101 protein-coding genes and 1 tRNA gene (2 of these 102 running past the window's edge) are annotated in these 113,704 nt (G+C 68.6%); 32 read left to right on the top strand and 70 right to left on the bottom strand.

All coding sequences use genetic code 11. From position 1 onward, the window contains the following. The 3 genes from ASG71_RS07010 to typA form a co-directional block, all read right to left on the bottom strand. Nucleotides 1-366 carry the 5' end (the start) of a type IV toxin-antitoxin system AbiEi family antitoxin domain-containing protein gene (locus ASG71_RS07010; protein WP_157366257.1) on the bottom strand. Its footprint begins 444 nt before the window's first position, so 366 of the gene's 810 nt are visible here — the first part of the coding sequence; it begins with the start codon at nucleotides 364-366; the stop codon falls past the left edge of the window. A gap of 437 nt (nucleotides 367-803) precedes the next feature. After that, nucleotides 804-1,175 carry a hypothetical protein gene (locus tag ASG71_RS07005; protein WP_056737935.1) on the bottom strand — a complete coding sequence of 124 codons (372 nt, stop codon included), beginning with the start codon at nucleotides 1,173-1,175 and terminating at the stop codon, nucleotides 804-806. Between the two features lie 27 nt (nucleotides 1,176-1,202). After that, nucleotides 1,203-3,131 (bottom strand): translational GTPase TypA, encoded by a 1,929-nt coding sequence (typA, locus tag ASG71_RS07000; protein ID WP_056737934.1) that lies wholly within the window; start codon nucleotides 3,129-3,131, stop codon nucleotides 1,203-1,205. Between the two features lie 269 nt (nucleotides 3,132-3,400). Here typA and ASG71_RS06995 point away from each other — a divergent pair, with 269 nt between their 5' ends. After that, on the top strand, nucleotides 3,401-4,243 hold the full coding sequence (locus tag ASG71_RS06995) for an SGNH/GDSL hydrolase family protein (RefSeq protein WP_056737933.1): 843 nt from the start codon (nucleotides 3,401-3,403) through the stop codon (nucleotides 4,241-4,243). A gap of 77 nt (nucleotides 4,244-4,320) precedes the next feature. Here ASG71_RS06995 and ASG71_RS06990 read toward each other — a convergent pair whose 3' ends face one another. From ASG71_RS06990 to ASG71_RS06970, 5 genes are all read right to left on the bottom strand, one after another. Then, nucleotides 4,321-6,042, bottom strand: coding sequence for an ABC transporter ATP-binding protein (locus tag ASG71_RS06990; protein ID WP_200947947.1), 1,722 nt, complete (start codon nucleotides 6,040-6,042; stop codon nucleotides 4,321-4,323). A gap of 11 nt (nucleotides 6,043-6,053) precedes the next feature. Beyond that, nucleotides 6,054-7,046 carry an ABC transporter permease gene (locus tag ASG71_RS06985; protein WP_056737931.1) on the bottom strand — a complete coding sequence of 331 codons (993 nt, stop codon included), beginning with the start codon at nucleotides 7,044-7,046 and terminating at the stop codon, nucleotides 6,054-6,056. Next, a complete protein-coding gene (locus ASG71_RS06980) occupies nucleotides 7,036-7,965 on the bottom strand; it encodes an ABC transporter permease (RefSeq protein WP_056737930.1) in 930 nt (309 codons plus the stop codon). Before ASG71_RS06980 ends, ASG71_RS06985 begins: the two co-directional genes overlap by 11 nt. A gap of 214 nt (nucleotides 7,966-8,179) precedes the next feature. After that, nucleotides 8,180-9,817 (bottom strand): peptide ABC transporter substrate-binding protein, encoded by a 1,638-nt coding sequence (locus tag ASG71_RS06975; RefSeq protein WP_056737929.1) that lies wholly within the window; start codon nucleotides 9,815-9,817, stop codon nucleotides 8,180-8,182. Between the two features lie 280 nt (nucleotides 9,818-10,097). After that, a complete protein-coding gene (locus ASG71_RS06970) occupies nucleotides 10,098-11,939 on the bottom strand; it encodes an ABC transporter ATP-binding protein (protein ID WP_056737928.1) in 1,842 nt (613 codons plus the stop codon). Nucleotides 11,940-12,018: 79 nt separating this feature from the next. On the opposite strand from ASG71_RS06970, the gene ASG71_RS06965 reads away from it, so the two are divergent. After that, on the top strand, nucleotides 12,019-12,642 hold the full coding sequence (locus ASG71_RS06965) for a PH domain-containing protein (RefSeq protein WP_056737927.1): 624 nt from the start codon (nucleotides 12,019-12,021) through the stop codon (nucleotides 12,640-12,642). A 30-nt stretch (nucleotides 12,643-12,672) separates the two neighbouring features. Here the strand turns inward: ASG71_RS06965 and ASG71_RS06960 are convergent, their stop codons facing one another. The 4 genes from ASG71_RS06960 to ASG71_RS06945 all read right to left on the bottom strand — a co-directional run bounded on the left by ASG71_RS06960 (nucleotide 12,673) and on the right by ASG71_RS06945 (nucleotide 18,134). Further along, nucleotides 12,673-13,776 (bottom strand): ABC transporter permease, encoded by a 1,104-nt coding sequence (locus tag ASG71_RS06960; protein ID WP_414826649.1) that lies wholly within the window; start codon nucleotides 13,774-13,776, stop codon nucleotides 12,673-12,675. Beyond that, on the bottom strand, nucleotides 13,773-15,314 hold the full coding sequence (locus ASG71_RS06955) for an ABC transporter permease (RefSeq protein WP_056737925.1): 1,542 nt from the start codon (nucleotides 15,312-15,314) through the stop codon (nucleotides 13,773-13,775). Before ASG71_RS06955 ends, ASG71_RS06960 begins: the two co-directional genes overlap by 4 nt. 183 nt (nucleotides 15,315-15,497) lie before the next feature. Beyond that, nucleotides 15,498-17,279, bottom strand: a complete 1,782-nt coding sequence (locus ASG71_RS06950) for an ABC transporter family substrate-binding protein (RefSeq protein ID WP_056737924.1) — start codon at nucleotides 17,277-17,279, stop codon at nucleotides 15,498-15,500. A 333-nt stretch (nucleotides 17,280-17,612) separates the two neighbouring features. Beyond that, on the bottom strand, nucleotides 17,613-18,134 hold the full coding sequence (locus tag ASG71_RS06945) for an SRPBCC family protein (protein ID WP_157366255.1): 522 nt from the start codon (nucleotides 18,132-18,134) through the stop codon (nucleotides 17,613-17,615). Between the two features lie 88 nt (nucleotides 18,135-18,222). On the opposite strand from ASG71_RS06945, the gene ASG71_RS06940 reads away from it, so the two are divergent. The 5 genes from ASG71_RS06940 (at nucleotide 18,223) to ASG71_RS06920 (ending at nucleotide 22,604) form a co-directional block, all read left to right on the top strand. Continuing rightward, complete coding sequence (locus tag ASG71_RS06940) at nucleotides 18,223-19,365, top strand: ABC transporter permease (protein WP_056737922.1); 1,143 nt, start codon at nucleotides 18,223-18,225, stop codon at nucleotides 19,363-19,365. After that, the gene (locus ASG71_RS06935; protein ID WP_082574928.1) at nucleotides 19,362-20,093 is read left to right on the top strand and encodes an ABC transporter ATP-binding protein; all 732 of its coding nucleotides are present in this window, start codon (nucleotides 19,362-19,364) and stop codon (nucleotides 20,091-20,093) included. Before ASG71_RS06940 ends, ASG71_RS06935 begins: the two co-directional genes overlap by 4 nt. 101 nt (nucleotides 20,094-20,194) lie before the next feature. Then, a complete protein-coding gene (locus tag ASG71_RS06930) occupies nucleotides 20,195-20,791 on the top strand; it encodes a TetR/AcrR family transcriptional regulator (protein ID WP_056737921.1) in 597 nt (198 codons plus the stop codon). Between the two features lie 187 nt (nucleotides 20,792-20,978). Next, nucleotides 20,979-21,935: an alcohol dehydrogenase catalytic domain-containing protein gene (locus ASG71_RS06925; protein WP_056737920.1), complete on the top strand. Its 957-nt coding sequence runs from the start codon at nucleotides 20,979-20,981 to the stop codon at nucleotides 21,933-21,935. Between the two features lie 114 nt (nucleotides 21,936-22,049). Further along, the gene (locus ASG71_RS06920; protein ID WP_056737919.1) at nucleotides 22,050-22,604 is read left to right on the top strand and encodes a DUF3090 domain-containing protein; all 555 of its coding nucleotides are present in this window, start codon (nucleotides 22,050-22,052) and stop codon (nucleotides 22,602-22,604) included. A gap of 75 nt (nucleotides 22,605-22,679) precedes the next feature. Here the strand turns inward: ASG71_RS06920 and ASG71_RS06915 are convergent, their stop codons facing one another. Next, complete coding sequence (locus ASG71_RS06915; protein WP_056737918.1) at nucleotides 22,680-23,285, bottom strand: hypothetical protein; 606 nt, start codon at nucleotides 23,283-23,285, stop codon at nucleotides 22,680-22,682. An 84-nt stretch (nucleotides 23,286-23,369) separates the two neighbouring features. Then, nucleotides 23,370-24,065, bottom strand: coding sequence for a helix-turn-helix transcriptional regulator (locus tag ASG71_RS16305; RefSeq protein WP_082574926.1), 696 nt, complete (start codon nucleotides 24,063-24,065; stop codon nucleotides 23,370-23,372). 73 nt (nucleotides 24,066-24,138) lie between these two features. Between ASG71_RS16305 and ASG71_RS06910 the strand changes: the two genes are divergently transcribed. Then, nucleotides 24,139-24,864, top strand: coding sequence for an alpha/beta fold hydrolase (locus ASG71_RS06910; protein WP_056737917.1), 726 nt, complete (start codon nucleotides 24,139-24,141; stop codon nucleotides 24,862-24,864). Nucleotides 24,865-24,906: 42 nt separating this feature from the next. On the opposite strand, the gene ASG71_RS06905 is transcribed toward ASG71_RS06910, so the two are convergent. After that, the gene (locus tag ASG71_RS06905) at nucleotides 24,907-25,476 is read right to left on the bottom strand and encodes a TetR/AcrR family transcriptional regulator (RefSeq protein ID WP_056737916.1); all 570 of its coding nucleotides are present in this window, start codon (nucleotides 25,474-25,476) and stop codon (nucleotides 24,907-24,909) included. A 54-nt stretch (nucleotides 25,477-25,530) separates the two neighbouring features. On the opposite strand from ASG71_RS06905, the gene ASG71_RS06900 reads away from it, so the two are divergent. Further along, the gene (locus ASG71_RS06900; RefSeq protein ID WP_056737915.1) at nucleotides 25,531-26,034 is read left to right on the top strand and encodes a DUF4188 domain-containing protein; all 504 of its coding nucleotides are present in this window, start codon (nucleotides 25,531-25,533) and stop codon (nucleotides 26,032-26,034) included. A 228-nt stretch (nucleotides 26,035-26,262) separates the two neighbouring features. On the opposite strand, the gene ASG71_RS06895 is transcribed toward ASG71_RS06900, so the two are convergent. From ASG71_RS06895 to ASG71_RS06885, 3 genes are all read right to left on the bottom strand, one after another. Further along, complete coding sequence (locus ASG71_RS06895) at nucleotides 26,263-27,171, bottom strand: hypothetical protein (protein ID WP_157366253.1); 909 nt, start codon at nucleotides 27,169-27,171, stop codon at nucleotides 26,263-26,265. Between the two features lie 67 nt (nucleotides 27,172-27,238). Beyond that, on the bottom strand, nucleotides 27,239-27,829 hold the full coding sequence (locus ASG71_RS06890; RefSeq protein WP_056737913.1) for a hypothetical protein: 591 nt from the start codon (nucleotides 27,827-27,829) through the stop codon (nucleotides 27,239-27,241). Between the two features lie 288 nt (nucleotides 27,830-28,117). After that, entirely contained in the window at nucleotides 28,118-28,687 is a 570-nt protein-coding gene (locus tag ASG71_RS06885; protein ID WP_056737912.1) for a TetR/AcrR family transcriptional regulator, read from the bottom strand. Between the two features lie 54 nt (nucleotides 28,688-28,741). Here ASG71_RS06885 and ASG71_RS06880 point away from each other — a divergent pair, with 54 nt between their 5' ends. Next, on the top strand, nucleotides 28,742-29,242 hold the full coding sequence (locus ASG71_RS06880) for a DUF4188 domain-containing protein (RefSeq protein WP_056737911.1): 501 nt from the start codon (nucleotides 28,742-28,744) through the stop codon (nucleotides 29,240-29,242). 285 nt (nucleotides 29,243-29,527) lie between these two features. Here the strand turns inward: ASG71_RS06880 and ASG71_RS16585 are convergent, their stop codons facing one another. Then, the gene (locus ASG71_RS16585) at nucleotides 29,528-30,211 is read right to left on the bottom strand and encodes a hypothetical protein (RefSeq protein WP_157366251.1); all 684 of its coding nucleotides are present in this window, start codon (nucleotides 30,209-30,211) and stop codon (nucleotides 29,528-29,530) included. A 1,256-nt stretch (nucleotides 30,212-31,467) separates the two neighbouring features. Then, the gene (gene ychF, locus ASG71_RS06875; protein WP_056737910.1) at nucleotides 31,468-32,553 is read right to left on the bottom strand and encodes a redox-regulated ATPase YchF; all 1,086 of its coding nucleotides are present in this window, start codon (nucleotides 32,551-32,553) and stop codon (nucleotides 31,468-31,470) included. Nucleotides 32,554-32,689: 136 nt separating this feature from the next. Here ychF and ASG71_RS06870 point away from each other — a divergent pair, with 136 nt between their 5' ends. After that, nucleotides 32,690-33,934, top strand: coding sequence for a DNA recombination protein RmuC (locus tag ASG71_RS06870; protein WP_056737909.1), 1,245 nt, complete (start codon nucleotides 32,690-32,692; stop codon nucleotides 33,932-33,934). A 91-nt stretch (nucleotides 33,935-34,025) separates the two neighbouring features. Here ASG71_RS06870 and ASG71_RS06865 read toward each other — a convergent pair whose 3' ends face one another. Together ASG71_RS06865 and ASG71_RS06860 are read right to left on the bottom strand one after the other, a co-directional pair. Continuing rightward, nucleotides 34,026-35,117: a 4-hydroxy-3-methylbut-2-enyl diphosphate reductase gene (locus tag ASG71_RS06865; protein WP_056737908.1), complete on the bottom strand. Its 1,092-nt coding sequence runs from the start codon at nucleotides 35,115-35,117 to the stop codon at nucleotides 34,026-34,028. A 23-nt stretch (nucleotides 35,118-35,140) separates the two neighbouring features. After that, on the bottom strand, nucleotides 35,141-36,004 hold the full coding sequence (locus tag ASG71_RS06860) for a hypothetical protein (RefSeq protein WP_056737907.1): 864 nt from the start codon (nucleotides 36,002-36,004) through the stop codon (nucleotides 35,141-35,143). 185 nt (nucleotides 36,005-36,189) lie between these two features. Here ASG71_RS06860 and xseA point away from each other — a divergent pair, with 185 nt between their 5' ends. Together xseA and ASG71_RS06850 are read left to right on the top strand one after the other, a co-directional pair. Further along, on the top strand, nucleotides 36,190-37,473 hold the full coding sequence (gene xseA / locus ASG71_RS06855) for an exodeoxyribonuclease VII large subunit (protein ID WP_056738606.1): 1,284 nt from the start codon (nucleotides 36,190-36,192) through the stop codon (nucleotides 37,471-37,473). A 140-nt stretch (nucleotides 37,474-37,613) separates the two neighbouring features. Then, a complete protein-coding gene (locus ASG71_RS06850; RefSeq protein ID WP_056737906.1) occupies nucleotides 37,614-37,856 on the top strand; it encodes an exodeoxyribonuclease VII small subunit in 243 nt (80 codons plus the stop codon). Between the two features lie 15 nt (nucleotides 37,857-37,871). Here ASG71_RS06850 and ASG71_RS06845 read toward each other — a convergent pair whose 3' ends face one another. From ASG71_RS06845 to ASG71_RS06810, 8 genes are all read right to left on the bottom strand, one after another. Beyond that, complete coding sequence (locus tag ASG71_RS06845; protein WP_056737905.1) at nucleotides 37,872-38,726, bottom strand: polyphosphate kinase 2 family protein; 855 nt, start codon at nucleotides 38,724-38,726, stop codon at nucleotides 37,872-37,874. A 65-nt stretch (nucleotides 38,727-38,791) separates the two neighbouring features. Further along, the gene (locus ASG71_RS06840) at nucleotides 38,792-40,012 is read right to left on the bottom strand and encodes a pyridoxal phosphate-dependent aminotransferase (RefSeq protein ID WP_056737904.1); all 1,221 of its coding nucleotides are present in this window, start codon (nucleotides 40,010-40,012) and stop codon (nucleotides 38,792-38,794) included. 176 nt (nucleotides 40,013-40,188) lie between these two features. Further along, nucleotides 40,189-41,151 carry an ABC transporter substrate-binding protein gene (locus ASG71_RS06835; protein ID WP_056737903.1) on the bottom strand — a complete coding sequence of 321 codons (963 nt, stop codon included), beginning with the start codon at nucleotides 41,149-41,151 and terminating at the stop codon, nucleotides 40,189-40,191. Continuing rightward, on the bottom strand, nucleotides 41,148-41,894 hold the full coding sequence (locus ASG71_RS06830) for an ABC transporter permease (RefSeq protein WP_056737902.1): 747 nt from the start codon (nucleotides 41,892-41,894) through the stop codon (nucleotides 41,148-41,150). Before ASG71_RS06830 ends, ASG71_RS06835 begins: the two co-directional genes overlap by 4 nt. Then, nucleotides 41,891-42,592, bottom strand: a complete 702-nt coding sequence (locus tag ASG71_RS06825) for an ABC transporter permease (protein WP_056737901.1) — start codon at nucleotides 42,590-42,592, stop codon at nucleotides 41,891-41,893. The genes ASG71_RS06830 and ASG71_RS06825 overlap by 4 nt, the downstream gene beginning before the upstream one ends. Beyond that, nucleotides 42,592-43,689 (bottom strand): ABC transporter ATP-binding protein, encoded by a 1,098-nt coding sequence (locus tag ASG71_RS06820; RefSeq protein WP_056737900.1) that lies wholly within the window; start codon nucleotides 43,687-43,689, stop codon nucleotides 42,592-42,594. The genes ASG71_RS06825 and ASG71_RS06820 overlap by 1 nt, the downstream gene beginning before the upstream one ends. A gap of 216 nt (nucleotides 43,690-43,905) precedes the next feature. Next, nucleotides 43,906-45,072, bottom strand: a complete 1,167-nt coding sequence (gene rsgA / locus ASG71_RS06815; RefSeq protein ID WP_235563948.1) for a ribosome small subunit-dependent GTPase A — start codon at nucleotides 45,070-45,072, stop codon at nucleotides 43,906-43,908. A gap of 244 nt (nucleotides 45,073-45,316) precedes the next feature. Next, nucleotides 45,317-45,769: an NUDIX hydrolase gene (locus tag ASG71_RS06810; protein ID WP_056737899.1), complete on the bottom strand. Its 453-nt coding sequence runs from the start codon at nucleotides 45,767-45,769 to the stop codon at nucleotides 45,317-45,319. Nucleotides 45,770-45,834: 65 nt separating this feature from the next. On the opposite strand from ASG71_RS06810, the gene ASG71_RS06805 reads away from it, so the two are divergent. Further along, the gene (locus ASG71_RS06805; protein WP_056737898.1) at nucleotides 45,835-46,890 is read left to right on the top strand and encodes a pirin family protein; all 1,056 of its coding nucleotides are present in this window, start codon (nucleotides 45,835-45,837) and stop codon (nucleotides 46,888-46,890) included. Between the two features lie 6 nt (nucleotides 46,891-46,896). On the opposite strand, the gene ASG71_RS06800 is transcribed toward ASG71_RS06805, so the two are convergent. Further along, on the bottom strand, nucleotides 46,897-47,829 hold the full coding sequence (locus ASG71_RS06800) for an N-acetylglucosamine kinase (RefSeq protein WP_056737897.1): 933 nt from the start codon (nucleotides 47,827-47,829) through the stop codon (nucleotides 46,897-46,899). Nucleotides 47,830-47,865: 36 nt separating this feature from the next. On the opposite strand from ASG71_RS06800, the gene ASG71_RS06795 reads away from it, so the two are divergent. Next, nucleotides 47,866-48,912, top strand: a complete 1,047-nt coding sequence (locus ASG71_RS06795) for a nitronate monooxygenase (protein ID WP_056737896.1) — start codon at nucleotides 47,866-47,868, stop codon at nucleotides 48,910-48,912. A 36-nt stretch (nucleotides 48,913-48,948) separates the two neighbouring features. Here ASG71_RS06795 and ASG71_RS06790 read toward each other — a convergent pair whose 3' ends face one another. Beyond that, nucleotides 48,949-49,932 (bottom strand): LysR family transcriptional regulator, encoded by a 984-nt coding sequence (locus ASG71_RS06790; RefSeq protein WP_056737895.1) that lies wholly within the window; start codon nucleotides 49,930-49,932, stop codon nucleotides 48,949-48,951. A gap of 92 nt (nucleotides 49,933-50,024) precedes the next feature. On the opposite strand from ASG71_RS06790, the gene ASG71_RS06785 reads away from it, so the two are divergent. After that, on the top strand, nucleotides 50,025-51,323 hold the full coding sequence (locus ASG71_RS06785; protein WP_056738601.1) for an MFS transporter: 1,299 nt from the start codon (nucleotides 50,025-50,027) through the stop codon (nucleotides 51,321-51,323). On the opposite strand, the gene ASG71_RS06780 is transcribed toward ASG71_RS06785, so the two are convergent. Further along, nucleotides 51,320-52,483, bottom strand: coding sequence for a trans-sulfuration enzyme family protein (locus ASG71_RS06780; protein ID WP_235563947.1), 1,164 nt, complete (start codon nucleotides 52,481-52,483; stop codon nucleotides 51,320-51,322). The two genes, ASG71_RS06785 and ASG71_RS06780, sit on opposite strands and share 4 nt — an antisense overlap. A gap of 132 nt (nucleotides 52,484-52,615) precedes the next feature. Between ASG71_RS06780 and ASG71_RS06775 the strand changes: the two genes are divergently transcribed. Then, on the top strand, nucleotides 52,616-53,122 hold the full coding sequence (locus tag ASG71_RS06775) for an Lrp/AsnC family transcriptional regulator (protein ID WP_056737893.1): 507 nt from the start codon (nucleotides 52,616-52,618) through the stop codon (nucleotides 53,120-53,122). Nucleotides 53,123-53,144: 22 nt separating this feature from the next. Here the strand turns inward: ASG71_RS06775 and ASG71_RS06770 are convergent, their stop codons facing one another. After that, nucleotides 53,145-54,395: an MFS transporter gene (locus ASG71_RS06770; RefSeq protein ID WP_056737892.1), complete on the bottom strand. Its 1,251-nt coding sequence runs from the start codon at nucleotides 54,393-54,395 to the stop codon at nucleotides 53,145-53,147. Between the two features lie 157 nt (nucleotides 54,396-54,552). Here ASG71_RS06770 and ASG71_RS06765 point away from each other — a divergent pair, with 157 nt between their 5' ends. The 3 genes from ASG71_RS06765 to ASG71_RS06755 are packed head-to-tail and all read left to right on the top strand — an operon-like array spanning nucleotide 54,553 to nucleotide 57,789. Next, complete coding sequence (locus ASG71_RS06765; protein WP_056737891.1) at nucleotides 54,553-55,068, top strand: Lrp/AsnC family transcriptional regulator; 516 nt, start codon at nucleotides 54,553-54,555, stop codon at nucleotides 55,066-55,068. Nucleotides 55,069-55,075: 7 nt separating this feature from the next. Beyond that, a complete protein-coding gene (corA, locus tag ASG71_RS06760) occupies nucleotides 55,076-56,071 on the top strand; it encodes a magnesium/cobalt transporter CorA (protein ID WP_056737890.1) in 996 nt (331 codons plus the stop codon). Between the two features lie 56 nt (nucleotides 56,072-56,127). Further along, complete coding sequence (locus tag ASG71_RS06755) at nucleotides 56,128-57,789, top strand: ABC1 kinase family protein (protein ID WP_056737889.1); 1,662 nt, start codon at nucleotides 56,128-56,130, stop codon at nucleotides 57,787-57,789. A 10-nt stretch (nucleotides 57,790-57,799) separates the two neighbouring features. On the opposite strand, the gene ASG71_RS06750 is transcribed toward ASG71_RS06755, so the two are convergent. The 9 genes from ASG71_RS06750 to galU form a co-directional block, all read right to left on the bottom strand. Beyond that, the gene (locus ASG71_RS06750; protein ID WP_056737888.1) at nucleotides 57,800-58,129 is read right to left on the bottom strand and encodes a hypothetical protein; all 330 of its coding nucleotides are present in this window, start codon (nucleotides 58,127-58,129) and stop codon (nucleotides 57,800-57,802) included. A gap of 34 nt (nucleotides 58,130-58,163) precedes the next feature. Next, on the bottom strand, nucleotides 58,164-59,756 hold the full coding sequence (locus ASG71_RS06745; RefSeq protein ID WP_056737887.1) for an ABC-F family ATP-binding cassette domain-containing protein: 1,593 nt from the start codon (nucleotides 59,754-59,756) through the stop codon (nucleotides 58,164-58,166). Between the two features lie 280 nt (nucleotides 59,757-60,036). Continuing rightward, a complete protein-coding gene (locus tag ASG71_RS06740; RefSeq protein WP_056737886.1) occupies nucleotides 60,037-60,633 on the bottom strand; it encodes a hypothetical protein in 597 nt (198 codons plus the stop codon). Nucleotides 60,634-60,829: 196 nt separating this feature from the next. Beyond that, nucleotides 60,830-61,171, bottom strand: coding sequence for a YnfA family protein (locus ASG71_RS06735; protein WP_056737885.1), 342 nt, complete (start codon nucleotides 61,169-61,171; stop codon nucleotides 60,830-60,832). A 151-nt stretch (nucleotides 61,172-61,322) separates the two neighbouring features. Next, nucleotides 61,323-61,395: transfer RNA gene (locus ASG71_RS06730), tRNA-Ala, on the bottom strand. Between the two features lie 48 nt (nucleotides 61,396-61,443). Beyond that, complete coding sequence (locus tag ASG71_RS06725; protein WP_056737884.1) at nucleotides 61,444-62,244, bottom strand: SDR family oxidoreductase; 801 nt, start codon at nucleotides 62,242-62,244, stop codon at nucleotides 61,444-61,446. Between the two features lie 79 nt (nucleotides 62,245-62,323). Further along, entirely contained in the window at nucleotides 62,324-63,268 is a 945-nt protein-coding gene (locus ASG71_RS06720) for a hypothetical protein (RefSeq protein WP_235563946.1), read from the bottom strand. Between the two features lie 99 nt (nucleotides 63,269-63,367). Continuing rightward, a complete protein-coding gene (locus tag ASG71_RS06715; protein WP_056737882.1) occupies nucleotides 63,368-64,009 on the bottom strand; it encodes a GNAT family N-acetyltransferase in 642 nt (213 codons plus the stop codon). A 4-nt stretch (nucleotides 64,010-64,013) separates the two neighbouring features. Further along, nucleotides 64,014-64,919, bottom strand: coding sequence for a UTP--glucose-1-phosphate uridylyltransferase GalU (gene galU / locus ASG71_RS06710; RefSeq protein ID WP_056737881.1), 906 nt, complete (start codon nucleotides 64,917-64,919; stop codon nucleotides 64,014-64,016). A 106-nt stretch (nucleotides 64,920-65,025) separates the two neighbouring features. Here galU and ASG71_RS06705 point away from each other — a divergent pair, with 106 nt between their 5' ends. From ASG71_RS06705 to ASG71_RS06695, 3 genes are all read left to right on the top strand, one after another. Next, nucleotides 65,026-65,643, top strand: coding sequence for a 5-formyltetrahydrofolate cyclo-ligase (locus ASG71_RS06705; protein WP_056737880.1), 618 nt, complete (start codon nucleotides 65,026-65,028; stop codon nucleotides 65,641-65,643). Nucleotides 65,644-65,766: 123 nt separating this feature from the next. Continuing rightward, complete coding sequence (locus ASG71_RS06700) at nucleotides 65,767-66,036, top strand: FmdB family zinc ribbon protein (protein ID WP_056737879.1); 270 nt, start codon at nucleotides 65,767-65,769, stop codon at nucleotides 66,034-66,036. An 89-nt stretch (nucleotides 66,037-66,125) separates the two neighbouring features. Beyond that, nucleotides 66,126-66,989 (top strand): RcpC/CpaB family pilus assembly protein, encoded by an 864-nt coding sequence (locus ASG71_RS06695; protein ID WP_082574922.1) that lies wholly within the window; start codon nucleotides 66,126-66,128, stop codon nucleotides 66,987-66,989. A gap of 78 nt (nucleotides 66,990-67,067) precedes the next feature. Here ASG71_RS06695 and ASG71_RS17180 read toward each other — a convergent pair whose 3' ends face one another. From ASG71_RS17180 to ASG71_RS06660, 8 genes are all read right to left on the bottom strand, one after another. Beyond that, nucleotides 67,068-67,307, bottom strand: a complete 240-nt coding sequence (locus ASG71_RS17180) for a hypothetical protein (protein WP_414826666.1) — start codon at nucleotides 67,305-67,307, stop codon at nucleotides 67,068-67,070. 56 nt (nucleotides 67,308-67,363) lie between these two features. Then, nucleotides 67,364-71,269 carry an AAA family ATPase gene (locus ASG71_RS06690; RefSeq protein ID WP_414826648.1) on the bottom strand — a complete coding sequence of 1,302 codons (3,906 nt, stop codon included), beginning with the start codon at nucleotides 71,267-71,269 and terminating at the stop codon, nucleotides 67,364-67,366. 198 nt (nucleotides 71,270-71,467) lie between these two features. Beyond that, nucleotides 71,468-73,057: a glutamine-hydrolyzing GMP synthase gene (gene guaA, locus ASG71_RS06685; protein ID WP_056737878.1), complete on the bottom strand. Its 1,590-nt coding sequence runs from the start codon at nucleotides 73,055-73,057 to the stop codon at nucleotides 71,468-71,470. Between the two features lie 93 nt (nucleotides 73,058-73,150). Further along, nucleotides 73,151-73,663: a DUF3817 domain-containing protein gene (locus tag ASG71_RS06680; RefSeq protein WP_056737877.1), complete on the bottom strand. Its 513-nt coding sequence runs from the start codon at nucleotides 73,661-73,663 to the stop codon at nucleotides 73,151-73,153. Next, a complete protein-coding gene (locus ASG71_RS06675) occupies nucleotides 73,660-74,517 on the bottom strand; it encodes an SURF1 family protein (protein ID WP_056737876.1) in 858 nt (285 codons plus the stop codon). Before ASG71_RS06675 ends, ASG71_RS06680 begins: the two co-directional genes overlap by 4 nt. A gap of 116 nt (nucleotides 74,518-74,633) precedes the next feature. Beyond that, nucleotides 74,634-75,122 carry a PTS sugar transporter subunit IIA gene (locus tag ASG71_RS06670; RefSeq protein WP_056737875.1) on the bottom strand — a complete coding sequence of 163 codons (489 nt, stop codon included), beginning with the start codon at nucleotides 75,120-75,122 and terminating at the stop codon, nucleotides 74,634-74,636. Between the two features lie 62 nt (nucleotides 75,123-75,184). Beyond that, nucleotides 75,185-76,936, bottom strand: a complete 1,752-nt coding sequence (locus tag ASG71_RS06665; protein WP_056737874.1) for a glycerol-3-phosphate dehydrogenase/oxidase — start codon at nucleotides 76,934-76,936, stop codon at nucleotides 75,185-75,187. 93 nt (nucleotides 76,937-77,029) lie between these two features. Beyond that, nucleotides 77,030-78,166, bottom strand: a complete 1,137-nt coding sequence (locus ASG71_RS06660; RefSeq protein ID WP_056737873.1) for a GuaB3 family IMP dehydrogenase-related protein — start codon at nucleotides 78,164-78,166, stop codon at nucleotides 77,030-77,032. Between the two features lie 201 nt (nucleotides 78,167-78,367). Here ASG71_RS06660 and ASG71_RS06655 point away from each other — a divergent pair, with 201 nt between their 5' ends. Then, nucleotides 78,368-80,269, top strand: coding sequence for a S8 family peptidase (locus ASG71_RS06655; RefSeq protein ID WP_056737872.1), 1,902 nt, complete (start codon nucleotides 78,368-78,370; stop codon nucleotides 80,267-80,269). A 169-nt stretch (nucleotides 80,270-80,438) separates the two neighbouring features. Further along, the gene (locus ASG71_RS06650; protein ID WP_056737871.1) at nucleotides 80,439-81,047 is read left to right on the top strand and encodes a hypothetical protein; all 609 of its coding nucleotides are present in this window, start codon (nucleotides 80,439-80,441) and stop codon (nucleotides 81,045-81,047) included. 48 nt (nucleotides 81,048-81,095) lie between these two features. Here the strand turns inward: ASG71_RS06650 and ASG71_RS06645 are convergent, their stop codons facing one another. From ASG71_RS06645 to ASG71_RS06635, 3 genes are all read right to left on the bottom strand, one after another. Next, nucleotides 81,096-82,937: an ABC transporter ATP-binding protein gene (locus tag ASG71_RS06645; protein ID WP_056737870.1), complete on the bottom strand. Its 1,842-nt coding sequence runs from the start codon at nucleotides 82,935-82,937 to the stop codon at nucleotides 81,096-81,098. Nucleotides 82,938-83,052: 115 nt separating this feature from the next. Beyond that, nucleotides 83,053-84,564, bottom strand: a complete 1,512-nt coding sequence (gene guaB, locus ASG71_RS06640) for an IMP dehydrogenase (protein WP_056737869.1) — start codon at nucleotides 84,562-84,564, stop codon at nucleotides 83,053-83,055. 184 nt (nucleotides 84,565-84,748) lie between these two features. Then, nucleotides 84,749-86,875, bottom strand: a complete 2,127-nt coding sequence (locus tag ASG71_RS06635) for an acyltransferase family protein (RefSeq protein WP_056737868.1) — start codon at nucleotides 86,873-86,875, stop codon at nucleotides 84,749-84,751. A 153-nt stretch (nucleotides 86,876-87,028) separates the two neighbouring features. Between ASG71_RS06635 and ASG71_RS06630 the strand changes: the two genes are divergently transcribed. Beyond that, nucleotides 87,029-87,997 carry a DUF389 domain-containing protein gene (locus ASG71_RS06630; RefSeq protein WP_082574920.1) on the top strand — a complete coding sequence of 323 codons (969 nt, stop codon included), beginning with the start codon at nucleotides 87,029-87,031 and terminating at the stop codon, nucleotides 87,995-87,997. A 76-nt stretch (nucleotides 87,998-88,073) separates the two neighbouring features. Here the strand turns inward: ASG71_RS06630 and groL are convergent, their stop codons facing one another. From groL to ASG71_RS06615, 3 genes are all read right to left on the bottom strand, one after another. Further along, nucleotides 88,074-89,684, bottom strand: a complete 1,611-nt coding sequence (gene groL, locus ASG71_RS06625; protein WP_056737867.1) for a chaperonin GroEL — start codon at nucleotides 89,682-89,684, stop codon at nucleotides 88,074-88,076. A gap of 80 nt (nucleotides 89,685-89,764) precedes the next feature. Continuing rightward, nucleotides 89,765-90,061, bottom strand: a complete 297-nt coding sequence (groES, locus tag ASG71_RS06620) for a co-chaperone GroES (RefSeq protein WP_056737866.1) — start codon at nucleotides 90,059-90,061, stop codon at nucleotides 89,765-89,767. 314 nt (nucleotides 90,062-90,375) lie between these two features. Next, a complete protein-coding gene (locus tag ASG71_RS06615) occupies nucleotides 90,376-90,786 on the bottom strand; it encodes a hypothetical protein (RefSeq protein WP_235563945.1) in 411 nt (136 codons plus the stop codon). Nucleotides 90,787-90,842: 56 nt separating this feature from the next. Between ASG71_RS06615 and ASG71_RS06610 the strand changes: the two genes are divergently transcribed. Next, nucleotides 90,843-92,078 carry a class I SAM-dependent methyltransferase gene (locus ASG71_RS06610; RefSeq protein ID WP_056737865.1) on the top strand — a complete coding sequence of 412 codons (1,236 nt, stop codon included), beginning with the start codon at nucleotides 90,843-90,845 and terminating at the stop codon, nucleotides 92,076-92,078. Between the two features lie 33 nt (nucleotides 92,079-92,111). Here ASG71_RS06610 and ASG71_RS06605 read toward each other — a convergent pair whose 3' ends face one another. Further along, nucleotides 92,112-92,939, bottom strand: a complete 828-nt coding sequence (locus ASG71_RS06605) for a shikimate 5-dehydrogenase (RefSeq protein WP_268760363.1) — start codon at nucleotides 92,937-92,939, stop codon at nucleotides 92,112-92,114. Between the two features lie 53 nt (nucleotides 92,940-92,992). After that, nucleotides 92,993-94,426, bottom strand: coding sequence for a glycoside hydrolase family 3 protein (locus ASG71_RS06600; protein WP_056737864.1), 1,434 nt, complete (start codon nucleotides 94,424-94,426; stop codon nucleotides 92,993-92,995). A gap of 392 nt (nucleotides 94,427-94,818) precedes the next feature. On the opposite strand from ASG71_RS06600, the gene ASG71_RS06595 reads away from it, so the two are divergent. Further along, nucleotides 94,819-95,970, top strand: coding sequence for a glutamate--cysteine ligase (locus ASG71_RS06595; RefSeq protein ID WP_056737863.1), 1,152 nt, complete (start codon nucleotides 94,819-94,821; stop codon nucleotides 95,968-95,970). A 92-nt stretch (nucleotides 95,971-96,062) separates the two neighbouring features. On the opposite strand, the gene tsaD is transcribed toward ASG71_RS06595, so the two are convergent. From tsaD to ASG71_RS06565, 6 genes are all read right to left on the bottom strand, one after another. Next, complete coding sequence (gene tsaD, locus ASG71_RS06590; RefSeq protein ID WP_056737862.1) at nucleotides 96,063-97,187, bottom strand: tRNA (adenosine(37)-N6)-threonylcarbamoyltransferase complex transferase subunit TsaD; 1,125 nt, start codon at nucleotides 97,185-97,187, stop codon at nucleotides 96,063-96,065. After that, entirely contained in the window at nucleotides 97,184-97,642 is a 459-nt protein-coding gene (gene rimI, locus ASG71_RS06585; protein WP_056738592.1) for a ribosomal protein S18-alanine N-acetyltransferase, read from the bottom strand. Before rimI ends, tsaD begins: the two co-directional genes overlap by 4 nt. A 62-nt stretch (nucleotides 97,643-97,704) precedes the next feature. After that, nucleotides 97,705-98,376 (bottom strand): tRNA (adenosine(37)-N6)-threonylcarbamoyltransferase complex dimerization subunit type 1 TsaB, encoded by a 672-nt coding sequence (gene tsaB, locus ASG71_RS06580; RefSeq protein WP_056737861.1) that lies wholly within the window; start codon nucleotides 98,374-98,376, stop codon nucleotides 97,705-97,707. A gap of 2 nt (nucleotides 98,377-98,378) precedes the next feature. Then, complete coding sequence (gene tsaE / locus ASG71_RS06575) at nucleotides 98,379-99,014, bottom strand: tRNA (adenosine(37)-N6)-threonylcarbamoyltransferase complex ATPase subunit type 1 TsaE (RefSeq protein WP_056737860.1); 636 nt, start codon at nucleotides 99,012-99,014, stop codon at nucleotides 98,379-98,381. Further along, complete coding sequence (alr, locus tag ASG71_RS06570; RefSeq protein WP_056737859.1) at nucleotides 99,011-100,234, bottom strand: alanine racemase; 1,224 nt, start codon at nucleotides 100,232-100,234, stop codon at nucleotides 99,011-99,013. Before alr ends, tsaE begins: the two co-directional genes overlap by 4 nt. A 314-nt stretch (nucleotides 100,235-100,548) precedes the next feature. After that, a complete protein-coding gene (locus ASG71_RS06565) occupies nucleotides 100,549-101,640 on the bottom strand; it encodes a carbohydrate kinase family protein (RefSeq protein WP_056737858.1) in 1,092 nt (363 codons plus the stop codon). 81 nt (nucleotides 101,641-101,721) lie between these two features. Here ASG71_RS06565 and ASG71_RS06560 point away from each other — a divergent pair, with 81 nt between their 5' ends. Beyond that, nucleotides 101,722-103,197 (top strand): 6-phospho-beta-glucosidase, encoded by a 1,476-nt coding sequence (locus ASG71_RS06560; RefSeq protein WP_056737857.1) that lies wholly within the window; start codon nucleotides 101,722-101,724, stop codon nucleotides 103,195-103,197. A gap of 9 nt (nucleotides 103,198-103,206) precedes the next feature. Here ASG71_RS06560 and ASG71_RS06555 read toward each other — a convergent pair whose 3' ends face one another. Further along, the gene (locus ASG71_RS06555) at nucleotides 103,207-104,988 is read right to left on the bottom strand and encodes a glycoside hydrolase family 5 protein (RefSeq protein WP_082574918.1); all 1,782 of its coding nucleotides are present in this window, start codon (nucleotides 104,986-104,988) and stop codon (nucleotides 103,207-103,209) included. Nucleotides 104,989-105,141: 153 nt separating this feature from the next. Between ASG71_RS06555 and mshA the strand changes: the two genes are divergently transcribed. The 3 genes from mshA (at nucleotide 105,142) to ASG71_RS06540 (ending at nucleotide 109,252) form a co-directional block, all read left to right on the top strand. Further along, on the top strand, nucleotides 105,142-106,407 hold the full coding sequence (mshA, locus tag ASG71_RS06550; RefSeq protein WP_056738589.1) for a D-inositol-3-phosphate glycosyltransferase: 1,266 nt from the start codon (nucleotides 105,142-105,144) through the stop codon (nucleotides 106,405-106,407). A gap of 72 nt (nucleotides 106,408-106,479) precedes the next feature. Further along, the gene (locus ASG71_RS06545) at nucleotides 106,480-108,213 is read left to right on the top strand and encodes a formate--tetrahydrofolate ligase (protein WP_056737855.1); all 1,734 of its coding nucleotides are present in this window, start codon (nucleotides 106,480-106,482) and stop codon (nucleotides 108,211-108,213) included. A 121-nt stretch (nucleotides 108,214-108,334) separates the two neighbouring features. Continuing rightward, nucleotides 108,335-109,252, top strand: coding sequence for a hypothetical protein (locus tag ASG71_RS06540; protein WP_056738587.1), 918 nt, complete (start codon nucleotides 108,335-108,337; stop codon nucleotides 109,250-109,252). Between the two features lie 76 nt (nucleotides 109,253-109,328). Here the strand turns inward: ASG71_RS06540 and ASG71_RS06535 are convergent, their stop codons facing one another. From ASG71_RS06535 to treY, 4 genes are all read right to left on the bottom strand, one after another. Beyond that, nucleotides 109,329-110,414 (bottom strand): inositol-3-phosphate synthase, encoded by a 1,086-nt coding sequence (locus ASG71_RS06535; RefSeq protein ID WP_056737854.1) that lies wholly within the window; start codon nucleotides 110,412-110,414, stop codon nucleotides 109,329-109,331. A 196-nt stretch (nucleotides 110,415-110,610) separates the two neighbouring features. After that, nucleotides 110,611-111,648 (bottom strand): L-glyceraldehyde 3-phosphate reductase, encoded by a 1,038-nt coding sequence (mgrA, locus tag ASG71_RS06530; RefSeq protein WP_056737853.1) that lies wholly within the window; start codon nucleotides 111,646-111,648, stop codon nucleotides 110,611-110,613. A 36-nt stretch (nucleotides 111,649-111,684) separates the two neighbouring features. Continuing rightward, a complete protein-coding gene (treZ, locus tag ASG71_RS06525) occupies nucleotides 111,685-113,451 on the bottom strand; it encodes a malto-oligosyltrehalose trehalohydrolase (protein ID WP_056737852.1) in 1,767 nt (588 codons plus the stop codon). A gap of 36 nt (nucleotides 113,452-113,487) precedes the next feature. Continuing rightward, on the bottom strand, nucleotides 113,488-113,704 hold the 3' portion of the coding sequence (gene treY, locus ASG71_RS06520; protein WP_056737851.1) for a malto-oligosyltrehalose synthase. The gene runs 2,108 nt beyond the window's last position; the window shows 217 of its 2,325 coding nt (coding positions 2,109-2,325); the start codon falls outside the window, past its right edge; its stop codon occupies nucleotides 113,488-113,490.

Genomic DNA, 113,704 nt, shown 5'->3' with positions numbered 1-113,704 from the left:
GGGAAGGCAGCGCAGACACTGTATGACCGTGTCGGCGAGACTCGGCGGCGCGCTCATCCGGTGGCAGACAAACCCTGGGTAGGCGCGGCTGTGGGTGATGGCGATGTGCGGCTGAGCGGGCGCCTGCATCACCCAAAGTCCGCTCAGCACCGCAGCCGTCACACAGGCCGGCTCCGCTGGAAGGGATCGGATGGCGACCAGTTGCGGGTCGGCGCCCGGCACGGCGTAGACACCTCGGGCGACACGGGTGACGGCGCCGTCGGCCATCGCAACCCGCAGCCGGGTGGTGGAGACACCGGCGGCGGCCAGATGTTTAGCCCGGGCGACGCCGTCGTACGTTGCCATAACTTCGCTGAGTCTGTTCATCCGCCCATGGTGGCGGCCCTGGGTTGCAGGCCGACAGCACTGGACTCCGCTATGTGCAGAACGCATGCCCGGGGGCCGCGACCAGCAGTGGGCACAACTCGGAATGCCTGCTCCTAGCGGCCAGGAGTGGGCATAACCCGGCATGTCCGGTCCTAACGGCCAGGAGAGAGCAGGTCCGTCATCGGAGGGCCGGATGGACATGTCCGCGGCCCGAGCTCAGCAGCGGGCATAACCGGATATGCCCAGTCCTCACTGCCCCAGATGGGCATGTCGGTCACCGGCGAAGCAGCAGTCCGGATGGGCATGCCCGCTTCCCGAGCTCAGCAATGGGCATAACCGGACATGCCCAGTCCTGACTTCCAGGGATGGGCATGTCCGTCACCGGTGGCAGGCCTGGGCGGCCAGGGATGGGCATGTCCATCGCCGGCCGGGGAAGGTCAGGGCCGCCGGTAGCGGCGGCAGTAGACGAGCATGCCGACCGTGACCACGGCGATGCCGTAGATCCAGAGGTTCCCGGCAAGGTCCCCGATGATGAGCCGCCTGCCCGGCGGGAGCGTCGTCCACCACCCGGCCAGCGCGTAGCAGAGGACGCCGCAGGCCGCCGTCGGGAGCAGGGAGCGGAACGCCGCGCCAAGCCAGAGTTCGACGGCGGCGAGCAGCAGCAGCGCCGCGCCAGCGCCCCACGGCACATCGACGCCGGCCACCAGGACCTTCTGGCCGTGCAGGACGGTCCCGGCGAGGGCAGCAAAAAGGGCTGCCGGTACGGCGGCGGCAATGCCGCCTGCCGCACCGGCAGCCCTCCTAGTCACAGCTGGACCGGATTCCGCGGACCGGGATCAGGCCTTTGCGCGGGCGCGGGTGGCCTTGGCACGCTCGTTCGAGTCCAGGATGACCTTGCGGATGCGGATGTCCTCCGGGGTGACCTCGACGCACTCGTCCTCGCGGGCGAACTCGAGGCATTCCTCCAGGGTCAGCTCGCGCGGCGGCGTCAGGTTCTCGAAGGAGTCCGAGGACGCGGCACGCATGTTGGTGAGCTTCTTTTCCTTGGTGATGTTGACGTCCATGTCGTCGGCGCGGGAGTTCTCGCCGACGATCATGCCCTCGTACACCTCGGAGGTGGGCTTGACGAAGAAGGAGCCGCGTTCCTGCAGGTTGATCATGGCGAACGGGGTCACCACACCGGCGCGGTCGGCAACCATCGAACCGTTGGTGCGGTATTCGATCGGGCCGGCCCACGGCTCGTAGCCTTCGGAGATGGAAGCAGCGATGCCGGCGCCACGGGTGTCCGTGAGGAACTTGGTGCGGAAACCGATCAGGCCACGGGCCGGAACAATGAACTCCATGCGGCACCAGCCGGTGCCGTGGTTGGCCATGTTGGTCATGCGGCCCTTGCGGGCGGCCATCAGCTGGGTCACCGCGCCGAGGTACTCTTCCGGCACGTCGATGGTCATGTGTTCCATCGGCTCGTGGATCTTGCCGTCGATGGTCTTGGTGACAACCTGCGGCTTGCCCACGGTCAGCTCGAAGCCTTCACGGCGCATCTGCTCCACCAGGATGGCCAGCGCGAGCTCGCCACGGCCCTGGACTTCCCAGGCATCCGGACGCTCGGTGGGGAGCACCTTGATGGAGACGTTACCGATCAGTTCCTTGTCCAGGCGGTCCTTGACCTGGCGGGCCGTGACCTTGGCGCCCTTGACCTTGCCGGCGAGCGGCGAGGTGTTGATACCGATGGTCATCGAGATCGCGGGGTCATCCACGGTGATCAGCGGCAGCGGCTGCGGGTTCTCAGCGTCAGTCAGGGTCTCACCGATGGTGATCTCCTCGATGCCGGCGACGGCGACAATTTCGCCGGGGCCTGCGGACTCCGCCGGGACGCGCTCGAGGGCCTTGGTGGCGAGCAGCTCGGTGATCTTGACGTTCTTCAGCTCGCCGTTGGCGCGGGCCCAGGCCACGGTCTGGCCCTTGCGCAGGGTGCCGTTGTAGATACGCAGCAGGGCCAGGCGGCCGAGGAACGGGGAGGCGTCTAGGTTGGTGACGTGTGCCTGGAGCACACCCTCCGGGTTGTACGTCGGAGCCGGGATGTGCTCGATGATGGTCTTGAACAGCGGCTCAAGATCCTCGTTCTCCGGAGCGGTGCCGTCAGCGGGCTGCTCGAGGGAGGCGCGGCCGACCTTGGCGGCGGCGTACACGACGGGGACCTCAAGGATCTTGTCCAGATCCAGGTCGGGGACCTCGTCGGCCAGGTCGGAGGCGAGGCCCAGGAGCAGGTCCATGGACTCGTGCACGACCTCTTCGATCCGCGCGTCGGGACGGTCGGTCTTGTTGACCAGCAGGATCACGGGCAGGTGCGCGGCGAGGGCCTTGCGCAGCACGAAACGGGTCTGGGGCAGCGGGCCCTCAGAGGCATCGACGAGCAGGACGACGCCGTCGACCATGGACAGGCCGCGCTCGACCTCGCCGCCGAAGTCGGCGTGGCCGGGGGTGTCGATCACGTTGATCGTGATGGTCTCGCCGTTCGAGGACGGGCCGTTGTAGGCGACAGTGGTGTTCTTCGCCAGGATGGTGATGCCCTTTTCGCGCTCCAGGTCACCGGAGTCCATGACGCGGTCTTCTACGTGGTTGTGCTCGGCAAAGGAATGGGTCTGCTTGAGCATGGCGTCGACCAGGGTGGTCTTGCCGTGGTCAACGTGGGCCACGATCGCTACGTTGCGCAGGTCACTGCGCGATGCAGTGGCTACCGCAGTGTTGGTGGTGGTTTCAGACATGCGTTATTGCTCGATTCAGTGGTGAAGTCAGCTGAGGTATCGCGACATTTCCAACCGGAACGCACGACGGACAAGGCCCTTGGCACAGGGCGCCTTCATTCATTCTAGACGCTCAGGCATTTATCGTCCTAAAATCCCGGACCGCCGGACCCTGCGCCCGTTACCAAATTGGAACGCCGCAGCCGTTTCGGGTGACCAAAATCACTGGCTATTGCCTGGGCGATGCCCCATTATGGCTGGAGTAACTACGAGCACACGGGGAGTCCCACATGCGAAGAGCCCCGAAAATGGCCCGTGCCATCCCGCCCCTTCTCGCCGCAGCCCTCCTGGTGGGCGGCTGCAGCCCGGCGGTGGACTCCGCGGCCCCCGAAAGAACTACGGACCGGGTGCAGGGCGTGGCCGTCGCCGCGGGGGCCGGGACAGGCTCCGGGCAGCCGGCCGCTGCCGGTTCGGCACGCCGGAAGTCTGCGGTCGATCCGGACCGCCTTCCTGCCGGGGCCCTCTACCGGAATCCGGCCAACGGCCGGGACGAAGTCATTGTCGAGGACATCGCGAATACCGCTGTGCTGATCGGCGACTCCCAGTCCGAGCCCGCCAGGAGCTGGACCAGGCTCGCGCTCGGCCGGCTGGGCTACGGGGTCGTGTTCTGCGGCGGCAGCGGCACCGGCTTCGTGGCAGCCAACGGCTCCCGCGGCAACTACATCGATGCCCTCGAGAACGGCGACTGGCATCTGCCGTACGGCGCCCCTCCGGTGGTCGTCATCGAAGGCGGCGGCAACGATGCCACGCGCGGCGCGTCCGACGTCGAGATCACGGAGCACGCCGAACGGCTGATCGAGGCCGTCGAGGAGCGCTACCCGGAAGCCGACGTCGTGATGATCGGGACGCTGGCGCGGGGAGTCCAGGCCGGCGGCGGACGCCGGACGGAGGTCGACTCGCTGCTGGGATCGGTGGCCAAGGAGTACGGGCTGTCCTTCGTCAGTGTGGGCGACTGGCTGACCCGGTACGGCCTGGCCGACCACCTGGCCGATGACCGTCATCTGAACGAGCAAGGCAACGAGGTTGCTGCCGACCTGCTCGAAGAACGCCTCGCGGACCTCGGGCTGATCTAGGCGTCCCCTAACGACAGAAAAGCGGGCCGGCATCCCCTGACGGTGGATGCCGGCCCGCTTCCGCAAGGGCCGTCCGGCTAGGCCGTGGCGGCTTCCGGCGGCAGCATCAGATGCGCCCCCGGGATCGCGTTAAGCAGGGCCTTGGTGTAGTCCTGCCGCGGCGAGTCGAACACCTCGTCCGTGGAACCGGTCTCGACCAGCTTGCCCTTCTCCATCACGCACACATGGTCGGCAATCTGCCGGACGACCGCGAGGTCATGGGTGATGAACAGGTAGGTCAGGCCGAGGCGGGACTGCAGGTCCGCGAGCAGGTTCAGCACCTGCGCCTGGACCAAAACGTCGAGGGCCGAGACGGCCTCGTCGCAGATGATCACCTCGGGATCGAGGGCCAGGGCACGGGCGATGGCTACGCGCTGGCGCTGGCCGCCGGAGAGTTCGTTCGGGTACCGCTGCATGGTGGACTGCGGCAGCGCCACCTGGTCCAGCAACTCCCGGACCTTCTTCTCGCGGCTGGCCTTGTCCCCGATCTTGTGGGTACGCAGCGGCTCTTCGATGGTCCGGAAGATGCTGTACATCGGATCCAGCGAACCGTACGGGTCCTGGAAGATCGGCTGCACCCGGCGCCGGAACGCGAAGATCTCCTTGTTGTTCAGCGTTGAGGTGTCGACGCCGTCGAACACGATCTTGCCCGAGGTGGGCTGCAGCAGGTTCAGGACCATCTGAGCCACGGTGGACTTGCCCGAACCGGACTCCCCCACGATCGCCGTCGTCGTTCCGCGCTTGACGCTGAAGGAGACGTTGTCCACGGCGGTGAAGTCGGTGGAGCGGCCGAACCCGGACCGCAGCTTGAAGACCTTGGTCAGGTTCTCAATCTGCAGCACCTCTTCGGGCATCGACGTTTCGACCGCTACATCTTCGGCCGGGGCCAGGAGGTCGCCGGATTCGACGCCGAGTTCCTTGGCGGCCTGGATGCGCCGGGACGCCAGCGACGGCGCCGAGGCCACCAGCCGCTGGGTGTAGGGGTGCTGCGGGTTCCGCAACAGTTCCAGGGACGGGCCGGACTCGACGACCTGGCCGCGGTACATCACCACGACCTTGTCGGCGCGTTCGGCGGCGAGACCCAGGTCGTGCGTGATCAGCAGCACGGCCGTGCCGAGCTCGGTGGTCATCTTGTCCAGGTGGTCCAGGATCTGCCGCTGCACGGTGACGTCCAGCGCCGACGTCGGCTCATCGGCGATGAGCAGGCGCGGCTGGCAGGAAAGGCCGATGGCGATCAGGGCCCGCTGGCGCATGCCGCCCGAGAACTCGTGCGGGTACTGGTTGGCGCGGCGCGATGCGTCCGGCAGCCCGGCTTCGGACAGCACCTTGGCGACGTCGTCCGGGCCGCTGGGCAGGCCGTTGGCTTTGAGCGTTTCGCGCACCTGGTAGCCGATCTTCCAGACCGGGTTGAGGTTGGACATCGGGTCCTGCGGCACCATGCCGATGCTGTTGCCGCGCAGCTCGATCATCCGCTTCTCCGAGGCGTGGGCAATGTCCTCGCCGTCGAAGAGCACCTGGCCGGCCGCCACCCTGCCGTTGCCCGGCAACAGGCCGATCGCGGCCAGCGCCGTGGTGGACTTGCCGGAGCCGGACTCGCCGACGATCGCGACGGTCTCCCCGGGCATCACGGTCAGGTGGGCGTTGCGGACCGCGTTGACCTCGCCGTTGCTGGTGGTGAAGCTGATCGCCAGGTCCTTGATTTCAAGGAGCGGCCGTTCGGCGGACGCGCCAGCTTCGTGGATTTCGACAGAGGCGTTCATGGCGTCCCCTTTCATCGCTTGCGCGCTTTGGGATCGAGCGCATCGCGCAGGGCGTCGCCCAGCATGATGAAGCTCAGGACGGTGATGGAGAGCGCGATGGCCGGCCAGAGCAGCGGCATCGGGTTGGACCGCAGCGACGCCTGCGCCGCCTGGATGTCATTGCCCCAGGACATGACGCTCGGCGGCAGCCCGATGCCGAGGAACGACAGCGTGGACTCGGCCACGATGAAGGTGCCCAGCGAAATGGTCGCCACGACGATGATCGGCGCCAGCGAGTTCGGCAGCACGTGGCGCAGCAGCGCACCGAACTTGGAGACGCCGAGCGAGCGGGCGGCCGTGACGAAGTCCGCGTTGCGGACCTCGATGACGGCGCCGCGGGTGATGCGGGCGATCTGAGGCCAGCCGAAGGTGACCAGGATCAGTACGAGCGTCCAGGCCGTGCGGTTGGTGCGGAACACGGGCAGCTGCATCATCACGATGGCGCCGAGGATCAGCGGCAACGCGAAGAAGATGTCATTGACCCGGGCCAGGACCGCGTCGACCCAGCCGCCGTAGTAGCCGGCCAGGGCACCCATGATGCCGCCGATCAGCAGCACACCGAGGGTGGTGAACAGGCCGACAGTGACGGAGGAACGGGTACCGAAGATGACCCGGGCGTAGACGTCGCAGCCCTGCTGGGTGAAGCCGAGCGGGTGGCCGGCCGCCGGACCGGCGTCGGAGTTCGCCAGCTGGCACGCCTCGGAGGCCGGGTCGATGCCGGAGAACAGCGAGGGAAAGAGCGAGACGGCGACGACGACGAGGATCAGGAACGCCGAGATCAGGAACAGCGGCTGTCGCCGCAGGTTCTTCCAGGCCTCCCCCCAGAGGCTGAGCGGGGCCTGGTCCTCTTTGACCTTGTCGGTTGCCTGCAGCGGCGTCTCGGCAAAGTCGGCGACGAAGTGTTCGATGTGCCGCCGGGCCGGCGCGGCGGAGCGCTGGTCGGGGGCGATGTTCTCAGGCGTCATAGCGGATCCTTGGGTCAAGCCAGGCGTACAGCAGGTCTACGAGCAGGTTGGACACGACGTAGATCAGCACCAGGACGGTGACGATCGAGACGACCGTGGGGCCCTCGCCCTGCGTGACGGCCCGGTACAGCCGGTTGCCGACGCCGGGCACGTTGAAGATGCCCTCGGTGACGATCGCGCCGCCCATCAGCGCGCCGAGGTCGGCGCCGAGGAAGGTGATGACCGGGATCAGCGAGTTGCGCAGGATGTGTACGCGTACGACGCGGAACCGGGACAGGCCCTTGGCGGTGGCGGTGCGGACGTAGTCCGCGTTCATGTTCTCGATCACGGACGTCCGGGTCAGGCGCAACACGTAGGCGAAGGAGCCCAGGCCCAGCACGATCGCCGGCAGGATCAGGTCCTGCACCGTGGCGGCGGAACTGACCGTCGGTTTCGCCCAGCCAAGCTGGACGCCGATGGTGAACTGCAGCAGGAAGCCGAGGACGAAGATCGGGATGCCGATCACGATCAGCGAGGCGACGAGGACGGTTCCGTCGAAGAACTTGCCCTTACGCAGGCCGGCGATCAGGCCGAAGATGATGCCGAAGACGGCCTCGAAGATCAGGGCCATGACGGCCAGGCGTGCGGTGACCGGGAAAACTTCGCCCAGCACGGCGGCGATCGGACGTCCGGAGAAGTCCTGGCCGAGGTCGAAGGTGAAGATGCCCTTGAGGTAGAGCAGGTATTGGATCCAGAACGGCTGGTCCAGGTGGTACTGCTCGCGCAGCCGCGCGGCGACGGCCTCGTTGACCGGCTTGTCGCCGAAGAGGGCCACGATGGGGTCGCCGGGCAGGCTGAAGACCAGGAAATAGACCAGCAGCGTGGCACCGAGGAAGACCGGGATCAGCTGCAGGAAACGCTTGAGGATGTAGGTCGCCATCAGCGAAGGACACCCCCGTCAGCAGGCATCCTGTCCAAGGATGCGGCGGAGTTGTTCATCAAAGAACCTTTTCACTATGGTTTGCAGCCCCCCGCCGGTGCGGTCACGGCGGTCCGGCTGCGGAGTACACCGGCCGGAGCGGGTGCCTAGAAATGGGTGGAAGCAAAACAACGGCGGGGGCCCCAACCAGGCAGCCCCCGCCGTTGTTCAGTTATTACTTACCGGAGATGTTGTAGTACAGCGGAACACCGTTCCAGCCGTAGTCAACGTTGGTGACCTTGTCGCTCCAGCCGCCCTGGGCAACCTGGTACCACAGCGGGATGGCCGGAAGGTCGGTCAGGAGGATTTCCTGGGCCTTGTTCATGGCCTTGTTGCCTTCGCTGACCGAGGAGGCGGCGAGGCCGTCGGAGATGGCCTTGTCGAATGCCGGGTTGGCGTAGCGTGCGTCGTTGGAGCCGGCACCGGTCTTGTAAATCGGGCCAAGGAAGTTGTACAGCGACGGGTAGTCGGCCTGCCAGCCGGCGCGGATCGAGCCGGTGAGGGTGCCTGCGGTGGCGTCGTTGCGGGCTTCCTTGAAGGTGGCGTACGGCTTGCCTTCGACCTTGATGCCGAGGGTGTTCTTCAGCTGGTTCACGACGGCTTCAACCCAGGCCTTGTGGCCGCCCTTGTCGGCGTTGTAGGCGATGGTGAAGGTCTTGTTCGCATCCCACTTCTGAATGGCGTCGGCCTTGGCCCAGGTGGCCTTGGCCTTCTCGGCGTCGAACTTCAGGTTCTCGGAACCCGGGATCGAGTCGCTGTAGCCGTCCAGTACGGGAGCGGTGAAGTCCTTCGCGGGCTGGCGGGCGCCGCTGAAGATGACCTTGGTGATCTCATCGCGGTTGATGGCCATGGAGAGGGCCTGGCGGCGCAGCTTGCCGGCTTCGCCGCTCCACTCCGGCAGGTATTCCGGAATCGCGATGGTCTGGTTGCCGGCGTACGGCTTGTTGATGGTGCGGTCACCGAGGTCGGACTTGAAGTTCTTCAGCGCGCTCGTGGGGATGGTCTGCAGGATGTCCAGGTTGTTGGACAGCAGGTCCTGGTACGCGGCGTCGTCGTTCTGGAAGATCTTGAACGTCACGCCGGCGTTCTTGGCCTTGCGCGGGCCGTTGTACTCCGGGTTCGGGACGAGCTGGATCTGCACGTTGTGCTGCCAGCCGCCGTCGGCCAGCTTGTACGGGCCGTTGCCGACCGGCTTCTCGCCGAAGCCCTTCGGATCCTTCAGGGCACCGGAGGGAACCGGCACGAAGGCGCTGTAGCCGAGGCGCAGCGGCCAGTCGGATTCGGGCTGCTTCAGTTCAACGGTGAAGGTCAGGTCGTCAACGACCTTGAGGCCGGACATGGTCTCGACCTTGGATCCTTCGGCGCTGGCCTCGTCGTAACCCTTGATGCTTTCGAAGAAGCTGCCGCTGAGCTGGGCGTTCTTCGCAGCCGCACCGAAGTTCCAGGAATCCACGAAGGTCTTGGCGGTGATCGCCTCGCCGTTGGTGAACTTCTGGTCCTTCTTGAGCTTGATGGTGAAGTTCTTGCCGTCCTTGCCCTCGATGGACTCGGCCAGTTCGTTCACGGGCTTGCCGCTGGGGTCGTAGCTGACCAGGCCGGCGAAGATCAGGTCGATGACCTTGCCGCCGCCAACTTCGTTGGTGTCGGCCGGCATGAGCGGGCGCTGGGGCTCGGAACCGTCAGCGATGATGACCTTGCTGGCGCCGCCGCCGGTGCTGCCGCCGGCGGTCGAACCGCCGCCACCGCAGCCGGTAAGGGCGAGAGCGGCGATTGCCATGACGCCCAATGCTTTGGAAGTGCGCGAAAAACGCATTCCGCCTCCTATGAGTTGTGGGAGTTCGTGCGGGAAAGACTTATGCTTCCCGGCAGGCCCGGGCACAGGGATGCCCTGTGACGTGGCCTACATATGGAAGTAGCCTAACCGCAAGGAGTCCGAATAATGGAACTCCGTTGCCAAACCGTGACTCGACAACTCCGTGACGGCTAGCGTCAATCGAAACGCATTTCAAGTCATACGTTACTCGCTGGTATTATTCGCTCGATCACACCTCCGGGTTACAGTCCATTAACCGAAAATCGGGGCTCTGGCCGCGTCAGCTGGCGCCCGAGAGGAGCTGGGCGCGCAGCTCCCGGCGCTCCCGCTGCTTCTCCGGATCGGGCAGCGGAACGGCGGCCAGGAGCCGCTGGGTGTAGGGCTCCTGCGGGTTGCGCAGGATCTGGTCGCGGGTGCCCTGCTCCACGATCCGGCCGCGCTGCATCACGCAGATGCGGTCGGCGAGCACGTCGACGACGGCGAGGTCGTGGGTGACGAACAGGCAGGCAAAACCAAGCTCCTTCTGCAGGTTCTGGAAGAGTTCGAGCACCTTGGCCTGGACCGAGACGTCCAGGGCCGACGTCGGTTCGTCCGCCACCATCAGCTTCGGTTTCAGCGACAGCGCCCGGGCGATGCCGACGCGCTGCTTCTGCCCGCCGGAAAGCTCGTGCGGGTACCGGTTGCGGTAGTCGCGCGGCAGTTCGACCTGGTCCAGCAGCGCCTCGATCCGCGACTGCAGTTCGGCGCCCTTGGCCACTCCGGCGAGGAACATCGGTTCACCGATGCTCTCGCCGATCGGCAGCCGGGGGTTCAGCGAGGACGAGGGATCCTGGAAGACCATGCCGACGTGCCGGCGCATTTCGTGCAGCTGCCGGCCGTTCTTCTTGGCGGCGGAGATGTCCTGCCCCACCACCTTCATGGTGCCGGCGGCCACCGGCAGCAGTCCGACGGCGGCACGCCCGATGGTGGTCTTGCCGGACCCCGACTCCCCCACGAGGCCCACGACCTGCCCCGGGTAGATCGCGAGGTTGGCTCCTTCCACGGCGCGGAAGGCAGGAACCCGGCCCTGCTTGGGGTATTCGATCGCGACGTCGGTCAGTTCCAGCACCGGCTCGCCTTGCTCCTTCGCCGCGGTGCTTGCCGCGCTGGCGGCCGCGGCCAGCGCAGCGGCGTTTTCGCGTTCCCGCCGCAGCAGCTCGGACCGCGGTACCGCGTCCAGGTCGGCGTGGGTGGCGGCTGCGAGGGCGGCGGTGACATCAACGTCGTCATCGTTGGCCGCGCCGCCCTGACCCAGGTGCGGGACGGCGGCCAGGAGCGCCCTGGTGTATTCGTGCTGCGGGTTGTGGAAAATTTCCGCGGCGGTTCCGGTTTCGACAATGAGTCCACGGCGCATGACGGCGATCCGGTCGGCAAGGTCGGCCACGACGCCCATGTCGTGGGTGATGAGCACGATCGCGCTGTCGAGCTTGTTGCGCAGGTTGCGCATGAGGTCGAGGATTTCGGCCTGGACGGTGACGTCAAGCGCCGTCGTGGGTTCGTCCGCGATCAGCAGCTTGGGGTCGCAGGAGAGCGACTGGGCGATCATGGCCCGCTGGCGCTGGCCGCCGGAGAGCTGGTGCGGGTAGGACTTGTAGGCCTTCTCCGGATCCGGCAGCTCCACGAGTTCGAGCATCCGGAGCGCGCGTTCGCGGGCCTGGTCCGGCGAGACCTCGTTGTGCAGCCGGATGGTTTCCACGATCTGTGCGCCGACGGTGTAGACCGGGTTCAGCGCCGTCATCGGCTCCTGGAAGATGACCGCGACGTCCTTGCCGCGGACCGAACGGATGTTCGCCTCGTTGCCGCCGAGCAGCTCCTGGCCGGCGAGCTTGACGCTGCCGCTGACCCGGCTGTTGCTGGGCAGCAGGCCCAGGAGGGCCATCGAGCTGGCGCTCTTGCCGGAGCCGGACTCCCCCACGATCGCCAGCACCTCGCCGGCGCGCACCTCGTAGTTCAGGCCGATGGCCGCCGGAACCCACTTCTTGTCCACGCCGAAATCGACGCTCAGGTCACGGACCTCCAGGACGGTGGCACCCTTGCCGGGCGCGGGGGCCGGGGCCGGGTCCAGGGTGATGAAGTCAGTCATGATGGATTTTTCCTTCCGCCCGAGCCGCCGCCGCACCGGTGATTAGTGCTGGAACTCGGAATACTGAATTATGGGGGGCATGAGCACTGTGCCCTCTGCCGGAAACGTCGAAGTCTTCAAGGCCCGCACGAACAAATGGTTCGCCTGGCTGGCCTGGGCCGTGGCCGCCGTCGGCCTGGTGGTGACGGTCGCCTCGGCCGGCGTCGCGGCACTGCCGACCACGGCGCCGCTGCTGCTGCTCGCACTGCTGGGCTGGCAGTTCTTCTGGATGCCCGCCGTCGTCGTGCACGACGGCGGCGTCACCCTGGAGAACCCGTTCCGCTCCGTCCTGGTGCCGTGGGCCGCCCTGGTGCACGTCGACACCCGGTACGCCCTGACGCTGGTGACGGCAGAACGCAGCTACGCGGCCTGGGCCGCACCGGCCCCCGGTATCTGGGGCGGGCGCAACGCCCGTCCCGAGGACCTGCACGGCCTGCCGGACACCAGCTACGGCCCGGGCAGGTCGGTCCGCCCGGGTGACCTCAAGACCACCGATTCCGGCCAGGCCGCCCAACTGGTGCGCACGCGCTGGCGGGACCTGGTCGAAAGCGGTGCGTTGGACACCGGCGACGGCGCCGCCGGCCTGGTGCGTCCGCGCTGGGCAGTCGTCGCCGGCGACCTGCTGCTGCTGGCCGCCAGCTACTGGGCGGTGGCCGCCGCGTAGCCGGCGGCCGAAGTCAGGGCAGCACCGCATTTAGCGGTCCCCGGGTCCGTCGAGCGCGGTGACCGGGGCAGGTTCCGGCTTCCGTTCGGCGTCCTTGGCCTTCTTGGCGTTGAACTTCTTCTGCCGCGGGTCGAAGGCGTCACGCAGGCCGTCGCCGATGAAGTTGATGCTCAGGCAGATCAGCACGATGAACAGGCCGGGGAACCAGAACAGCCAGGGCCGGGTGGAGAAGGCCTGCTGGTTCTGCGAGATGAGCAGGCCCAGGGAGGTGTCCGGGGCCTTAACCCCGACGCCGAGGAAGCTCAGCGCCGTCTCGGTGAGGATGGCCGCGGACATGGTCAGCGTGACGTTGACGATCAGCACGCCGACGGCGTTGGGCAGGATGTGCTTGAAGATGATCCGGGCGTTGCTGGCCCCGGAGATCCGTGCGGCGTCCACGAACTCCCGCTCGCGCAGCGAGAGGAACTCGCCGCGCATCAGGCGGGCCAGGCTGACCCAGCTGATCAAGCCCAGGAAGATCCCCAGGGCCAGCACGCCGTTGGTGCTGGCGAAGGCGGAGAACCAGCTGCCCGAGTCGCGCCGGCCGGCCATCTGCGCCATCACGGCGGCCAGCAGGAGCGCGGGAATGATGATGATGACGTCGGTCAGGCGCATCAGGATGGCCTCGGCCCAGCCGCGGAAGTAGCCGGAAACCGCGCCGACGACGACGCCGATCAGGCCGGCGATGAGGCCGATGACGATCATGACGGTGATGGACTGCTGCGCCCCGCGCATGGTCATGGCGAACAGGTCGCGGCCGATCCGGTCCTGGCCGAAGGGGTGCTCGCCCCAGGCCAGCGGCCACAGCGACGAGGTCGGTGCGCCGTCGTTGACCAGCGGGGATACCTGCTCGTGGTTGTACTTCCACCAGCCCGGGATGCCGAGGTAGCCGACCGAGGTGAAGGCCAGGATGAAGATGAACGCAAACACGACCAGGCCAATAATGGCGCCGGAGTGCCCGAGGAAGCGTTTTCGGACGATCTGGCCCTGGCTCAGGCCTTTGGCCTCGAGGACGGGCTCGATCCCGGCGGCGGGCGGCTGGGGCAGGGCGGCCTCTTCGGCCATGATTTCGTCTTGCTGGCTTGGCTGGCTCATGCTTTTACCCTTACGCGCGGATCAAGTGCGGAGTAGGCGAGGTCCGCGATGAGGTTGAACACCATGGCGGTGATGGCGACACACAGGAAGACACCCATGACGGGGTTCGGGTCGACGTGGGAGATGCCGTCCAGGAAGAGGAAGCCCATGCCCCGGACGGAGAAGACCGATTCGGTGATGACTGCGCCGCCGATCAGGCCGCCGATGTCGAAGGCGACGATCGTCGCGATCGGGATCAGCGCGTTGCGGAACGCGTGGCGCATGACGACGGTCCGTTCCGTCAGGCCCTTGGCCCGGGCGGTCCGGATGTAGTCCATGTTCATGATTTCCAGCATCGAGGCGCGGGTGAACCGGGTGTAGCTGGCCAGCGAGATCAGGATCAGGGCCAGGGTCGGCAGGATCAGGTGGGTGAACGTGTCCAGTCCGAGGACCCAGAAGTCGCCTTCGATATTCGGCGTGCTCGCCCCGATCGTGGCGATCGGGCGGCCGCGGACCCTGCTGTTGTTGAAGTAGCTGGGCCAGGCCTGCATGAAGCGGTCCAGCAGCACCATGAAGCCGACGAGGAACGAGGTGATGGCCGCGGCGCGCATGGACTGCCCGCGGTCGTAGCCGCCCACCAGGTAGCCGATGCCCAGGCCGACCAGGACGGTTGCGACGCCGAGGAGCACGATCATCAGGAACGTTGCCTGGTCCAGCAGGGGCTGGACGACGAAGTATAGGACCACGCCGACGCCGACGGCGATCAGCGAGGACTGCAGGGCCTTGCGGTTCTTCAGCCCGGCGGTCAGCAGGGTGACGGCGAAGGCGAGGCCAACGCCGGCGATCGCGATCAGCACCGGTCCCAGACCGGGGGTCTTGAACCATTCGGTGGCGGAAAAGTAGATGAGGATGGCTGCCACGAACAGGAACACGACGCCGCCGGCGAGGACGCGGCGCTTGAGCTCCCCGCCGACCGCCACCGCGATCACCGCGCCGAGGACGAGGCCGATGCCGATGGCGGTTGCCAGCGGTATCTCGGGATTCCGCAGGAAGTTGTTGAAGCCGATGGCGCCGAATTCCTTGAGCAGGACGGCGACCCAGAAGATCGGCAGGGAGAAGAACAGGAAGGCCATGAACGTCACGCCGTAGTCGAGGGCGCTGTACTGGCGCAGGGCTGTGATGATGCCCAGGGTGATGCCGATCAGGATGGCGAGGACCGTGGCGCCGGTGACCAGGGTCAGGGTCTGGACCAGGGCGTGGCCGAGGGCGTCCGTGACGGGCTGGCCGACGATGTTCTTGCCGAGATCACAGGTGCCGGCGAAGGGGACGAGGCACTGGGCCGCACCGCCGAGCCACTTGAAGTAGCGCAGCGGCGGGGGGACGTCCAGCTGCAGGAGTTCGGTGCGGGCGTCCATCAGTTGCTGCTTGTTGGCGGCATTGATGGCGCGGTATTCCTCGAGGGGATCGCCTGACGCCGCTGTCAGGAGGTACACCAGGAAGGATGCGCCGAGAAGAATGAGGGCGGCAGTCAGAAGCCGCCGGACTATGTAGGTCACCATGGGGAATAGAACCTCGGTATTCGGGCCCAGGGATCGCCCGGACCGGTCGCAGAGTTAGGCCGGATCCCCCGGTTGATGCGGCCGCGCCATGCATCGCCGGGGAGGGTCGCTAGAAAGGCGTCGGGACCGTAAAGCCGTGGTCCCGACGCCTTCAGCTAGCTAAGTGTCACTTGCGGTGGCGGGCTACTTCTGAGCCCACTCCCAGAAGTTCCACCAGACACCGGTCTGGTTCGGCATGTACTTCACGCCGGTGATGCGGTCGCTGTACGCGTCCACACCCACTGCCTGGAACAGCGGCAGGCCGTAGGCGGAGGCCCAGATCTTCTTATCGATCTGCTGGATGAGGTCATCCTGCTTGGCCTTGTCGGTGGTGACGATGAGCTCTTCCATCAGCTTGTCGGCTTCCGGGTCGCTGAACTTGTTGAAGTTCGAGTCGTTGCCGGACTTGAAGATCTGCGGCACGCCGGAGACGCCGACGCCCGAGTTGATCCAGCCGAAGATGGTGGCGTCGTAGCTGCCGTCACCGAGGGCCTTGCCCCAGTCGGACTTGCCGAGGCCGCCGTCGACGACCTTGAAGCCTGCCTTGCCGGCGGACTCGCGGATCAGGGAGAAGGCGTCAACACGGTTGGGGTTGTCCTTGTTGTACATGATGCGGACCGACGGCGTGGCACCGTTGAGCAGCTTCTTGGCGCCCTCGATGTCAACATCCTGGTAGGCGGAAGAACCGTTGTCCTTGACGGAGTCGGCGTACTTGGCCTGGTCCGGGACGAAGAGCTGGGAGTCCAGCGGCTTGGCGTTTTCGTCAAGCTTCTTCACGATCTTGTCCACGATGTCCTTGCGCGGAACCGTCTTCATGAAGGCTTCGCGGACGTTCTTGTCAGCGAACGGGCCGCTGTAGTTCAGGTCGATGTGGTCGTAGGAGAGCTGGTTGCCCACCTCGACCGTGACGCCCTGGCTTTCGAGGGCCTTGAGCTGCTCCACCGTGTCGGCGGAGGCCTGCGGGGCGATGATGTCGGCTTCGCCGTTCTTCAGCGCCTGGACCTGGGCGGGAGCCTCACCGATGTAGCGGACGGTGATTTCGTCGAGCTTGGCTTCCGGGCCCCAGTTGTAGTCCTTGTTCTTGACCATGGTCAGGGACTGGTCCTGGTTCATCGCCTTGACGACGTAAGGGCCGTTGGAGAGGAAGAGGCTCGGATCGGCCGGCAGCGTCTTGGTGTCGAAGCCGGTGTTCCACATGTCCGCCATGGCCTTGAGCTGCTTGTTGGCAGGCTTCGGGCTCTTGGCGTCGCCGCGCGGCATGCCCTTGATCATGTCAACGAACGCCTTGGCGTCGGCCAGGCCGGCCTTCTTGGCGAGGACGTGAGCCGGGATGTCGATGCCGGGGCCGCCGAGGGCGATCTCCCAGTCGGCGAACGGCTTCGAGTACTTCAGGGTGATGGAGCGGTTGTCGTCGCCGAGTTCAGGGAAGTCGGTGAGGGCCAGGCCGGTCGGGTCGCCTGCGTAGGAGAAGTAGGTCGTACCCTTCTTGCCCTCTGCGTCGGCGTCGTTGTAGTAGCCGGAGAACGCCGCCCACTGCAGCACCAGGTCGGCTGCCGAGACGGGGGTGCCGTCGGACCACTTAACGCCGTCGTTGATGGTGTACTTCACCGTCAGCGGGTTGTCTGAGACCTTTTCCATCTTGCCGAACTTTTCGTTGCGTACAACGTTCAGCTTGTTGTCGATGTAGAAGAACCCGGAGTGGGTGGCGTAGCTGACCTTGGAGTTGATGTCAGTGTTGCCATCGGCGGTGTTGGGGTTGAACGTGTTGAACGCGTTCACCTCCACGACTGTTGCCGATCCGCCTGATTTGGCTGCTGCCGCTGCGGACGACGGGGTTGACCCGCCACTGTTGCCCGCGCAAGCGCTCAGTGCGAGTGCTGCTGCTGCCGCGACCCCCACTGCTTTGGAAATACGACCGAATCGCATTCCGCCTCCTTGTTTCTGTGGTGTGGATGAGACCGGCGCCAACGGCACCAGAAGGACGTCCACACTCCCCCAGCGGCAGTGTGGTGCGTCTCACATGGCATGAAGCGTAAACCCCCGGCAGGGCGGAAGGGCACGAAAGTTGACCGTGAATAAAGTTCGTTATCGAGCTGCAACAATTGGTGCGGGACGGCGACTTAATTTACCTAAATTCATTGACGGATGACGGACACCAAGATAAAAGCGCCAGGCATCAAAACCCCGCCATCCCTGAGAATTGGATGATTTCGAGTTAATCGGCCATTACCGGTCGGCCGGCCAGGATGCAGCGTCGCCCTAAGTCCGCTCCGCCATCCGCTTGATTGCGATGATCGCCCCCGACCACATGCCGCGCATGTCGTCGGCCCACTCGTCGGGCACCTCAAGCTCTACAACGAGTGTCGTCACGCCGCCGGCCTGGCTGAATGTGTAATTTTCGTGGAGTCCGGCGGCCGGTCCCCCACGGTTCTCGGCGCCGTTCTCGATACTGCCCAAATAGCGGATTGACACGAACTCGTGGGGCCGGTTTTCAACGACGGTACCTAAGAGGCCGCCCAAGGTTCCGACGTCGTCCGGGCCGAGGAAACGGATCTCGTCACCCTCGTTCCAACCGCCCTGATAGGTCGATCCCTCGCGGAAGGTACTGGCCCACTCCCGGTAGGTGTCGAGACCGAGCATGACATTCCAGACGTGCTGCGCGGGAGCGTCGACATCGACGCTGAATCGAAGAGTCTCCATGGTGATTTTGGGCAGGGGCACCGCGGCGGCGCAAGACCATCCGAAGGCCAATTCGCCGGCGGCAGGGCGGGAATTTGCCACCTCCGCGCTTTGCTGACATGCTGTCAGAAAGATGCTGACAGCGCGTCAGCATCTCTTTCCACTTACTCCACCCAACCTAGGACCCCCAATGTTCCTTGCACTCCGCGAACTGATCTTCGCGCGTGGCCGCTTCAGCCTGATGGGCGGTGTCATCGCCCTTATCGCCGTCCTGATGGTGATGCTCTCCGGCCTGTCCTCAGGCCTCGTCAACGATGGCGTGTCCGGCCTCAAGTCGATGCCCGTGACCGCCTTCGCCTTCGACCAGGGCACGAAAACCGACAACGCATTTTCCCGCTCCGTGATCGATGACCAACAGCTCAACGCCTGGCGCGGCACGGCCGGCGTGGCCGCGGCGGAGAAGATGGGCGTTGGCATGGCCAATGCCACCACCGATTCCGGCAAGCAGATCGACCTCACGCTTTTCGGCGTCGAGCCCGGATCCTTCCTGGAACCGTCCCGCTCTGCCGGCACCGCCCTCGGGGCCGCTGACGGCATTGTCGTGTCTTCGACCGCAAAGGCTGAAGGCATCGACCTCGGCACGGTCGTGACCCTGGACCGGATCGGCACGAAACTCAAGGTTGTCGGCTTCACCGAAGGTCAGGCCACGTTCGGGCACGTCGACGTCGCCTACCTGCCCTTGAAAACCTGGCAGCTGATCGCCTCCGGCCAGGCCGCCCCCGGCACACCGAGCAGCGCGCAGTTGTCCGCGCTCAGCTTTGATACCGCCAGCGTCGTGGCCGTCCAGGCGGAACCCGGCACCAAGCTGGATCTTGCCGCCGGCGACACGACGGCCGGGACGTCCAGCAAGTCCCTGTCCGCCGCCTTCAACGCGTCGCCGGGCTACGAGGCCGAGACCATGACCCTGAGCATGATCCAGGTGTTCCTCTACGCGATCTGCGCTCTCGTGGTCGGCGCGTTCTTCACCGTCTGGACGATCCAGCGCAAGCACGAAATCTCCGTACTGCGGGCCATCGGAGCTTCAACGAGCTACCTGCTGCGGGACGGGCTGGCCCAGGCCGCCATCCTGCTGGTGGGCTTTACCGCGCTGGGCGTGGCCGCCGGCCTCGGGCTCGGTGCCGCCATGCCCGACGCCATGCCGTTCGCGCTTGAGGCCGCACCGATCGCCATCGCCACCGCCCTCACCATTGGACTGGGCCTGATCGGCGCCGCCGTGGCCGTGGTGCGCATTTCCCGCATCGACCCGCTCAACGCCCTTGGAGGACAGCGATGACCAACCCCACGTTCACGTCAGCCGGCGCCCGCACCGCCGACGCACCCGGACCCGCCGGCCTGTCCATCCGCCACGCAGTGATGGAACTCGGCGACGGTGACACCAAGGTGAAGGCCCTGGACGACGTCAGCCTCGACGTTGCCCCGGGGGAATTTCTGGCCATCGTCGGGCCGTCCGGGTCCGGCAAATCCTCACTGCTCGCCGTCGCCGGCGCCCTCGCCTCCCCGGATTCCGGAACGGTCAGCATCAACGGCCAGGATCTCTCCCAGTTGAGCCGGGGCAAACGCGCCGCGTTCCGGCTGGCGAACATTGGCTTCGTTTTTCAGTCCGGCAACCTCATCCCGGCGCTCACGGCGGCGGACCAGCTCCGGCTGGTCAACCGGCTCGCGGGCGGACCGAAGAATTTCGACCCGGCCGTCTTGCTGGAATCCGTTGGCATGGCCCACCGTGCCGCCAACCGCCCCGCACAGCTCTCCGGCGGCGAACGGCAACGCGTCGGCATCGCGCGGGCACTCGTCTCCGGGGCGAAACTCCTCCTCGTGGATGAACCGACCGCTTCCCTGGACCGGGCCCGCAGCCGCGAAGTCGTGGAACTGCTCGCCCGGCAAAGCCACGAGCACGGCGTCGCCACAGTCATGGTGACCCACGACCACGATGTCCTCGGCTACTGCGACCGCGTCGCCGAGATGGTCGATGGCCGCCTGGGAGCCCCTGCCCCGGTGCGCTAGCCTCCACGCTTCGGGTACGACGACGGCGGCCTGCCCAGCGGGCCGCCGTCTCGCGCCGTATTCTTGAAGCTCAGGCCAACTCAGCATCAAAGGATCCCGCAATGCCCAGAATCAGTGCAGCCACCGTCGCGGAACACCGCGCCGCACAGGAGCGCGCACTGCTGGATGCTGCCCACGAACTGCTGCAGGAAACGTCGGAAGCGCCGACCATGGCCGAGGTGGCCGTGCGGGCAGGGCTTTCAAGGCCCAGCGTTTACCAGTACTTCGATTCCCGGCAGGACCTGCTCCAGGCCCTGGTCCGTGACATTTTCCCGCGCTGGACCGAGCGCGTCACCGGCGCCATGGCGGATGCCCCCACCGAGGCGGACCGGATCCTTGCCTACGCGACGGCCAACGTTGACCTGGTCGCCGAAGGAGCACACGCCGTTGGAGCAGCGCTGGCTGCACTGGCTCCCGGCGCCGAACTCGACGAGCAGGCCACCCGGATGCACCGCCAGCTGCAGGAACCGCTGATTGCGACACTCACCGACCTCGGGGTTGCGGACGCCGAGTCAGTCGCCGAGATGATCAACGCCGTCGTCCACGCCGGCACCCGCATGCTCGAATCCGGTCAAACAGTGGCGCAGGTACACGCCCACCTCAAGACACTGCTCGGCCCCTTCGCGGCAGAGCGCCAGGCCGCCGAAGCCGGGCGGTAGTTCAGCCGCAGTGCACACCGGACGGGGCGGATCACCCGCTCCGCTCGACTCTCTTCCGCCGTTCCAGGCCTCTTGCGGGGCCTCCATGAGCCTCGTCACACTGGGGGGCATATGCCAGCATCACAGGCGTAGGCTGAAAATGCATGCAAATACATGCACTCGGAATCGGACCTAAGGAGATGCCCCCATGAAGGCATGGCAGTTCACCGGCACCAACAACCCGCTCGAGCTCAACGAAGTGCCCGAACCGACCGCCGGCCCGGGCCAGGTCGTGGTCGGCGTGAAGGCTGCCGGAGTGTGCCACTCTGACGTCACCGCTCTCGACGACGCCGGCTGGATGCCGTTGTTTCCGGCGCTGCCGCGCACCATGGGCCACGAGAACGCCGGCATCATCACTGAAGTCGGCGACGGCATGGAGCACTGGAAGGTCGGCGACCGGGTGGGCCTCTCCCCCGTGATGAGCGATGGTGATGCCCTCGGCTACGGCAAATGGGACGGAGGGTTCGCCCCGAAACTGCTCGCCACCGACGACAACTTGGTAAGACTCCCCGACGAGGTGCCCTTTGACCTCGGCGCCATGGCCACGGATGCCGGACTCACCTCGTACCACGCAATCATGGCCGTGGGCGGGGCCAAGGCAGGCATGAAGGTCGGTGTCATCGGCCTGGGCGGCCTTGGCTATATCGGCGCCCGCGTTGCCGTCCTGGCCGGCGCGGAGGTTTACGGCGCGGAAGTTAACCCCGAGACCCAGAAGCTGGCCGACGAAATCGGCCTGGCCGGTGTGGCCGATTCCATCACCGCATTCAAGGACAAGAAGCTCGACCTGATTGTCGACTATGCCGGCTTCGGCACAACGACCGCGGACGCGATTGAGACCCTGGCCGAGTTCGGCACCCTGGTCCAGGTAGGCATGGGTCGCCTCGAATCGACCATCAACACCTATCCCCTGATCGTCAACCAGCTCTCCATCAAGGGATCCAAGTCCGGCACCAAGGAAGACCTGGAGCAGCTCTACGCGCTCATGAAGTCGGGCGAGTTGAACCCGCCGATGAACCTGATCACGCAGGCGGACATCCCGGACGCCATCGCCAAGCTCCGCAAGGGCGGCGTGGTTGGCCGCTTCATCGCCCTGTACGAGGACTAACAAGGTCCGGACGCGCCCACAAAGCGGCAGCGGGCGACGGGCCGACCATGCCCCTCGTCGCGTTGCCGCGGCGCAAGCAGGGCGCCCCGACCCCAGTGTGCCTAAAATATTGACATGCCTTCCCGTGTTCACGAGTTCGACTGGCCTGATCGGGTCGTCGTTGGCACTATCGGCGTTCCGGGGTCGCGGACGTTCTACCTGCAGGTGCGGGCCGGGGCCAAGGTCGTCAGCGTTGCAATGGAGAAGCAGCAGTCCGCTCTGCTCGCCGAGAAGATCGACGAGATTCTCGACCAGCTCAGCACGGTCGAGGGCAACCCTTTCAGCGTTCCCGCGGGTACTCCCCTTGAACTTGTCGACAACGACCCGCTTGAGGCCGTCCAGGAGCAGTTTCGCGTCGGCGCAATGAGTTTGGGCTGGGACCCGACGACGGTCCAGGTCGTCATTGAGGCCCAACCCATCACTGATGTCGAGGCTGATGAGGACGACGGGTCACTGGACCAGGACGGCGCCGGGGACTCCGAAATGCTGCTGGTGCGGATTCCTGTCGGTACCGCCCGGGCCTTCGCCCAGCGAACCCGCGAAATTGTGGGCGCCGGGCGTCCGACGTGCCCGCTGTGCGGTTACCCGGTCGACCCCGACGGGCACATCTGCACCCTTCCCGGGGACTGACGCCGGCACCATCCCGGAGATCGGACGCTGAAAGAGAGCGGCCCCGGCGTACTTCGCGCCGGGCGCTTCGCTGCTCTAGCGGTGCTGCCCTTTGATGGACCGCGTCGGCAGGGATGTCCCACGGCGACTGGATGTGCGGGCAGACTGGACGACCACTATCGTCGCCGCGATGACGGCGCCAATGACACCCAGGATCACAGACCCCTTCATTGACCGCGGAGCCTTGCCCGGGCCAGCGCCGCCGCGGGTTTCCCCGTCCGGCACGTTCCACTCGGACGCAGAGGGAAAGATCTCCGCCGGAAGCTGCTCCGCGCGGAGTTTTCGGCGGGACGCGAGGCGCTTCCTGACTGCTTCATTCGGGGCGGGCACGGCCGCATCTGCCGCCACCGCTGTGGGGAAATCTATGATGTAGGGCTCACCATAGAACGCTGAGGAGGCCACAGATTCCAGCCAGGTCAATGGCGGTTCCTCCACTCCACGGGAGGCGATAGCAGAACGCAGGCTTTCGGTGATCTCGCCGAGGCTTTTTCCTTTGGAGTCCTTGCTGACCTCAAAGATGGCCAGCTGGAGTTGCAGCTTTACATCCGCAGCAGGATCTGCCGCTGCGGGGTCCTGTCCAGTCGGGTCTTCGGTCGGCAGTTCAGCGTTGACGTCGCCGGACTTGTTTGGATCTGCCTTCATGGGATTCCTTTCGTCGCGCTTCCCCGTCGTTCCCACCGGTTCCAAGCTATCAAAGGCACCTGCTTCGGCTAGTTGCGGCTTGCATCAACCGGCAACGTGAACTGACCTGGAGGTTGCTGGCGGGATACCGATCTCCTCAACGGTATGGGTGCCGCAGGGCGTCGTGGTTACGGTGGCGTGCCCGATGCGGCTCACACGGAACCAGCGCATCTCGTTACGTAGCCGGCACCAACCAATTAAGTGCCAGTGGCCGTTGGTTGAGGCGAAGATGACTGGTTCGACGTCCCTGGCGGTCTCATTACCATTTTGTGCGGTGTAGCGGATGCGAACGACCTGTTGCTCGGACATCGCTTCTTCAAGGGCCGATCGAACGGCCCGCGTTCCGGGTTGGTCCGTGTTGACCCAGATGCGGCGTGCTAGTTCATCGACCTTCAGCCGGGTCCGGGGATCGAGCACGTGGAGAATCTTACCGATGGCGACGGAGGCAAGATCAGCGTAGGGCGCATCAGGGGCCGCTGAAACCGCCGCGAGAAGAGCCACCGCTTGGGCCGACGTCAGTCTCACAGGTGGGAGATCAGCCTGACTAGCCAGGCCATAACCGCCGCGAGGTCCCGGACGGGACCAGATCGGAGCCCCGCTGTTCTCCAAAGCGTCGATATCGCGCTTGATCGTGCGCACAGACACGCCGAACTCAATAGCCAGCCGGTCGGCAGTGCATCCACGGGACCGGCTGCGTCGCAGCATTTCCGACAATGCATGCAGCCGCTCGACTCGCTTCATTTCCTCACCCGTCGTTGATCCGTGCCATAAATAGTGCCACACAGTTGTCCGGGAGGCGGGCGAGGATGGTGGCATGACAACAGAAACAAGCATTTCGACGATCCTGCTGATTCCGGGCCATTGGCTGGGGGCGTGGGCATGGGACGAAGTCCTGGAACACCTGACTTCCTCGGCCCACCGGGCCATCCCGCTGACCCTGCCGGGCCTCGACGAAACAGATACCGGCCGGTTGAGCAGAACGCTGGAGGAGCAGGCGGCGGCGATCGAACAGGCCGCCATGGACAGCTCCCGGCCGGTGGTCGTCGTGGCGCACAGCGGAGCCAACGCACCGGTGAGTCTTGTCCTCGATCGCCACCCCGAGCTGTTCAGCCGCGTCATCTGGGTCGACAGCGGCCCGGCAGCGCCCGGCGTCGCGTTCGCCCCCGACTTCCCGGAGGATCTGGAGGGACTCCCGCTGCCACCATTTGAGATGCTCGGCGAGCAGGCCAGCATCGAGGGCCTCAGCGCCGATGCCCTGGAGCGGTTCCGCGACCGCGCAGTGTCGGAGCCCGGAACCGTCCTTCGCCAGGTCGTCCAGCTGACAAACGACGCCCGCTTCGACGTGCCCACCACTTTCGTGTGCAGCTCAATGCCGAGTGCGCAGGTACAGGAACTGGTCAAGGCCGGCCATCCCATGTTCGCCGAGGTTGCCAGGCTAAAAAGCGTTCACTACGTCGACCTTCCGACCGGCCACTGGCCGATGTGGAGTCGCCCGGCCGACCTCGCTCACATCATTGCATCGGAAGCCTCGAACGACTGACTCACTACCCTCCTCCCGAGGGGCTTGCCCACGACCGGACGCTCAGCGTCCGAGCGAGCGGCCAATCTGCCGAAGGGCGGCATCATAGGCCGCATCCCAACTCCGGCCAGGCGCCGGCACACCGGCCAGTTCCAGTGACACCAACCCGTGGACCTGGCCCCAAACGACGCCGACCATCGAGGCGACCTCGTCGTCCGCTGCTCCGGGCAGCGCTGCTGCAACCGCAGCGAACAGCGGTGCGATCGAGGGCTCAGCGGCTCCTGGCGTCGGCCGGCACGGCACCCGGCTGGCGAGAACGCCGTTGAACATCAGGCCGTACAGGACCGGATGCTTCAGCGCCCAGGTTCGGTAGGCCCTGCCCAACGCTTCGAGGCCGGCAGAAGCGGCCTCTTGTTGGGCCTCGGCAAAGGAAGCGAAGCCGTCGTCGAGTACGGCAGTCAACAGTTCCGCCTTGCCCCCGTAGAGCGAATACACCGCCGTCGTCGACGTGCCGGCGGCAGCGGCGATACTGCGCAGCGACGCGGAGCCACCACCATCCCGCGCGATAAGGATGGCTGCAGTGTCGAGCAGCTTGCGACGCAGGCTCTCGTCGTGGATTACAGGTCTTGCCATAGCACCAGTATTACATAACACTGTTTCATAACACTGTTATGACGAGGAGGACACATGTCGGCAAAAGTGCACACAGGGCGGTTCACCGCAGAACCCGGGGACGGCCCGGTGACGGTTTTCCTGATAGGAATGCGCGCGAACCGGTGGTGGAAGTTCGGGAAGGTGGCACGGGTAGGCGCGGCCATGCCCAGGATGCTGGCCCACCTGGCCCAGGATCCGGAAGCCGGGTTGCTGGGCTACCAGCAATGGTTCGGGCGGACCACCATCATGCTCAGCTACTGGAAAAGCCCGGAGCATCTGCAGCGGTTCGCGGCCGACCGTTCGGCACCGCACCTTGAGCCCTGGCGCCGGTTTATGCGCGAATCAGCCGGCACCGGGGACATCGGCGTGTGGCACGAGACCTATGAGACGATGCCGGGTGGCAGGGAAAGCGTGTACAGCGACATGCCGGTCGTCGGGCTGGCAGCCGCTACCGGGCATGTCCCGGTGGGAGCAGGCTTGAACACCGCCCGCCAGCGTTTGGAGGCGGACGGGGTCAGTCGACGTCCGCCCGAATGAGATTTCACAGCCCGCGCGGCCATACAGCGCGGAACTCCTCGCTTACCAGCACACTCACAAGACGATGGCCGCTAAGAACAGGTGTCTTAGCGGCCATCGCCGAAATCTTAGGAAGCCAGGACCTAGACGTTGAAGCGGAACTCCACCACGTTCCGTCACGGAATAACCTGGCGCAGAGGCCGCCGCTCAGGCCCGCCTCATCCGTACGCAGCGTCTGGACACCAGCCGCTACGCAGAGTGGGGTCCCACCTCCATCGGCGTCCATTCCGCCTCTTCTGATTCGTCCGGCTCAGCAAGTCCAGACATCAGGATGTCGAGGCAACGCCGAGTCTCCACGGCAAACTGCTGGAGCATCGGTACAACATCGTGCGCAGCGCTCTCGTAGATCAACTGCACCTTGATCTCTGGGCGAAGGATCATCTCACCGACCATCCGAATGTGCGCTCCAGCGTGGATTGTCCCGAGCACCACACCATCGGCAAACTTGATATCGGAGTACATCTCCACCCGTGGCATGGCTGCGGTGTCGTGGTTCTCGTATTCGAATGATCCGGACAGATTAACCGAATGCAGGTCAGCCGAGACCGTCAAGATCTCGCGATGCTTGTCCTGGATGTCGAGGTCGTGGAGCATCGACAATACTGTCAGGCCGCCAGACGCATAGGTGAACGGCTGCATGATCCGTAGCCGCTCTTGGAACGCCGGGTGTATATCGCCGATCCAAGCCTTGACTGCTTCTTTCCACCGCTTTTCATCCTCGCAGATTGGGAAGGTGACATTCTTCGGCCGAGTGGGCTGCGCATCGTTGAAGTGGGCCATACCCCATGCCACAGCGTCGAATGCGCTGCGGAGGTTGTGCAACGCATCGCCGAGATCAAGCGACCATTCGTGCTTCGGTATTCCACGTGGAACGCGGGCAACCAGGTCGATTCCTTGGCGGTCATCGCGCAACACGGCTTCAACCGATACGGGCGCGCTGGCGTGCCACTCGCCGAATTTCGATTGCATCGCCGCGATGTGGGTATTAGCTCGGCTCCACTTGAGGTCAGGCCAAGTGGAGAAGTTGACACCGTCGACAAGCCGAATTGGCCGCGCGAACAGCGGTTGGTTGTCCTCGGCGGGTGCATTTCCAGACATGCGCCAAGTATGGCATTCGGCGCCACCAGCCGCTAAAGGGCGCTTAGCGGACAGGACAGCCGAAACGCTACGGCATGGAGGCAACCCAATCCTTTCCCTCCAATTCGGCTCTCTGACGCAACTCGGACCACGAGCGGCCAGTCTCTATTGCCTCGAGATCGCGCTGGATGGCGAACGTGACTGACTGGAAGACTGGAGACTCCAGGTATGCTTTTTCCTCATCCTCGGAGGTAAGGTCGCCGCCGCGGATCGCCTGAGAGTAAGCGAGATCTGCCGTATCTAAGAGCTGCCGAGCTGCCCAGGCGGCCTCTTGAGGGTCGTTGGTGAGCCAGGTCCGCAGCGCGTAGGCGGCAGCGGCTGCGGCGTTGCCAGCGTAGGTTCTACCTGCCGACCACCCTTCTTCGTCCTCGTCCGGAACCATGGCCTCTGCTTCAGCCTTCATTCGGGTCGCATCGATGCCCCGCCCAGCGGCTGCTTGCGAGGCCGCCGAGACGATGACGGCGAGTCGCTGCTCACGCAACGAGTCGCCTACTTGCTGAGAGTACCGGTTGGACAAATGCACGAGGCGCTGGGCACACGCGGCCGCGAAGGCCGTTTTGGCTGAGCGGTCAAGTGGCTCGAGTCGCAGCATCAGCAGCATTTCATTGTCATCGATCATCTGCGATCCCTCTTTGCATACTGTCCCCCAGCGGAAACTGAGAGCCCTGTTTTCGGACATGTGGCAGCCACTGCTCCCAAGAGACGACACCTGATTTCGAGATAGCCATCCTTGGCGAAACTAGCAGGTCCCCAATCGCAATTGGCGTTCTCACGGTTGGCCACTGTTCGTGGAGACTTGGCGCAGAGGGGACCACACCGACGATTTCGCCGCCGATCGTCTTGAGACTCCCATTCATGACTGCTGGCCGACGCCGCGATCCCCCGGCATACTGCGGGCCGCACTCCCCTAGCGTCCCAGCGAGCGGCCAATCTGCCGGAGGGCAGCATCGTAGGCCGCATCCCAAGCCCAGCCAGCCGCCGGCGCGCCGGCAAGTTCCAGTGACACCAGCCCGTGGACTTGGCCCCACACAACTCCGACCATCGAGGCGATCTCGTCCTCCGGGGCTCCGGGCAACGCTGCAGCCACCGCGGCGAACAGCGGCCCGATCGATGGCTCAACGGCTCCCGGCGTCGGCCGGCACGGCACCTGACTGGGCAGTGAGCCGCCGAACATCAAGCCATAGAGGACCGGATGCTCCAACGCCCAGGTTCGATAGGCCCGCCCCAATGCTTCGAGGCCGCCAGCGGCTGCCTCTTGTTGCGAGGCAGTAAAGGAAGCGAAGCCGTCGTCGAGCACGGCACTCAGCAGTTCCGTCTTGCCCCCGAAGAGTGAATATACCGCCGTCGTGGAGGTCCCCGCGGCAGCGGCAAGACCGCGCAGCGATACGACAGAGGCGCCGTCGCGGGCGATCAGGGAGGCTGCGGAGTCGAGCAGCCTGCGACGCAAGTTGCCGTCGTGAACTATGGGTCTTGCCATAGCACCAGTATTGCATAACACTGTTCTGTAACACTGTTATGAACAGGGGAAGCGATGGCGGAACAAGTACACATAGGGCGTTTCACCGCCGCTCCCGGGGGCCCGGTCACGGTCTTCCTGATCGGGATGTGTGCTAACCGGTGGTGGAAATTCGGGAAGGTGGCACGGGTGGGGGTGGCCATGCCCAAGATGCTTGCCTACCTGGCCAAGACGCCGGAGGCCGGGTTGCTGGGCTACCAGCAATGGTTCGGCCGGACCACCATCATGGTCACCTACTGGAAGAGCCCGGAACACCTGCAGCGGTTCGCGGCGGACCGGTCTGCGCCGCACCTTGAGCCCTGGCGCCGGTTCATGCGCAAATCCGCCGGCACTGGCGACGTCGGCGTATGGCACGAGACCTACGAGACGATCGCCGGTGGCAGGGAAAGCATGTACAGCGATATGCCGCTTTTCGGGCTGGCAGCAGCTACCGACCAGGTCCCGGTCGGACCAGGACTGAATACCGCACGCCAGCGTTTGGAGGCGGACGGGGCCAGTCGACGTCCGTCCGAATGACATTTCTCAGCCCGTTGGGCCATTGGCCTTGTGGAGTCGCCCTACCGACCTGGCGCAGGTCCTTGCCGCAGAATCTTCATGGGACTGATACAGCGCGGAACTCCTCGCTTACCAGCACGCTCACAAGACGATGGCCGCTAAGAACAGGTGTTCTTAGCGGCCATCTCCGAAATCTTGGGAAGCCAGGACCTAGACGTTGAAGCGGAACTCCACCACGTTCCGTAGCCGAATAACCTCTAGGACGCCTGTTTAAAGCTCACCGAGATCCGCGACAGTGCAGGGGCATCACGGTAAACATTCTCCGACGAACCCTAGGTAGCAGACAGCCGAATGGGTTACGGCAGGCTCATAATCATTGTTGCTAACATCACGGCTGGACACCTCGGCTCTGCGGCTGAGGTGCCCGGGACCTCCGACGCCTGAGACGATCCAACCTGGCTGATCCTTAGCCTTCATGTCGTCTATGTTTTGCAAGTACGACTTACATTCAACTGAACTAAACAGAGTCAGCTCAATATCAGCGCATGAATAGTTATACTGATTGACATAGTCATTAATGCAATCACTATAGTATTGCCCCACCCGGCAGACCGGATTATCGTCCTGTCTAACAATATACTTGCCGGTGAGATACTGTTCCGAGGTGAACGTCTCTGGGCTCTCTGGCCGATCCGTAACCGTGTGCACCTCGGCTGTTTCAACCGCGAACACCACTACAATGTGAACGGCTGTGACAACGCCCATCGTCCAGGCGACTTCCCTAATCAACCTCTTTATACGCCGCTTCTTGCTACCATCAGCGCCTGTAGCATTCCTGACGCCCGCCGACCTGATCACGAGATCGATCACTAGACTGGTAATTGCAATCGTTAGAACGGGCCCAATGTAGTAAACCCAATACCCCCGCATCCATAGCACCGATATACCGGTTGCACCTAAAACAACGAGGGCCCAGTAGGTTAACCTCATGGAAGTAGTTAGCGGAAGGACGACCTTCGACAAACAACTTGTGCAACCAGCCCGCATGAACCCGAACGGCCCCGCCTTCGGTTTGGCGGAGAAATGCACACCACAGGCTTCACAATAGAGATCGTCAATCTTTTTCAATACTCAGTGCTTTCTGGGGAAGGATGCCAGCCCGAAAGCTAGACCAAACAGTTCAACAAACATAAGGCCAAGTTTGAGTATTGACGAGTATTTCATGACTTGACGACGGTTCTTCCCCCGCATTAGAGAACCTTCACGTCCTGGCTGGATCCCTTGCTCCCCACGTGGGCCTTACTGTGAGGGCTCTTCGAATGAGCTCGCGTCAGGAGTTTCGGCCTCAGATTCGCAGTCTTCAGCCGGCTCGACCGAGCACACGAATCGGTTCCTCAAGCAGTTGCCCATTCACTTCCCGCACATCGACCGTAGGGCCGCTGCGATCCCGCCCTGCTGCGTCTGCCAGCTTGCCACTAGGCCTAAGACCAGTTGGTTGATGGATAGTCTTCATCGCTTCGCCACTGGTCGTAGCGAACGATAACCAGTGGCCTCCGTGGAATTTCAACCAACCAATGACCAAAACGCGCCCGAGCGTGCTCGACATAGGTGTAGCCGATGTCCCACCAATGTGAGTCGAAGGTCCTTATCTCCAAGCCTTCAATCCGAGGATCTGCCGCTATCGATGCCGGCGGCCCCGAAGCAGTTCGCCATTGCATGTCGAACACTCAGCCGCAGGTGCTTGGCACCCGTTGGGAGCAGCTGCTCCCAACGTCGACATGTTCGCTCGAAATCGAGCATGACTCTACTAATTTCCGCCTTGGGTGGAGGCCTAACGTCGGCGTGTTCCATGACACCTAGGACTCCTTCCAAGGCTTCCCTGACATACTCCACCGCACGCTGCTGAGCGTCTTCAGAGACACGACGGCTTTGAAGTATTTCCCCGCGCACTAGGGCAACCGCAGAAAGCGCCAACGCCATGGCCGCGATAATTATTTGCATATCCATGGGCCAGACCCTATTTCATAAGGCCAGTCGATCCGGGTCCGTTGCGTCTGCGAAACCCCTTTGGCTGTCGTGGCACCATGCAGGGCTTTTGGCTGGCCGAGCCCGTCAAACTATCGCGCGGGTGACCCGGTCGCCTCAGAATTTCACGCACTCTTACCCTCGCACGCGGTCGAAAAGCGCATGGCCGCTAAGAACAGGTGTTCTTAGCGGCCATCGCCGAAAACGTAGGAAGTCAGGAACTAGACGTTGAAGCGGAACTCCACCACGTCGCCGTCGGCCATCACGTATTCCTTGCCTTCGATCCGGACCTTGCCGCGGGCCTTCGCCTCGGCCATGGACCCGGCTTCGATCAGGTCGTCGAAGGAGACGACCTCGGCCTTGATGAAACCGCGCTGGAAGTCGGAGTGGATCACGCCGGCGGCCTGCGGGGCCGTGTCGCCCCGGTGGATGGTCCAGGCGCGGGTCTCCTTCGGGCCGGCAGTGAGGTAGGTCTGCAGGCCGAGGGTGTGGAAGCCCACGCGGGCCAGCTGGTCCAGGCCGGACTCTTCCTGGCCGTTCATTTCCAGCATTTCGCGGGCCTCCTCCTCGTCCAGTTCGACGAGGTCGGCCTCGAGCTTGGCGTCGAGGAAGATGCAGTCGGCCGGGGCTACCAGGGCGCGCAGCTCTTCCTGCTTCTCGGGGCTGCCGAGGATGCCCTCGTCCACGTTGAAGACGTAGATGAAGGGCTTGGCCGTGAGCAGGCCGAGCTCCTTGAGGTGCTGCATCTCCAGCTTGTCGCTCTTGATCGAGGAGAAGATGGTGTCTCCGCGCTCCAGCACCGCCTGGGCGGCCTTGATGGCCGCCAGTTCAGCGGCCTCGCGCTTCTTGATCTTGACTTCTTTTTCGATCCGCGGGATGGCCTTCTCGATGGTCTGAAGGTCGGCGAGGATCAGCTCGGTGTTGATGGTCTCCATGTCGGAGCGGGGGTCGACCTTGCCGTCGACGTGGATGACGTCGGGGTCATCGAACACGCGGACGACCTGCGCGATGGCCTCGGCCTCGCGGATGTTCGCGAGGAACTGGTTGCCCAGGCCCTCCCCCTCGGAGGCGCCCTTGACGATGCCGGCGATATCCACGAAGGAGACCGCAGCCGGAAGCAGGCGGGCGGAACCGAAGATGGCGGCGAGCTTCTCGAGCCGCGGGTCCGGCAGGTTCACGACGCCGACGTTGGGCTCGATCGTCGCGAACGGGTAGTTCGCCGCGAGCACCTGGTTGCGGGTCAGTGCGTTGAAAAGGGTTGATTTGCCGACGTTGGGCAGTCCGACGATGCCAATAGTAAGAGCCACGAGTATTGATTCTACCGGTAATCGGGGCGGTACCCTGCGGCGGCGGGCCGCCGTCCGCCGCCGGCCTCGCTCGGGGATGCCGGGTGACCGTGCGTCACTGGCTAAAAGTGTCAGGGGTGCGTGCCAGAGTGAAGGCATGGACGCTTTCGCACTCATTCTCGCCCTGCTGATGCTGCTGATCGGGGCCGTTGCCGGCGCCGCCTTCACCTTTGTCGTCTACCGCCGCCGCACCGCGGCACTGGAACAGGATTTCGACGGCGTCTCCGCCCGGCTTTCGGAGGTCAGCGCCCGGTACGCGGCGGCCGATGCCGAACGCCGCCTGCTGGCGGACCAGAACCGCGAGCTGGGGCAGGCGCGCAGCCAGGACGGCAACGTCCTGCGCGCGCTGGCGCCGGTGGCGGAAAAGCTCACCGCGGTGCAGCAGCAGGTCTCGCTGCTGGAACGGGACCGGCTGGAGCAGTACGGCCAGCTGGCACAGCAGCTGCAGGAGGCCCGGCTCTCCGACGAGCAGTTGCTGCGCTCCACGCACGCCCTCGAATCCGCGCTGCGGTCCAACAGCGCCCGCGGGCAATGGGGCGAGGTGCAGCTGCGCCGGGTGGTCGAGGCCGCCGGCATGCTGCGGCACGTTGACTTCCACGAGCAGCTGCACAGTTCCGGACAGGGCTCAGAAGGCACCGTCCGCCCGGACCTCGTGGTGCAGTTGCCCGGCGACAAGCAGCTCGTGGTCGACGCGAAGGTGCCGCTGGCGGCCTACCTTGAGGCCCAGGAACTCGGCGCCCCTGCAGGCGGCAGGGCGCCGGCTGGAAGCCTGCACGGCCAGCAGCAGTTGCTGGCCGCTCACGCGAAGGCCCTCAAGGCCCACGTGGACGCCCTGAGCAACAAGAAGTACTGGGACATTCCGGGCAACGCGCCGGAACTGGTGGTCTGCTTCCTCCCCGCGGAGTCGATCCTCGCCGCGGCGCTCTCGGCGGACCCGGCGCTGCTGGACCACGCCCTGTCCCGGAATGTCGTCCTTGCCTCCCCCGGGACGCTGCTGGCGGTGCTGAAATCGGTGGCCTTCACCTGGCGGCAGGACGTCCTGACCGACAGCGCACGCGAGCTCTTCGAACTCGCGCAGCAGCTCTACGAACGCATGGGCACGCTGGGCGAAAATGTCACGCGTCTTGGCTCGTCGCTAAAGACCTCCGTAGACCGCTACAACTCCCTGGTCGGGACCCTGGAGGCCAGGGTGCTGCCGACAGCCCGGAAGCTCAATGCCATGGACGCCGCCGGCCTGGTGGCCCCCGCCGCCGTCGAGGTGACGCCGCGTTCCGTGGCCGCCCCCGAACTGCAGCAGGGCGCCGGCCACAGCGCGACGGCGGAAGAGGAGCCCGCCGCCTGATCCCGTCGGCTCAGCACTGCCGGCCAGCCATGGAAGGTTAGGACGGTGCGGTCAGGGCCCCGCAGTCAGGACCGCACAGTCAAGACCGCGGTCAGGACTGGCGCGGGTTGCGTGCGCCGCGGCCGCCGAGGGCCCGGGAGACGTCACCGGCCTGCTTCAGGGTGGCCCTCAATTCCTTCGGCAGCGAGAAGAGCAGGTCTTCCTCGGCCGTAACGACTTCCTCGACGGTGCCGTAGCCGTAGTCGGCCAGGAGCCGCAGGACGTCCTTGACCAGCACCTCGGGAACCGACGCACCCGAGGTTACGCCGACCGTGGCGACGCCCTCAAACCAGGACTCGTCCACCTCGTTGGCGAAGTCGACCCGGTAGGAAGCCTTGGCACCGTATTCCAGCGCCACCTCCACCAGGCGGACCGAGTTTGAGGAGTTGGCCGAGCCGACGACGATCACGAGGTCCGCCTGCGGCGAGATCTTCTTGATGGCCACCTGCCGGTTGGTCGTGGCGTAGCAGATGTCATCGCTGGGCGGGTCCTGCAGCGTGGGAAAACGCTCCTTCAGCAGCCGCACGGTCTCCATCGTCTCGTCCACGCTCAGGGTGGTCTGCGAGAGCCAGATGACTTTCTCCGGGTCCCGGACCGTCACCTTGTCCACTTCGTGCGGGCCGTTGATGATCTGGATGTGCTCGGGCGCCTCCCCGGCCGTCCCTTCGACTTCCTCGTGCCCGTCATGGCCGATCAGCAGGATGTCGAAGTCGTCCTTCGCGAAGCGGACCGCCTCGCGGTGCACCTTGGTCACCAGCGGGCAGGTGGCGTCGATGGTGCGCAGCCCGCGGTCCTCCGCTGACTGCACGACGGCCGGCGAGACGCCGTGGGCCGAGAAGATCACCAGCGCGCCCTCCGGAACCTCGTCGGTTTCGTCGACGAAGATCGCGCCCTTTTCCTCCAGCGAACTGACCACGTGGACGTTATGGACGATCTGCTTGCGGACGTAAACCGGCGGGCCGTAGTGCTCGAGGGCCTTCTCCACCGCGATCACGGCCCTGTCCACGCCGGCACAGTAGCCGCGCGGCGCGGCCAGCAGCACCTTCTTGGGGCCGGCCACCGGGGCCGCCGCCAGGACTTCCTCCGGAGAGCGCCGCCGGCGCGGAACGGAGGGCATCGGGATGGATACAGCGGTGGAGGTCATGCCTTCCATGCTACCGGTGTCCGTTACGGGCGGCTGATGGCCCCCGGCTTGCGCCCGCCAACTGCCCGGACCGCGACCCCGGACAGCAGGAGCCCGCCCCCGACCACCAGCGCGGCCGTAAGCCATTCTCCGAAGCCGGCCGTGGACGCCGCCACGAACTCCCGCTTGAAGATCTCCGCGACGTCGCTGCTGTTCCCGGTCCCCTGGACCGCCCGGCCCGCAGCCTCGACGCCCAGCTTCCACACGCCGGCCAGGACAAGGGTGCCCGCGCCGGCCGCGGCAAGGACCGTCCACTTCCGCCGGGCGGCAACAAAAGCCAGCAGGAACGCCACGGCGGCGCCGATGGCCACCGGGGAGCCCATCGGGGCGTAGGCCGTGACCCGCTCGATGAGCTGGCGCTGGTTGGACTGGCCGATCCCGATCCGCACCTCTCCCGGCGCGCTCAGCGGCACCGGGGACGCCTCCGAGACCTTCTTCACCACCAGGCCCACCAACGGGGCCACGTCAAGGGTCAGCGAGGTGGTGCCGTCGACGTCGGCGGGCAGCGTGCGCGGGTCCGCGAAGCTCAAGCGGTGGCTCCGGCGCAGGGTCTCCGCCCACGCCTCGGAGTAGCCGGGCATTGACGTCAGCGACTGTGCCGCGTCCTCAAGGACGGGCTTGACGACGCCGGCCAGCGCGTCGGGCAGCTGCTGGTCACCGAAGGAGATGTTGTTGACGGCCGCGGTGGCCAGCCGGCGCTGGAAGGCGGGGTCCTTGCCCAGCCGCGCGGTCAGGGCCACGAAGCCGTCCTCCTGAACGATGTTGCGGTCCACCCAGATGGCGGGGACCGCCACGGCCGCCATGGCGAGGCCGAGCAAAACCGCGACGGCCGAGACGAAAGTGCGCACGAAAGTCTCCTAGGAAAGGGTTGGGAGTAGAGCCATCCTACGGGGGCGCCGGGGCGGGGCCGAAAGCGGGCCGGCCGAAACGTCGGCCCCTGCTGGTAGAGCTATGGATAGAGTTGAAGCAGCTCCCTGACCCACCAAAGGACCACTCCCCATGCACCAGGCACTTCCCGCCGGCGGTGGCCGGCATGTCTGAGAACACCGCCGCCAGTACGCTGCCGCCCACCGCCGCCGACACCAGCCCGGACAACCCCTGGCCGCTGCAGCTGCTCTCCCAGAAGCTCAAGATGCACATCGACCGGGCGCCCTCCGCCTGGGTCGAGGGTCAGGTCATCGAGCTCAACCGGCGCGGCACGAACGCCTACCTCACGCTGCGCGACATCGACGCGGAGATCTCGCTGCCCGCCTCGGTGTGGACGAACGTCCTGGACCGCCAGGCCCTGCCGCTGGAGCGCGGCTCCCGGGTGGTGGCCCTGCTCAAGGCCGAGTTCTGGCTGAAGACGGGTCGGCTGAACATGTCCGTGAAGGACATCCGCCCGGTGGGGCTCGGCGACCTGCTGGCCCGGATCGAGCGTCTGCGCCAGGCGCTGGCCGCGGAGGGATTGTTCGCCGACTCGCGTAAGAAGCGCCTGCCGCTGCTCCCGCACCGGATCGGCCTGATCACGGGCCGCGACTCCGACGCCAAGAAGGACGTCCTCCGCAACGCAGCGCTGCGCTGGCCCGCCGTCGAGTTCGAGATCCGCGAAGTGGCCGTCCAGGGCAACACCGCGGTCGCCCAGGTCATCGGCGCGCTGCGCGAGCTCGACGCCCACCCGGTCGTGGACGTCATTGTGATTGCCCGCGGCGGCGGCGCCCTGGAGGACCTGCTGCCGTTCAGCAGCGAGGAACTGATCCGCGAGGTCGCCGGCGCGTCCACCCCGGTCGTCAGCGCCATCGGCCACGAGGCGGACCGGCCGATCCTCGACGACGTCGCGGACCTGCGGGCCTCGACGCCCACCGACGCGGCCAAGCGGATTGTGCCCGACGTCGCGGAGGAACTCACCCGCGTCCGGCAGGCCCGCGACCAGCTGCGGCGTGGGGTGGGCCGACTGGTCGAACGCGAAGCCGACCGGCTCGCCTCGCTGCGCTCCCGCCCGGTGCTCGCCGCCCCGGAGGGCATGGTCACGGCCCGGCACGACGACGTCGAACGGCTCAAGGGCCGCTCGTTCGCCGCCGTCAACACCGCGGTGGTGCGGGCGGCGGACCAGCTGGTGCACCTCAAAGCCCAGGTACGTGCCCTCTCGCCGCAGAAAACGCTGGACCGGGGCTACGCAGTCGTCCAGCTCGACGACGGCAACGCCGCCCCGGGCGCCCGGCACACCGTGGTGTACCACCCGGACCAGGCCCCGGCGGGCACGGCCCTGGCCGTCCGCGTCGCCGGCGGCAGGTTTACGGCCCGGTCCACGTCCGGGCGGCAGTCCGCCGGGGACTGACCCCGGCTGCCTGTCACAGCAGCAGCACCGTTCTCCAGCACCGCCCCATCCAGCAGTACTGTCCCAACCAGCATTCCCGGCCCGCAGCGGCGGCCGGGCCGGGCCCGACGTGGTTCCGGTTCCAGACAAGGAGCACCAGCATGGCAGCAGAAAACGCGTCGGCCCCCGCACCGGACACCGACATCGACAAGCTCAATTACGAGGAAGCCCGCGAACAGCTCGTGGCCGTGGTGGGCCGGCTTGAGGCCGGCGGCGCCAGCCTCGAAGAGTCACTCGCCCTGTGGGAACGCGGAGAGGCCCTGGCCGCCCGCTGCGAAGAGTGGCTCGAAGGCGCGCGCAAGCGGCTTGCCGCGGCGCGGGACAAGGGCGTCCAGGAGGGCTGAGCCGCCCGCCGCCGGCTAGGAGCGCTTCACCAGTTCGCGTTCGAGGTCGACGTCGAGCTCCGGTTGGGGCCACTGCAGCGACAACCCCTCCAGCGCGTCCAGCAGCAACTGCTGGACGGCGATCCGCGCGTACCACTTCTTGTTCGCGGGGACCACGTGCCACGGCGCGTGCTCGGAGCTGGTCCGCTCAAAGGCGGCCTGGTAGGCGTCCATGTAGTCGTCCCAGAACGCACGTTCCTTGAGGTCGTTGCTGCTGTATTTCCATCGCTTCTCGGGGTCCTCCAGCCGGGCGAGGAGCCGCTCCTGCTGCTCGTCGCGGCTGATGTGGAGCATGACCTTGACGATCTTGGTGCCGGCGGCGGACTGCCGGGCCTCGAATTCGTTGATGGACCGGTACCGGCGGTCCAGCTCCTCGGTGTCCGCCCAGCGGTGCACCCGGTGGATCAACACGTCCTCGTAGTGGGAGCGGTCGAACACGCCCACCATTCCGGCGGCCGGCACTTCTTTTTCGATCCGCCAGAGGAAGTCGTAGGACTGTTCCTCCGGGGTGGGGGCCTTGAACGATTTAAGCTGGACGCCCTGGGGGTTCATCTGCCCCATGACGTGGTTGACAATCCCGCCCTTGCCCGCGGTGTCCATCGCCTGCAGGACCAGCAGGACGCGCTTCCTGCCGCCGGTCCGCGATTCGGCGAAGAGCTGCTCCTGCAGCTGCGTGATCCTGCCGTCGAGCTCGGCCAGCAGCCGCTCGCCGGCGGCCTTGTCACCGCCGTACCCGGGGGTCGAGCCCGGGTCGAGGTCGCCGAGCTTGAACTTCTTCCCCGCCTTCAGCGTCTCGGAGGGGTGTTCGTCGAAGTTCACGACTTCTTCCATCAAAGCCTCTTTCCGGTTCAGGCAGCCGGCCGGACGTTCGTCCGGCCGCGCTGCTGTCCCGAATCCTAGTTGCCCTGGTACCGGCTCAGGAAGTCTCCCATGCGGTTGATGGCTTCCTCGAGGTCCTTGACGTTCGGCAGGGTCACCATGCGGAAGTGGTCCGGCCGGACCCAGTTGAAGGCCCGTCCGTGGGAGACCAGGATCTTCTGCTGGCGCAGCAGGTCCAGGACGAACTTCTCGTCATCGCGGATGTGGTAAACCTCCGGATCGAGGCGCGGGAACAGGTACATCGCCCCGCGGGCCTGCTGCGTGCTGACGCCGGGTATGGCGTTGAGCATGTCGTAGGCCTTGTTCCGCTGCTCCAGCAGCCGTCCGCCCGGCAGGATCAGGTCGTTGATGCTCTGGTAACCGCCCAGGGCGGTCTGGATGGCGTGCTGCGCCGGCACGTTGGCGCACAGGCGCATGTTGGCCAGCAGGTTGATGCCCTCGAGGTAGTCGGCCGCGTCCTTCTTGGGACCGGAGATGGCCATCCAGCCTGCCCGGTAGCCGCAGACCCGGTAGGCCTTGGAGAGGCCGCTGAAAGTCAGGCAGAGCACGTCGTCGCCGGTGAGCGCGGCCATGTTCACGTGCACGGCATCCTCGTAGAGGATCTTCTCGTAGATCTCGTCGGCGAACAGCACCAGCCCGTGCTTCTCGGCCAGCGCCACGATCTTCCGCAGGGTTTCCTCCGGGTAGACCGCACCGGTGGGGTTGTTCGGGTTGATCACCACAATGCCCTTGGTGCGCGGGGTGATCTTGGACTCGAGGTCCTCCAGGTCGGGCTGCCAGCCGGACTCCTCGTCGCAGAGGTAGTGCACGGGCTTGCCCCCGGCGAGGGCCACGGAGGCCGTCCAGAGCGGGTAGTCCGGGGTGGGGATGAGGACCTCGTCGCCGTCGTCGAGGAGGGCCATCAGGGACATCGTGATGAGTTCGCTGACGCCGTTGCCGAGGTAGATGTCGTCCACGTGGATGTTCTGGATCCCGCGGGTCTGGTAGTACTGCGAGACGGCCGTGCGGGCGGAGAAAATGCCGCGGGAGTCGCTATAGCCCTGGGCGTGCGGCAGGTGGCGGATCATGTCCACGAGGATCGCGTCGGGGGCCTCGAAGCCGAAGGGGGCCGGGTTGCCGATGTTCAGCTTGAGGATGCGGTGTCCCTCTGCCTCCATCTGCTGGGCGGCTTGCAGGATCGGTCCACGGATGTCGTAGAGGACATTATGAAGCTTGGTGGACTGCTTGAAATCTGCCATTTATCAAATATGCCATATGGCGGATGTACTTCCCCTGAGACTTGCCTCACAGCGGGACGCGGCCTTCCGGCACCGGGCAGGGCCGACGACGGCGGCTGCCGGACGCAACGACGGCGGCTGCCGGACCCGGGCGCACCCGGGTCCGGCGGCCGCCGTCGAACTGTGAGGAACCGTGCCTACTTGACCAGGCCCTTGTCCTTGAGCCAGGCCGCCGCGGCGTCCTTCGGGTTCTGCTTTTCACTGCCGCCGACCGCGCGGTTGAGGTTGATCAGGTCCTCGGTGGTCAGCTGCTTGGAGACGGCGTTCAGCGCCTCCTTGGCCTTGTCGGTCATCTTGGCCTTGTTGTACAGCGGCAGGACCTGCTGGGCGATGAAGTTGTTCTTCGGGTCCTCCAGCACCACCAGGTCGTTGTCAGCGATGGCCGGGGTGGTGGTGTAGATGTCGGCCACCTGCACCTGGTCCGAGAGCAGGGCCTTGACCGTCACCGGGCCGCCGCCGTCGCTGAAGGGCTCCAGCTTCTTGGGCACGCAGTTGTAGTTCTTCTTCAGGCCCGGCAGGCCGTAGGCGCGTTCGGCGAAGGTGGCGGGGGCGCCGACGACGATCTCGCTGCAGACCTTGGCCAGGTCCTCGATGGACTTCAGCTGGTACTTCTCCGCGGTGGCCTTGGTGACCACCATGGCGTCCTTGTCCTCGGCCTTGGCCGCGTCCAGCACGGCCAGGCCCTCGGGCAGCTTGCCCGGCAGGGCCTTGGCGATGTCTTCGGCGGAGATCTCGGTCGCGTCCTTATTGACGTGCAGCAGCAGGTTGCCGCTGTAGTCCGGGATGACGTCCACGGAGCCGTCCTGCACGGCCTTGAAGTAGACCTCGCGGGAGCCGATGTTCGGCTTGGTGCTGGCCTTCACGCCGGCCGCGTTGAGCGCCCCGGCGTAGAGTTCGGCGATGATCTGGCTCTCGGTAAAGTCGGCCGAGCCGATGACGAGGGCGCCGCCGGCCGCGGCGGAGGAGCCGCCGCTGGCGGGTGCCGAGGACAGCGGGTCGGACGAGCCCCCGCAGGCGGACAGGGCCAGGGCCACGCCGACGCCGGCGGCCAGGCCGCCAAATGCGCGCCTGCCCAGTGCTCGATGACGGATTTCCTTCATGACGTACCTCCTTGGACGACAGTCTCCGCGGTCGCGGGGTCTGTGAGCTCAACCGCCGCCTGCCGGCTGCGGTTTGGTTTACGGGCGGCCCCGCGGGAGAGGAAGAGCCGCTGGATCAGGACGAGGAGCAGGTCGACGGCGATGGCCAGCCCGGCGATCAGCAGCGAACCGCCCAGCATCTGCGGGAAGTCCGAGAGCACCAGCCCGTCGAAGAGATAGCGGCCCAGGCCGCCGAGGTTGATGTAGGCCACGACCGACACCGTGGCGATCACCTGCAGCACACCGGTGCGGAACCCGCCGAACATCACCGGCAGGGCGTTGGGGAACTCGGCGCGGAACAACACCTGCAGTTCCGTCATGCCCATGGCGCGGGCGGCGTCGACGACGGTCCGGTCGACGCTGGAGATGCCCGCGTACGTGCCCGCCAGCAGCGGCGGCACGGTCAGGATCACGAGGGCCCAGACCGGCGGCATCAGCCCGATCCCGGCCAGCAGCACGAACAGGGTCAGCAGGCCCAGGGTCGGCAGCGCCCGCAGCGCGCCGGCGAGGGCGACCACCGCGACCCGGCCCCGGCCGGTGTGGCCGACGTAGAGCCCCACCGGGACCGCGATGGCCGCCGCGATCAGCATGACCAGGCCGGTGTACTGCAGGTGCTCGGCGAGGCGGACCGGGACGCCGGTGCTGCCGGTCCAGTTCCCGGCGTCGGCGAGCCAGGCGAAAGTGTCGGAAAAAACGTTGCTCATGCGGAGGCTCCTGCCGGGGTGGCGGACGGGCTGCGGTCCGCCGGCGCGGTACCGGATTTCCCGCGGCCGGGCCGGGTCCAGGGAGTCAGGAGCCGTTCCAGCAGGACCAGGACGGCGTCCATCAGCAGGGCCAGCACCAGGATCGCGACGATGCCCACCACCACTTCGGTGACGAAGTCGCGCTGCAGCCCGGACGTGAACAGCATGCCAAGATTTCCGATGCCCAGCAGGGCGGCGACGCTGACCAGGGAGATGTTGCTGACCGAGACCACGCGCAGGCCGGCGAACAGCACCGGCAGGGACAGCGGAAGGTCGATCTGCAGGAACCGGGCCAGCGGTTTGTAGCCCATGGCGATGGCGGCCTGCTGCAGGTCCTCATCGACGGAGTCGAAGGCGTCCAGGGCGGCGCGGACCAGGAGCGCAACGGCGTAGATCGTCAGGGCGGTCACGACGTTGGCCGGGTCCAGGATCCGGGTCCCCAGGATGGTGGGCAGGATGATGAACAGCGCCAGCGACGGAATGGTGTACAGCAGTGAGGACGCGGTCAGGATGACCGTGCGCAGGGTCCGGTTCCGCCGGGCGAGCTGGGCCAGCGGAATGGAGACGAGCAGGCCAAGGACCATCGGCAGGACCGCCAGGACCAGGTGCTGGCCGGCGAGGCTGAAGACCTGCCCGCTGTTGGCCAGGAACCATTCCATCAGCCCACGCCCTGCCGGAGCCGGCGGTCCGCCTCGATGACGGCGAGCACTTCCTCGGCTGTGATCACTCCCGCCACGCGGCCGTCGGGGTCGACGGCTACGCCGAGCCCGGATGGGGAGGACAGTGCCGCGTCGAGGGCGCGGCGGAGGGTCTCCCCCTTGCGGAACAGGGACCCGCCGGGGACGATCGCGGCGCCGGCGCCCGGGGCGCTCCAGCCCAGCGGGCGGCCCCCGTCGTCGACGACGAGCTGCCACCGGTCGGCCGCGGCGCGGTCCGGGCCGTCGAGCTCGCCGGTGCGGACGGTGTCCACCGGGTGGATCGTGACGCCGTCGGACGGGCTGAATGCGAGGTGCCGGAAGCCCCGGTCCCGGCCGACGAAGGAGGCGACGAAGTCGTTCGCGGGGGCCCGCAGGATTTCCTCGGGCGTCGCGTACTGCGCCAGTTTCCCGCCCCCGGCGAACACGGCCACCTTGTCCCCCAGCACCGTGGCCTCGTCAATGTCGTGGGTGACGAACACAATGGTTTTGGCCAGGTCCCGCTGCAGGCGCAGCAGTTCCTTCTGCAGTTCGTCCCGTACCACCGGATCCACGGCGCTGAAGGGCTCGTCCATTAGCAGCACCGGCGGGTCTGCGGCCAGCGCCCGGGCCACGCCGACGCGCTGCTGCTGGCCCCCGGAAAGCTGGGAGGGGTAGCGCCGGCCCAGGTCGGGGTCGAGGCCGACGACGTCCAGCAGTTCGCGGGACCGCTGGCGTGCGGCGGCCCGGGACACCCCGTTCAGGCGCGGGACGGTGGCGACGTTGTCCAGCACGGACCGGTGGGGCATCAGCCCGGACGACTGCATGACGTAGCCCATGGACCGGCGCAGCTGTGCCGCCGGCACGGAGGTGACGTCCCGCCCGTCGACGGTGAGGGTGCCCGAGGTCGGCTCGACCATGCGGTTGATCATCCGCAGCGAGGTGGTCTTGCCACAGCCGGACGGACCGACGAAGACCGTGATTTTTCCCTTGTCGATGGACATGGTGAGGTCATCGACCGCGGGCTGGCCGCCCTGGTATGTCTTGGTAACGCTCTGGAACTCGATCATGGCTTCTGCCATTCCGGGCTTACCTAACTGTTGGCGGCAACACAGGACGGTCCAGCCAACTGATCATATGCATGCTGATTTTTGGCTGTAAAGCGGGTAGGACCCAGCGTAGCTGCCACCGCCGGCAATGCCGGCACCGGCCCCGGGGTTCCCCGGGACCGGTGCCTCCGGCGGCCGCGCTACGACTGGCATTCGGTGCCGCGCCGGATGCGGATGCGCGGCGCGGAGCTAGGGCTCCCCGGCGGCGCCCCGTCCCCGGGTCTTTGTTTTCCCCGGGCCGTTCTTCGAGCCCCTGCCGGGCTGCTCGTGGCTGTACCGCTCGGCGGCCCGCTGGCTCCGGCTGGCCACCACCATTTTCTGGTGCCACTCGCGCTGGTACGCCCGCCGGGCCGCGGCATCATGCCGCCGCGCCAGGGCCGCCAGCTCGCGCTGCATCTTGAGGTAGCTCGCCCAGCGGCGCTCGTCGAGGACACCGTCCGCGAGCGCGGCCTGCACGGCGCAGCCGGGTTCCCTGCCGTGTGCACAGTCGGCGAACCGGCACTGGGCGAAGAGCTCGTCCAGATCGCCGAAGACCTCGTCCAGACCGTCCTCGGCGTCGAACAAGCCGAAGCCGCGTACCCCGGGCGTGTCCATCAGGACGGAACCGCCGGGCAACGGAACGAGTTCCCGGGAGGTCGTGGTGTGCCGGCCCTTCCCGTCACCGGCCCGCACAGCACCTGTCTCCTGCGCCTCGAACCCGACGAGGGCGTTGATCAGGGTGGACTTTCCGGCGCCCGAGGGGCCCAGCAATACGATGGTCCCGCCCGGCGGCAGGTGGGCCAGCAACTCGTCGAGGCCGTCCCCCTGCTCGGCAGAGGTGGTGACCACGTCGACGCCCGCGGCCTGCAGCATGACCTGCCCGACGACGTCGTCCGCCACGTCGGAGAGGTCCGCTTTGGTGATGACCACCAGCGGGGTGGCCCCGGAATCCCAGGCGGCGACGAGGGTCCGTTCGAGCCTGTTGTGCGTCAGCGGGCGGTCCACCGGCACGACCACCCCGACGATGTCCATGTTGGCGCCGAGAACCTGCGCCTCGGAGGATGCCTCGAAGGCGCGCTTGCGGCTCAATTCGGAGCGGCGCGGCAGCACCCCCACGATGGCCGGTTCGCCGGCGGCATTGCTGCCGAGCCAGACCCAGTCGCCGGTAGCGGGGACCGGGCCAGAACGGGGGTAGGGCAGATGGGATTGGCCGCCGTGGTCCGCGACGAGGACGAGGTTGCGGTCTACCCGTACGACGCGGCCGGCGGACGTGCCGCCGGGTACGGGGTTGGCGGTGTAAAGCTCCGCGACGGCCTCGGTGAAACCGTAACGGGCCGGCCCTGCGAGGCCAGAGTGGTGACTGAACTGAATTTTCAATGGAAGCCCTTTGATGGGCCCCGGAGGAGTATCGCCCGCTGCGGTCGATGTGGACCGGTTGAGCTGATGGCTAGGAGATGCGGACGGCCGGGGCAGGAGTAATGACGTGGCTGGGTGTGCGCTGCGCGCGCAGTTCCGTTGCATTCATTGCTTCCACCTCCCCGGTCGGCTGGCTCATTCGCAGCCTCTTCGGCCGCGGTTTCCCCAGCGTAGCCGGACCCGGGGGCGGCTGGCTAGGAATTTTTCAGGCGAGTTTTCCGTCCCGCGGCCGCTCGCGGTACAGCCGCAGGGCGGCGTCCACCAGCGAGACCCGGTTCAGGGCCGGCACCTCGGCCAGCGGGATCCAGGCGGCATGGGTAGTGCTGCCCCCGACCTCGTGCCGCAACTCGCCGCCGCTGATGCTCGCCTCGTACACCAGCCGCAGGGACTGGAAGTCCCGCCGGCCGCCGTCGAGCCTGCTCTCGGCGGGCCAGTACCCGACGTCGATCCCGAGCATGGCGCCGATCTGCGCGTGGTAGCCGGTCTCCTCGAAGATCTCCCGGCGGCAGCCGTCCACCGGGTGTTCGGCCAGGTCCAGTCCGCCGCCGGGCAGCGTCCAGCCCTCGCGGCCGCCCTGCTTCCAGTAGGCCAGCAGGAGGGAATCCTCCCGGATGACCACGCCGTAGGCGGCGGGACGGGTGTCGAATGCCAGAGTCATTGATCCAGCGTAACGGCGCCGGACCGGCCCTGCCGCCTGGCGCCTCCGGGCCCTAGAGTTTGAGGGTGACCAATCTTGAACTCCGCCCGCCTGAAGAAGTCTGCCCCGCCGCCCACAGCGTCGAGGGTTCCGCGAGCGGACCGTGCCTGCAGCTGTGGCCCGCACGGGAGGTGCCGTTGGGCGGGGTCCGCGCGATGAACGTCTCACGGACCCTGCCCCAGCGCGGATTGCCCACGGTGGGCGCGTGGTGCTTCCTGGACAGCTTCGGCCCCGACCGGGTCGCAATGTCCGTGCTGCCGCATCCGCACACGGGGCTGCAGACGGTCACCTGGCCGCTGGCCGGAACCATCCGGCACCGCGACAGCGTCGGCAGCGACGTGCTGGTCCGGCCTGGGGAACTGAACATCATGACCGCAGGCCGCGGCGTGTCGCACTCGGAATTCGCTATCCTCCCCGGGCAGCGGGAGGTCCCCGGCAACGGGACGCCTGTCGGGCCGCCGCCGGAGGTCCCGGTCCAGCGCGGGCTGCAGCTGTGGGTGGCGCTGCCGGATTCCGAACGGCACCGCCCGCCGGCGTTCGAACAGCACCGCGAGCTGCCGGTGGTCCGCGGGGCGGGGTTCACCGCCACCGTGATGGTCGGTTCCCTTGCGGGAGCCGCGTCGCCGGCCACGGTCTACTCCCCAATCGTCGGGGCGGACATCAGCGCTGCCGGCCCGGTCAGTCTGCCGTTGGAGCCGGAGTTCGAGCACGCCGTGCTGGTGCTCGACGGCGTCCTGCGGCTGGACGGGCAGGAGCTCGGGCCCGGGCCGCTGGGCTACCTTGGCTCCGGGCGCCGCAGCCTGGAGCTCGAAGCCGCCCCGGAGACCCGCTTTGTGCTGCTGGGCGGGCAACCGTTCGAAGAGGAACTGCTGATGTGGTGGAACTTCGTGGGCCGCAGCCACGAGGAGGTGGCGCAGGCGCGGTTGGATTGGGAGGCCCAGACCGGCCTGACCGAGGCGGAGGCTTCCGGTGCGCGGTTCGGGCTGGTGCGCGGGCACGGCCCCGACGCCGGCGCGGAGGCCGGCCGGATCCCCGCTCCCCCGTTGCCCGGGGTGCCGCTGCGGCCGCGGCGCCGCCGCTGACTCGCCCTAGCCCTGTTCGGCGACGAGCTGGAGCACCCCGAACACCGGTTCCTGCTGCAGAACCCGCACATCGGTGATCCCGGCCGCGGCCAGCGCGGCCCGGAAGGCGTCCTGCAACCGCACCACGTTCATGCCCAGGCCGCTGCCCAGGATGACCGGTCCGTCGATGCCCAGTTGCCGCACAGCCTGTTCGGCGAGGGCGGCCAGGTCACGGCCGGCCTGGTCGATCAGCGCCTGGCTCGGGGCATGGCCGGCGTCGGCGGCTTCCACCACCAGCCGTGCGCGCTGGGCCCAGAAGCGGCGGCCGGTTTCAGGCGAGTGGAACAGGGCGATCAGCTTGTTCGGGTGGTCGACGCCGCAGGAGGCCAGCAGCGCCCGGGTGAGTTCATCCGGCTCCAGCCCCTGGTTCATTCGGCGCAGGCTATGGCGGACGGCCTCGCGGCCGAGCCAGTAGCCGCTGCCTTCGTCGCCGAGGAGGTAACCCCAGCCGCCGGCGCGGGCCTCGGCGCCGGCGCTGTTGCGCCCCCACGCGGCCGAGCCGGTCCCGGCGATCACGGCCACGCCCGTGCTGGCGCCCCCGGCCGCCAGCAGCAAGCGGGAATCGTGCACCACGGTGACCTTGGCGCCGGGTACGTGCGGGGCGATCAGCGCGGCGAGCGCCGCGGCGTCGTCGTCGGTGTCGATGCCGCCGGCGCCGGCGTAGACCTGGGCGATGTCGCCGCCGCCGATCCGTGCGAACAGCTCCGCGAGGTTGCGGGCAGCCACCTCGGGGGTCACGTTCTGCACGTTGGCGCTCCCCACGGATTCGTCCGCCACGGGGGCGCCGGATTCGAACCGGACCCCGCGCGTCTTGGTGCCGCCGATATCGAGGCCGATCACGGCGCCGGCACCGGTGGAGGGGGCGGGATCCGCAGGGGCCGGGATGTCAGAATGAGTCACCGGAACAGCCTACTGAATCACTGACAGGAGCGAGCAATGCCGCAGGACATCTTCGGTACCCCGGTCGTCGCCGCGCCGATGGCGGGCGGCACGTCGACCCCCGGCTTCGTTGCCGCCGTCCACGCGGCCGGGGGCCTAGGCTTCCTGGCCGCCGGCTACAAGGACGCCGCGGCCATGCAGGCGGACATTCGGACCGCACGGGACGCCGGCGCACGGTTCGGGATGAACGTCTTCGTACCGGACCCCGCGCAGCTGGCCCCGTCAGCCGCCGGCCGCGCCGAACTCGAGGAGTACCGCCGGCGGCTCCGCCCCGACGCCCTGCGCTACGGCGTGGATCTTCCGCCGCTGCGCTTTGACGACGATGACGCCTGGACGGACAAGATCGACGCGCTCCTGGCCGACCCGGTGGAACTGGTCAGTTTCACGTTCGGGCTCCCGGGCCGGGAGACGGTCAGGGCGCTGCAGCGGGCCGGGTCCGCGGTCCTGGCCACGGTCACGACCGCGGCAGAGGCGGAGCGCGCCGCCGACCAGGGCGTGGACGCCCTGGTGGTCCAGCACGCTTCCGCCGGCGGCCACAGCGCCGCGTTCCTGCCGGAGCCCGCCGGGCCGGGACGCGGCGCGGCCGCCGGAGGCCAGGGGTCGACGGCGGACCTCGTCGCGGCGGTGCGGGCCGCCGTCGCGCTCCCCCTGGTTGGAGCCGGGGGCATCATGGACGCCGCCGGCGTGCGGTCGGTCAGGGCCGCGGGAGCCGTGGCGGCCCAGCTGGGCACCGCGTTTCTGCGCACGGAGGAAAGCGGCGCCCGCACGCTGCACAAGGACGCCCTGGCCAGCCCGCACTTCACGGAGACGGCGTTGACGCGGGCCTTCACCGGCCGGCAGGCCCGGGCGCTGGTCAATGAGTTTGTCCGGGACCATCGGGACGCTCCGGAGGGTTACCCCGCCGTGCACCACCTGACCGCCCCGCTGCGTGCCGCCGCTGCCGCCGCCGGGGATGCCGAGCGGCTGAACCTGTGGGCCGGGACCGGGTGGCAGCAGGCCCGGGCCGGTTCCGTCGCGGAGATCCTGGCCGGGCTGCTGGACTGACTTCTGCCACTCCCCGCCCGGCCCAGTCGGGCCCTCTCAGGCCCCGGAGCGCCCGCGGACGAAGCCTGCCAGCAGCGCCGGACCCTCGCTGAGCACCAGCTCGCGGAACAGCCGGACCGGGTCCGGTTCTGCGTCGGCTCCGCCGCGCCGTTCCCGCCAGGCCAGGCCGATCTCGCGGTAGGCAAGGTCCGAGGCCAGCGCGAGTTCGACGCAGCCGAGGCCGGCGGACTGCTCGGGGGTGTGGCGCCCGGTGATCGTCCCGCTGGGCGGAAGGATGCTCACGCCCAGCCCGGCCGAGACCAGTCCCCGGGCGGTGTGCGAGTCCTGGCTCTCGAAGGCGATGCGGGGCCGGAATCCCGCTTCCCGGAACAGCGCGTCGGTCAGCGAGCGCATGCCGTAGCCGGGCCCCATGGCGACGAAGGGCTCCTGCCGGATTTCCGCGAGCCGCACCGTCCGGCGGCCGGCCAGGGGGTGGGCATGGTGCACGACGAGCCGGAGCGGTTCCCGGTACAGCGCGGCCGAGGAGATCAACCGGCTGGGCGTTGCGACGGGGGCGGTGAGGGCCAGGTCCGCGTCCCCGGCTGCCAGTTCGGCCAGGCAGCCGTCCCGTGCGCCCTGGCTGAGGACGAAGGCCGGCTGGGGGTGGCGGCTGCGGAAGGCACTGATCAGCAGCGGCAGCATGGCCTCGCCGAAGGTGTGCTGGAAGGACACCGCGATGCGCCCGCGGACTACCTCGGCTTCGTGCCGGACCAGGTCCAGGCCGGCCTGGAAATCGCCCAGCGCGGTTTCGATGTGCGGCAGCAGCGCCAGGGCCGCCGGGGTCAGCCGGATTCCCCTGCCGTCGCGGAGCAGCAGGTCCGTGCCGATGATGCTGCTGGCCCGCGCGATGGCGCGGCTGACCGTGGACTGCGGCACCCCCAGCGCCTCCGCCGTCGCGGTGACGTGCCGGGCCCGGCCCAGCTCCGCCAGCAGGGGCAGCAGCGGTAGCAGCTGGCTGAGCTGTTTCTGTTCGATCTCCACCGGCCGATCCGCTCTCTTGATCCTATTTTGCTATCAATCTTAGGGAAATGATGCATTGGATGCATAGCACCGAGCGCATCTATCCTGAGGCCATGCCCCGTACACCGCTCCCTCGGACGCCCCGGCCGCAGGCAACGCCGCTGCCGGGAGGCCCGTCTCCCGCCTGGCCGGGCCATCCGAAAGGCTCGGCGGCGTACCGCAGGATCCTTGCCGGCCTGGCCTTCGCCGGGGTCGCCACCTTCGCCCAGCTGTACTCCACCCAAGCCGTGCTGCCTCTGGTCGCGGCGGACCTGCAGGTGACCGCGGCCGAGGCGGCCCTCACCATCTCCCTGGCCACCGTCGGCCTCGCAGCGACGGTGCTGCCGTGGTCTTTCCTCGCCGACCGCATCGGGCGGGTCCGGGCCATGGCCTGGGGCATCTCCGCGGCCACAGTGCTGGGGCTGCTGGCTCCGCTCGCGCCCAGCTTCCCGGCACTCCTGGGCCTGCGGCTGCTCGAGGGCATGGCCCTGGGCGGCATCCCGGCCATCGCCATCGCCTACCTCAATGAGGAGGTCAACAAGGCCCACACCGCCCTCGCCGCCGGTACCTACGTCGCGGGCACGACCCTGGGCGGGCTGGCGGGACGGCTCGTGGCCGGGCCGGTCGGTGAACTCTGGGGCTGGCGCGCCGCCGCCCTGGCCGTGTCCGTCATGGCGACCGCGGCGGCGGTGCTCTTCCTGGTGCTGGTGCCGCCGGCGCGGAACTTCACCGCCGCGGCCGCCGCAGGCTTCCGCGGCGCCCTCGCCACCCTGGCCGGCCATACCCGGAACCCGCGGCTGCTGGCCATCTACGTCCAGGCGTTCCTGCTGATGGGCGGGTTCGTGGCGGTGTACAACTATCTGGGCTTCCGGCTGTCCGGCGAGCCCTTCGGACTGCCGGCGACACTGATCAGCCTGATCTTCCTGGCCTACCTCTCCGGCACCGTCTCCGCGCGCTGGGCGGCGGGGCTGACGCTGCGCTTTGGCCGGCGGAACGTGCTGGTGGCAGGCACCGCCCTGATGGTGGCCGGGCTGGCGTTGACCCTGACGCAGCTGCTGGTCCTGATCCTGGCCGGACTGCTGCTGTTTACCGGCGGTTTCTTCGCCGCGCACAGCATCGGCTCCGGCTGGACCGGGATGATCGCGACCAGCGGCCGTGCCCAGGCGGCCTCGCTGTACAACCTCGCCTACTACCTTGGTTCGAGCGTCATCGGCTGGGCCGGCGGCCTGCTGTTCCAGTCCCTGGGCTGGGCCGCCCTGGCGCTGGCCGTGATGGGCCTGGCGGTGACGACGGCGGCGGTCACCGCCGTCGTACACCCCGCAGGTGTTCCGGCCGCCGCGGCGGCCGCGGCGGCCGGCTCCAGGCCGCGCTAGCGGGTCGCCTCGAGGGCCTGGACGAGGTCCGCCACGATGTCCGCGGGATCCTCCAGCCCCACGGAGAGCCGCAGCAGGCCGGCGTGCGGTTTGGCCTCCGCGGCCACCGGACGGTGCGTGAGCCCGGCCGGATGCTGGATCAGGGTGTCGACTCCGCCCAGCGACACGGCGTGCGTGATCATGCTGACGGCCGAGGGCAGTCGTTCGGCGTGTTCGGCGCTGGCCAGCTCGAACGCGAGCAGCGAGCCCGGTCCCGCCATCTGCGCCCCGACCAGGCCCTGCGGGTCGCATTCGGGCAGGCCCGGGTAGTAGACCCGCCGGACCAGGCCGTGCCCGGCCAGCGCGGCGGCGACCTTGGCGGCGCCGGCCTGCTGCGCCCGCACGCGGACCGGCAGAGTCGCCAGTCCGCGGTGCAGCAGATAGGCCGGCCACGGGGTGAGGATGCCCCCGGTGATGGCGCGCAGCTGCCGTAGCCGGACGGCCCATTCGGCGGATACCGCGACGACTCCCCCCATGGCGTCGCCGTGGCCGCCGAAGAACTTCGTGGCGCTGTGCAGGACCATCGCGGCGCCCAGCCGGTAGGGCTGCTGAAGCACCGGGGTGGCGAAGGTGTTGTCCACCAGCAGCGGCACCCCGTCGGCCGCGGCCACGGCGGCGGCGATGTCGACGAGTTCCAGGCTGGGATTGGCCGGGGTCTCGAGGATGACCAGGCCCGTTTCCGGACGCAGCGCGGCGCGGATCCCTTCGGCCGTGGTGAACGTGACCTCGCTGCCAAGCACACCGGAGGCCAGCAGGTGATCGCTGCCGCCGTAGAGCGGGCGGACGGCCACCACATGGTTCTTCCCGCCGGCGACGGCGGCAAGGACGACGGCGCTCAACGCCGCCATGCCGGTGGAAAAGGCCACCGCTTCGGGGGTGCCCTCAAGCGCGGCAACCCCTTCTTCGAACCGGGCCACGGTGGGATTCCAGAGCCGCTGGTACACCGTGCTCTGGCCGTCCAGGTGCGGCCCGCCCGTGGCCATCTGCTCGTAGGCCAGGCCCCCGTCGTTGACCGACGGCAGCGGGGCGGTGGTGGACAGGTCAATCGGGACGGCATGGACGCCGAGTTCCGTCAGGCCGTTCCGGCCGGCGTGGACCGCCAGCGAGTCTTGAGAAAGCACCGTACTCCTTACGAATATTCACCATTGAATGCGGCAAGTATCTGGCAATAATTCGGAGTTTCACAGGGGGCCTGAATGGATGTGGCGGATAGGGGCGATTATGATGAACTCATCACACTTGTAGGAGGATCCGTGAGCAGCACCGCGAAGAATGTTCGACCCGCCCCCGGCGCCGGCGAACCCCTGGACGCCATCGACGAGCGGCTGCTCGCCGCGCTGGTGGCCGATGCCAGGATCTCAAACAAGCAGCTTGCTGAACTGGTGGGCATCGCGCCGTCGACGGCCCTGATGCGCACGCGGGCCCTGTCCGAGCGCGGCATCATCCAGGGCTTCGAGGCCAAGCTCAGCCTCGCCGCCGTGGGCCGCTCGGTCCAGGCCCTGATTGCGGTGCGGCTGCGCGCCCATGACCGCGAACAGATCGACCGGTTCACCGCCCGGGTTCCCAAGCTGCCGGCGGTACTGAGCACCTTCCACACCTCGGGTTCGGTGGATTACCTGCTGCACATTGCGGTGGCCACCACCGAGGACCTGCGCGACTGGGTGCTGGACAACCTGGCCACCGACCCGGTGGTGGGCCACACCGAAACGACCCTGGTGTTCGACCACATCCAGGGCAACCACGGGCCGCTGCCCGCGTAGCCGGCCGGCTGCCGCTCCGGGGTCAGCGAACCGTCGCGGCCGTCCGCAGCGCTCCCCGCAAGGTCACGGCCGCCAGGCCGAGGGCGAACACGGCGCAAAGGGCGACAAAGCCGGCCACGGCCGCCTGCAGCCCAAAGGCCCCGGCGGCAAGTCCCAGGCCGATGACCGGAAACGCGCTGCCCAGGTAGGTGATGACGTAGACCGTGCTGATGATCTGGGCATGGCGCGAGGCCTCCACCTTGGAGGCCACATCATTGAAGACGGTGCGGAACGCCACGCCCTGGCCCAGGCCCGCGGTGACGCTGGCGGCAACCAGCAGGACCGGGCTGCCCACCGCAGCCGCGGCGGCGATCAGCAGCACCGAGACCGCGAGCAGGGCCAGCCCGGCCGGGACCACGAAGCGTCCGCGGACGGCCAGCAGCTGGCTCAGCGCTGACGCCGCCAGCGTCAGCCCCGCGAGCAGGCCGATCAGCGGCCGCGAGTCGGCATGGACAATCTGGGCGAAATACCCCGGGGCCAGCGAGAGGCAGAAACCGAACACGGCGAAGCTGAGGAACCCCACGGCGGAGGCCAGCCAGAAGGCGCCGCGGGCCTCGCTCGACACGGACGGCCGCCGGGGCGCCAGCACCTTCAACGGCTGCGGTCCCGCGACCGAGCTGATGGCCGGACGAGCCTTCAGCAGGTACAGCGGCACCAGGAGCGCCAGCAGGACCACCGAGTGCAGGTAATAGGGCGTGGAGGTGGGGCCGGGCAACAGCGAGAGCACGCCGCCGATTGCCGGGCCGGCCGCGACACCGCCGGCGGACGCCAGCAACGTGAACCGGGACGCCCATTCCGGCCGGCTGGGCAGCAGTTCGCGCAGCGCGGCGGAACTCGCTCCGGTGGCCAGCGCGACGGCGGCCCCCTGCAGGGCCCGGCCCGCGGAGAGTGCCAGCAGGTTGTCAGCATTCGCGAACACGAATCCGCCGGCCAGTCCGACCAGGACGGCCAGCACCAGGGCGGCGCGGCGGCCAATGTGGTCGCTCCAGTGCCCGGCCAGGATCAGGGTCGCCACCAGCGCCAGGACGTAGGCGGAAAAGGCCACGGTGACATCCAGGGCGGTGATACCCAGCTTGGCCTGCAGCAGGGGGTACAGCGGGGTGGCCAGGTTGGCGCCGACCAGCAGCGTGAAGATCACGACGCCGGCCATCACCAGCCGCGCCGTGACGGAGGCGTCCCAGGCCCAGCGGTCAGCCGTGGTGGGGCGCATGCGGAGTTCGCTGAAGACGGTCATGGCGGTGTCCCTGCTGGGGTAAAGCGGGCCTCCCGGGTCCCTGGTGGGGAGGAGCCGGCCCGGTGGAGATGGGTAGCTCCAGAATGCGGCATTAATGACCGATAAAACCAAGATTCATGCCAATATTGAGCAAAAGCATCAATCGAGGCACGCCAGCATGAACCGGAGTGATGATTTGAACAGCCCGGACCCCACCGACCTGAAGATCCTGCTCGAACTCATCAAGGACCCCCGCGTCCAGATCGGGGAAATCAGCGAGACCCTCGGTATCGCCCGGAACACGGCCCAGTCCCGGGTCCGGCGGATGCTGCGCTCGGGCCTGCTGCACGACGGCGGCCGGGAAATCGACCTCGAAGCGGTGGGTTACGACGTCGTCGCCTTCGTGACAATCGAGGTCAACCACCGCGAGCTCGACGGCGTCGTCGGCGCCCTGCGGCTGATCCCCCAGGTCCTGGAGGTGCACGAGATTTCCGGCCGCGGCGACGTCTGGTGCCGGGTGGTCGCCACCGACACGCACAACCTCCAGGCCGCGCTGCGCTCCATCCTGCGGATCAAGGGGGTGATCCGGACCGAGACGGTGCTGGCACTGCACACGCACATCCCGTACCGGACCGAGCCGTTGATCAGCCGGCTGGCGCAGGGAAGCGCGCTGGCGCCGGGACGGAAGGGATAATGAGCCGGTGACTATCATCGACAACGCCGTCTACGTGGACGGTGTCCGCAGCGCCGAGCCGCAGAGCCTGGAACAGACGTTTGAGACCCTGAACCGGCACGGCGGGATGGCCTGGATCGGCCTCTACCGGCCGACCGAAGGCGAAATGGCCGCCGTCGCCGCCGAGTTCAGGCTCCACCACCTCGCCGTGGAAGACGCGATCTCGGCCCACCAGCGCCCGAAGCTCGAACGCTACGACGACAACCTCTTCACCGTGCTGCGGCCCGCACGGTACCTGGACGAGACCGAAACGGTCGAGTTCGGCGAACTCCACGTCTTCACCGGCGAGAACTTCGTCGTCACCGTCCGGCACGCTGAGACCGGCGGCGTGGCCCAGGTGCGGCGGAAACTCGAACGGCGCCCCGACCTCCTGTGCCACGGCCCGGAGGCGGTGCTGTACGCCTTGATGGACCAGGTCGTGGACGACTACGTGCCCGTCGTCGCCGGGCTGGAGAACGACATCGACGAGATCGAGGACCAGCTGTTCAGCGGCGATCCCACCGTCTCCCGCCGGATCTACGAGCTGGCCCGTGAAGTCATCCAGTTCCAGCGCGCCATCCATCCGCTCCCGGCCATGGTCCAGCTGCTGCGGCGCGGCTTCGAAAAGTACCAGGTCAACACCGAACTCCAGCACAGCCTCCGCGACGTCGAAGACCATGTGGAGCGGCTGATCTCCCGCGCCGATTCCTTCCGCGACCTGCTGCAGAACGCCCTGACCCTGGACGGCACCCTGACCGCCAACCGCCAGAACGAGGCCAGTGCCGAACAGAACGAACAGGTCAAGAAGATCTCCTCCTGGGCCGCGATCTTCTTCGCGCCGTCCTTCGTGGCCGGGGTCTACGGCATGAACTTCGAGCGGATGCCGGAGCTGCACTGGACCTTCGGCTACCCGATGGCGATCGGCATGATGGCGGGCACGGCGGCGATCATGTACGGGATCTTCAAACGGAAGGGCTGGCTCTAGCCGGCTCCCCGGCCCGTTCCCGCCGCGGCACCGCACGCCGCGTGTAGTCTGGCCGCATGAGCGCGCGGCGGGACCGGTTCCGGCACATCGTGGAGACCCTGGGCAGGCACGGCCTGGGGTTCGCCATCGGCTATCTGGGCCTGGACCGGTTGCCCCTGCCGGGCCGCCATGCGGGCCAGCGGACGCCGGCCGGCGGTGTTCCGCTCCCGGCCCGGATCCGGCTGGCACTGGAGGACCTGGGGACCGTCTACGTGAAGTTCGGCCAGATCGCCTCCACCCGCCCCGACATCCTGCCCGCGGACTACGCCGCCGAGTTGGCCAGGCTCCAGGACGATTCGCCGCCTGTTCCCGTGGCCGGGATCCGCCACGTCATTGCCGAAGAGCTCGGTCCGCGGGCGGAGCCGCTGCTGACCACCCTGCACGAGGAACCGCTGGCCACCGGATCCATCGGCCAGGTTCATGAGGCCACCGTCCCGGCAAGACGCGGCGGAACCGCCGACGTCGTGGTCAAGGTCCGCCGGCCCGGCGTCGTCGCGCAGGTGAACGAAGACCTGGAGGTCATGGCGGAGCTGGCGAGGCGGGCCGAGCGGGCGTCCGCCGCCGTCGCGGGCTACCACGTTGCCGCCCTCGTCGAGGAGTTCTCCCAGACCCTGCGGGCAGAGCTGGATTACCTGCAGGAGGGCAGGAACGCGGAGCAATTTGCGGACAACTTCGCCGGTGACGACCGCGTCCACATTCCCCGGGTTTTCTGGGAAACCACCACGTCCCGCGTCCTGACGCTGGAACGCGTCCGCGGGATCAAAATCAACGACGTCGCCGCCCTCCGCGCCGCCGGGATCGACTCCGGAGAGCTCGCCGTCCGGGCCTGCAACGTCCTGCTGAAGATGGTCTTCGAGGACGGCTTCTTCCACGCGGACCCACATCCGGGAAACTTCTTCGTCGAACCCGACGGGCGGTTGGGGATCATTGATTTCGGCATGGTCGGCCAGATCAGCGACGCGGCCCGCTGGAATCTGGTCCGGGTGTTGCTGGCGGTCGTGGAAGAGGACGCCGCACGGCTCACCACCGCGATGGTGCAGCTCTGCGGCGCGGCGGAGGCCGCCGACCAGGCCGGCCTGCAGGAGGCCCTGGGCCGGCTGGTGGCCCGCTATGCCGGCCGGCCCCTGGCCCAGGTCCCGATCGTCCCGGTGCTGGCCGAACTGGCCGGTTTGCTCCGCACGCACCGGCTTCGGCTGCCGCGCGAGGCGGCCCTGATGGTGAAGATGCTGGTGATGGCCGACGGACTGGGCAAACAGCTCGACCCCGGCTTCGAGCTGACCGAGCAGCTGGCCCCCTTCACCCGGCGGATTATCCTCGGCCAGCTGTCCCCCGGGGCGCTGGCTGGGCAGCTGAAGAAATTCGGCTGGGAGGCGCTGCGGTTCGGCGCGGAGGCCCCCGATCTGGCCCGCCGCCTCCTGGACGTGCTGGAGCGCGGCGGCCTGGACGTGCACCTGCGGGCCGATGAGCTGGACCGCCTGATGGACAAGGCCGAACGCACCGGCAACCGGCTTGTCGCGGGCCTGATCACGGCAGCCCTGATCGGCGCCGTCGGCGAGCTGGTGTCTGTCCAGCCGGACCGCTGGCCCGGCTGGCCCAAGGCGCTCTTTACCGCCGGGCTGGGCGGGGTCGGCGTGCTGGGAGGCTATCTGGCGGCCACGGCACGGCACCGCCGCCGCTGAGCCTGACGCGTCAGGGCGCGGAACGGCGGTTGCGGGCCAGGACCACCAGCCGCGCGAACGCCAGGACGAAGGCCGTTTCGATCACTGCCATCAGCCCCAGCCACAGCCACTGTCCGCGGCTGATGAAGTAGATGGCGCCGCAGACGACCAGCACGCTTCCCAGAACCAGGGCGTACACCGCAAACCCGAAGGCGACGCGGGCGCTGCGCACCCCGGTGCGGAAGCCGAAGCCCTGCGGCGCACCGCCCGGAAGGCCGCCGACGCGGTCCTGCCCGGCCGGAGGGAGCCGGTCGAATTCCTCCCACGGATCCGGCCCGTGGTCCCGGCTCTTTTCGGCCATGGCCCTATTATCCGCCGCTTTAGCCCGGGCGGCCTTAGGCGGCCCGCTGGCCGACTTCGCCGGGGGCCGCGCCGGCGGCACCGAAAACGAGCAGGCGAGTGGCGATTTTCTCGGTGAAGAACCGGTCATGGCTCACCACGACGACCGCGCCGGGGAAATGCAGCAGCGCCCGCTCCATGACCTGGGTGCTCGAAAGGTCCAGGTGGTTCGTGGGCTCGTCCAGCAACAGCACCGACGCGCCGGAAAGCAGGCACTGTGCCATAGCGACGCGCGCCTTCTGGCCGCCCGAAAGGTTGCCGATCTTCTGCTTGAGGTCGGCCTCGGAAAACTGGAACATCGCCAGGAAACGGTTGACGGATTTCTTCGTGGCGCTGAAGGCCAGGCTGTCCGGCAGGGCGTTGACGGCGTGGGACACGGTGTCGCCGTCGTCAAGGTCCTCCAGCATCCGGTTGTAGGACACGAAGCCGGGGCCCTTGGCCCACGCCACCGCGCCGGCGTCGGGGCCCTCCTCGCCGGTCAGGACCCTCAGCAGGGTGGACTTCCCGCTGCCGTTCGCGCCAAGCACCGCGATCCGGTTGCCCTTGCGAATCTCGAAGCTCAAATCGTCGAACAGGACCTTCTCGCCGTAGGACTTGCCCAGCCCCTCCACCCGGCACAGCACGTCCTTCACGTGCAGGCCGCCGTAGATCTCGGTTACAATCTGGTCCACCGGCCTGGGGGTCCGGGATTTCTTGATCTTGGCCAGCTGGTTGCCCAGTCCGCGGCTGGCGGTCTTGGCCGCTTCGCGGCGGTCGGCGATGCCTTCGGCCTCAAACGCGAGCAGCTCGGACTCGTGGACGAACTGCTGCTCGAGGGTCTTGAGCCGGAATTGCTTCTGGACCACGTATTCGCCGAAGTTCCCGGGGTATTCGTGCAGGTGGAAGTTCTCCACCTCGATGATGCGGGTAACGACGGCGTCCAGGAACGTCCGGTCGTGCGAGACGATCACGGCCGCTCCCTGGAAGCCGCGGAACCAGTTCTCCAGCCATTCGACGCCGGCCACGTCCAGGAAGTTGGTGGGCTCATCGAGCAGCAAAACGTCCGGGCCCTCGAGCAGGATCTTGGCCAGCGCCGCCCGGTTGCGCCAGCCCCCGGACAGTGCATCGATCGCACAGTGACGGTGGGCGTCATCGAACCCCAGCGTGGTCAGCACCGAGTCGATGCGTCGTGGGTAGTCCCAGCCGTCGAGGCGCTCCATGTCCACGAACAGTGCCGCCTGCCGCCCGATCAGACCGTCCAGCTCGCCGGCGGCGGGGTCGTCCGCGATGGCGGCATCAATGGCGGCCAGCTCGGCCTCCACGGCCTTGATCTCGCCGAAAAGGCCGTCAAGGACCTCAGTGATGGTCGAGTCGCCGTTCAGCTCGGAGAACTGGGAAAAGTAGCCCACCCTGGTGCCGGGTTCAATGCTGACCGTGCCGGTGTCCGGAGCCACCTGGTCGAGGACCAGCTTCAAGAGGGTGGTCTTGCCGGATCCGTTCTTGCCGATGAGGCCCACCCTGTCTCCGGGTTCGAGCCGGAAGAACGCCTCGCGGAGAATCGGGGTGTTGTCGAAGCGGACGCTGACGTCATGCAGCCGGATTAGGCTCACTAATGCTGGCCTCTCAAGGGATCCTGGCTGGCGGGCCAGGCGGCCTGCGGGCCTCGATTCAGACTATCCGGTATTGGGAAAGCGTCGGCACACACTGACGGTCGAACGGTTCAGCGGGACCCTCCCGCGTTGGCGGCTGGCTGGCCGACCGGGCCTGCACACCCACTCCACAGGCGCGGACATGCCCGTCTTGGGCCGGCCCTGACCAGTGCGGCACGACAGGAGGCCGGGAACAGCGATGGCCCCCGTCCGGGGCGGACGGGGGCCATCGCTGGAGCGGCTACTTGCCGGATTTACCCTGCTTGGCGTGCGTGCTGGGGGCCGCTTTCGGCGCCTCGGCGTGGCGCGGAGCGGCCGGGACTGCCGGCCCTGCCCCGTACGACGGCGCAGCCGGGGTGGCGGAGTGCGCGGAGCGGTGCTCGGCTGCCTTGGCGAGTCCGGCAGCCCGGTGGGCGGCGGCGTTCTCGTGGGCCCAGGCGCTGTTGCCGCCTTCGGTGGACTCGTCCTGGTCTTCGCCGGACTCGTCGTCATCGGTGGGCGCCGGCGCGGGGACCGTCTCGGTCGGTTCGGGCGCGGGGACCGTCTCGGTCGGTTCGGGCGCGGGGGCCGTCTCGGTTTCGGTCGGCTCCGGCGCGGGCGCGGTCTCGGTTTCGGTCGGCTCCGGCGCGGGGGCCGTCTCGGTTTCAGTCGGCTCCGGTGCGGGCGCCGTGCCGGTCTCGGTCGGCTCCGCGGAGACGGTTGCGGTGGGATCGGAGCCGAGCTCCGACGTCGTGGAAGCCATGGCGACGCCAGTGCCGCCGGTGACGACGACGGCAGCGACAACCGTCGCCTTGCCTGCGGTGCCGAGGGCGTTGAGCCAAGTGAAGATTGCTGCCAAGGGGTGGTCCTTCCAGAGTGCTTGCGGTAACGGCGGCCGGCGGTTCCGGGGGTGGCCGGACGCAACGTTACCGAAGGGAAACCATGGTTTTGGCCCGGCGGGGCATTCCTGCGTATTTCCTTGGGAAAAACAAGGCCGGGCCCGCTGGGCGCCCCGGCGCCGACCTACCCTGGCGGCGCCCGGCAGCCGGCGGAACCTAGGCGACCGGACCGCGAGGCGCGAACATGATCACGCCCACCCCCACGAGGCAGATCAGCGAGCCCACCACGTCCCAGCGGTCGGGCCGGAACCCGTCGAACGCCATGCCCCACGCCAGCGAGCCGGCAACGAAGACGCCGCCGTAGGCTGCCAGGATGCGGCCGAAGTGCGCGTCCGGCTGCAATGTGGCAACGAAGCCGTAAAGCCCCAGGGCGACGATCCCGATCCCGGCCCACCACCACGCCCGCCCTTCCCGGACTGCCTGCCACACCATCCATGCCCCGCCGATCTCGGCGGCCGCAGCAAGGACAAACAGCAGGACGGACTTTGCAACGTTCATGTCACTTATCCTCCCCCAGAACGGCTTTGAGCTCTGCGCGGGCGGCGGCTCGCCAGCACCGGGCCGGGAACGCAGGCCGCAGCCAGCGGCCGGACATGGCGAAGGCCCCCTCGGTTCGGCGTCGCCGAGGACCGAGGGGGCCCGCAAATTGTGGAGCTAAGGAGATTCGAACTCCTGACCTCTTCGATGCGAACGAAGCGCTCTACCAACTGAGCTATAGCCCCGTAGCAACGCCGTTCCTTGAGGGGAACGGCGTTATCAACGTTCCTAGGCTACAAACTATCCGTCCGCATTGCCAGCCAGCCCCGGAATGTCTGCGTGCCGTGTCGTTCCCCGGGCACCAGATTGTCACCGGTCCGCAGGTATTTGCCCATCCCGCCAGGCAGCGGCAGCTCCACCACGCGGCCGCGCGACCCCGTGGCCTGCTGCCAGGTCACAGCCAGTTCGCGCATCCCCAGGATCTCCGGACCGCCGATGGTCCGGGCCCGGTGCCGCATGCCGGTAGGCGCCTCCAGTGCCGCGTCGATCAGTCCCGACGCGACCTCGGCCGTCGCGATCGGCTGGAACCGGGCCCCTTTGAACACGGGAATCACGCGCAGCTTCGAGCCTGAGGCAAAGATGCCTGCGAGCAAGGAGTGGAACTGTGTGGCCCGCAGCACCACAGTCTCCAGCCCGGACTGCTGGTAGACCCGTTCCTTGGCCGCTTTCGACCGGTAATAGCCGAAGCTGCTGCGGTCGCAGTTGACGATTGACAGCAGCACGGCCCTGCCGACTCCGGCATCCTGGGCGGCGGCCAGCAGCCGGGCTCCGCCGTCGGCAAAGTTCTTCAGCGCTTTCCCCGACCGCCCCTCCAAGGCGTCGATGACGACGTCGGCACCGGCCAGTGCCGCGTCCAGCCCTTCCCCGGTGGCGACGTCGGCGCGGAAGTAGTCCACGCCGGCGACATGCCCCGGTGTGCCCGGTGCGGGCGGGTTGCGGCTGAGAACGGCCACCTGGTGCCCTGCCAGGATCGCCTGGCGCACCACCTCGCGGCCCACCTGCCCGGTGCCTCCGGCAATACAGAGTCTGGTCATGCACGTCAGGCTACCGTCCGCAGGCACCAAAAAGCCCCGGTTGGCCGCCGTGGCGGCCCTCCGGGGCGGTGGGAACGATTTAGGCCCGGCGCCTCTGCAGCACGTCGTCGAGGTTGCTCAACGCGCTCTGGCCGCGGCCCAGGGGCTTGGCCTCGGCCTGCTCGGGCTGCCGGACCGTGCCCTGCTTCAGCGACGGCTTGCCCACGGCTTTCGGCGCTTCCGGGAGGTCCAGCGGCTCGGGCGCGGCGCGTTCGGCCTTGGGGGCTTCCACATAGGTTGGTTTCGGAACCTCCACCGGCTCCCAGCTGGACCCTTCCGCGGCGGGATCGCCGGTGCGCCGGACGGAGGTGTCGCCCGAGGCTGCGGCCTCGGCGAGGGCAGCCTGGCGCAGCTCGTCAGCGGTCAGCGGCCGGACGGCAGGCTCGGCATCGACGCTGCCCGCTTCCGCGTCGAACAGCGGGCTTTCCTTGGCAGGTGCGGCCGTACGCCCGGCCGCCGGCTCCTCAGAGCGGTCCCGCGCCGGGGACTGCATGGCGGAACGGAACGCGGCGTCGAGCTTGCGGCGGCGATCGCGCACCGCGAGCCGGCGCAGCAGCACGACGGCGGCAACAGCGCCCAGCAGCGTGCCCACCGGCAACCAGCCGGAGCCCAGCCCAAAGAGCCGCAGGATGCCGGACACGATCCCGGTGAACAGCGAGAGCACACCCAGGACGAACACCGCCAGCCGGCCGTACTTGATCCGGAAGGCAGGTGCGGCAGGCTTGGAGCCGCCGTCGACGTCGATGGTGCCTCCGGCGTGGCCGGGTCGTTGCGTGCTCGTCATCGGGGTCTCCTGCGGGGCAGCCGTCTTCAGAAGAATTCCGGCCTGGGGGTCTGCTTTGCCTGCGTCCACGGCGTCCATCATGAGCTCCCCCACCGGCTGCAGCCGGTGGGGGCCGTTCCGGAGCATGTAGGGAGCCACCCATACGATCCAGAGCGCAACAGCAATGACGAGGATCACTGAGCTGCTAAGAGGGAAGTCCACAGTCAAAACCGTATGAGGTGGACGGCGGGGCGGGCGGCATTGGGGGCGGTGTGTCGCGAGTGAACTGCCAAATCAGTGGATATATGACGAAAGGGCTGGTCAGGCCCGGGTTTCCGGAGGGCCGGCGGGGCCCTGCTCCAGCCAGCGCGCGAGGAGGCCTCCGGGGACCTCCTCGGCAGTCAGCGCGAAGGTGCGGTGGTCCGCCCATTGGCCGTTGATATGCAGGAAGCGGGGCCGGTAGCCTTCGTCGCGGAACCCGAGCTTTTCCACCACCCGCAGGCTGGGCCGGTTCTCCGGCCGGATGTTGATCTCCATCCGGTGCAGCCCGAGGGTGTTGAAACAGTAGTCGGTTGCCATCGCCACGGCGGTCGGCGCGATGCCCCGCCCCGCGTGGCCCTGGTCAACCCAGTACCCGAGGGTGGCCATCATCGCCGAACCCCAGACGATCGAAGAGACCGTCAGCTGGCCCACGATCACCGGTTCCCTGACGCCCGGGGTCCACGATGTGATGACGAACGGCAACGCGGTGGCCTGGGCTGCCTGAGCCTTGAGCGAGCGCACCATTTGCCGGTAGTCGGGCAGGCCGCCCCCGGGCAGCGGGTTGGAGGCCTCCCAGGGCGCGAGCCACTGCTCGTTACGGGCGCGGAGTTCGCTCCATTCACGCCGGTCCCGGTACCGGATGGGCCGCAGCACCAAGTCGCCGCACTCAAGTGTCACCGGCCAGGTGAAGCCGCCCGCCACGGAACTAGTGCGTCAGGCCGGAGGCGAAGCCGGGCAGCCATTCACGCAGGCCGGGGCCAAGGTCCTCGCTGTCGCAGGCAAGCTGGACGCACGCCTTGAGGTAGCTGAGCTTGTCGCCCGTGTCGTAGCGGCGGCCGCGGAAGACGACGCCGTAGACGCCGTAGCCCTCGCCCTCGCCGGCGGAAAGTTCCTGCAGCGCGTCGGTGAGCTGGATTTCGCCGCCGCGGCCGGGCTCGGTCCGCTCGAGGACTTCAAAGACGGCCGGGTGGAGGACGTAGCGGCCGATGATGGCCAGGTTGGACGGGGCCTCGTCGACGTCGGGCTTCTCCACCAACTGCTTGATCCGGACGTAGTCCTCACCTTCGACGGCCTCGACATCGGCGCAGCCGTAGGCGCTGATCTGTGACGGCTCGACCTCGATCAGGGCCACAACCGAGCCGCCGGTCTTGGCCTGCACCTCGATCATGGTGCTGAGCAGCTCGTCGCGGGCGTCAATCAGGTCATCGCCCAGCAGGACGGCGAACGGTTCGTGGCCGACATGCTGCTTGGCGCGAAGCACGGCGTGGCCCAGCCCCATCGGGTCGCCCTGGCGGACGTAGTGGATGTCGCCGAGGTTGCTCGCGGCCTGGATAGACTCGAGTTTGGCGGTGTCGCCCTTGGCCTCCAGCGTCGCTTCCAGCGTGGGCACGCGGTCGAAGTGATCCTCGAGGGCCCGCTTGTTGCGTCCGGTGATCATCAGGACATCGTTGAGGCCCACGTTGACGGCTTCTTCGACGACGTACTGGATGGCGGGCTTGTCGACGACGGGCAGCATTTCCTTGGGCATCGCCTTCGTGGCGGGGAGGAAACGGGTGCCGAGGCCCGCTGCGGGGATGACGGCCTTGCGAACGGAGGCGTTGGGTGTAATCACTGGACTAATCTAACCGAGGGGGCAAATCATCAGGTAATTGCCCCCGCCGGCATGGCGGCCGCGGCAGACCGTCTGCGGCGCCGCCCGGCCGAAAGGATGCCAGCGCATGAGCTCCAAGGAAGAGATCCGTTCCCGCCACCGGTTGCGTCGTGCAGCGCTGTCCCCGCGGGAGCTCGACGACGCGGGGGCGGCCATCGCCCTTCACGGGCTTGAGTGGGCGTCGGCCCTGGCCGGGGACGGACCGCGCACCTTCGCCGCCTATCTCGGCGTGGGATCCGAACCGCCGACGGCGCCGCTGCTCGCCGCGCTCCATGAGGCGGGCCACCGGGTGCTGCTGCCTGTGTGCGAGCCGCGTCTGGCCTTGTCCTGGGTGTACTGGACCCCCGCGTCGGAGTTTGTCCGCAGCCGTTACGCGCCCATCCAGGAACCGGCCGGGCAACGCCTGGAGACGGCCGTGATGCGCACGGTCACGGGGATCTTCCTGCCCGCCACCGCCGTCGACCGTTCCGGCAACCGCATCGGCCAGGGCGGCGGGTACTACGACGTCTTCCTGGCGGCCCTGGCGGCGCTGTTTCCGGACCGTGCCGGTGGGCGCGGCCCGCTTCCGACGGCGGCCGTGGTCTACGACGCCGAAGTCCTCCCCGCCGGCAGTATTCCGGCGGAGTCTTTTGACCAGAAAGTCGCCGGCGCCGTGACGCCGGGAGGGGTCGCGGAGCTTTCCTAGAAGCCTTCCCCGGATGCTAGAATTGGCACTCAGGCCCTGCGACTGCTAATGCGGCTTCCGGAGACGGGAACCAGCAACACGGCAGCACGGGATCTGATCGTTTGTCCTAGAGGAGGAACCCCAGTGCCCACGTATGCATACGCCTGCAAGGACTGCAGCCACGCCTTCGAGACCGTGCAGTCGTTCACGGACAGCTCCCTGACGACCTGCCCCGAGTGCCAGGGAACCCTGCGTAAGAAGTTCAACAGCGTCGGCGTCGTCTTCAAGGGCTCCGGCTTCTACCGGACGGACTCACGCGACACCAAGGGCAACAGCGTGGCCCCTGCCGCCGCACCGGCAGCATCCGCCGCCGCTTCTTCCGGGTCCGCCGCGGCGCCGGCCGCCGCCAGCTAGCCACCCCGCTTCGCGGTCCACCGCGCGGATGTCCACATAAGGCCAGCCGGGCCTGACTCCGGCGGTCGACCCGGACGTAGCGTGGGGGCATGTCCGCTCCCGGCTTCGGCCTTCCGTTCATCGCCCCTCAGTCCGGCGCCCTGCAGTCCGGCGCCGGACTGGCGGCGTCCGCGCACTTTGGCCCCGCCCGGCGCGGCGTGTCCCGGGAAGCGGGTGCCCGGCCCGGCCGCCTGCTGGACCGCCAGGTCCTGCGCGGTTCCGGGCCGCGCCCCGGCCGCACCCCGGGGCGTACGCGCGGCGGCCTTCCGCCGCGGCGGCGGCTTCGTCGCTGGCTGGGCCGGCACCGCAGGCTGGCAGTGGCCCTGTTGCTGTCCCTGGCGGCGGCCACCGCCGTGCAGCAACTGACCCCCGTCCCGGCCGCGACTGTGCCGGCGTGGGCTGCGGCCCGGGACCTCCCGGCGGGCCGCGTGCTGCTTTCCGCCGACCTCATGGCGGTCAATGTCTCCCCGGACGCGCTGCCGCGCGGGACTCTGGCGCGTGAGGCGCTGGAAGGCAAGCAACTCGCTGTGGCCATGCGCAAGGGCCAGCTCCTCGCCGACGCACAGCTCGTCGGCCCGGGTCTGCTGGCCGGTAGCGCACCCGGTTCGGCCGCCGTGCCGCTCCGAATGGCCGACCCTGCCTCGGTCCAGTTGGTCTCCCCCGGCCAGCTGGTCAACGTCGTGATGACCAGCGGCGGTGACTATGAGAGGGCGGGCACCGGGGAGGTGCTCGCCGCCGCGGTTCCGGTCCTGTGGACCTCGGCGCAGGGCGGTGGGGCGGGGACATGGCTCGACGCCGGGGACGCCGACGGGCTGATGGTGGTCGCCGCGGACCCGGCCCAGGCCCGGAAACTTGCCGGGGCCTCGACCCAGGGAAAACTGTTCTTCGTCCTCGTCGGTGCACGGCCAGACTAAGGACTGCGGCCGGGGATGCCGGCACGGCGTCGGCGCACGGCCGGACTAAGGTCAGCGGCCCGGGCAGCCGGCGCGGCGCTAGCCCCAGTGCGGCGGCCGCTGCTCCCTTAGCCACGCGTCGTGGTCGTAGGACCCGGGCTGGTCACCCCAGCGCCGCGGATCGTCTTCGGCAGCCTTGGTGGGGAGCACTTCCCCGGCTGCCGCGCGGCGCACCGGGCGGCCCCGCGGGGCCTCGGTTCCTGATTCGGCGGTGCCGGCGTCGGCTGCGCCGGTCCCGGTGGTGCTCCTGGCTTCATCCTTGCTGGCGTGTGTGCTCATGCCGCCGGCCTCCTTGCTGCGTCGAACTCTTCCCTGGCCGCGGGAGCCGTCCGCGGTCAGCCCCGGTCAGCGGCGGAGCCGGCGGAGACGAACGCCTCCCGCCCGCCGTCGACGCTTAGGGTTTCAATGTCATCGGAGAAGCCCGGCGACGCGTCCATACGGTTCAGTGCCACCGGCTTTTCCAGTCCGAGGTAGCCGCCGATCCGGTCCGCGCAGGCAGACGGGTCGGTGAAGACCTCTATTGTCCATAGTGGCATGTACCGCCAGCCCATGCGTTCGAGCAACTGCGGCCGCAGGCGGCTGCGCTCCCGGACCGACATCCGGCGGTACCGCTCGGTGCCGTCGGATTCGATCGCGACGGGGCTCGGGATCTCGGCGTCGTCCTGGCCGATGGTGCGCATCGGGTCCGCCGCGGCCACCATGTCCAGGACACCGTCGTACTGGTGCCAGACGCGGGCGCCGCGGGCACGGAGCCGGTCCCCCAGGTCGGCCACGAGCGGGTCGGCGCCCAGGGCCTGTTCGCTGGCCGCGGCGCGGGACGCCGGGCTCCCCAGGTCGGAGTTGCCCGCGATTTCGCGGTCCAGGAGCTCGTAGAAGTCCACCGCGCCGTGGCTGAGCCGGGTCACGTCCAGGTCCTCCGGGCGGAAGCAGCTGAGCACGTGCAGGGAACGCCGCGCCCGTGTCATGGCGAGGGCAAACTTGGCGCGGCCGCCGGGGGCGGACAGCGGTCCCAGGCTGTGCAGGGCCCGGCCGTGCGGGGTTCGGCCGTACCCGGGAGAGAAGATGACATGGTCCCGGACCAGGCCCTGGGCACGGTCGAGGTCCACGACCCGGAAGGACTCCTGCCCGGCGGTGAAGAAGCTGCCCAGCAGCGGGTGCTCGGGCAACTGCCGCCGGATGGCCTCGCCGATCCGGGCGGCGTGCCGCAGGCTTCCGGTGACGACGGCCAGTGAGGTGCGCGGCCGAAGCCTCGCGTGCTCGAAGACCAGTTCCACCACGCGGTTTACTTCGGCCACGACGGACTCGACGCCGTCGTGGTCCGCGCTGGGCAGGCCCGTCCCGTCCGGGAGGTACTCCACCTCCAGGGTGCGGTCAAGGCCGGTGGCTGACTGGCCTTCGGGCAGCCGGCGGAGGCCGCCGTCGTAAAACGCCTTGCTCAGCTGCCGGACAAGGTCCTCATCGACGGCGCGGTAGACGGTCCGCAGGTTCCAGACCGGCAGGACGGCGGACAGAGCCTGGAACGCGCTCTCCACCGGCTGGTGGGAGGTTTCGCCCGCGGCGAGCCGTTCGACTCCCACGGTGAAGCCGCGAGGGCTGGCAATCCTGTCGTCGCCGAAGGCGATGACCTGCCGGGAGCGTGCGACGGCGGGCAGCACGGCCTGCAGGGAGGTCGCCTCGGCGTCCAGGATCACGACGGCGTCGAAGCGCTGCTCCGCCGGCAGCAGGCTGGTCAGAAGGTAGGGGCTGACGGACCAGACCGGCACGAGCATCGGGACGAGGTCGGGCGCCTGGGCGGTCAGCGCCGGCGGTGTCACCCGCCCGTCCTTGAGCAGGCTGCGCAGCAGCTCGGCCTGGCGCGGGTGCTCGGTGAGGGCGGCGCGCCAGCGTTCGGCCAGCTTCCAGCGCAGCCGGGCGGCGCCGCTGGCAATGTGGGCGTTATCCGCGAGGCGGTATTCCGCTTCCAGCTGGCGGAGGGCGTCGCCGTCGGACATGGCCAGGTAGTCGTCCCCGCTGATCATGGCTTCGAGGGCTGACTGCCACCAGGCCAGATCGAGTTCGGCAGCCACCGACCCTGCCGGCACCTCGCGGTCGGCCAGGTCGTCGAGCAGCTCGCCGAGGCCGTGCTCGCGCATGTTCTCTACCAGCAGCGTCCGCTCGGGCAGGGTTTCGAGCGTACCGGTATCCGCGACCAGCCGCTCAAGGCGTGCCAGCAGCGTCCCGTACGGGGCACTCCAGAGGTCCCCGCCGTCGGCCGTGTGCCGGAGCGCCTGCCCCAGCTCGGCCAGTTCCGCTTCCAGTTCCCGGTACAGCGCCGTGATCTCTGCCAGCCCTGAGGGCACCGCGGGGTGCCGCTGCGTGGTGGCGTAGCCGGCCCAGGCGGCGCGCTGGTCCTGGACCAGCACCAGCGAGCTGTGCAGGTCCGCAATGTGGACGCCCGGCCGAACGTATTCCTTGGCAACGCGGCGCAGCCGGGAGCGCTGCATCGAGGCCATTTCGATGTTCCGCTCGCGGCGCCACGAGGAGGGCGCGGTGGCGGAAATCAGGTCGTGGACCGGTCGGTCGAAAATGTCCGGCGTGAACTTATCCAGGCTCTCGCGGACCGCGACCAGCAGGTCGATCTGCTCGCCCCATTCGGCGAACGTGTCGCCCAGGCGGATCTCGGCGTGTTCGGCCACGCTGTTCATGCGTTCGCGCAGCTGCGGCAGCTTCTCGGCCACCGAGCGGGCGACCTGCTGCGCTTCCTGGGTCTCCTTGCGGGTCAGGAGCCGGGCCCCGTGCCAGGGGCTGAGGGTCGATGCGCGGCTGAAGCTGCCCAGTTCTGCCGCCCGGCGGAGCCGTCCGGCCAGTTCCTCCCGGTCCCGGATGCTGTCCAGCACGCTGCGCTTGAGCCGCACCGTGGTGGCGGGCGCCGGGTGGATGGCGGTGAGCGCGGCGAGCGACTGCATCGCCTGGTACGGCGAGCACCCCCAGCGCTGGCGGACGTTGTGCAGGGAGGCGACATGGTCCATGAGGGCATGCCGGTGCTGAGTCAGCGTGGTGTGCAGGTTCTTCAGCTGGGGCTCGAGGGACTTCTCGTTGCGGACGATCGCGCGGACCAGCTGGCCCTTGAGCTGCAGCGGCGTGGAGTTGCCCGCCAGCTGGACCAGGGCCGAGTCCAGGCCCAGGGATTCCAGCTGGGCTGACACCTCGGCCAGGCTGGCGCGCCGGTCCCCGACGACCAGGACGCTCTTGCCTTCGTCCACCAGGGCGCCGATGGTGTTGATCGCCGTCTGGGTCTGGCCGGTGCCCGGCGGGCTGCTTACCACGAGCGAGTCGCCTGCGCGGACGGCGTCGACGACGTACTGCTGGTCGGAGTCGGCGTCGAGCAGCAGGAGCTCGTCCGCCGGGTTCCGTTCGTCGGTGCTGGGGAACCGGCCGGGCTCAAGCGCGGGCACCTCGGCCGGCGCGCCGGTGGAGGCCCGCTGCAGCGCAGCAACGAGCGGGTTGTCCGGGTTGATCCAGGGGTCGTCCAGGTTGCCCGAGAGGTCGGCGAAGGTGGAGACCAGCAGGTTATGTTCGATCTCCGCGCCGTGGATCGGCTGGATCAGGGTGCCGAGGCGTTCGAGTACCGGCTGCGGATCGTACCGGGCGGTGCTGTAGGCCATCCGGGTGACGGCGTTGACGTCAAAGACGATGCCGTGGACGTTCTTCAGGTGCCGGACGAGGGCGGGGTTGATCCGGGCCTGCTCGGTCAGCTGCAGTTCGTAATCGTCCTCCCCGGGGCGGACCGTGAGCGAGACGGCGGCCAGCATCACCGGCGCGGAGACCCGCTGCGGTTTGCCGCCGACGGCGGAGGTCCAGACGACGGTGCCGGCCGAGAAGTAGCCGGCGTCGATCCCGCGGTCGTTGGCGAGCTCGAAGATCTTCGAACGGAGGTTCCGCGAGGCCCGCGCGGCCACGACATACTGCTGGCGGTCGCGGATCAGGGTGGACAGGCGCGTGCGGCGGCCGGCCATCAGCTGGGCCAGTCCGGAAGGGTGGGCGTGGGTCAGGTCAATTGAGCCCTCGGGCGTTTTCGTGAAGCGCAGCATCGTGTCTGCACCGGTGACGGGCTTGAGGCCCGACAGCCATTTCCTGAACTCCTCGGAGCCCTCGGGGTGGCCTTGACCAACTGACACTGCTGCCTTCTTTTCTGTGCTCACGTTCTTTTCGCTGCCCACGTCTTCTGGGTTCGCGCGGGACGCCCTGGACCATACCGGCATGCCTTCGAGGGTAGCCCGAATCCGGGGCCGGTGGCGGGCCGCAACACTGGCACGGGCCAAATTCGTGGCGCAAATTACCGCATGGCCCAGAGTCGGGCGCAGAGAGGCGGGCGCTCAGAGTCGCGCGCAGACAGTCGGGCGCTCAGAGTCGCGCGCACGAAAACGGCCGGCCTACGAAGAGGCCGGCCATTTAGGACGCTATTCCCACTCGATGGTTCCCGGCGGCTTGCTGGTGACGTCCAGCACCACTCGGTTCACGCCGTCGACTTCGTTGGTGATCCGGTTGGAGATCCGGGCGAGCAGCTCGTACGGCAGCCGGGACCAGTCCGCCGTCATGGCATCTTCGGAGGACACGGGGCGCAGGACGATCGGGTGGCCGTAGGTGCGGCCGTCGCCCTGGACGCCGACGCTGCGGACATCGGCCAGCAGCACGACCGGCATCTGCCAGACTTCGTTGTCGAGCCCCGCCGCGGTCAGTTCGGCACGCGCGATGGCGTCGGCCTTACGGAGCAGGTCGAGCCGTTCCTTCGTGACTTCTCCGACGATCCGGATGCCCAGGCCGGGGCCCGGGAAGGGCTGGCGGCCGACGATTTCCTGCGGCAGTCCCAGCTGGGCGCCGACGGCGCGGACCTCGTCCTTGAACAGGGCGCGCAGTGGTTCGACGAGTTCGAACTGCAGGTCTTCGGGCAGGCCGCCGACGTTGTGGTGGCTCTTGATGTTGGCGGCGCCCTCGCCGCCGCCGGATTCAACGACGTCGGGGTAGAGGGTGCCCTGGACCAGGAACTTGATCTTCTCACCGTGGGCCGCCGCCTCGGCGATGATAGCCCGTTCGGCTTCCTCGAACGCGCGGATGAATTCGCGGCCGATGATCTTGCGCTTCGTTTCCGGGTCGCTGACCCCGGCCAGCGCCGCCTGGAAACGTTCCTGCTCGTTGGCCACGTAGAGCTTGACGCCGGTGGCGGCCACGAAGTCGCGTTCGACCTGCTCGGCTTCGCCTTCGCGCAGCAGCCCGTGGTCGACGAAGACGCAGGTCAGCTGGTCGCCGACGGCGCGCTGGACCAGCGCTGCGGCCACGGCGGAGTCGACGCCGCCGGAGAGGCCGCAGATGACCCGGGAGTCACCGACCTGTTCGCGGATCCGCTCGACCTGCTCCTCGAGGATGTTGCCGGTGGTCCAGTTCTGGTCCAGCTTGGCACCCTTGAAGAGGAAGTTCTCCAGGACCTGCTGGCCGTAGGCCGAGTGCTTCACCTCGGGGTGCCACTGCACGCCGTAAAGGCACTTTTCCTCGTTGGCGAACGCGGCGACGTCGGCGCCCGCCGTCGTGGCCAGCACCTCGAAGCCTTCCGGTGCCTCGTGAACGGAGTCGCCGTGGCTCATCCAGGTGCTTTGGTGCTGCGGCATGCCCTCGAGGATGGAGCGGCCTTCGCCGATGGTGGTGGTTTCCGTGGCGCCGTATTCGCGCAGGCCGGTCCGGGCCACCTTGCCGCCCAGGGCGTTGGCCATGGCCTGGAAGCCGTAGCAGATGCCGAACACGGGGACGCCGGCTTCGAACAGGTCGGCCCCGACGCTCGGGGCGCCTTCGGCGTAGACGCTGGCGGGGCCGCCGGAGAGGATGATGGCGGCCGGGTTCTTGGCCAGCAGCTGCTCGGTGCTGTAGGTATGCGGAACGACTTCCGAATACACATTGGCTTCCCGGACGCGGCGGGCAATCAGCTGCGCGTACTGGGCACCGTAGTCAACAACCAGGACAGGCCTGTGGGACGTCTGGGATGCAGTGGGAGTGGTCACCGTCCTAGCCTACTTTGCGGCCCCGGTCCCCCGCACATTGAGAAGGCCCGCGTTAGCGAACTCACAGCCGGCGGCGCTGCCGAACCGGGCGGCTCAGTAGCGTTGCGGCGCCTGCGGGTTGGCGGCGAGTTCGGCCTCGACCTCGGCGTGGAATTTCTTCTCCACGAAGAACGAGAGGAACGGAACGACGCCGCCGAGAGCGAGGATGATGAGCTTGGCGAACGGCCAGCGCATCAGCGACCAGAGCCGGAAGTTGGACATCAGGTACACCACGTACATCCAGCCGTGGACGATCAGCACAGCGACCGAAAGGTTCACCCCGCCGATAACCCCCGGAGGCTCGGCATCGGCGAACCCGAAACCGAAGGGCTGGCCGGTGACGGCGTCGGTGCCCCCGGCGAACAGGTACTGGCCGAAGACGTAGCGGGCGATCAGTTCCGCGCAGAGCAGCAGCAGCATGGAGCCGGTGAGGTAGGCGAGCACCTTGTAGAACTTCAGCGCGGAGCGGATCTGCGCCTCGGTTCCGCCGAAGCGGCGCTTCTTGCCGGGGGCGCTTCCGGGTCCGGCGGGCTGCTGCGGCTGGATGGCCGGCTGGGGCTCGATCATGATTGCACTCTCGGGTTGGTGGGGTCGGGCTGGGGGGAATGCTCGTCGGGGGCTGCGCCGGCGGCGCGGCGCGCTGCTTCTTCGTCTTCCGCTTCTTCTAGGCCGCGGCGGTAGTCGTCCTTGACCAGGCGCCACCAGATGAAGAGCGCGAAGCCGGCGAAGACCACCCACTCGGCGGCGTAGAAAAGGTTGAGCCAGTTCACCGTCTGGGCCGGCGGCTGCGGGCCGATGTCCAGGGCTTTGACCGGACCGGAGGCGGCCACGTCGGCGCCCCCGGCGCGTTCGGCGCTGGCGGCCACGAAGCCGGGGTAGCTGCTGACGTCCCACAGGTTGATCAGTTCGGCGACGGAGACGGCGCTGGCGCGCCCGGGGCCGGCGTCGGTGTTGGGCAGCGGCGCTTCGGAGGGGATCAGCCGGCCGGTGAGGTCAATGGTGCCCGACGGCGGTGCGGTGGCGTCCGCGGGGTCGGCGACCCAGCCCCGCGCCACCGGGATCCACGTCTGGGGTGACGCCCCGGCGCCGGTGAGCGCGGGCGCGCCCTTGACGGCGAAGGCGGAGACGATCCAGTACCCCTTGGCGCCGTCGTTGATCCGGCCGGGCACCAGCACCTGCTTCCGCGGGTCGTAGCTGCCGGTGGCGGTGACCACCTGGTCCGCGACCGCTCCCGGGAAGAACTGCCCCGGTTCCAGCACCTCGGTCAGCGGGCGGGGGTCCTCCGTCCCGGTGGAGACCGGAGCCTCCGGCCGGGTGGACCGGCCGAACTGCCACTGGCTGAGCAGCACAAAGACCGCGGAGATCACGAGTGCAAACACGAGGCCTGCGATCCAGCGGGGTTTGAGGGCGGTTTTCAGCACCCCTTAACCGTACTTCGTCCGCGTGTAGAACTACGAAACGGGAAGCCCCGGGGCCCGGGGGCCGGAGGGGACGCCGGTGCCGCCTCGGGGGCCTCGCCGCCACGGCGGGGCGTTCCCTAGTGGTCGAAGAAGACCAGGCTGGAGTTGATCAGTTCCGAGATCACCTCGGGGTCGTAGGCGCGGCGCAGCGATTCCCGGAAGGATTCCTTGGACAGCGACCGGGCCAGCGTGGCGAGGACCTCAAGGTGCTCGGAGAAGGAGCCGGCCGGCGTTCCGATGAGCAGCACCACGGTTGCGGGTCCGTCGGCCGCGCCGAAGTCCAGGGCCTTGCCGTACTTCGTGATGCCCACGGCGATCGAGGTGCGCGCGACGAATTCGCTGCGCGCGTGGGGCAGGCCGATGCCGCCGGGCAGGCCGGTGGCCAGCTGGTGTTCCCGGGCGTTGACATGGCCCAGGAACCCCTCGAGGTCGGAGATCCGGCCGGCGTCGTACATCCGCTGCGCGAGCTGGGCGGCGGCGTCGAACTTGTCCTCGGCCTCCAGTTCCAGGATCACCATCTGCGGCGTGGTGAGGTCGGCATCGTACCTGTCCAGTGGTTCCGCCAAGAGGTGTCCCTTCGATGAGGCGTCGGCGCACGCCGGCCGGGCCGCTTCCTGCGGTCCTCCGGTCAGCGCAGCGGAACGATGTCTTCGGCGCCCAGGCGTGCGGCGTCCGCGGACTCGTCGTCCGGCTGCTCCTGGCTCAGCCGTTCGGCGTCGACCCGGGCCAGGTAGTGCTTGATTTCGCTCTCGCGCTGCGCATCGCTCCAGCCGAGAACGTCACCGATCAGTTTAGCCACGACCGGCGCGGCGGACACACCGCGGTCCCACGCCTCGATCGAGATCCGGGTCCGGCGGGTCAGCACGTCCTGGACGTGGCGGGCCCCCTCATACTTGGCCGCGTAGACGGCCTCGGCGGCCAGGTAGTCGTCCGCGCCGGGCAGCGGTTCGGCCAGCTCCGGGTTCTCCGTGATCAGGGCCAGGACTTCCGGCGCCATCGACCCGTAGCGGTTGAGCAGGTGCTCGATCCGCGCCACGTGCACGCCGGTCTCCTCTGCCATCCGGTTGCGCTTGTTCCACGCGGCCTTGAAGCCGCTGGCGCCCAGCAGCGGGATGGACTCCGTGCACGACGGCGGGACCCGCTCGTCCATGCTCCGGGTCGCCTCATCCACTGCGTCCTTGGCCATCACCCGGTAGGTGGTCCACTTGCCGCCGGCCACGACAACGAGTCCCGGCACGGGATGGGCAACGACGTGTTCGCGGGAGAGCTTGGCCGTCGAGTCGTTCTCGCCCGCCAGCAGCGGGCGCAGGCCGGCGTAGACGCCTTCGACGTCCTCGCGCGTCAGCGGACGCTTGAGGACCTTGTTGACGTGTTCGAGGATGTAGTCGATGTCCTTGCTGGAGGCCGCCGGGTGCGCCTTGTCCAGGTGCCAGTCGGTGTCGGTGGTGCCGATGATCCAGTGCCGGCCCCAGGGGATGACGAAGAGCACGGATTTTTCGGTCCGCAGGATCAGCCCGACGGTGGACTGGAACCGGTCCCGGGGCACCACCAGGTGGATGCCCTTGGAGGCGCGCACCTTGAGCTGGCCGCGGTCGGTGACCATGGCCTGGGTTTCGTCGGTCCAGACGCCGGTGGCGTTGATGACCTGCTTGGCGCGGATGTTGAAGCTGGAGCCGTCCTCATGGTTGACGACCTTGGCCCCGACCACCCGCTCGCCCTCTCGCAGGAAGTCCACGACGGCCATCTGGTTCACCGCGTGGGCGCCGTAGTAGGCGGCGGTCCGCACGAGGTTGGCGACGTACTTGGCGTCGTCGACCTGTCCGTCGTAGTAGCGGATGGATCCGACGAAGGCGTCGTCCTTGAGGCTGGGCGCCGCGCGCAGGGTGCCGCGCCGGCTCAGGTGCTTGTGGAACGGGACGCCGCGGCTATGGCCGCCGGTGATGGACATGGCGTCGTAGAGGATGATGCCGGAACCGACGTAGGGCCGTTCCACGAACCGCTTGGTCAGCGGGTAGAGGAACGGCACGGGCCGGGCCAGGTGCGGGGCGAGGACGGAGAGGATCAGGCCGCGCTCGTGCAGCGCTTCCTTGACGAGGGCGAAGTCCAGCATCTCCAGGTAGCGCAGACCGCCGTGGATCAGCTTCGAGGACCGCGACGACGTGCCGGCCGCCCAGTCGTTGGCCTCGACTATACCGACCCTCAGGCCGCGGGTGACGGCGTCCAGGGCCGCGCCCGCGCCGACGATGCCGCCGCCGACGATCAGGATGTCGAGTTCCTTGCCGGGCTCGGTGCTGGCTTTCAGGACCGCCAGCGACGCCTCGCGCTCCGCGGGACCGAGCGCGCCGCCGGCCAAGGGAGCCCCACCGGGAAAACTGTTCATCTCACGCCTCCATCCGGATCAAACCTCGTAGTGCACCACACTACTTCCAAGTTCTCCGGTTGGGCAGGGCCCCGGCGCGGGGGCCCTGAAGCGTCAGTTCCCGGCGTAGGGCGAGACGACGACGTCGACGCGCTGGAATTCCTTCAGGTCCGAATAGCCGGTGGTCGCCATTGAACGGCGCAGCGCGCCGACCAGGTTGGCGGTGCCGTTGGTGTGGTGGCCGGGTCCGAAGAGGACCTCCTCGAGCGGGCCGACGGTGCCGACGTTGACGCGGTCGCCGCGGGGCAGTTCCAGGTGGTGTGCCTCCTGGCCCCAGTGCCAGCCCTTGCCGGGCGCTTCCTCGGCGCGGGCCAGGGCGCTGCCCAGCATGACGGCGTCCGCGCCCATGGCGATGGCCTTGACGATGTCGCCGGAGCTGCCCATGCCGCCGTCGGCGATCACGTGCACGTACCGGCCGCCGGATTCGTCCATGTAGTCACGGCGGGCGGCCGCGACGTCGGAAATGGCGGAGGCCATCGGCGAGTGGATGCCAAGCGCCCGGCGGGTGGTGGTGGTGGCGCCGCCGCCGAAGCCGACCAGCACGCCGGCCGCGCCGGTGCGCATCAGGTGCAGGGCCGGGGTGTAGCCGGCTGCCCCGCCGACGATCACGGGGACGTCGAGTTCGTAGATGAACTGCTTGAGGTTCAGCGGTTCGTGGTCCTTGGAGACGTGCTCGGCGGAGACGGTGGTGCCGCGGATGACAAAGATGTCGACGCCGGCGGCCAGCACGGTCTTGTAGTGCTCCTGGGTGCGCTGCGGGGTCAGGGATCCGGCCACGGTGACGCCGGCGGCGCGGATCTCGGCCAGCCGGGAGGTGATCAGTTCCGGCTGGATCGGCGCCTGGTAGAGCTCCTGCATGCGCCGGGTGACGGCGGGGCTGGTGGTTTCATCCTCCAGCGCCGCGATCTCGTCGAGGACCGGCTGCGGGTCCTCGTAGCGGGTCCACAGGCCTTCGAGGTCGAGGACGCCGAGCCCGCCCAGCCGGCCCAGCGCGATGACGGTCTCCGGCGACATGGCCGAGTCCATCGGGGCGGCGATCACCGGCATGTCGAACTTGTAGGCGTCGATCTGCCAGGAGACGGAGACGTCCTTGGGATCGCGCGTACGCCGGTTGGGGACGATCGCAATGTCGTCCAGGGAGTAGGCACGACGCCCACGTTTGCCACGGCCAATCTCAATCTCGTAAGTCACGCCCCCAACTTTACTTGACCGCGACTCCGGCCCGGCATTGGGGCCGGAACAAACGAGAGTGAAACGTCACTTGACCGATTTTGTCAATAGTTTACAAATATTGAAAATGCGCTTACGTTTGCTTTCGGCCGGCCGGGAACCCCGCCGGTCTCCACACCGTTCCGGGCCCTCCGCAGCGCCCGGTTACAGAAAGCAGAACCCATGGGAAGTGCATCACTCAGGACCTCGCGCGTCCTGGCCCTCTCGCTGGCGGCCGTCGTCGGCACCATGACCCTCGCCGTATCCCCGGTACTCGCGGCGCCCGCCACGGGGCAGGTCGTTTCGGAGACCGCACCGGCTCCGGACGTCAACGCTGGCGAGGCGTACACGCAGTTCATCGTCAGCTTCAAGAAGACCCCGGGGAACGCCACCCCCGGCGGGCGCGCGAACGCCTGGGGCAAGGCCGCAAAGCAGCAGGGGGTAAGTGTTCGCGAGCTGCGCGCCCTCGCTACCGGGGGAACCCTGATTGCCTCGGACAAGGCCCTTTCCGACCAGGCGGCCCGGGACTTCATGGCGGGCATCGTCGCCTCCGGTGCGGTCGACGCCGTCGAACCGGACGCGCGGATGACCGCCGTCCTCAGCCCGAACGACACCCGTTACGGCGAGCAGTGGGACTTCACCGCCGCCAACGGCATGCGGATCCCCGGCGCCTGGGACGTCTCGACCGGCTCCGGGTCCACCGTCGCGGTGATCGACACCGGCATCACGGCTCACCCCGACCTGGACGCCAACATCCTGCCGGGCTACGACTTCGTCTCCGACGCCACGGCCGCGCGGGATGGCAACGGCCGTGACGCCAACGCCCAGGACCAGGGCGACTGGTACGCCGCCGGCGAATGCGGGCAGACCTCCGCCGGCAACTCCTCCTGGCACGGCACCCACGTCTCCGGCACCGTCGCCGCCGTGACCGGCAACTCCACCGGCGTGGCCGGCGTGGCCCCCAACGCCAAGGTGCTGCCGGTCCGGGTGCTGGCGAAGTGCGGCGGGTCGCTCTCCGATATCGCCGATGCGATCATCTGGGCCTCCGGCGGCGCCGTCTCCGGGATCCCCGCGAACGCCAATCCCGCCAAGGTCATCAACATGAGCCTGGGCGGGTCCGGCGCCTGCGGCACCACCTACCAGGCCGCCATCGACTCCGCCGTTTCGCGCGGCACCACCGTGGTGGTCGCCGCCGGCAACAGCAACCAGGACGCCTCGGGCTTCCGCCCGGCCAACTGCAGCTCGGTGGTCACCGTCGCCGCCAGCAACCCCAGCGGCACGCTCTCCTACTACTCCAACTACGGCGCGACCGTGGACCTGACCGCTCCCGGCGGCGACACGAGTGTCAGCGGCGGCGGCATCCTCTCCACGCTCAACACCGGCACCACCACGCCGGCCGGCGCGGGCTACGCCAACTACCAGGGCACCTCCATGGCGACCCCGCATGTGGCCGGCCTCGTCGCCCTGATGAAGGCCAAGTCCCCCGGTCTGTCCCCTTCCCAGGTCGAATCCACCCTCAAGCAGGGCACCCGGGCCATGCCCGGGGGCTGCACCAAGGGCTGTGGAGCCGGCCTGTCCGACGCGACGGCCACCATGGGCCTGCTGGGCGGCACCACCCCGCCGCCGTCGGGCAACCTGCTGCTGAACCCGGGCTTCGAAAGCGGCTCCGCGTCCTGGACCTCCGATCACACCGACACCTTCGAAACCGGCACCAACGCCCGCACGGGCAGCGGCTTTGCGGGGCTGAACGGGTGGGGACAGTCGACGTCGTACCGGCTGGACCAGACGTTCAGCATCCCCTCCGCCGCGGCCGGATCCACGCTGTCCTTCTACCTCAAGACGCTGACCGACGAGACCACCACCTCGACGGCGTATGACACCTTGAAGGTCCAGGCCGTCAGCGGCGGCGTCACCACCACGCTGGCGACCTACTCGAACCTGAACAAGTCGACCGGTTACGTGCTCAAGACCCTCGATCTGTCCGCGTTCAAGGGCAAGACCGTGACGCTGCGGTTCCTCGGTGTCGAGGACTCCTCGCTGCAGACCTACTTCTTCGTGGACGACACCTCGGTCACGACCTCCTAGCCGTCACCGGCTGGCCGCGGCCCCGGCTGCGGCCGGCGAGTGGGCATGTCCGTCGCTTTCCGACGGACATGCCCATTCTTTGTGCCGGGGACCGGGCAGAACAGTGCCATGCCCACTCGCCGGTCCAGCCGACGGGCATGTCCGGCGGGGCGTTGGCTACAGTGGCTGCATGGCTGAGCGCTGGATCTTCGACGGGCAGATCGCCGGACTCGGGGCCGCCTCGGGGCTGCGCGCCGTCGTCGGAATCTGGCGCGCCTCCCCCTTCGGGGCCTTCGCGGACGTCATGATCCAGACGGACACCGGGCACAGGTTGCTCCTGGCCCCCTCCGCTGAAGTGGGCGAGTTCGTCGCCGCCACGTACAGCTTCGACGAGGTACGGATCGTGGACGTCGCCGCCGGCGTGGACGGCGGCAGGCTGGCCGTCGCGGCCGGGCCGCTGGAGATCGCGGCAACCATCGGCTCCCGGACCGTGCTGGGGCTCGGCCTCCGGGCGGTCCCCCACCGCCTGGCGGTCCATCCGGCCTGGCTGCGGGCCGTCAACCCCTTGGCAGCCCGCCTCAGCCCCGGCGCCCGCACCCATGGCACCGCCGGGAACGGCCGGCAGGAATCCTACGGCGTCACCGACCTCCACCGGATCACCTCCGCCCGGGTCACCTGGAACGGCACCGACCAGGGCGGCCTGGTGCCCATCACGCCTGCGGTCAGCTTCGGCTTCAGCAGCGTCCCGCCCTCGCCGAGCCTGGCTACGGTCCGCACCACGATTGTCTCCGGCGACTGAACCCTGAACCTGCCCGCGGTTTGGCCGGGCCGCTCCGCGCCGCCCGGCCTAGATGCCGCCGGCCTCGTCCACGGTGAGCTGCGATTCGAACATCCGGAAGTAGCGGCCGCGCAAGGCCACCAGTTCCTTGTGTGTACCCTGTTCCACGATCCTGCCGTCCTCCAGCATGTAGACGACGTCCGCCTTCTCGATCGTCGCTAGCCGGTGGCTGATGGCGATAATGGTGCTGCTGCGGTCTGCGAAGAGCCGGGTGAAGATCCGGTGCTCGGCCAGCGCGTCAATCGCCGATGTCGGTTCGTCCATCACCATGAAGGAGGCGTCCCGGTAGAAGTTCCGGGCCATGGCCAGCCGCTGCCACTGCCCGCCGGACAAGCCGCTGCCCTTCCGCCCGCGCGGGTCCTCCATCCAGTTGCTGACGTGGTTGTCCAGGCCGTTCGGCAGCTTGTTGATGAAGTCGAGGGCCTCCGCGTCGGCGGCGGCCCGGCGGATCCGCTCGTCGTCGCGCGGCGCATCGACGTCGCCGAAGAAGATGTTTTCCGCGGCCGTGGCGAACTCGTACTTGAGGAACTCCTGGCTGAGCACGGCAAGGTGGCGGTGCCAGGACTTCACGTCGACGGCGGCGAGGTCGACGCCGTCGAGCAGCACCTGCCCGGAGTCAGGGCGGTAGAGCCCGGCGAGGATCCTGATCAGGGTGGATTTCCCGGCCCCGTTCTCCCCGACGATGGCAATGTGCTGGCCCTGCCGGATGGTCAGCGAGATGCCTTTGATGACCTCCAGCTCGCTGCCGGTGTAGGTGAAACGGATATCCCGCAGTTCCACGGTCCGCGGCGCCTGGAGCAGGGGCGGGGCGTGCTCGGAGTGGACCGGCAGCGCCATGAACAGCTCGTAGTCCTTGAGGTTGGCGAGGTCCTCGTCGATCGAGCTCAGCGAGGAAACCAGGTTGTTGGCGGTGGAGAGGGCGCGGCTGACGATCTGCTGGACGTAGAGGAACTGCCCCACCGGCTGGGCGCGGGCGATGATCTGGCCCACCACCCAGATCAGCGAGACCACCTCGGCGCCGTACTGCAGGGCATCCGCGGCGAGCTGCTTGGGGATGTAGCGCTTCTGGAAATCGAGCCGGCGTTTTTCGTCCGCGTCCCGGAGCCTGGACCGCAGCCCCATCAGGTAGCCGACGATCCCATAGAGCCGCATCTCGGCGATGTGCTGCGGCCGCAGCAGGTTCGTTTCGATCATCCGCCGTTGCCGGCGCGAATCGACCTGGGTGTTCCAATGCGCGATCTGTTCTCGGGAGAGCTTGAACTGCAGGTACACGCTGGGCACGATCGCGACCAGGACGATCACGGCGATCCACCAGCTGACCAGGAGCAGGGCGCCCACCGCCAGGATCACCGAAACCAACTGGGTGAAGATGGCCGCGATCCGGTCCAAGACGCGGGCGTAGGAATCAGAGAAACGTTTGGCCCGGTCGTAGAGGTCCACCGTCTCCTTGTCGTCGTAACGCCAGAATTCCAGGGCCAGGAAACGCTCGTACATCAGGTCCCCGACGATGGCGCCGACCCGGAAGCTCATCAGCTGCTGGATGTAGCGGTCCACGCTGCTGAAGGCGCCCCAGAACAGGCCGAGCGCCGCGGTGATGATGACGTAGACGATGGCCTGCTGCCCGGCGGCCGCATTTCCCGCGTACGCTGCCGCGAGCGCCGTTGTGGTCAGCGCGGCGAAGTAGGTGGTGACCAGCGGCAGCAGCGCCGAGATCAACGAGCCCACCACTTTCATCACGACGGCGGCAGGCGAGGCGCGGAAGCTGACCCGCAGCACCTGCGCCACGGCCCGGGCGTAAGGCCGCAGCGCCAGTTTCCGCTTGGGCTCGCGCGCGGGCAGGAGTTCGGACATGGCTCCAGCCTAGTTCCGGATCCACGCCTCCATTGCCGCTGTTAACGCAGGCAGGCCACGGGGAGGAATCCCCGTGGCCTGCCTGTCCAGCCTCCTGGCGGGTCAGCCTGGCGGGTCAGCGCGAACCGTAGTTCGGCGCCTCCACCGTCATCTGGATGTCGTGCGGGTGGGATTCCTTCAGCCCGGCCGGGGTGATCCGGACGAACTTGCCGCGCGCCTTGAGCTCGGCCACGGTCGGGGCTCCGGTGTAGAACATGGTCTGGCGGAGGCCGCCGACCAGCTGGTAGGCCACCGAAGAGAGCGGACCGCGGTAGGCGACACGGCCTTCGATGCCTTCCGGGATGAGCTTGTCGTCGCCGGAGACGTCGGCCTGGAAGTACCGGTCCTTGGAGTAGGAGGTGTTCTTGCCGCGGGTCTGCATGGCGCCGAGCGAGCCCATCCCCCGGTAGAGCTTGAACTGCTTGCCGTTGACGAAGATCAGGTCGCCCGGGGACTCGTCGCAGCCGGCCAGCAGGGACCCGAGCATGACGGTGTCGGCGCCGGCGACCAGGGCCTTGCCGATGTCGCCCGAGTACTGCAGGCCGCCGTCGGCGATCAGCGGCACGCCGGCCGGGATGGCCGCCTTGGCGGATTCGTAAATGGCGGTGATCTGCGGGACACCGACGCCGGCCACGACGCGGGTGGTGCAGATGGAGCCGGGGCCCACGCCGACCTTGATGCCGTCGGCGCCGGCGTCGATCAGGGCCTGCGCGCCCTCGCGGGTGGCGGCCTGGCCGCCGATGATGTCCACGTGCGCGGCGACCGGGTCGGACTTGAGGCGGCGGATCATGTCCAGCACGCCCTGCGAGTGGCCGTTGGCGGTGTCCACGAAGAGGGCGTCCACGCCGGCGTCGACCAGGGCCATGGCGCGTTCCCAGCCGTCGCCGAAGAAGCCGATGGCGGCGCCGACGCGCAGCCGGCCCTCGTCGTCCTTGGTGGCCAGCGGGTACTGCTCGGCCTTGGTGAAGTCCTTGGTGGTGATCAGGCCCTTCAGCCGGCCCTGGTCATCGACCAGCGGGAGCTTTTCGATCTTGTTCGTGGCGAGCTTGTGCGAGGCCTCTTCGCGGCTGATGCCCACGTGGCCGGTGACCAGCGGCATCTTGGTCATGACGTCGCTGACCAGCCGGATCGGGAAGTCGGCCTCCGGCACGAAGCGGGTGTCGCGGTTCGTGACAATACCCAGCAGCCGCATGCCCTCGTCCACGACGGGCAGGCCGGAGACCCGGTAATGCGAGCAGATTTCGTCCAGTTCGGCCAGCGTGGCCTCGGGCCCGATGGTGAGCGGGTTGGTGATCATGCCGGACTCGCTGCGCTTGACCCGGTCCACCTGGTCGGCCTGGTCGGCGATCGAAAGGTTGCGGTGCACGACGCCGAGGCCGCCCTGCCGGGCCATGGCGATGGCCATCCGCGACTCGGTGACGGTGTCCATCGCGGCGGACAGCAGCGGCGTGTTGACCGTGATGCGCTTGGAGATCCGGGAGGAGGTGTCAGCTTCGGACGGGATGACGTTGGTGTGCCCCGGCAGGAGCAGGACGTCGTCGTAGGTCAGGCCAACGAAGCCGAAGGGGTCGTGTTCGGGCTGGGTCATGAGTGCGCCTCTTACCTTGGGTTTCTGGGTGTTCACGGGTAGGGGTTGCAGCAGATGACCAGCCCGTCATTACGGGCGTGGCCTGTGCAGGAGTGTTGAATAAATACTAGAACCTTGGCGCAGATCCCCATATTCCGCGCCGCGATTGTGAGCAACGGCATCCGCGTGCTGCCCGAATGGCGGGTTACTTCCAGCCGGTAGCTGCGAGCAGACGCTTCTCGAACATCGGGATCATGGTCTGGACGTAGGTCTTCGTCAGGTGGTTGTCGTCCTTGTAGACGTAGACGTTCCCCACCACGGCCGGGCAGGTCCCGTCGGCGCAGATGAAGTCGCTCATGTCCATCAGGTGCAGGCGGGCCACCTTGCCCCGGTAGGCATCCAGCGGCGACGACGCCGCCAGGGATTCCTGCAGCGGGACGTTGCACTCGGCGGCGTCGGGGCCCTTGGTCTGGACGCATTCGGGCATGTTGATCGGGAAGCGCGGGTTGTCGCGGATCCCGACGACGTCAATCCCGGCGTCGGTGAACGGCTTGATGCCTTCCAAGTATTTCGGGACCTCGGTCTCGAACGGGGCCTCCTTGTGCGTGAGCGAGGCGACGGTGAAGACGGCGTCGGGCTTGTGCTCCAGCACGTAGGCGGCGCTGGCCTTGTTGAAGGCGTTGCAGTCGGCGTCGCGCTCGTCGGACTCGCCGCCGAAGCGGCAGTTGCCCTTGAGCAGGGTCACCACTTCCCAGCCGTGGCTCTTGGCCACCGGGCCGAGCGCAGCCATGTACTGCTGGGCGTGCGAGTCGCCGAGCACCACGATCTTCTTGGTGACTTTGGCCGGGGGGCTGTTCTGGAGGCAGCCCTCCAGCAGCGGGTCGCTCGGGACATTGGCGCCCGTGCAGAGTCCGTCGATGTCCGCCCACTCGTTCTTCATCGCCCCGGGGGCCGGGATGATCTTAGCGTCCGGCGTGGGCTTTCCGGCGTTTTCGGGCGCCAGCGCCGCGGCACCGGGCGTCAGTTCCCGGGGCTGGGACGCGGCGGCGGCCTCGTCGGCCACCATGTGGCTCTGCCACAACGTGACCGGCCCGGCCAGCAAGGCGCCGCAGGCGGCGATGACGACGGCGGTCCGCCAGGCCCGGCGCTGCGGCCAGTGCCATTCGCGCAGCGGCTTTTCAACGTAGCGGGTGGTGAGCACGGCCAGGACGATGGAAGCGGCAACGATGGCCAGGCCCTGCCAAAGGTTGGGGGCGCTGAGGCCGGCCCCGGCCAGCGCGAGGACCAGCAGCGGCCAGTGCCACAGGTACAGCGCGTAGGAGTTATCGCCCAGGGCGACCAGCGGGCGCCAGGTCAGGAGCCGGTCCACGCCGAAGCGGCTGCCACTGCGCCCGGCCACGATGATGGCCGCGGCCGCGAGCGTGGGCCACAGCGCGATGAAGCCGGGGAAGGACCGGTCCACGGTGAGCAGCAGACCGCAGGAGAGCATCGCCGCCAGGCCCACCCAGCCCAGCACGACGCGCAGCGCCTTGCCGGGTTTGAGGTGCGGCAGGGCCAGCGCCAGCAGCGAGCCGAGGGCGAATTCCCAGAGCCGGGTGCGGGTGTCGAAGTAGGCGTAGGCCTGGTTCCCGGCGGTCTGCTCGACCGAGTAGGCCAGCGACATGGCGAAGACCGCCCCGAAGGCTACGGCCAGGAGCGCGCGGTAACCCGGCAACCGGTCATCCAGCCGGGTCCAGCGACGCACGGCGTAGCGCAGCCCCCGGTGCAGCAGCGCGACCCCGGCGAAAATCAGCGGCCACAGCACGAACACCTGCCCCTGGATGGACAATGACCAGAAGTGCTGGAGCGGACTCGCGCCCGAGTGGTCCTGGGCGTAGTAGTCGACGGCGGAATCTGCGAGCAGCCAGTTCTGCCGGTAAAGCAGCGAGGCCCAGGCCTGGTCCAGGATGTCCGCCCAGCGGCTGGCCGGCAGGATGGCCCAGGTGCCGATCAGGACGCCGAGGACCACGACGACGACGGCGGGCAGCAGCCGCTTGAGCAGGTGCAGCCAGTGGTGCAGGAGCCGGAGCGGCTTGCCGGATTCGACCTTGCGGGCGAAGCTGAGCGTCATCAGGAAGGCCGAAATGAGCAGGAAGATGTCGACGCCGCCGGAGACCCTGCCCAGCCAGACGTGGTAGGTCACGACCATAAGCACAGCCAGCGCGCGCAGGCCCTGCACCTCGGGGCGGTAGCCCGATTTGCGGCTCGCGGGAGAGCCCGCCGCGGCGGCGGGCGGGCTGGTTATGGTTCGCTCGTTCGTCACTTGGGATCCTCCAGGCGGCTTCCAAAGCATCAATGTTACCGAACCGTAATCTTGTCCGCCAATTCACGGGCCCGGATTCATGGCCCGGAACGGTCGCGGCCCGGAGCGGCCGCGGCACGGCCGGGCCAGCGGAGGGATGGGGCGCGCGGCGCCGTAGTCTGTTACGAGTCGAAGGAGGCCGCCTTGATCGTGCAGGTACGGATCTGCGTCCCGGAAGAACTGTCCCCAACTGTGGTGGAGAGTTGCTCGGGTGCGCCCGGGGTGGCCGAGGTCGCCCTGCATCCCGGCGCGTCGGTGGTGCCGCCGGGCGACGTCGTCCTGGTTTTTATTGCCCGCGAATCCGTCGAAGCGCTGATCGAAAACCTGCACGCCCTGAACGTCCAGAAACTCGGCTCAATCTCGGTGACCACCCCTGAGTTGCTGCTGTCCGAGCGGGCGGACCAGGCGGTGGCGGCAGCGCCCGGGGAGGGCGCTGACGCGGTGGTCTGGGACGAGGTGTCGCGGCAGACCGGGGAGGACGCCCGGCTGACCTGGAGCTATCTGGCGTTCCTGGTCCTCGCGACGCAGCTGGCCGCGATCGGCATCGTCACGGATTCAACCATCGCCATCGTGGGCGCCATGGCGGTCGGGCCGGAGTTCGGGCCGCTCGCTGCCCTCGCCGTCGCGCTGGTGCGGCGTCAATGGCGTCTCGGACGCCGCGCGGCGTTGGCGCTCGGCGTGGGATTCCCCGTCGCGATGCTGGCGGCGGCCCTGACGGCCTGGCTCTCCGTGCCGCTCGGGCTCTTTCCCGCGGACGCCCTGGACCGCGGTTCCGCCGTGGAATTCATCTACCACCCGGGGCCCTACTCCCTGATTGTGGCCCTGCTGGCGGGCACCGCAGGCATGCTCTCGGTGATCAGCCGGCGGTCGGCGGCCCTGATCGGCGTCTTCATCTCCGTGACCACTGTTCCCGCCGCCGGCTTCGTGGCGGTCGCCCTGGTGCTGGGCGAGTATCAGAAGGCAGCGGGCTCCGCCCTGCAGCTCCTGCTGAACCTTGTCGGGATTGTCGTTTCGGCGGTGGCGGTACTGGTCTTCTACCGGCTGGTCACCAAACGCCTGCCGCGGGACGCCGCCCTGCGGCTCCGGCGCAAGGCACAGCAGCCCCGGCACTGACCAGGGCGGGGGACGGCAAGAGGACCGGACCAGCTGACGCCGGTCCGGTCCTCTCGTGTAATGCGGTGCGGAGACCTTAGTGCTGGTGCCCGGCGTGCTCATCCTCTTCGGCCGGCTTTTCCACCACGAGCGTTTCCGTGGTGAGAACCAGCGCGGCGATGGAGGCCGCGTTGCGCAGGGCTGCACGGGTGACCTTGACCGGGTCGATGACGCCGGCGCCGATCAGGTCCTCGTACTCGCCGGTCTTGGCGTTGAAGCCCTGGTTGACCGCGGACTCGGCAACCTTGGCCACGACGACGTACCCGTCGAAGCCGGCGTTCTGTGCGATCCAGCGCAGCGGCTGGGTCAGGGCACGACGGACGATGCCGACGGCGGCAGCCGCGTCACCTTCGAGCGCCTGGACGGCCGGATCCTCATCGAGTGCCTTGAGGGCGTGGATGAGGGCGGAGCCGCCGCCAGCCACGATGCCCTCTTCGAGGGCGGCGCGGGTCGAGGACACGGCGTCCTCGATGCGGTGCTTCTTTTCCTTCAGCTCGACCTCGGTGGCAGCGCCGACCTTGATCACGCCGATGCCGCCTGCCAGCTTGGCCAGGCGTTCCTGCAGCTTCTCGCGGTCCCAGTCCGAGTCGGTGCGGGACAGCTCGGCACGCAGCTGGGCCACCCGGCCCGCGACGTCCTCTGCCGAACCGGCGCCGTCGACGATGGTGGTGTTGTCCTTGGTAACGGTGATGCGGCGGGCGGTGCCGAGCACCTCGAGGCCGACGGTGTCCAGGCTGAGGCCCAGTTCCGGGGAAACGACCTGGGCGCCGGTCAGGGTCGCGATGTCCTGCAGCATGGCCTTGCGGCGGTCACCGAAGCCGGGTGCCTTGACGGCCACGACGTTCAGGGTGCCGCGGATGCGGTTGACGATCAGCGTGGACAGGGCCTCGCCGTCGACGTCTTCGGCGATGATGAACAGCGGCTTGGAGCTCTGCAGCGCCTTTTCCAGCAGCGGCAGGAATTCCTGGACCGAAGAGATCTTGCCCTGGTTGATCAGGATCAGGGCGTCTTCGAGGACGGCTTCCTGGCGCTCCGCGTCGGTGACGAAGTACGGGGACAGGTAGCCCTTGTCGAACTGCATGCCCTCGGTGAGGACCAGCTCGGTCTGCGTCGTGGAGGACTCCTCGATGGTGATGACGCCATCCTTGCCGACCTTGCCGAAAGCCTCGGCCAGGAGCTCGCCGACCTCATCGCTCTGCGCCGAGATGGCGGCAACGTTGGCGACCTGGGTGCCTTCGACCGGACGGGCGTTCTCCAGCAGGCGTGCGGCGACGGCCTCGACGGAGACCTCGATGCCGCGCTTGATCTGGCCGGGAGCGGCGCCGGCGGCAACGTTGCGCAGGCCTTCCTTGACCAGAGCCTGGGCCAGCACGGTGGCGGTGGTGGTGCCGTCACCGGCGACATCGTTGGTCTTGGTGGCGACCTCCTTGGCGAGCTGCGCGCCAAGGTTTTCGTACGGGTCGTCCAGTTCGACTTCGCGGGCGATGGTCACGCCGTCGTTGGTGATCGTGGGGGCGCCCCACTTCTTGTCCAGCACGACGTTGCGGCCGCGCGGGCCGAGCGTCACCTTGACCGTGTTGGCGAGCTTATCGATGCCGGCTTCAAGCGACCGGCGGGCAGCGTCGTCAAACGCAAGCTGCTTTGCCATGGTTGTGTCCTTTCAAGACAGAACCCCGCGCAGCCGTTCCGTTCAGAGCGAAGGAAGGGCGGCGCGGGGGTCCAAGAGAGTTACTTTACGACGATCGCCAGAACGTCGCGGGCGGACAGCACGAGGTACTCGACGCCGCCGGTCTTAACTTCGGTTCCGCCGTACTTGGAGTAGATGACAACGTCGCCGACGGCTACGTCGACGGGGACGCGGTTGCCGTTGTCGTCAAAGCGGCCGGGGCCAACTGCGACAACTTCGCCTTCCTGCGGCTTCTCCTGTGCGGAGTCCGGGATAACCAGGCCGGAAGCCGTGGTCTGCTCGGCTTCGAGCGGGCGGACAACAATACGATCCTCAAGAGGCTTAATAGAGACCGACACTCGGACCTCTCCTTTTCGTCAGCAAATTCGTGGACTTTAAAGCCGTCGTGCCATGGCGTACAGACCGTCGTCGCGGTGCCGGCAGCAGCCAGGCCGGTAAAGCTTCAGGTGTTAGCACCCGCCTAGGGAGAGTGCTAATGACGACTCTATGTAAGGAGTTAGCACTCGGTCAAGGTGAGTGCCAGCAGTTCGTCGCCGGTGAACGACCCCTCCCCCGCAGGACATGCCCGTCCCCCGGCCCGGCCGGTGGGCATGCCGCGTCATGCCCACGCCCTGGCTCGAAGGATGGGCATGTCCGTCGGAGCGGCGTGGGGTCAGTTACCGGCGAGGTCGTCGAAGTCGACGTCGTCGCCGTCGTCGTCGCCGCTGCGGCCAGCCGTGGCCCGGGTGCGGTACAGCACCGCCCCGCCGGCGACGGCGGCCGCTGCGCCGAGGATCAGGAAGATAATGCCGCCGGTGCGTGCCGCGGCGTAGGTGTCCCGGATGGAACGGGCTTCATCGGTCGCGTCCGCAACGTTCTTGCCGCCGACCGAGTAGACGGTCGCGTTGAACGAGTCCAGGAAGAAGATGATGACCAGCAGTGCCACGCAGACGACGGCGACCACGCTGCCGGCGATCAGCGCCGGGCGCGCGAACCGGGCAGCGGCCCGGCCCGGTCCGCCCGGTTCCCCCGCATCTTCCCGGCTGCCTGCGATGCCCACGTCCTTGATCTCCCTGCCATCCATGCCGTCCACCCTATCCGGGACGGCGGGCCCCGCCGGCCTGAACTACGCTTGAAGGCATGGCTGAGACGACGCAGGACCAGATCGCCCCGCTGCTGAATCCGGAGGGCTGGGAGCTGCTGGCCTCGCTGGGGCCGTACCGCGAGGACGAGGCCTTCCGGCTGAACGCCTCGTTGCGGAAGGCCGGCCACTCCCCCGAACTGGTCTCCGCTGCCCTGACCCAGTCCCGGCTGCGGACCAAGGCGGAAGCCAAGTTCGGCGAGTTCGCCCGGCAGATGATTTTCACCCGCGCCGGCCTGGAGCAGGCCACCCGGCTCAACGTGGCGGCGCGGCACGCCCAGCGTTTCGCCGAGGCCGGAATCGGTCACGTCGCGGACCTGGGCTGCGGGCTCGGCGCGGACGCGATGGCCCTGGCGTCCCTGGACCTCACGGTCACCGCCGTGGAAGTGGATGAAACCACTGCCGCCTGCGCCACGATGAACCTGATCCCGTTCCGCAACGCCACCGTGGTCCATGCCGACGCCGCCGCGGTCCCGCTCGACGGCATCGACGGCGTGTGGCTGGACCCGGCACGCCGTACCACTTCAACCTCCGGAACCAAACGGCTCTGGGACCCGGAAGACTTTTCCCCGCCGCTGTCCTTCGTCGAGACCCTCGCCGCGTCCGGCCGCGCCGTCGGCGTGAAGATGGGCCCGGGGATGCCCCACGCCGCCATCCCGCAGGACTGCGAAGCGCAGTGGGTTTCCGTGGGCGGGGACGTGACCGAGGTGGCGCTGTGGTTCAACGCGGTCCGCCGGCCGGGAATCCGGCGTGCCGCCCTGGTCCTCGGCCCGCAGGGCGCCGCCGAACTGACCAGCCCGGAGGATTTCGACGCCGGCCCGGCCGCACCCGTGGGCCCGGTCGAGGGCTACCTGTACGAGCCGGACGGGGCCGTGATCCGCGCCGGCCTCGTCGCCGACGTCGCACTCCAACTGGGCGGCCACCTGCTGGACGAGCACATTGCCTACATCTGCGCGCCGGACCTGCGGGAGACGCCGTTCGCCCGCGCCTACGAGGTCCTTGAGGTGATGCCGTTCAACGTCAAGGCGCTCAAGTCCTGGGTCCGGGAGAACGGCGTCGGCGTCCTGGACATCAAGAAGCGCGGCGTCGCGGTCACGCCGGAGGAACTGCGCAAGCAGTTGCTCCCCGGCGGCCGGGCCGGCAAGGACGCGGCCAAGAAAACAGCCACCCTGGTCCTGACCAGGATCGGCGAGGATCGCGTGGCCATCTCGGTGCGGCCTGTGGGACCGGCGTAGCCGGACCCGCGGGCCCGGCTACGCCGGGCGGAGCTACTGCGCCCGCATGAAGTCCTCCGCCGCGCGCACCTGCTCCGCCGTGGGCCGGATCCCGGTGTAGAGCACGAACTGCTCCAGCGCCTGGATGGTTGCGACCTCGGCGCCGGTGATCACCTGCTTCCCGGCGGCCCGTGCGGCCCGGATCAGGGGCGTCTCGGCGGGCAGCGCCACGACGTCGAAGACCACCTTGGCCGCGTCCACCGCCGACTGCGGGAAGGACAGCGCCTCCGCGTCGGGGCCGCCGGCCATCCCCATCGGGGTGACGTTGATGAGCATGTCCGCTGTACCCTCGCCCGCCGCCGGGAAGTCCGCACGCCAGTGAAAGCCGTACTGGTCGGCGAGCGCCCGGCCCGCCGGTTCGTTGCGGGCGATGATGGTGACGTTCCGGAAGCCGGCGTCGCGCAGGGCCGCCGCGGTGGCCTTCGCCATCCCGCCGGCCCCGGTCAGCCAGACCGCGTACTCCACCGGGACCGCGTTGCGCTGCAGCAGCTGTTCGATTGCCGTGTAGTCGGTGTTGTAAGCCGTGAGCCGGCCGCCGTCATTGACGATCGTATTCACCGAGTCGATGGCCTTCGCGGACGGGTCCATGGCGTCGACGAGCGCGATCACGTCCTCCTTGTAGGGCATGGACACGGCGCAGCCCCGGATGCCCAGGCCCCGCACCCCGGCGATGGCCTGGCTCAGGTCCGTGGGGGCGAAGGCCTTATAGATCCAGTTCAGTCCCAGCTGCTCGTACAGGTGGTTGTGGAAGCGGGTCCCGTTGTTGCTCGGCCGGGCCGAGAGCGAGATGCACAGGGTCATGTCTTTGTTCAGGATGGGCACAGGACCATTAAACGGCACCCCGGCGGCCGTGACGACGCGGGACCGGTCCGCCGTCAGCGGCAGCCGGACCCCGGCGCGTGGCGTCCGACGGCGACCGGCAGCTTTCCTGGGGCCGTCGCCTTGCCCGCCAGGACGGCCAGCAGGGCGTCAAAAGCCTCCTGGCTGCGGCCGTAGAGGGCCACCTTGGTCCGGGCAGCGGACTTCTCCAGCGGCCAGGGCGCGTCAAGGGCGACGGCCACGTCCCCGGCCGCCGGGGCGCCGCGGTAGCCGATCAGGGTCACGAGCGGACCGGCGCCCAGGGCGACCCCGGCCCGGCGGGCGGCCGCGGTGAAACGGGCACGGTCCTGGGCGGTGCCGCCGCCCACCCGGACGCTGGCCGGAACTAGCGGTCCGCGGCAGGGGCCGGCAAGCACGGTGATCGCCTGCTGCGAGACTTTCCGGGACAGCGCCGAACCGTTGCCGGGCGCCGCGCCGCGCGGCGGATGGCTGCGGCCGCGCCAGAGCTGCATGGCGGCCACCCGCGTGGCTGCCTCGTCCAACCGGGCCTCGGGCAGGGACCCGTTCCGCACGGCGTTGACGATCGCCGCGTGCGCCGTCTCCGCCGAGGCCGGCATCAGCAGCAGGTCGGCCCCGGCAGCCAGGGCCAGCGGGGCGGCAGCGTCCCGCGGGTACTGCTGCGCTATGGCGCCCATGTTGAGCGCGTCGGTCACCGCGACCCCTTTGAACCCCATCCGGCGCAGTTCCCGGTAGGAGGCCTTGGACACGGAGGCGGGCACCCCAGGTTCCAGGGCGGGCACGGCGATGTGGCCGGTCATGACCATCGGGAGCCCCGCGTCGACGGCCGCCTGGAACGGCTTCAGGTCCTTGGCGCGCAGCTCCCGAAGACTGGCGGGCTGGACCGGCAGCGCCCGGTGTGAATCGGTCGACACCGATCCGTGGCCGGGGAAGTGTTTGGCCGCCGGCAGGACGCCGGCGCCGAGCATGCCCTTCGAGAAGGCGATGCCGACGGTGGCGGCGGTGTCGGCGTTGCCGGAGAAGGACCGCGCACCGATGGTCGGGTCGGCCGGGCCCATGGTGACATCCGCGGACGGGGCAAAGTCGACGTTGAAGCCGAGGCCGGTCAGTTCCGCGGAGAGCGCCCTACCCGCGTCCGTCGCCAGGGGACGGCTGCCGGCGGCCCCGTAGCTCATCGGGGCAGGCCACTCGGTTAGCGGCGCACGCAGCCGGGCGACCAGGCCGCCTTCCTGGTCGACGCCGACCATCCCGGGCCAGCCTCGGCCGTCGGCGCGGGCGGCCTGGTGCAGGCGCCGGGTGACGGCGTGCAGGGCGGCGGTGTCCACCTGCCCACCCGGGGTTCCGGGGACGTTGTCCGGCATGATGATCGCTCCGGCCAGGTGCAGCCGCTCGATGGTCCGGGCGTGCGCCTCGTGGTCCAGCCCGGGAAAAGACGGCAGCAGGACCTGTCCCGCTTTCTCCGCCAGGCTCATACTCCGGACCGCACGCGCCGCGGCATCGGCATCGGCTCGGTCCGGGCCCCACCCCAGCGGCCGGGCCCCCGGGCCCCCGCCGGACGACTGCGGGGCCGGGGCGGGGCTCGGCGGCGCACCGCCGGCTGCAGCTCCGGGGTCGGGGTCCGGCGGGCCGGCGCAGCCCGCGACGCCCACGGCAAGTGCTGCCAGGACGGCGAGGACCGCCGTCGGCCGGCGTCGACTGTGAAGACTCTCACGTATCAGCTGTAACTTCGCCACCAGCTCGATGCTACCCCTGCACTAGACTTGCAACACCGCTGCCTTGCCGTAGCCCGCCGCGTCCGCGGGCGGGCCGTCCGGGCGACATGACCGGCCGGCGCAGGCTGGCAACGACACCGTGAAGGGACCACATGAAGATTGATTTCGCTTCATCCAGGCAATCAACTCTTGGTGTGGAATGGGAACTCGCGCTGGTCAACGCCGAAACCGGCGAGCTGGCCTCGGTGGCCAGCGAGGTGCTCCGCGGCGTCGCCGCCCGGCACCCCGAATTGAACGAGGACGACGAGCATCCGCACATCAAACAGGAGCTGCTGCTCAACACCGTGGAGCTCGTCACCGGGATCTGCACCACGGTGGCCGAAGCGAAAGCGGACCTGAGCAGCTCGCTGGCCGCGGTCCGCGAGGTCACCGATCCGATGGGCGTGGAGGTCTTCTGTGCCGGCAGCCACCCGTTCAGCCCGCCGCAGCTCCAGACGGTGACGGACAAGGAGCGCTACGCCAAGCTGATCGACCGCACGCAGTGGTGGGGCCGCCAGATGGTGATCTACGGCGTCCACGTCCACGTCGGCCTGGACAGCCGGGACAAGGTCCTGCCGGTGCTCGACGGCCTGGTCAACTACTTCCCGCACTTCCAGGCCCTCTCGGCGTCCAGCCCGTTCTGGGGCGGCGAGGACACCGGCTACGCCTCGCAGCGGGCCCTGATGTTCCAGCAGCTGCCGACGGCGGGCCTGCCGTTCCAGTTCGGCAGCTGGGAGGAATACGAGGCCTATGTCCAGGACATGTTCACCACCGGGGTGATCGATACCCTCTCGGAGATCCGCTGGGACATCCGCCCGGTGCCCAACCTCGGCACGATCGAGATGCGGATTTGCGACGGCCTGGCCACGCTGGAGGAAGTCGGCGCCATCGCGGCACTCACCCAGTGTTTGGTGGACGAGTTCTCCACCATCCTGGACAACGGCGGCACCATTCCGACCATGCCGCCGTGGCACGTGCAGGAGAACAAGTGGCGTGCGGCCCGCTACGGCCTGGACGCGATCATCATCCTCGACGCCGAGGGCAACGAGCAGCTCGTCACCGACCACCTGCGCGAGACCCTGAAGCGCCTTGAGCCGGTCGCCGCGAAGCTCGGCTGCAGCGCCGAGCTGGCCGACGTCGGAAAGATCATCGACCGCGGCGCCGGCTACCAGCGGCAGCGCCGGGTCGCCGCCGAGCACGGCGGGGACCTGCGCGCCGTCGTCCTGGACCTGGTCGACCAAATGCGCACCGGGCCCGAGGCCTAGCCCCACGGGTCGCGCCCTCCCGGGAGCCCGGCATCCCCGGAGTCGCCATCCGCGAAGGCAACGTCCCGCGGCCGGCCTCCCGGGCTCGGCGGCTACGCGCTGACGACGGTGACGGGCATCGAGGAATCCGGCGCGAAGCCGATCCCGCTCGGCGCCGTCCCGGACATCACCAGCTGCGCGCCGAGCGCCGCCACCATGGCGCCGTTGTCCGTGCAGAGCGACAGCGGCGGCACGGTCAGCCGGATCCCGGCCGCGCTGCAGCGCTGTTCGGTGAGCTGGCGCAGCCGCGAGTTCGCCGCCACTCCCCCGCCGAGCAGCAGCTCGGTAATGCCGTTTTCGCGGCAGGCGAGCACCGCCTTGGCGGTGATCACGTCCACCACGGCCTCCTGGAACGCCGCCGCGATGTCCGCCACCGGGACCTCCTCGCCGCGGGCCTCGAACTGTTCGACGCAGCGCGCCACGGCGGTCTTCAGCCCGCTGAAGGACCAGTCGTAGCGGTGCGGGCCGGGCTCCTCCGCCGTGCCCATGTACTTGGGCTGGGTCAGGCCGCGCGGGAACCGGATCGACTTGGCGTTACCGGTGCGGGCCAGTTTGTCGATGGCCGGGCCGCCCGGGTAGCCCAGGCCCAGCAGCCGGGCCACCTTGTCGTAGGCCTCGCCCGCGGCGTCGTCGATCGTGGAGCCGAGCAGTTCGACGTCGTCGGTGATGCTCCGGATCCGCAGGATCTCGGTGTGGCCGCCGGAGACCAGGAGCGCGCCGAGGTTCTCCGGCAGGCTGCCGGCCAGCCCGCCCGGGACTCCGGCCGCGGCGCCGGTGGCGCCGTCGGCCGGCTCGAGCAGCCCGACGCCGACGTGCGCCACGAGGTGGTTGATCGCGTACAGCGGCTTCCCGGTGGCGACCGCGAGCGCCTTGGCCGCGCAGACCCCCACCATCAGCGCCCCGGCGAGGCCCGGGCCAGAGGTTACCGCGATGGCGTCGACCTCGTCGAGCGTCACGTCCGCCGCGGCGACCGCCTCCCGGAGGGTGGGGACGAACGCGTCCAGGTGCGCCCGGGAGGCGATTTCGGGGATGACGCCGCCGAAGCGGACGTGCTCGTCCATGGACGAGGAGACGGTGTTGGCCAGCAGCCGGGTGCCGCGGACGACGCCGACGCCGGTCTCGTCGCAGGAGGATTCGATGCCCAGCACCAGCGGGGCGTTACGCTCGGGGCGGTTCATGGACGGCCTGCTTCCTGTGGGTCTTCCGGCGCGCCGAGCACCAGCCGCATGATCAGCGCGTCCACGCCGTCGCGGTAGTAGCGGGGCCGGACGTGGATCTGTTCGAAGCCGAAGCGCCGGTACAGCTGCTGGGCGCGCGGGTTGTCCGCGCGGACCTCCAGCAACACGTCGGCCGCGTGCCGGCGGCGGCTTTCCCGGATGAGCTCGGTCAGCAGGGCCGAGCCGATGCCGCGGCCTTCCTCTTCGGGGACGACGGCGATGGTCTGGACGTCAGCGATGGGTTCGATGCACATCAGCCCGGCGTAGCCGATGATCGTGCCGCCGGACTCCGCGACGAGGTAGCGGCGGGTCTCCGTCTGGGCCAGTTCGTCAACGAACATTTGCAACGGCCAGGCGTCCACCGGGAACAAGCGGCGCTCCAGTTCGTGCACCGCGGGCACATCCGTGGGCACCATGTCCCGGAGGACGACGCCGGCCGGCGCGGCGTCCGGCGTCGGTCCCGGAGTTCCGGGGGCGTTCACAGGGCGCGCTTCCGCGGCCCGGGCACCTGCGCGTCGGACTCGCGCAGGTACAGCGGGGTGCTGTCCAGCAGTTGCTCCCCCGCGGCGAGGCGGGCGAGCGCGAACTGGCCGAGCGACACGGCCTCGGGCTGGCGCGAGGCGAATTCGGGCACGGCCCGCACGTCATCCGGGTAGAGCCCGGCGCCGGCCCCATAGACGGGAAGGTGCGGCAGCCCGGCGGCGAAGCCGACGTGCGGGCCGTCCACCAGTTGCGGCAGCTGGCCTGCGGTCAGGGCGTACCGGGCCCAGTAGACTTCCTTGCGCCGCGCGTCGGTGGCCACGATGAACTCGGCCGCGGCCTCGGTGGACTCGGCCACCTCCAGGGCGATCGCGTCCAGGCTCATGAGCCCGTAGAGCGGCTTCTGCCAGACGAAAGCCAGGCTGCGCGCGGTGACGATGCCGGACCGCAGCCCGGTGAACGGGCCCGGACCCACACCGGTGACGATCGCGTCGACGTCGGCGCCGCGAAGGCCCGCGCCGGAGAGCAGCTGCTCAATGCCGGGTGCCAGCACCTCGGCGTGGCTGCGGGTGTCCGCGGTGGCGAAGCTGCCGACGACGGATTCCAGCGAATCGTCGGAGACCAGGGCGGCACTGGCCACGGCGGAGGTATCGATGGCAAGGATCAGCATCTTCAGTCCGTTTCCGGGGTGGTGGCAGCGGCGGTGAAACCGGCCAGGGCGGCCGGCGGGGCCGTCCAGCGCGGGCCGAAGCCGCGGAAGACCACGGTCCGGGGCTCGTCGGCGTCGTCGGTATCGAAGTCCAGCCCGGCCGGTTCGGACGCCTCGGCGGGATGCGCGGCGGGCTGCGAGGTTGCGGGCGCCTCGGCGGGCTGCGGCGCGGCGCCGCCGAGCCGGCGGTGCAGCTCAATCTCAAGCCGGCTCTCGCTCAGGTGTTCCACCCGGTCGCGGCCCCACTCCACCACCGTCACGGAGGTGTCCATGGTGTTTTCCAGGTCGATGTCGTCGATCTCGGCGGCCGAGCCCAACCGGTACGCATCCACGTGGACCAGGTCCGGGCCGCCGGGGCGGGGGCCGTCGGGGAGGTTGGGGTGGATCCGGACCAGCACGAAGGTGGGCGAGATGATTCCGGGACGGACACCCAGGCCCTCGCCGAGCCCCTGGGTGAACGTCGTCTTCCCGGCGCCCAGCTCGCCGCTGAGGACCAGCAGGTCGCCGGCTTCCAGTTCGGCGCCCAGTGCCGCCCCGAGCGCGTGCGTCTGCTCCGCGGTCCCGACGTCGAGGGTCCGCTCCCACACTGGAGCGCTCACTGCGCAGCCCCGCCGTCGGATGCCGGTTCCTCGTTGATGTAGCGGCGCGGAACCCGGGGGCTGATCCGCGTGACGATCTCGTAGTTGTTGGTGCCGGCCGCGCGGGCCCAGTCCTCGGCGGTGGGGCCGCCGTCGGCGCCGTCGCCGAACAGCACCGCTTCGGCGCCCAGCAGGCTGCGTCCGCCGTCGGAAACGTGCAGCGGGCCGAGGTCGATCACCATCTGGTCCATCGCGATGCGCCCCACCACGGGGTAGTCCACGCCGTCCACCCGGACCGGGCCGCCGGTGGCGACCCGGGGCACGCCGTCGGCGTAGCCGAGCGGAACCAGCCCGAGGGTGCTGCTTTGGGCGGTGCGGTAATTGAGTCCGTAGGACACGCCCTGCCCGGCCGGCACGTCCTTGCAGTTCGAGACGACGGCGCGCACCGTCATCGCCGGGCGCAGGCCGACCTCGGCGGCGCGCTGTTCCTCGAAGGGCGAGAGTCCGTAGATGCCGAGGCCGACCCGGACCAGGTCGAAGTGCGTATCCGGCCGGGACAGCGTCGCCGGGGTGTTGGCGAGGTGCCGGACCTCGGGGTCGACGCCGGCGTCCTGCGCCATGGCCAGGACGTCGCGGAAGGCTTCGAGCTGCTGGTCCGTTTCCGGCCGGTGGGGCTCGTCGGCGACGGCCAGGTGGGAGAAGATCCCGACGACGCGCAGCAGGCCCTGGTCCTGGTAGTCCATGGCCTCGCCGAGCAGGGTGTCCCACGATTCGAGGGTGGCGCCGTTGCGGCCGAGGCCGGTGTCGACCTTCAGGTGGATCCGGGCCGGGCGCTCCTGTTCGCGGGCGGCGGCCACGATCCGGCCCAGCTCCCAGCCGGAGCAGCCGATGTCGATTCCGGCGGCGACGGCGGCGGCGAAGTTGCTCTCGGGGGTGTGGAGCCAGGCCAGCAGCGGCGCGTCAATGCCGGCGGCGCGCAGGGCCAGGGCTTCCGAGATGTGGGCGACGCCCAGCCAGCTGGCGCCGGCGCTGAGCGCGGCCCGGGCGACGGGCACGGCGCCGTGGCCGTACGCGTCGGCCTTGACCACCGCCATGACCTTGGCCGGCGACGCCACCTTGGCCAGGTGCCGGACGTTGTGCCGGATCGCCTCAAGGTCAATGATGGCCGAGCGCTCCTCGACGTGGTCCGGTCGGACTTCCGCCACCGGCCGGAAATCACCTGTTGCTGCTGGGTATATCACCCAACGATTCTACGGGTGGCTGGCGGGCGCACTGAATTTGAGGCCCGCCCCCCCCCTCCGGCGGACATGCCCATTCTCGGCAACTGCGGCTGGGCATAACGGATCATGCCCGTTCCCCGGCCCAGCCACGGGACATGTCCGTCAGGCCGCCGGTCCCACCCGCAGCCCACCCGGACGGATATGCCCATCCGTCGCAGCCGCGGCTGGGCATAACGGATCATGCCCTCTCCGCAGCCGCGCCACGGGACATGTTCGTCAGCCCGCGGGCCCACCCGCGCCCTCACCAGCCGCGCCCGCACCCATCGCAGGCACGGCTACGCGTCGGAGAGGTGGGCGATGGTCGCCGTCGCACGCCGCTGGGCCTCCGGCGGCACGTCGCGCACGATGTCTTCGAGGAACCGGTACCGCCGAAGCCACTGGCTGCCCTGCCGTTCCTTCCGGGCGTTGGCGCGCTGCCACCAGTCGGCCAGGTCGCCCCAGCCCGGCGCCGCGAGGGACCCGCCGACCTGCTGCACGGCCAGGGCGGCGCAAAGGTTCGCGAAGCGCAGCCGGTCCCCGAGCGGCCAGCCGGCCAGGCAACCGACGATGAACGCGGCCCCGAAGCAGTCCCCCGCCCCGGTCGGGTCGAAGGCCTGGACCGGCAGCGACGGCACCCATTCCTCCTCGCCGGTCTCGGAGTCCACGGCCATGGCCCCCTGCGGGCCCAGGGTCACCACCGCCACCGGGACCCGGTCCGCGAGCGCGTAGAGCGCCGCCCAGGGGTTGTCCTTGCCGGTGAACGCCATCGCCTCCTGCTGATTGGGCATAAAGGCGTGGAAATACCGCAGGTTATCCAGCCGGGCCTGCGCCCACGCCCCGGTGGGGTCCCATCCGACGTCGCCGAAGAGCCGCACCCCGGCGCGGTGCGCGTCAAGGGCCCACGGCTCGAGCTCCTCACCCAGTTCCGCGACGGCAGCGAGCGCGGCCGGCGGGCAGCCGATCAGCTCGGTCGAGGTGACCGGCGCCGGGTGACCGTGGGTCACCATGGACCGGTCCTTCTCGACGCTGAGCGAGACGGTGACCGGCGAGTGCCAGCCGGGGACCCGGCGCGAGAGCGACAGGTCCACGTGCTCCTGGCGGTCCAGGATCTTCCAGTTGTAGTCGCCGTAGCCGTCATCGCCGAACGCGGCGGCGAGACCGGTCCGCAGTCCCAGCCGGGCCGCCGCGATGGCCTGGTTCGCCACCCCGCCGGGGCAGCTGCCCATCCCTTCGCTCCAGATTTCGGTCCCGGGCAACGGCGTGTGCGGCAACCCGGTGAAGATGATGTCCTGGAACACCGTGCCGGTCAGGAGCAGGTCGAATCCCGCCGCCGCGGGGGCCCGGACGGCGGCGAGCGGGTCGAAGCGCGGCGCTGGAATCGCGTCCATACAGGAACACTACGCCGCCGCTTATTCCGGCGGAAGAAGGCCTCCGGTATCCCCGGCGCCGGTGCGGAATAGACTGCTGGCATGCGGCTCATGATTGCCGGCGGCGGCGGGTTCCGGGTGCCGCTGCTGTACCGGGCGCTCACCTCCGGGCGCTTCGCCGGGCTGGTCCGGGAGTTGGTGCTGTACGACGTCGACGCCGGCCGGCTCGCCGCCGTCGAAGCGGTGCTCGCCGCCGCGCCGGGCCCGTCGGGCGGTCCTTCAACCGCCGGCGTCCCGGCCGTCCGGACCACAACCTCCCTGCCTGCGGCCCTGGCCGGGACGGACATGGTCTTTGCCGCGATCCGGCCCGGGGGAACCGCAGGCCGCACCGCCGACGAACGGGTCGCGCAGCAGCTCGGCGTCCTGGGCCAGGAGACCACCGGCGCGGGCGGGATCTCCTACGCCCTGCGCAGCATTCCACCCATGCTTTCGCTGGCCCGGGCGATGGCGCGGCACTGCCCGGATGCCTGGCTGGTTAACTTCACGAATCCGGCCGGCATGGTGACCGAGGCCCTGCTCCCGGTGCTGGGCCGGCGGGTGGTGGGCGTCTGTGATTCCGCCGGCGGGCTGGTGCAGCGGGCCGCGGCCGCCGCCGGCGTCGTCCTTCCCGGCGGCCGGCTCGACGGCGTGGGCTACTACGGACTGAACCACCTCGGCTGGCTCTACCGGCTGGAGTCCGGCGGCCGGGACGTGCTCCCGGACCTGCTGGCGGACGCCGGAGCCCTGGCCGGCTTCGAGGAGGGCCGCCTGTTTCCGCAGCCTTTCCTGGCACACCTGGGCTGCCTGCCCAACGAGTATCTGTATTACTACTACGAAACGGACCGTGCCGTGGCCGCGATGCAGGCGGCTGGGCAGACCCGGGGCGAATCCATCCACCGGCAGCAGGCCGAGCTCTATCCCCGGCTCGCGGCCTCCGGCGCGGATGCCTACCGGCTCTGGGATGCCGCCCGGCGGTCCCGCGAGGAGGGCTACCTGGCGGAGGCCCGCGGCGCGGGTGAACAGCGGGACGAGGCGGATCTGGCCGGCGGCGGCTACGAGCGCGTGGCGCTGGCGGTGATGCGCGCCTTGTCCGGCGGCGGCACTGCCGACCTTGTCCTGAACACCCCCAACGCAGTGCCGGGCCCGGGCGGCGTGCCGGCGGCTGCGGTCCCCGGGCTGCCGGTGGACGCCGTCGTCGAGGTCCCCTGCCGGGTGGACACCGGCGGCCTGGTGCCAATCCCGCAGGACCGCCCGGCGGAGGCGCAGCTGGAGCTGATGCGGCGGGTCAAGGAGGTTGAACGGCTCGTTGTCCGGGCCACGGCTGACGCCGGTGCGGCCGGTGCCGTCGCCGCGGCCCCCGCGTCCCCCGACGCCGGCGGTTCGGACTCCGTGCCCGCGACGGGGAGCCGGCGCGAGGCGGCCCTTGCCGCTTTTGCCCGCCACCCCCTTGTCGGTTCGGAACAGCTTGCGGCCAGGCTGCTGACCGGTTACGAGGCAGCCTTCCCGGAACTGCGGCGGCTCTGGGCGCAACAACCGTGACCGGAAAATTCAGCGCAGTCCGCGGGCCAGCGCCTCGTGGAGGGCCGTGTTGGGTTCGCCGGGTTTACCGGTGCCGCTGAGGTAGAGGCCCATCTGGGTTCCGTGGTACTCCCAGTACGCGAAGCTGAGGCCGTTCTCCTTGAGGAGTCCCAGCATGTCGGTGACCCACTGGCCGCCGCCCTTGCCCTCCATTTCGAAGGCCTGCCGCACCAGGCCGAACTCCATGACGGACATGGGCACGTTGTTCTCGGCGCCGAATTTCAGCCGCTTTCCCAGCTCGTGGGCCAGATAGTCCTTACCGCGGGTGAGGAAGCCGCCGCCGGCCGCTCCGGGTGACTGCGCATATACGTCGATCTGGAGGGCGGCCGCCGGGGTGGAGGCTCCGGTGGCTGCGATGTCCTGGCCGCGCATGTGGCCCTGGATGCGGTACTTGTTGCCGGGAACCACCCGGAACAGGTGGCCGTCGTTGCTCCACCCCGCGATCATTCCGGCGTCGACGACGTTGCTGATGGACAGGCTGCCGTTGTCCCGGTGTCCGGCCGTTTCCCGGACGAACGTCGGCCCGGCCCCGTCCCCTGCGCCTGCACTGTATTGCCATTCGTGCCAGTCCAGGGTGCCGTCCCGGTCGAGCCGGTCGTTGACGAGCTGCCGCAGTTCGGCGCCGTCGGGCCCGTACTCGGTGACCGTGACGGCATCAAAGGCGGCCGTTCCCCGCAGGCCGCCCTGCACCGTCACCAAGGGCGTCGCCGCGACGGCTTTCGGGTCCTCGATCGCCACGATCCCGCTGTCATACGCGGTCCATCCCGTCGTCCCGGCCGGCAGCGGCCTGGTGGCAATGCGGCTTTCCGGGAGCAGGATGCGGTCCCCGGTCGGCAGGAGCGTGTCGGGATCCGGGTAGCTGCCGCCGTCCCGTACCGGGCCCTCGACCCAGGATGCGTACTGGTGGGTGTATTTGATCGGTTCGTAGAAGTGGAAGTCGTACACGACATTCCCGTCGTCCACCAGGAAGTGCGGGTCGACGCCGGCCGCACCGTAGCTGCCGTTGACGCCGTAGATCCCGCCCACGACCAGCAGATGGTTCGGGTCTTCCGCGCGCACCGCGGCGACCAGCTTCGCGGCCAGCCGCTTCCACTGTTCACCCGTCGCGTCGGTCGTCACCGGCTCGTTGAGCAGGTCGTAGGCGGCGATGGCCGGTTCGTCCCTGTACCGGGCCGCGATGGCGCGCCAGAGGTCAGCGTTCTGCTGTTGCAGCTTCGGATCGGACCAGAGGTCAAAACTGACGGCGTCGCTGGTGGGATCAAGCCAGAACCCGCCGATCGGGGTGTGCAGGTCCAGGATCAGGCGCATCCCGTGGTCCCGCGCCCAGGCCACGTTGCGGTCCAGCCACTGCCAAAAGATGTCCGGGGAATCGACGTACCAGTCCCCGTCGAAGGCGAACCGGACGCTGTTGAAGCCGAGGTCTTTCGCGCGGGCGAAGTCCTCCCTGGCATGGTGCTGGGAGGCCAGGAGCTCGGCGCCCCTGAGGTTCCGGTGGTAGAAGTTGGAGAAGTTGACCGCCTGCAGCCGGACAGGCGCACCGTCGAGCACCAGGCCGCGGCCCTCCGCGGTGATGAACCCGTCCGCCTTGTCGGCTTGTGGCGGGCCTCCGGCGCCGCGGGTGAGCGTGCACCCGGCGACGACCAGCACCGGTATTCCCAGCAGCAGCACGGCCAGGAGCCAGCCGGGCAGCCGGCGCCGCGGGCCGGTGTAGCGCGGCCGGTCCGGCACAGGCGGATATCCGTTCCCGGGCATCTGGTTCCCCTCGCTCGGTCCTCAGACGCCCAGCCTATTGGCCCCGGCCTTGATTGTCTCCGGTCGGTTCCCTCCCGGGCCCGGCCGCGTCCCGGCGCGCCGTTCAGGAGTAGTGTTTTACCGAATCCACGTCGCATGAAGGGAAGGACGATGATGCCGCTGGTCCGCCGGGTCGCCCTGCTCTCCCTGCACACCTCGCCGATGGAGCAGCCCGGGTCCGGGGATGCCGGCGGGATGAACGTGTACATCCGCGCCCTCGCGGCCGCTCTGGCCGAGACCGGCGTCGAGGTGGAGATCTTCACGCGCGCCACCTCCGCCGAGCAGGCCGCCGTCGAGCACCCCGCCCCCGGGGTCTGCGTCCACAACGTCTTCGCGGGGCCGGCGCGGAAGGTTCCCAAGGAGGAACTGCCGGCGCTGCTGCACAGCATGGTGGCCGAGATCGACCGGATCAGGCAGCTCCAGCCGCACGGCCGCTACGACGTCATCCACTCGCACTACTGGGTCTCCGGGATCGCCGGGCTGGAGCTGTCCGAACTGTGGGGCGTGCCGCTGCTGCACACCATGCACACCATGGCCAAGGTCAAGAACCTGCTGCTGGAGTCCGGCGAGCAGCCCGAGCCGCGCCGCCGCGAGGAGGGCGAACACCGGATTGTCGACGGCGCCACCCGGTTGATCGCGAACACCGGGGCGGAGGCCGCTGAGCTGGTCTCGCACTACGACGCCGACCCGGACCGGATCGACGTCGCGCCGCCGGGGGTGGACCTGTCCGTGTTCACCCCGGCGTTCCGCGGCCGGGCCCGCAGCCAGCACGGCGTCCCGCCCGGGCGCTACCACCTGCTGTTCGCGGGCCGGATCCAGCGGTTGAAGGGCCCGCAGATCCTGATCAAGGCCGCCGCGCTGCTGCGGGCCCGCCGGCCGGACATCGACCTGCAGCTGACCATTCTGGGCGCGGTCAGCGGGGCGAAGGACTTCGACCTGAAGGCGCTGATCAGCGCCGCCGGGATGGACGACGTCGTCACGCACCATCCGCCGGTCAGCGCACCCAAGCTGGCGGGCTGGTACCGCTCAGCCGACGTCGTCGTGATGCCCTCCTACAGCGAATCCTTCGGCCTCGTGGCCCTGGAAGCCCAGGCCTGCGGGACCCCCGTGGTCGCCACCAAGGTGGGCGGACTGTCCCGGGCCATCTTCGACGGCCGCACCGGCCTGCTGGTGGAGGGGCACAAGGCCGCGGACTGGGCGGACGCGCTGGAGGCCCTGCACGACGACCCCGCCACCCGCGAGGACATGGGCCGCGCGGCATCGGTGCATGCGCAGGATTTCGGCTGGCAGCGCACCGCCGCGATCACGCTGGAGAGTTACCAGGCCGCCCTCGTCCAGTACCTTGGAACCCGGAGCGTTCCGGCGGGCCACACGCCCTGAACCGCAGGACACCCCGAAGCCCGGCCGGCACCACGGCCGGGCTGCTACGAAGCCACGAGCCGAAGGACAACGATGTCTGAGAACACCACCGAAGCCCCCGCGACCGACGGCGGGAGGCCGGCCGCGGCGCCGGTGCCCAGCGACCTGGAAATCGCCCAGCAAGCCACCATGCGTCCGATCGAGGACATCGCGGCCGCGGCCGGGATCAACCCCGAGGCGCTGGAGTTCTTCGGCCGCTACAAGGCCAAGATCGACCCCGTCAGGCTGAAGCGGGACGGGCTGCGCTCCCCGGGGAAGGTGGTCCTGGTCTCGGCCATGTCCCCCACGCCGGCCGGGGAAGGCAAGTCCACCACCACCGTCGGGCTCGCGGACTCGCTGGCGCGGGCCGGGCACCGGGTCATGATCGCCCTGCGCGAGCCCTCCCTGGGCCCGATCCTGGGGATGAAGGGCGGCGCGACCGGCGGCGGCTACTCCCAGGTGCTGCCGATGGACGAGATCAACCTGCACTTCACCGGCGACTTCCACGCCATCACCTCGGCGAACAACGCCCTGATGGCCCTGGTGGACAACCACATCTACCAAGGCAACGCCCTGAACATCGACCCGCGGCGGATGACGTTCAAGCGCGTGCTGGACATGAACGACCGGTCCCTGCGCGAGGTCGTGATCGGCCTCGGCGGACCCACCCAGGGTGTGCCGCGGCAGGATGGCTTCGACATCACCGTCGCCTCGGAGATCATGGCCGTGTTCTGCCTGGCCACCGGGCTGGATGACCTGCGCGCCCGGCTGGGCCGGATCACCTTCGGCTACACCTACGACCGGGAGCCCGTGACCGTTGCCGACCTCGGCGTCGAGGGCGCCCTGACCATGCTGCTCAAGGACGCGATCAAGCCCAACCTTGTCCAGACCATCGCTGGCACGCCCGCCCTGGTCCACGGCGGCCCCTTCGCGAACATCGCCCACGGGTGCAACTCGCTGATCGCCACCCAGACGGCCCGCAGCCTCGCCGACGTCGTGATCACGGAGGCCGGCTTCGGCGCCGACCTCGGTGCCGAGAAGTACATGGACATCAAGGCGCGGACGGGCGGCGTGGCCCCGTCCGCCGTCGTCGTCGTGGCCACCATCCGCGCGCTCAAGATGCACGGTGGCGTTCCCAAGGACCAGCTCCGGGAGCCGAACCTCGAGGCGCTGGCCGCCGGCGCGGCGAACCTGCAGCGGCACGTGCGCAACGTCGAGAAGTTCGGCATCACTCCGGTGGTGGCGGTCAACAAGTTCGGCACGGACACGCAGGAAGAACTCGACTGGCTGCTGGACTGGTGCGCCGCGGAGGGCGTGCAGGCCGCCGTCGCCGACGTCTGGGGCCGCGGCGGAGGCGGCGACGGCGGGGACGAACTCGCGGCGAAGGTCGCCGCCGCGATCGAGGCCCCGCACGATTTCCGGCACCTGTATCCGCTGGAGATGCCTGTGGAGGACAAGATCCGCACCATCGCCCAGGAGATCTACGGGGCCGACGGCGTCGAGTTCTCCGTCCCGGCGCTCAAGCGGCTGGCGGAGATCGAGAAGAACGGCTGGTCGTCCATGCCGGTGTGCATGGCCAAGACGCAGTATTCCTTCAGCGACGACGCCACCAGGCTCGGCGCGCCGAAGGGTTTCACCGTGCACGTCCGGGACCTGATTCCCAAGACCGGGGCGGGCTTCATCGTGGCGCTCACCGGCGCGGTGATGACCATGCCCGGACTGCCCAAGGTGCCGGCAGCGATGCGGATGGACGTCGGCCCGGACGGCAAACCCGTCGGCCTCTTCTAACCCCCGTTGCCCCATCACTTACAGCTGCCATTCGGGGGCTGTGGGGCCCACAACTGATAGCGCAGGCGCGGCCTGTGGATACTTTCTGCAGCGCCGGGCGGTTCTGCCGAGAATGGTGGGCATGCACGCTCCCGCGCCTTTGCCCCGCCACCTCGCCGCTGCGCCGTTCACCGTCTACGAGGCGCGCGCGGCGAGTCTGAGCGCGGGCCGGCTCCGGGCAGCGGACCTCGGCACCGCCGGTCGGGGTCTCTACCTGCCCACGGACTGGGAGTTCGAACTTCGTGGTCTGGCACGGGCCCTCTCCGCCGCGACGCCCGGCGCGTGGATCTCGCACCTGACCGCGGCCGTCCTGCTCGGACTGTGGCTTCCGTCATGGTTTGCCGGGTGCTGGGAACTGCACCTGAGCAAATCGAAAGCGCTGCCCCAGGTCCGTAGGGCCGGCGTCGTTGGCCATACCGTGCTGGCTTTCGCCGACGAGGTCATGGTCTGGGAGGGAATCCGGATCTCGACGCCGGCCCGGACGTGGCTGGACCTTGCCCGGATGGTGCCGCTGGAGGACCTCGTGGCCGTGGGCGACCAGCTGGTGCGCCAGCCGCGACCCGGCCTGGAGCAGCGCACGGAGCCGTGGGCCACAGTTCCGCAGCTGAAGGCCATGCTCGTGCGGCACCCGAAGCTGCAGGGCATTGTGAAAGCCCGGCTGGCTGCGGACCTGATCCGTGCGGGTGCGGACTCCGCGCCGGAGACGTTCCTGCGTCTGGCACTGACCGCGGCCGGGCTGCCGGAACCGGAACTGCAGGTGCGGATCGTGCCCGGCGACCCCTACTCCCCCGCCGCGGACCTGGGCTACCGGAAGCGCCGGATCGCTGTCCAGTACGACGGAGGTCATCACCTCACCCGGGAACAACAATCCCGCGACATCCGACGCGATGAGGCCTTCATCGCCGCGGGGTGGCGGTATTTCAAGCTCAACGCCGATGACCTGCAGGGCGGTTTCCGTGCCGCGGTCCGCAGGGTCGGCGCGGCACTCATCGCCGGTTAAACCACAGATGCCCTATCACTTGTGGTCCCCAAACCGGGGGTTTGGGGACCACAAGTGATAGGGCATCCGGCGGGGGTTAGCGCTCCAGGTCGCCGCGGATGAAGGCCTCGACCTTTTCGCGGGCGAGGTCGTCGTTGAACTGCTCCGGCGGGGACTTCATGAAGTAGCTTGAGGCGGAGAGCAGCGGGCCGCCGACGCCGCGGTCCAGGCCGATCTTGGCGGCACGGACGGCGTCGATGATCACACCGGCGGAGTTGGGCGAGTCCCAGACCTCCAGCTTGTACTCGAGCGAGACGGGGGCGTCGCCGAAGTTGCGGCCCTCGAGGCGCACGAACGCCCACTTGCGGTCATCGAGCCACTGCACGTAGTCGGACGGGCCGATGTGCACGTCCTTGGCCGCGAGGTCCGCTTCGACGTTGGAGGTCACGGCCTGGGTCTTGGAGATCTTCTTGGACTCGAGGCGGTCGCGTTCCAGCATGTTCTTGAAGTCCATGTTGCCGCCGACGTTCAGCTGGTAGGTGCGGTCCAGGGTGACGCCGCGGTCTTCGAAGAGCTTGGCCATGACGCGGTGCGTGATGGTGGCGCCGATCTGGCTCTTGATGTCGTCGCCGACGATCGGGACGCCGGCGGCGGTGAACTTGTCCGCCCATTCCTTGGTCCCGGCGATGAAGACCGGGAGCGCGTTGACGAAGGCCACGCCGGCGTCGATGGCGCACTGGGCGTAGAACTCGGCAGCTTCCTGGGAACCGACGGGCAGGTAGCAGACCATGACGTCGACCTGGGCGTCCTTGAGGGCCTGGACGACGTCGACCGGCTCCTCCGGGGCCTGCTCGATGGTCTCGAGGTAGTACTTGCCGAGGCCGTCGAGGGTCGGTCCGCGCTGGACGGTGACGCCGGTCGGGGGCACGTCGGCGAGCTTGATGGTGTTGTTCTCGCTGGCGAGGATCGCGGCGGACAGGTCCTGCCCGACCTTCTTGCCGTCGACGTCGAACGCGGCAACGAACTGCACGTCGTTGACGTGGTACTTGCCGAACTGGACGTGCATCAGACCCGGGATCGTGGCCTCGGGATCGGCGTCCCGGTAGTACTCGACGCCCTGGACCAACGATGAGGCGCAGTTACCCACGCCGACGATTGCAACACGAATCGGATTTGAAGACACGGAACTCCCTTTGAGAACAAACAAACGTACCGGCGCGGACGCACGTGATGCGACGGCGGCAGGCTGGCGCAGCACAATACGGCGCCCTTGCATTCTAGTCAACGGTACCGGGACCGGGGTTGTTCCCGGTACCGGTACCGAATCTGTGACAGCCGGCAGGCCCGCTCAGGCCGGCCGGCTGATCAGCGGGCGCGGGCTACTTCTGCGCCCAGAGGTTGATATCGGAGTCGACGGCGAACTCGTCGATCGCGGCAAGCTCCTCGGCGGTGAAGTCCAGGTTGTTGACCGCGGCCAGGCTGTCCTCCAGCTGGCGGACGCTGGACGCGCCGACCAGGGCGGAGGTGACCGGGGTGCCGCTGCGCTGGTCGCGCAGGATCCAGGCGATGGCCAGCTGCGCCAGCGTCTGGCCGCGGCCCTCGGCGATCCGGTTCAGGCCGCGCACGCGGTCCAGCTTGTCGGGGCTGATCATGGCCTGGTCCAGGGACTTGTCCTGCGCGGCCCGGGAGTCGTCCGGGACGCCGTTGAGGTACCGGTCCGTGAGCATCCCCTGCGCCAGCGGGGAAAACGCGATGGCGCCGGCGCCGACCTGCTCCAGCGCCTCGTACAGGCTGGGGCTGCCCTGCTCGGTCCAGCGGTTCAGCATCGAGTAGCTGGGCTGGTGGATCAGCAGCGGGGTGCCGAGGTCCTTGAGGATCCGGGCGGCCTCCAGGGTCTGCTCCGGGGTGTAGGAGGAGATGCCGGCGTAGAGTGCCTTGCCGGACCGCACGGCCTGGTCCAGGGCGCCCATGGTTTCCTCCAGCGGCGTCTCCGGGTCCGGGCGGTGGCTGTAGAAGATGTCGACGTAGTCCAGGCCCATCCGGCCCAGCGACTGGTCCAGGCTGGCCAGCAGGTACTTCCGCGAGCCCCAATTGCCGTAGGGTCCGGGCCACATGTCGTAGCCGGCCTTGCTGGAGATGATGAGTTCGTCCCGGTAGGGGGCGAAGTCGTCCTTGAAGTGCCGGCCGAAGTTGGTTTCGGCGCTGCCGTAGGGCGGGCCGTAGTTGTTGGCGAGGTCGAAGTGCGTCACGCCCAGGTCGAAGGCGCGGCGGAGGATGGCGCGCTGAACCTCGAACGGCTTGTCGTCGCCGAAGTTGTGCCACAGGCCCAGCGAGATCGCCGGAAGCTTCAGGCCGCTGCGCCCGACGCGGCGGTAGGGCATGGTCTCGTAGCGGTTCTCCGCTGCAATGTAGGTCATGGGTCTATCCTGCCTTGGTCTGGTGGGTGATGGGTCTCAGCGGGTAAGGATGGCGGCGCTGTGGCCCGGCAGCCCCAGGCCACCGGCCGTCAGCGCGGTCCCGTCTTCGGTGGCCAGCAGCAGCGACGTGCCTCCCACCGGCAGCTGGCGCGGCTCGGCGGAGAAGTTCATCGCCACTTCCACCGCGCCGCGGCGCAGCAGCAGCCAGCGTTCGGCCTCGTCGAATTCGACGGCGGTGTCGGCGAACCCGCCGGCGGTGAGCTCCGGCGTCGTGCGGCGCAGCGCGATCAGGTTCCGGTACAGCTCCAGCAGCCGGGCGTGGTCCCCGTCGGCGGCTTCGGACCAGTCCAGCTTGGAGCGGGTGAACGTCTCCGGGTCCTGCGGGTCCGGCACGACGGCGGGGTCCCAGCCCATCCGCTCGAATTCCTTGATCCGGCCCTCCGCGGTGGCCTTGCCGAGCTCCGGCTCGGGGTGCGAGGTGAAGAACTGCCACGGCGTGGTGGCGCCGTACTCCTCGCCCATGAACAGCATCGGGGTGAACGGGGAGGTCAGGGTGGCGACGGCGGCGAGCGCCAGCTGCCCGTAGCCGAGGGTCTGGGAGAGCCGGTCTCCGGTGGCCCGGTTGCCGATCTGGTCGTGGTTCTGGCTGCAGACCACCAGGGCGGCGGGGTGGACCAGGCCGGTGTTGATGGGCCGGCCGTGGTGCCGTGCCCGGAAGCTGGAGTAGCTCCCGTCGTGGAAGAAACCCTTCTCCAGGACCTTCGCCAGCGCCGCCAGCGAATCGAAGTCGCTGTAGTAGCCGGTGGTCTCGCCGCTGACGTTGACGTGGACGGCGTGGTGGAAGTCGTCGCTCCACTGCCCGGCCAGGCCGTAACCGTTCGCGTCCCGCGGGTAGAGCAGGCGCGGATTGTTCAGGTCCGACTCGGCGATCATCGACGCCGGACGCCCGGTTTCGGCCGCGACGGCGTCGGCGAGGGCGCCGAAGTCCTCGAGCAGGTGGACGGCGCGTTCGTCCTTGAAGGCGTGCACGGCATCGAGCCGGAGCCCATCGACGTGGTAGTCGCGCAGCCACATGGCCGCGTTGTCCAGGATGTAGGCGCGGACGACGTCGGATCCGGGGCCGTCGAGGTTGACCGAGTCGCCCCAGGTGTTGCCCTCGCCGGACTTCAGGTACGGGCCGAACCGGGGCAGGTAGTTGCCGCTGGGGCCGAGGTGGTTGTAGACGACGTCCTGGATCACGCCCAGCCCGGCACCGTGGGCCGCGTCGACGAAGCGCTGGTACGCGGCCGGCCCGCCGTAGCCCTCGTGCACGGTGTACCAGAGGACGCCGTCGTAGCCCCAGTTGTGGGTGCCGTTGAAGCCGTTGACCGGCAGCAGTTCGACGAAGTCGACGCCCAGCTCCGCCAGGTAGCCGAGCTTGCCGATCGCGGCGTCCAGCGTCCCTTCGGGGGTGAAGGTGCCCAGGTGCAGTTCGTAGATCACCGCGCCCTGCAGCTCCCGGCCCTGCCACTGCCCGTCACCCCAGGCGTGGCCGGCCGGGTCGAAGGTGCGCGAAAGCGCGTGCACGCCGTCGGGCTGGCGGCGGGACCGCGGATCCGGCAGCGGCGTCGTGTCCCCGTCCACCAAGTAGCCGTAGTCGACCTCGCCGGAAGCCGGAGCCTCCGGCGCGCTCCACCAGCCGTCGCTGCCGGGGCCCGCGGCGCGGGACATCGGGTACCGCCGGCCGTCGGCCACCAGGGTGACCTCCTGTGCCTGGGGTGCCCAGAGGTCGAAGCGTGCGATTCCATGTGCGGGCAGAGTCATTACCGTTCCCCTCGTCGGTTCGTGCGTAGGTGCGTTTTAGCCGGCCGGTGCCAGCAGGGCCACCGGGTAGTCGCGGAGCAGGTCCGCGAGCTTCACCGGTCCCGGTCCGAAGGACCGGCCGCTGAGCTGGTCCGTCATGGCTGCGGGAAGGTCGACGGCGGTGTCCTGCCAGCCTCCCCGCTGTTCCAGGCCGCGGGGCAGCCGCGTGGCCAGGGTGACCGCCCCGGGCGTCCCGGCGCCGCGGTCGAAGGCC

The sequence above is a fragment of the Arthrobacter sp. Soil763 genome (assembly GCF_001428365.1).
In the GTDB taxonomy this organism is placed as follows: Bacteria; Actinomycetota; Actinomycetes; order Actinomycetales; family Micrococcaceae; genus Arthrobacter.
The sequence above is the reverse complement of the archived record's forward strand: the minus strand, read 5'-3'. Positions and strand labels throughout refer to the sequence as shown.

Coding starts and splice junctions, on each gene's coding strand:
- typA (WP_056737934.1), bottom strand. CDS start 3,131: ATGTCTGAAACCACCACCAACACTGCGGTAGCCACTGCATCGCGCAGT.
- ASG71_RS06995 (WP_056737933.1), top strand. CDS start 3,401: ATGCGAAGAGCCCCGAAAATGGCCCGTGCCATCCCGCCCCTTCTCGCC.
- ASG71_RS06990 (WP_200947947.1), bottom strand. CDS start 6,042: ATGAACGCCTCTGTCGAAATCCACGAAGCTGGCGCGTCCGCCGAACGG.
- ASG71_RS06985 (WP_056737931.1), bottom strand. CDS start 7,046: ATGACGCCTGAGAACATCGCCCCCGACCAGCGCTCCGCCGCGCCGGCC.
- ASG71_RS06980 (WP_056737930.1), bottom strand. CDS start 7,965: ATGGCGACCTACATCCTCAAGCGTTTCCTGCAGCTGATCCCGGTCTTC.
- ASG71_RS06975 (WP_056737929.1), bottom strand. CDS start 9,817: ATGCGTTTTTCGCGCACTTCCAAAGCATTGGGCGTCATGGCAATCGCC.
- ASG71_RS06970 (WP_056737928.1), bottom strand. CDS start 11,939: ATGACTGACTTCATCACCCTGGACCCGGCCCCGGCCCCCGCGCCCGGC.
- ASG71_RS06965 (WP_056737927.1), top strand. CDS start 12,019: ATGAGCACTGTGCCCTCTGCCGGAAACGTCGAAGTCTTCAAGGCCCGC.
- ASG71_RS06960 (WP_414826649.1), bottom strand. CDS start 13,776: ATGAGCCAGCCAAGCCAGCAAGACGAAATCATGGCCGAAGAGGCCGCC.
- ASG71_RS06955 (WP_056737925.1), bottom strand. CDS start 15,314: ATGGTGACCTACATAGTCCGGCGGCTTCTGACTGCCGCCCTCATTCTT.
- ASG71_RS06950 (WP_056737924.1), bottom strand. CDS start 17,279: ATGCGATTCGGTCGTATTTCCAAAGCAGTGGGGGTCGCGGCAGCAGCA.
- ASG71_RS06940 (WP_056737922.1), top strand. CDS start 18,223: ATGTTCCTTGCACTCCGCGAACTGATCTTCGCGCGTGGCCGCTTCAGC.
- ASG71_RS06935 (WP_082574928.1), top strand. CDS start 19,362: ATGACCAACCCCACGTTCACGTCAGCCGGCGCCCGCACCGCCGACGCA.
- ASG71_RS06930 (WP_056737921.1), top strand. CDS start 20,195: ATGCCCAGAATCAGTGCAGCCACCGTCGCGGAACACCGCGCCGCACAG.
- ASG71_RS06925 (WP_056737920.1), top strand. CDS start 20,979: ATGAAGGCATGGCAGTTCACCGGCACCAACAACCCGCTCGAGCTCAAC.
- ASG71_RS06920 (WP_056737919.1), top strand. CDS start 22,050: ATGCCTTCCCGTGTTCACGAGTTCGACTGGCCTGATCGGGTCGTCGTT.
- ASG71_RS06915 (WP_056737918.1), bottom strand. CDS start 23,285: ATGAAGGCAGATCCAAACAAGTCCGGCGACGTCAACGCTGAACTGCCG.
- ASG71_RS16305 (WP_082574926.1), bottom strand. CDS start 24,065: ATGAAGCGAGTCGAGCGGCTGCATGCATTGTCGGAAATGCTGCGACGC.
- ASG71_RS06910 (WP_056737917.1), top strand. CDS start 24,139: ATGACAACAGAAACAAGCATTTCGACGATCCTGCTGATTCCGGGCCAT.
- ASG71_RS06905 (WP_056737916.1), bottom strand. CDS start 25,476: ATGGCAAGACCTGTAATCCACGACGAGAGCCTGCGTCGCAAGCTGCTC.
- ASG71_RS06900 (WP_056737915.1), top strand. CDS start 25,531: ATGTCGGCAAAAGTGCACACAGGGCGGTTCACCGCAGAACCCGGGGAC.
- ASG71_RS06895 (WP_157366253.1), bottom strand. CDS start 27,171: ATGTCTGGAAATGCACCCGCCGAGGACAACCAACCGCTGTTCGCGCGG.
- ASG71_RS06890 (WP_056737913.1), bottom strand. CDS start 27,829: ATGATCGATGACAATGAAATGCTGCTGATGCTGCGACTCGAGCCACTT.
- ASG71_RS06885 (WP_056737912.1), bottom strand. CDS start 28,687: ATGGCAAGACCCATAGTTCACGACGGCAACTTGCGTCGCAGGCTGCTC.
- ASG71_RS06880 (WP_056737911.1), top strand. CDS start 28,742: ATGGCGGAACAAGTACACATAGGGCGTTTCACCGCCGCTCCCGGGGGC.
- ASG71_RS16585 (WP_157366251.1), bottom strand. CDS start 30,211: ATGAGGTTAACCTACTGGGCCCTCGTTGTTTTAGGTGCAACCGGTATA.
- ASG71_RS06870 (WP_056737909.1), top strand. CDS start 32,690: ATGGACGCTTTCGCACTCATTCTCGCCCTGCTGATGCTGCTGATCGGG.
- ASG71_RS06865 (WP_056737908.1), bottom strand. CDS start 35,117: ATGACCTCCACCGCTGTATCCATCCCGATGCCCTCCGTTCCGCGCCGG.
- xseA (WP_056738606.1), top strand. CDS start 36,190: ATGTCTGAGAACACCGCCGCCAGTACGCTGCCGCCCACCGCCGCCGAC.
- ASG71_RS06850 (WP_056737906.1), top strand. CDS start 37,614: ATGGCAGCAGAAAACGCGTCGGCCCCCGCACCGGACACCGACATCGAC.
- ASG71_RS06845 (WP_056737905.1), bottom strand. CDS start 38,726: ATGGAAGAAGTCGTGAACTTCGACGAACACCCCTCCGAGACGCTGAAG.
- ASG71_RS06840 (WP_056737904.1), bottom strand. CDS start 40,012: ATGGCAGATTTCAAGCAGTCCACCAAGCTTCATAATGTCCTCTACGAC.
- ASG71_RS06835 (WP_056737903.1), bottom strand. CDS start 41,151: ATGAAGGAAATCCGTCATCGAGCACTGGGCAGGCGCGCATTTGGCGGC.
- ASG71_RS06830 (WP_056737902.1), bottom strand. CDS start 41,894: ATGAGCAACGTTTTTTCCGACACTTTCGCCTGGCTCGCCGACGCCGGG.
- ASG71_RS06825 (WP_056737901.1), bottom strand. CDS start 42,592: ATGGAATGGTTCCTGGCCAACAGCGGGCAGGTCTTCAGCCTCGCCGGC.
- ASG71_RS06820 (WP_056737900.1), bottom strand. CDS start 43,689: ATGGCAGAAGCCATGATCGAGTTCCAGAGCGTTACCAAGACATACCAG.
- ASG71_RS06810 (WP_056737899.1), bottom strand. CDS start 45,769: ATGACTCTGGCATTCGACACCCGTCCCGCCGCCTACGGCGTGGTCATC.
- ASG71_RS06795 (WP_056737896.1), top strand. CDS start 47,866: ATGCCGCAGGACATCTTCGGTACCCCGGTCGTCGCCGCGCCGATGGCG.
- ASG71_RS06785 (WP_056738601.1), top strand. CDS start 50,025: ATGCCCCGTACACCGCTCCCTCGGACGCCCCGGCCGCAGGCAACGCCG.
- ASG71_RS06770 (WP_056737892.1), bottom strand. CDS start 54,395: ATGACCGTCTTCAGCGAACTCCGCATGCGCCCCACCACGGCTGACCGC.
- ASG71_RS06765 (WP_056737891.1), top strand. CDS start 54,553: ATGAACCGGAGTGATGATTTGAACAGCCCGGACCCCACCGACCTGAAG.
- ASG71_RS06755 (WP_056737889.1), top strand. CDS start 56,128: ATGAGCGCGCGGCGGGACCGGTTCCGGCACATCGTGGAGACCCTGGGC.
- ASG71_RS06750 (WP_056737888.1), bottom strand. CDS start 58,129: ATGGCCGAAAAGAGCCGGGACCACGGGCCGGATCCGTGGGAGGAATTC.
- ASG71_RS06735 (WP_056737885.1), bottom strand. CDS start 61,171: ATGAACGTTGCAAAGTCCGTCCTGCTGTTTGTCCTTGCTGCGGCCGCC.
- ASG71_RS06725 (WP_056737884.1), bottom strand. CDS start 62,244: ATGACCAGACTCTGTATTGCCGGAGGCACCGGGCAGGTGGGCCGCGAG.
- ASG71_RS06705 (WP_056737880.1), top strand. CDS start 65,026: ATGAGCTCCAAGGAAGAGATCCGTTCCCGCCACCGGTTGCGTCGTGCA.
- ASG71_RS06695 (WP_082574922.1), top strand. CDS start 66,126: ATGTCCGCTCCCGGCTTCGGCCTTCCGTTCATCGCCCCTCAGTCCGGC.
- ASG71_RS17180 (WP_414826666.1), bottom strand. CDS start 67,307: ATGAGCACACACGCCAGCAAGGATGAAGCCAGGAGCACCACCGGGACC.
- ASG71_RS06690 (WP_414826648.1), bottom strand. CDS start 71,269: ATGCCGGTATGGTCCAGGGCGTCCCGCGCGAACCCAGAAGACGTGGGC.
- ASG71_RS06680 (WP_056737877.1), bottom strand. CDS start 73,663: ATGATCGAGCCCCAGCCGGCCATCCAGCCGCAGCAGCCCGCCGGACCC.
- ASG71_RS06665 (WP_056737874.1), bottom strand. CDS start 76,936: ATGAACAGTTTTCCCGGTGGGGCTCCCTTGGCCGGCGGCGCGCTCGGT.
- ASG71_RS06655 (WP_056737872.1), top strand. CDS start 78,368: ATGGGAAGTGCATCACTCAGGACCTCGCGCGTCCTGGCCCTCTCGCTG.
- ASG71_RS06650 (WP_056737871.1), top strand. CDS start 80,439: ATGGCTGAGCGCTGGATCTTCGACGGGCAGATCGCCGGACTCGGGGCC.
- ASG71_RS06645 (WP_056737870.1), bottom strand. CDS start 82,937: ATGTCCGAACTCCTGCCCGCGCGCGAGCCCAAGCGGAAACTGGCGCTG.
- guaB (WP_056737869.1), bottom strand. CDS start 84,564: ATGACCCAGCCCGAACACGACCCCTTCGGCTTCGTTGGCCTGACCTAC.
- ASG71_RS06635 (WP_056737868.1), bottom strand. CDS start 86,875: ATGCTTTGGAAGCCGCCTGGAGGATCCCAAGTGACGAACGAGCGAACC.
- groL (WP_056737867.1), bottom strand. CDS start 89,684: ATGGCAAAGCAGCTTGCGTTTGACGACGCTGCCCGCCGGTCGCTTGAA.
- ASG71_RS06615 (WP_235563945.1), bottom strand. CDS start 90,786: ATGGATGGCAGGGAGATCAAGGACGTGGGCATCGCAGGCAGCCGGGAA.
- ASG71_RS06610 (WP_056737865.1), top strand. CDS start 90,843: ATGGCTGAGACGACGCAGGACCAGATCGCCCCGCTGCTGAATCCGGAG.
- ASG71_RS06600 (WP_056737864.1), bottom strand. CDS start 94,426: ATGAGCCTGGCGGAGAAAGCGGGACAGGTCCTGCTGCCGTCTTTTCCC.
- ASG71_RS06595 (WP_056737863.1), top strand. CDS start 94,819: ATGAAGATTGATTTCGCTTCATCCAGGCAATCAACTCTTGGTGTGGAA.
- tsaD (WP_056737862.1), bottom strand. CDS start 97,187: ATGAACCGCCCCGAGCGTAACGCCCCGCTGGTGCTGGGCATCGAATCC.
- rimI (WP_056738592.1), bottom strand. CDS start 97,642: ATGGTGCCCACGGATGTGCCCGCGGTGCACGAACTGGAGCGCCGCTTG.
- tsaB (WP_056737861.1), bottom strand. CDS start 98,376: ATGCTGATCCTTGCCATCGATACCTCCGCCGTGGCCAGTGCCGCCCTG.
- ASG71_RS06565 (WP_056737858.1), bottom strand. CDS start 101,640: ATGGACGCGATTCCAGCGCCGCGCTTCGACCCGCTCGCCGCCGTCCGG.
- ASG71_RS06560 (WP_056737857.1), top strand. CDS start 101,722: ATGCGGCTCATGATTGCCGGCGGCGGCGGGTTCCGGGTGCCGCTGCTG.
- ASG71_RS06555 (WP_082574918.1), bottom strand. CDS start 104,988: ATGCCCGGGAACGGATATCCGCCTGTGCCGGACCGGCCGCGCTACACC.
- mshA (WP_056738589.1), top strand. CDS start 105,142: ATGCCGCTGGTCCGCCGGGTCGCCCTGCTCTCCCTGCACACCTCGCCG.
- ASG71_RS06545 (WP_056737855.1), top strand. CDS start 106,480: ATGTCTGAGAACACCACCGAAGCCCCCGCGACCGACGGCGGGAGGCCG.
- ASG71_RS06540 (WP_056738587.1), top strand. CDS start 108,335: ATGCACGCTCCCGCGCCTTTGCCCCGCCACCTCGCCGCTGCGCCGTTC.
- mgrA (WP_056737853.1), bottom strand. CDS start 111,648: ATGACCTACATTGCAGCGGAGAACCGCTACGAGACCATGCCCTACCGC.
- treZ (WP_056737852.1), bottom strand. CDS start 113,451: ATGACTCTGCCCGCACATGGAATCGCACGCTTCGACCTCTGGGCACCC.